The sequence below is a fragment of the Geminocystis sp. M7585_C2015_104 genome (assembly GCA_015295805.1).
Taxonomy (GTDB): domain Bacteria; phylum Cyanobacteriota; class Cyanobacteriia; order Cyanobacteriales; family Cyanobacteriaceae; genus DVEF01.
The window spans coordinates 1-86,189 of sequence record DVEF01000065.1 but is presented as its reverse complement, the minus strand read 5'-3'; the positions used below and the strand labels follow the sequence as shown (position 1 = coordinate 86,189).

The following is an 86,189-nucleotide window of genomic DNA, read 5'->3' as shown; positions in this document are numbered from 1 at the left end:
GGGGGCTGGGCAGGGTTAGTGGGTGCGGCAATGTTAGGCCCCCGTCAAGGGAAATACTCTCCTGATGGGAAGGTTAACGCCATTCCCGGCCATAATTTGAGTATTGCTACTCTGGGCTGCCTGATTTTGTGGATAGGCTGGTTTGGTTTCAACCCCGGCTCAGAATTAGCAGCCACTGCCAATGTGCCCTACATTGCCGTTACCACCAACTTGGCCGCCGCCGCCGGAGGTGTTGCTGCCACTGTCACCTCCTGGTTCAAAGACGGCAAACCTGACCTTTCTATGATTATCAACGGTATCTTAGCAGGCCTAGTGGCTATTACTGCCGGCTGTAACGTGGTCGGTTACTTTAGTGCTGTAATTATAGGCGTTGTTGCCGGTATCATAGTAGTATATTCTGTAGTATTTTTTGATCAGGTGTTAAAAATAGATGACCCAGTGGGCGCCATTTCTGTTCACTTGGTCAATGGAGTTTGGGGCACCCTGGCTGTAGGACTATTTGCCACGGAAGGGGGATTGTTTACTGGGGGAGGTATTAAGCTATTAACCAGTCAGATTGTTGGCATTGTGGCTATTGGGGCCTTTACGGTGATTTTCAGTTTCATAGCGTGGTATGCTTTGCAGGCCACTATTGGTATTAGAGTCTCTGCAGAAGAGGAAATCAAAGGGTTGGATATTGGCGAACATGGTATGGAAGCTTACAGTGGCTTTGTCAAAGAGGCAGACGCGTTAACTGGCGGCTTTGCTATCAACTACGAGGGTCAGTCCACTACAGAATAACCCACTGGGGGGCCATTATACACTACCCCCTTTTTTTTTGTGGCCACCTATGGGCTATTAAATTGCCCACCTGAAGACAGACTATACCTAGAAGGGGACTGCTAATCCAGTAGACTAGGCTTTCCCTAGGATTCCCATTGTCCCAAATGGTGGAGGCATCTAGCTGGTAGGAGGAGAAGGTGGTAAAAGAGCCAAGGCCACCTACTGATACCAACAAGCGTATTTCAGGGGGTACATTTTTTTTTATAGCCAACGTTACAAACAACCCCATCAGCAAACAGCCAGAGGAGTTGATGAGCATGTGGGCAAGAGGCAAACCAATTCCCTTATGATAAAGCCATGTTTCCAGATAATAGCGACTAAGTGCCCCACCAATAGCACCCAGACTCACAGCCATAACTGTACGCTGTTTGTTTTTATCCATATATCAACCGCGGCAGGAAAATACCAACTTTCAGAAGAATCGTACCCAATAGGACAGTTCCCAGATAGTACAGCAAAGCCCTTTTTTTCCCACCCATCTGCCACAGGGTAACAGTATCCAGGATAAAGGTGGAGAAGGTTGTGTAGGATGCCAGAAAACCATTGGCCAATAGCAGTTTTATGGTATCGTCTTTGATGGACAGGCCCGTTACAATTCCCATCAAAAGGGTGCCAGATAGGTTAATTATAAAAGTGCCAAAGGGGAAATGAGCCCCCCACCATTCCGCTGAGAAACGGGTGATGTAATAACGGACAACTGCACCGGGTATAGCGCCCATTATTACTACCAGGGTGGCTACTACTGGGTCAACTGTGGTTGCCATTAGTAAATGCAATTGTTTTTACCCTATGGATTTTATTTCTTTTTTATAGCTTCTAACAGGTCATAAAGGGGTTGCCAATTATCATTAACAGATATAGGCTCCCATACTGATTCAATTATGTCTGGTATGGGGACAATTTGGGGGTTGTATTGATGGAGAGTTTTTTCTATTTTGTCCAATTCATCTCTGACAAACTGTTCCAGACAACGGTGGTATAATCTACGCCAATTGCTCATGTTAGCAGCGTTTATATCCCTATTTTCGAGGATTAAATTTTCATCGTTGTGCCAGCTATAGTTAAAGTCCTGGGCTAAATCAGCAAAAAACTGATGGTAAGGGTATTGGCTGTCTTTTAAGAGAATAATTGTCTGCCTGACCAACTCTTCTCCTAGCTGTTTGTCATCCAGGAATTTAAAACCAAGTTTTGATAACATTAAATCCAGGTAGTACTGACGGTAATAATCATCAAAATAAACCAATTCTTCTTCTAAGTCCTGTTTGGGAATAACTAGACTAAGAGGCTTTTGTAACAATTCCAAATTCAGGCGACAAATAAAAGGCTGATTACCGTAACTGTATCTACCAGTGTAGTCAAAATAAGCGGCAGTAAAGGAGGGCTCATAGGTAGATATAAAAGCATAGGGGCCATAGTCAAAACCTTCCCCAGTAATGGACATATTATCGGTATTCAAAACCCCATGGCAGAAACCGGCAGCCATCCACTGAGCCACAAGAAGGGCAATTCTTTGCACCAACTCCCTGTAAAATTGACGATAGGGATTATCCGAGTCCATTAGATGGGGATAATAATAGTATATGACATGATCTAACAGTTTTTTGACCAAATCCGGACGTTGGTAGTAGTAGAGACGCTCAAAAGTGCCAAAACGGATATGGGATTTACTAAGCCGTACCATCACAGAACTACGGGTAGGTGACGGCTCGTCGGCGCGCCAGAGGGATTCCCCGGTTTCAATAAGACAGAGACAGCGAGAGGTGTTAACCCCAAGACGATGTAAAGCCTCGGCAGCAATCACCTCCCTAACCCCCCCCTTAAGGGTGAGTCTGCCATCCCCCTGGCGAGAAAAAGGAGTCCTACCAGAGCCCTTTGTGCCAAGATCATATAATACTCCATCAGTGCCCCTCACCTGCCCATACAAAAAACCCCTACCATCCCCCAACTGGGGATTATAGACACCAAACTGATAACCGTGGTATTTAAGAGCTAAAAAAGGACGTACTCCCCTAAACTTCCCAAAGGCTTCAATCCAGTGTTCGGGTTTAACAGCATCCCTGTCAATGCCCAACAGAGGCAGCAAGTCGTAGTTGGCAAAGCGGAGAATATGTTGGGGGAATTCGGCAGCAAACACCTCAGTATAATAATCATCCCCCATATTCTCCATGGCCGGCTCGTATTCCAAACAAAGAAAGGGATTTCTCATAACCACTACTGTGAAGGGAAGAAGGTTTGCCATGCCAAAAAAGCCGCACCCACCATCCCCGCCTTTTCCCCCAGTTGGGCTACAGTTATTTTTAGGCCAACACGGGAACTAGGCAACACCCTTTTCTCTACCTCCGCAATGGTGGCAGGCAGAAAGTATTTGGCACTTTTACAGATGCCCCCCCCGATGATCACTACCTCCGGGGTTAACACATAGATAATACTGGCTAACCCCGCCCCCAGTCTCCTACCATAGTTCTGCCAAAAAGTCAAGGCTTCCGGGTCGTTTTTTTCCGCTAACAAGGCCAAGGAGGCGGGCGTCTTTCCCGTTTCTCGTATTATTGCAGTAGCGGAGACATACTGTTCCAGAGAGCCCTGGTTGCCGCTGTTACAGGGAGGGCCATCGGGGTTGAGGGTAATTAGGCCTAGTTCGCCGGCGGCCCCCAAATGTCCTGTAAATAGTTTGCCATTGAGGATGATGGCCCCACCTACCCCTGTGCCCAGGGTAAGAAGTACAAGATTACTATGGCCTTTGCCAGCGCCTAACCAGGCTTCTGCTAATCCGGCACAATTGGCATCATTGGCTATGACAGTGGCTAACCCGGTTTTCGCCTCCAACAATTCCGCCAGGGGTACATTGTGCCAGTCTGTGAGATTAATGGCTACTAATGCAATTCGACCTGTAGCATCAGCAGGACCAGGTGTACCAACCCCCAAGGCAAGGGCCTGTTTATGACGGTTGAGGCGGTTAACGCCATGGGAAATAGCTTCCACCACGGCGGCGGGGGTAGAGGGTTGGGGGGTGGGGATGGTAAGGGATTCCAGACAGTCGCCTGTGGGGGTAAAACGCCCCATTTTGATGTTGGTACCCCCCAAATCCACGCCAATAACTTCCTTCATATTCATGCCTTTTCTAGAAGAGACTGCAAAAGTGGGCGAAATTGGGCAAAGGCTTTACCCCGGTGACTGTAATTGCCCTTCTCCTCCACAGACATCTGGGCAAAAGTTTTTCCGGCGGCGGGGATGTAGAATATGGGATCATACCCAAAACCCCCTTCTCCCATGGGTGTCTCTGAAATCACCCCTTCACACACCCCCTCCGTCTCAATAACTATCTCCCCCTGGGGGTTGGCTAAGGCAATGGCACAGATGAATCTCGCACTACGGTCATCACTCCCTCGTAATTCTTGCAAGAGTCTGGCAATACGCTCAGCATCAGTATTACCATAACGGGCAGAATAGACACCGGGTTTGCCTCCCAAGGAGGTAACGGAAAGCCCAGAGTCGTCGGCAATAGCCCATTGGCGGAGGGCCATAGCAGTCTGGGAGGCCTTTAGCCGGGCATTTTCTGCAAAGGTGCTGCCGGTTTCTGCTATTTCCAATTCCGGGGGTTTACTCGCCAATTCTACCGGCAATCCCTGCAAATAGGCCCGCATTTCCTTCAGTTTCCCCGGATTGCCAGTGGCTACTATCAGTTTCATACCCCCACTAGCCCTCCACTAATACCTCTCTTTTTAGGTACTGCTGTAGCACTTCTGGTATACGAACATTGCCATTGGGGAGTTGATAGATTTCCAAAATGGCTGCCATAGTGCGCCCCACTGCTAAACCTGAGCCATTGAGGGTATGGACGAAAGAAGTACCCTTTTTGCCTTTTTCCCGGAAACGGATATTGGCGCGTCTAGCTTGGAAGTCGAGACAGTTGGAACAACTGGAGATTTCCCGGTAGGTGTTGGCGGAGGGTAACCACACTTCTATGTCATAGCACTTGGCGGCACTAAAGCCTAAATCTCCTGTGCACAATTCTACCACCCTATAAGGCAGCCGTAGTAATTGCAGTATGCGTTCAGCATCCTGTACCATTTTCTCATGTTCCAGGTGGCTGGTGTCGGGGTGGACTATTTTGACTAATTCCACCTTATGGAATTGATGGAGACGGATTAAACCCTTAATGTCTCGCCCATAACTGCCGGCTTCCCTACGGAAACAGGGGGTAAAGGCACAGTGGTATATGGGTAACATGTCCGCCTCTAGGATTTCCTCCCGATAGAAGTTGGTAACGGGGACTTCCGCAGTCGGGATTAGCCATAAATCATCTTTGTCACACTTAAAACTCTCATCGGCAAACTTTGGCAGTTGTCCTGTTCCCTGTAGGGTGGCAGAATTTACTAAGTAGGGAGGTAGGATTTCCTTGTAGCCAGCTTGGATCTGTTGGTCTAACATAAAGTTGATAAGAGCCCTTTCTAGGGCAGCCCCAGGGCCTATCAGGGCAACAAAACGACTCTGAGCGATTTTCACTGCCCTCTGGACGTCAATAATGCCCAGTTTTTCCCCTATTTCCTCGTGGGATAACAGATTGGGGTTGTCGGGTATATATTCGTCTCCCCAACGTCTTACTTCCACATTGTCTTTTTCATCTTTGCCCACCGGGGTAGTATCACAGGGCAAATTGGGTAATTCTAACAATAGGGCCTCTATTTGAGCCTTTAATTCTCTTTCCTGAGGCTCCAATTCCGCCAAAACGGCCTTTATATCATTCCCCTCCTGTTTTAGTTTTAGAATTTCCTCACTCTGGGGGTTAGCTCCCCCCCTAATTTTTTGTCCAATTATCTTTCCTATTTCATTGCCCCTAGCCTGTAATTCTATTCTTTTCTTCTCTATTTCTCTCTGCTTTTTATCTAACTCTAATATGGCTTCTAAGCTGTATTCTTGTCCTCTCTTTCGTAACTTTTCCAAAACTCCATCTGGATTTTCCCTAATTTTTTTTAGGTCTAACATAATGTTTTTCCCTTTGTTGGTGGGGTATTTGGGAATTTAAAGTGGTGGGATAGATTATAGCATTTATTGGTGATTAGCACCGTTTTTGGCAGAAGACTCTTCTTGTCTTTTTTTCCTGGCAGCTTCTAAAATATCCGACATTACACTGAGCATTTGCTTCATTTTCTCCAAGTTACTGCGGTACAAATCTAAATCCTTTTTGAGTTTTTCTACGGGTAAATTGAGTTTGTCGGCAAGGGGTTGGATGGTTTCCACAAACTTGTCTTGATTTTTAGCCAATTCCTCGTCACTGGCAGTCATGAGAGTGTATAAACCAATGGCAAAGAGACGACTATATTTGAAACGGGGATTGTCTAAGGCTTGACGCCAAGAAGCAGCCACAGACGCCAAGCCGTCAAAAGGGGTGGGATTTAACAGCCAGTCGATGACTTTAGAGGGAGGGTTATCCTTGGCATAATTAAGTAACGCCTGTGAGAGTTGTTGATATTCGTCGGGGTTGCCTTCTACGGAAAGACATAAGGCGCGAAAAATAGAATTCTTATCTTTTTCGGGGGTATAACCCTCCATAAAACGGCGGAAACTCTCACAGACACCTAGATAATAAATCGGCTCAGGTCGAAAGTCAACATTGACAGACAGCAAATGCATTTCCACAATTAATTCTTCTACCACACGACGATAGACAGAATTAATTGGGCGACGGTGATATTGGTAAAAACTTCTTTTGGTATCGGAAAGAGTGCGATTTTTATCCACGAATTAATACTTCTTGACGCAAGTTAACAATAGTTAATTATCTCACATTAATCCTCACCAGTCACCAAGGGGAAGAAAATACTACAACCCATACATTTTTACCACCAGCCATGGTACTATGAAAGTAAACATGACAGTGAGGGGGAAGCCAATACGAGTGTAGTCGAGGAATTTATAGCCACCAGGGGCATATACCATTGTATTAGTTTGATAGCCGATAGGTGTCATAAAACTGTTGGAAGCGGCAAAGGTGACTACATACATGAAGGAGTAGGGGTTAAGGGCAAAAATTTCTGCTATTTTGACGGCAATAGGCAGCATTATCACCACGGTAGCCTGGTTGGAAAGAATTTCCGTGAGAATTGCAGTGACTAGGTACAATACTACTAAAAGCCAATAACCAGAGAGATTGCTGGCAATACGTGTAATATTATCTGCTATCCACTGGTTGGTGCCAGAATTATCCATGGCAACACCAAGGGGTATTAAGCCAGCTAGGAGGAATATTACATCCCATCTCACCGCACCATAGATTTCCCCTGGTTTAAGACAACCAGTTATCACCATCAAAATTACACCTGCCAAGCTAGTAACCAGAATAGGCAACACGTCAAAGGCGGAAAGGAGAATCACCCCGGCAACAATGGCTAAAGCTATGCCTGCTTTTTCCCGTCTTAGGTTTTCTATGTCTTTTTCCTCCAAAACCAATAATTCCCTTGTGGTTTGTAACCCTATAAAACTCTCCTTTGGCCCTTGCACCAAAAGTAAGTCACCAAATTTCAAAGGTACTCTGCCCAATCTTTCCCTAATGATTTCCTCCCCCCTTCTGATAGCCAAAACGGTGGCATTATACCTTTGTCTAAATCTAATATCCTTCAGGGTGGCGCCGACAAGACGGGAATTGGAGAGGATTAACACCTCGGCTATTTTTTCTTCTTTTTGGTTTCTCTCTTCCAAGATGTTAAACTTGAAGTCTGCTAATATTTCAACTCCTTTTTCATCTTTGATTTTCAAAAGACTATCACGGCTGCCTCTGACTAGGAGAATATCACCAGCGTTTAAAACTTTGTCGGCAAGGGGTGGGGGAAAATGAATATCATCACGGATAATTTCCAACACATCCAAATCAAATTTCCTCTGGATGCCACTGCTTCTGAGGGTTTGTCCTACCAGACTGGATTTAGGGGTTATAATTATCTCACTGACGTATTCCTTTAACTGATAGTCTTCGGCGAGGGAGTCACCACCAGGGGGTTTTCTGGGGGGTAACAACTTTGGCGCGGCTAAAGACAGGTATACCAAGCCTATGAGAAAGACGGGAATACCCAGTTTGGTGAATTGAAACAGGGAGAATTCTTTGTATCCCAGTTTAGCCGCCATGCCACTTGCCAGGATATTAGTAGATGTACCCACCAGGGTCATCAATCCCCCGAGAATGGTACAATAGGACAGGGGTATCAGTAATTTGGAGACAGATATCTTAGCCTGTTTGCTCCATTGTTCCACAATAGGCAGGAAAAGGGCCACTACCGGGTTATTATTCACGAAAGCACTTATAGAGCCCACTGTCAAACCCAAGACAAAAATCTGTCGACTAGGATTTTTCCCTCCCCATCTGACGAGGAAGTCCCTTACACTTTCTATTACACCGGTTTTAGTGATGCCGGCACTGAGAATCAACATTGCCATTATAGTAATAGTGGCGGAGTTGCCGAAACCAGATATACCCTCTTCCGGCTTCACTAAACCCAATATCATTAAGACTATAGTGACAGCCAATGCTGTCAAATCTACGGGTAACCACTCACAAATAAAGGCTATCAGCGCTACAATCAATACCAGCAGAGTTAGAACAGTAGGGGGTATTTCTAGAAACCAATTCATGGGCTAACCTACGGCAATTCGGACTTACTTGACTTTTACTTAACTGGGTCGAGTTTTTGTATTATAGAATTATAGAGAGGATGGGGTATTTTGAAAGACTGAATGAGTCACGCTGCTTTTCTATTGGTTTGTCATGGTAGCCACAGTAGCAATTATAGGTTGCAACTGAAGGATTTTTGTGGCAGGGTGTGGGGGGATTTGCGTAGTTTGGGTTTTACTTTTCCCCTTTTTGCCACCTGTCTGGAGTTGACAGAATCTCCCCTTTCTGAAAGGATTAGACAACTAGCCGCTAACCTAGCCGCCAACGGGTATGACAGACTTTACATTATACCACTATTTTTGTTGTCTGGCTATCATGTTGTAAAAGATATTCCCACGGAGGTTGCCGTGGCAGCCAAAAACTCCCCCATCATGTTGGAAATAATGCCTTCACTGGGGCAAAACCCGGAAATAGTCAATCTTCTGGAACAATTGTACAACACAAAAGGGGACTGTGAGAGGGTCCTACTTGCCCATGGTACCAGTTTAGAGGGAGGCAATCAAGAGTTAGAAACCCTTGCTAGTAAGTTGGAAGCCAGGCTAATTCTTTGGAGAGGTAATCTCTCTGAGTTGTCAATCTTTAGGGGGGATAAACCCATCGTTATTCTCCCCTATTTTCTATTTCGAGGTAAGGTTGTAGAATCTATTATCCAACAGGTGGCGCAGTTGGCCAAAACTTCTCAAATGCCAATTAGACTACTACCCGTTTTAGCAGAAACCCCCCAACTGAGGAGACTGCTAGTAAGACAAATAATCCACCAACTGAGTATCACTCCATCTTCCTAGTTTGCCATCACACGGTAGATGATAGCGGGAAACTGTTGCATCAAAACTGTCACTGCCTAGTAGTCTCCCACCACCCGGCAACAGACAACTGTTTATACCCTCCTGGCGGGAAGCCATTAACCAGTAACAGAAAACTATCACCCACCCACTCCAGTCTCCTTTTGGAAAATCAAATACGACAAAATACAACTGCCATATTTGTCTTTCTCCTAATCTCCTAGTCTTTTATAACACAAAAAGATGGGGTTGGACTTTTCGACAATGCCCAATCATACATCAACAGATAACTTTTATTCCCTCCTCTTACCGTCTACCCTTAAACGGCAACATACCATCTTCAAGACACTTGTTAAATCTCACCTAATAGTCTTTTATCCCCAAGTAACACACAAATGTTGTGTCTTGCCTAGTCGACTGTTATATTTACCTGCCAGTCTCCCCACTTGGCAGTTGACTGTTATATTCTCCCACTAGTCTTTTTTGAAGTCATATGGTTTATCATTCTCATTCTCCAGTCTATCATCATAGAGACAACTGTTTTACCCTCCTACGGGGAAGTCATAAGAAACCAACAGGCAAAGACACTGACAGATAACTGTTGCCTGCATATTGCTGCCTGCAGGTCAACTGTCGGTATTGTACACCATTTTCCCGGTGTCAGACAGTAGTTTTGTCCCCGTTTCAGTAACAGTTATAAGATATAAGTCACACCCCATTAACCGGCAACAGATAACAGACAAATATTTATACTTGTACCCTTGCCTCATTCCCCTATTACTGGTGATACTCTTGATACTCTGGGATATTCTCCACCACCCTGAATTACACCCTGCCATTTACACCTCATAATTGGCGATTGACTGATACACCCTCCCAGCATCATTCCCCTGGCAGTGAAAGACAACATTAATATGTTTAAAAAGCCATTAGACAATACAAGCCACTGGCGACTTACAGACAACTTTTATTCTTTTCTACCAAAAAGTCATAACAAACCAACAGACAAAGATACTGACAGATAACTGTCACCCCCACCAGTTTTCCCAAACTCTCTTTCCATTGTCTTTTATATCCTATCCCTGACTTTTCCCCTAAGGGGTGAAATGCAACTGTTGTCTCCCCTTTTCCTACCAATATCCCCTCTTTCTGAAAGATGACTGTGTGTATCCTCCCCTTAGTTTTCCCCACGGGGTTGATTGTCATATCTCAGAGAAGGCTATAACCGGCAGTCTTCCATCACACATTAACAGCTAGTGGTTATATCATTTACCCCTGCCATCCCTCTGTCTAACAACAGAAAACTATCACCTTTCCCTCATAGTTTACACTAGCCACTAACTTGTTATATCCCCCCACCGACTGTAGCAACCCTCCCAATGGCGGGTGATAGACTTTGGTTTAATCTCCCCCATGACTTGGCTGTAATAGACGGCATTAATAACTGTCTGCCATTGGGAATTTAGCTGTTATATCCTACCGTCGACTTTTCCTCCAAAAGGTAAAATGCAAATGTTATCTTTCCCCCTTTTTGCTAATATCCCATCCCCCCTTCCCCCTAGCTTCCCCTAAAATAGTTGACTGTCATACCCCTTCATGGTGTCAAATAAAAGGTTATACTCAAACTAGTTTCCCATGATGCGGTAAGCAACTTTTTCCCCACTTGGCTTCAAGGTAGTATACAGTGAGTGGTATACAAATGTTTAATCCTCCCCCCCATCTTCTTCCCCAGTATTTTGTCTGAGGCGGATTGTTTGTTTTCCCTAACCCCCACTTTCTTACAGTCTAATTCCTACCACTCTCCCATAGGGAAGAGATAATAGCCATCGCCGTTATTGGTGCGGTAATTGCCCTTAAAATTCTCTTGCCCAATGATACCATTTGAAAGCCAGCTCCCATTGCCATTTCTATTTCTTCCTTTGTCCAACCCCCTTCACATCCCGTAGCTACGACTATTTCTGAAGGAAGATTGGAAGAGGAAAAATCCTTTTGACAAACGGAAAGCAGATGGGGAGAATTCCCCCTGGCTACTGCAATGTATTTGGGTAAATTTTTTGTGCTAAACTCTGCAAAAATTTCTCTTATAGGTCTAGGTTCGGTTATACTAGGCACTATTAGTCTTTCTGACTGTTCCACTGCCTCTTTTGCTATTTTCCTCCATCTTTGTATTTTATTCTCTCCTGGATGTAGTAAGGTGCGCTCAGCCTGTGCCGGCAAGAAACTGGCAACCCCTAATTCTGTGCAACAACGAATAATCTCATCAAAACCGTTGCCTTTGGGTAAAGCCACCACAACAGTGACGTTAACAGGCAATTCCCTATTTTCTGACAAAGATTCTAGAATTTGCGCCCCTTGTGACGTTAAACAAACCCGCCACCCCCCGCCTTTGCCGTCTATTGCCACAAAGGATGCCCCATTTTCTAATCTTACTACCCGCCGCAGGTAGTGCTCTTGTTCCCTATTCAAGACTATCATGTCTTGCCGTATCTGATGGGAGTCTACCACCAGGCGAATATCACTAGTTTTCCCTTTTTCCCTACCGGCTACAGGCGACTTCATCTATACCACTAAACAGGCAATCACAACACGCAATTATATGGGGTTTAAAATGGGGTTACACTTGGCTGGTTTTCCTCTTTTGTTGCTGCTGTTTCATACCCCACCCCAATCCCAATGCTAACACACTTCCCATAATGGTCAAGGGCTCAGGCACTTCCTCTTGGGATACTCTTTCCCCGTAGAAGGATATATGGGATAAACCGGCAGGATTTCCTTTTTTAGTGGGGGGTGTTTGCCAAACGCCACTTTTGGTGGCTACAGCCTTTTGGAAACAAGCCAAAGAAGTTAAGCCATTGCCATGACAGACGCCTCCTGGTTGTGTGTGGGTGGGATTGACATAGAAAAACAGATTAAAGGCATTTCCCCCCTTAGCCACCCAGTATTTGATTGCAGGATCTTTTGGGCCTGGATTGTAAGTCCAACTGCCAATGGAAGCACTAGTGGGGAAACCCCTGCCATTGTTGGGGGAAAATGACCACTCCTGGCCACTAACAGTAGGAAAAATGTTAGTATTAATAGCAGGACCACTCTGACCCACGTCAAACTTGGCAATAATGGGAGACAGTTTCACACTGCTGTTTGGGGGGGATACATAACATTCTGCAAATCTCCCAAATACACCGGAACAGTCATTACCACTGTATCTTGCTGTAATTAGACTCAAAGCCGAGGCTGTCTCCATACCCACTATTGTCATTCCCCCCACAGTAGCGGCGGCTATCAGTACTTTGGTCATCGTTTTCATGTTTTTTTTTCCCATATATCCGTTCTATTATTTAAGTATAATCCCAGAACAGCCAGGAGTTATCATAGGGGGACAATCTTCATGGAATCTTATTTTTTTAGACAAAAACCCCCATGGCCACCGGCGAGTCAAAATCAAGTTTATAAGTATACTCTCGGATGAGTTTATAAAAAATTAAACCTGTCCTGAGCAAAAGTACTGATAAACTCTAGAAGGCAAAGGGATAGAATGTAAGGGTTAGCCGGCATGGCAAACAACGGCAGCAGGGGTTTTAGATGGAAAAGATTGAGTTTTTAAATATCACAATAAACAATATAACTTTACCGGAATTGTTGCCCCTACTGACGGAAAAAGGGGGATTTGTGGTGACTCCCAATGTGGATCACATAGTAAAATTACAAACTGATGCTGAATTTTTGAAGGCTTATCGTATCGCTGACTATGTAATCTGTGACAGCAAGATACTTCAGTATACCCTTAAACTATTAGGCAAACCCATCAAGGAGAAAATTTCCGGGTCAGACCTCTTGCCGGCCTTTTACCGCTACAATCGTCACAATAGGGATATCAGAATATTCCTCTTGGGGGGAAAGGAGGGAGTCGCCCAGCAGGCTAGACTCAATATCAATCGTAAGGTAGGCTGGGAAATGGTGGTAGGTGCCCTTTCCCCCAGTTTTGGCTTTGAGAAAAATGAGGCCGAGTGTCAAGAGATTGTAACAAAAATTAACCAATCAAGGGCAAATGTGTTAGTAATAGGAGTGGGCGCGCCTAAACAGGAAAAATGGATTGTAAAACATCGCCCCCAACTGCCTAATGTTAGACTATTTTTGCCCCTGGGTGCGGCTATTGACTTTGAGGCTGGTTATAAACAAAGGGCTCCTCGTTGGATGAGTGATATTGGGTTAGAATGGTTACATCGATTACTGTCTGAGCCTGGCAGGCTATGGAAACGCTATTTAGTAGAGAGTTTACCCTTTTTCTTTCACGTTATTCGCCATCGTTTTAACCTCTACCGTTATAATCCCCTGAGGGAAATTCAGTCTTTGCCTATAGGTTTGTTATTGTATCGAGTTGGGTTGATAACTGAGCAAGAATTAGAGTTAGTTTTGCAAATACAAAGAGAGAAAAACTATGGCACTCGTTTCGGAGAAATTGCCACCGATTTGGGTTTAGTTTCCCCTGATACTGTCCAATTTTTTGCGGAAGAGTTGCCAAAGATTGTGGGTACATGTGATATTTTGCTAATTGGTGAATACCTGCAAAGGGCACACTTAGTCTCCCCGTCTCAGATAGATTTTTCTCTAGAGAAACAGCAAAAATTTCCCGGAAAAAGGATAGGAGAAATTTTGGTGGAAGAGGGTTATATTTCCCAAAAGACTCTAGACTGGTTTATCGAATTCCAATATCTTTTAAGAAACCAAAAAGGCAAAAAAACCTCCTTTAGAGACTTGTATGGGGAATTGCAATCCCTTAGAGGCGTTAACCATGAGTGAATTAACCTCGCAGTCTATAAGAAAAACTAATCTTATTCCCATTTGTTTTTATATGTCAGACTTGTAGGTGACATCAGGGAGACAGTAACTGCCTTTTTCCTGCCTTAGGATGCCACTTGCAACATCTGGATGGGAGGTGATGGAATTAGTAACCACATTCTTCTTTCCTGTCAGACTTATCAGTAGTAGCATTGTGACTGTCTTTTTTTCTCTTGCTAGATTTACTTATGAAATTCAGCGGGGAAGATAGTAAATCCTCTCTTTTGAATTTTCCCCTATAGTTACCACTAGCTGTTTGGGTTGTATTTTTTTGTTTTCTTATGTATTACTACCATGGCTAATGGCAGCTTAGAATATAGACTGTCTTGTTTTCCCCAAATTTCCCCTTCACGGTTAAGCCAGCCAGGTTGACTGTGACTGTCTTGTTGGGAGGTGACTCCATTTTTCTTCTCTCTTGTTAGAATTGTCATAGTTACCACTGTAATGCCTAATATTTACACCGGTGGCATAGCAGTTGCCATCATCTTCTTCTGTCTTCTTTCTAGCTTACATTCTTCACCAGAGATATAGATTGTTTTTTTCCTTGTCATAATCGCCGATAACATTTGCTGGCATATTTCCTATCAGACTTGCCATAAACACTTACTGGAAAGTCACCGGCAAATTATTCATTACAAGACTTATAGATAGCTGCCGTTTTTTCAAAGTAGGAGACGATGACTGCTGAAATTTTCTGTGGTGGCTACCATAGGAAAGGTGATGTTGTCTGTTGATTGATATACGGCAATGCGTGTCAGTCAGTCAACGTTTCCTTACAAAAAAATTGCCATAACTGGTTTTCTTTTTGCCTCTTTTTTCCTGTTATTATCCCGGCTTTATCATCACCTGATTCCTCTGTTTAAACACCTAGTCAGTTGGTTAAATACTTTAGAGTTGGCAGGATATTATCCCTTTTCTTTGCCCTGGCTTATCGGCTTATTCATTGTTTACACTGTTATGGGTATATCTCCACAGCAAAATCGCTTATCCAGGCTGATAATTGTCTCAGTATTCTGTTTTTTCTTGATTCGCTATCTTTGGTGGCGTGTTGCCTTTTCTCTCAACCTAGATACGACAATAAACTCCATCTTCAGTTGCTTGTTGATTTTGATAGAAATAGCCTTAATCATTTCTCCTCTTTGGCAGTTCATTTTAACTCTAAATATAAAGACTAGAATCCCCCAGGCAGAAAAGATGTCTGTAGCTGTTAAGGAGGGAGTATACAACCCCACTGTAGATATTTTCATTCCCAGTTATAATGAACCAGTGGAGGTAATAAAAAGGACAATTGTAGCTTGTCAGGCAATAGAATATGAGCCCAAAAGGGTATACTTGTTAGATGATGGCAACAGAGACTTTGTTAGGCGTTTATGTGAGGAATTAAATTGTGGTTACATTACCAGAAAAAATCGTCTCCATGCTAAGGCAGGTAATCTGAATAACGCCTTGCAACAAACCAGTGGCGAGTTAATTGCCGTTTTCGATGCAGACTTTGTGCCAACCACGGATTTCTTGAGAGAAACAGTGGGTTTTTTTCAAGACAGTCGCCTGGCACTATTACAAACATATCAGAGTTTTTACTCTCCTGACCCCATTTGCAGAAATTTAGGGATAGACAAAATTCTTCCCACAGAAGTCGATATTTTCTCCCGCTACTACCAGAGGATTCGTGACAGTATCAATACTGCTATTTGTTATGGTAGCTCTTTTGTTGTAAGAAGAAAACACCTGGAGGAAATTGGGGGTTTTGTTTGTGGCACACTGAGTGAAGATTATCATACGGGCATTCGTCTTGCCGCCGAGGGTTATAAAGTAATCTATCTGGAAAAAAGTTTGAGTGCGGGGTTATCTGCTGAAAACTGTTTTGGACATGTTAGACAGAGAAGAAGATGGGCAAGAGGCACTATTCAGACATTATTTATCCCCGAAAATCCTCTGAAGGTAAAGGGGTTAAAGTGGTGGCAAAGATGTGCTCATTTAGAGGGTATATTCCAGTGGTTTTTAAGTCCAATTAGACTGGTTTTATTGTTGCTTCCCTTGGCTTATACCCTTTTCCAAGTTGTGCCTCTTAGGGCTACCCTAGAGGAGTTAATTAACTTTTTGTTTCCTTTATACTTTGTCCAAATTTCCATATTTTCTTGGCTAAATTTTCGCAGTCGTTCCGTGTTGATGTCAGAGGTATACAATCTGGTAACAGCCACGCCTATATCCATAGAAATAATCCAGACTTTGATGGAGCCTTTTCGGGCCATTTTCAGAGTAACACCCAAAGGCATCAAACAGGATGGATATTATTTCAATTGGGGGTTAGCATCGCCATTGATTTTCTTTTTTATCCTCAACCTTATAAACCTTTTTTCTGTATCCAAAAGACGAGGATTGTTTATGGGCATTATTGACTTCAATCTCATTATTTTTTGGAACATTTACAACCTAGTAGTTTTAGCATGGGCTATAGCAGCATTAGTAGAAAAACCCAAGCCTGACGTATACCAGTGGTTGAGTGTTAACTTCCCTGTCGTCTTCCAAGATGAAGAAAGGAGTTATAGAGGCATAGTAACAAAAATGTGTGAGATAGGCGCAGAAATAACCTTTGACACAGAATTAAAACCAAGGGCAGGTGGTAGACTACTATTTGCCAATAAGGGTTTATCTCTGGAGGTGAAAGAAATAATACCCCTGAAAAAGCCCCAAGAATTCAAGTTGCTTTTCTCCGATTTATCTTTAACTCAGTATCGTCAGCTAATAAAAATGTTGTTTTGTCAACCCAATCAATGGCAGCCGGAAAATACACCCAACGAATTGACAATGTTGTGGCTGCTCACCAAGTCTTTCTTTGCCGTATTTTGGGATTTAATTAGGTTTAATTTCATACAACCAAGGAGACACCAACGTTGATTTAGTATGGTAAATATTTTCCAGTTTTTGTCTGAATTCCGGGGGGGTTATATATAGGCGTGAGAAAATTTTTTTGGGTAAATAGGGGTAGTTTCTATGTCTAACAACCGCAGTTTTACATTAGTGCCGATATTTTGGTTTATAATCAGGACGAGGCAATGGCTGGGTTATGACAACCAGTATATTTATTCCACCAGGTATCACTATTTAGAATGATAAAGTTGGAGGCACTTTCTAGAAGTAGAATTGACAGGAAGACGGCTACCCACAGTTTTAATTTTTGTTTAATTTTCGGGGCTAAAGTGTGGCCCACTGCGAGATAAAATGGCAGATAGGATAGGAAAAAGTAACGGGTAACCGCCGAGCAAATTCCACCAAACATTAAGTCCGTTACAATTAGAATAAGACTGGGTATTAGTAAAAATAAAACAAGATAAGTCCATAAATACCCTTCGGTTGTGCGGATAAGAAAAATGAGACTACAACCCAACAGGCAAAAAATAAGTACAATAAGAAAACAACTAGCCCGGTGAGTGGTACAAAGGCAAGCCTAAATCCGCAAATACACTCGTAAAATGCAAGGCCCACATGTTGCCAAGAAACATCGGGGATTGCTGTGTGTTGAGCCAATAGATGTTTTCCCTGAGTTTATGGTAATTGTAATAAATTACTAGTAGCCATGGGCTGAACAATAATAGGCCAAACATGGTGAATAACAGGAGGTAATTCCCTAGGCGTTTTGGAAAAAGACTGTGGGAAAAAAGGACATAAAAAAAATTAACCATGGGGATTGATAGGGATAAAAGAGAGGTGTATAATGTGGCAGTCAAAGTGACAGTATACTCCCACCAATATTGTTGTCTACAATTCCCTATAGCCCAACCCCTCTAGCCCAATGCCTCTTGTCTAATTGCCCTGAACAAGTAAAATATTGTCAGGAGTGATAATAAATTCCATAGACTGTATTCTCTTGCTTCCTGGGAATAGGGAATCTGCAGTGGGGAAAAAGCAAAAATAGTAGTGGTAATGACGGCAACCAGTTTATCAGCAAAAAGGTATTGGGAAACAAGATAAATAGCCAAAATGGAAAGAATACTAAAAATAACTGATAGCAATCTAGTGGATAAAATGGATAAGTTAAATAGCCTCTGCCACTGCCATAATGTGATCCAGTACAGAGGAGGGGGTTCCGGTTTGCTGGCAAGGGCATTTATAGGGGATTTGAAACCCCTTTTTTTGCTCTATTTAAGAGAGGAAAATAAATGGCCGGCGGAAATAATCTCCCCAGTAAAAAACTGTTGAATAAACTCCTACTGTTGGTAGCCGGCAAACCTCAAGGAAGTGTGGACTTCATCATGACATAAAGACAAAGAATAAGACTGCATAGGGAGGTAAAAAGAAGAAATTTGGGAGATTTCATAGCAGTTTTTGAAAGAGGCAAAAAAGGAGAAAAAAAGACTAGTTTTTGAGGCAGAGGAACGCTAAACTGGTAAGGGAAGGAAGACGAACAAAAGACAGAAGATGAGATAAGATATGAAGCATTATGATGTGATTGTAATTGGCGCGGGGATTGGGGGATTAGTAACGGCAACCCAGTTGGCGGCAAAGGGGATAAAAGTGTTAGTATTGGAACGTTATGTAATCCCGGGTGGTAGTGCAGGTTATTTCGAGCGTAATGGGTACCGCTTTGATGTGGGTGCCTCCATGATATTCGGCTTTGGCAAATCCGGCACCACCAATCTATTAACCCGCGCCTTGGAAGCAGTGGGAGTCACATTGGAAACTATACCAGATCCAGTACAAATACACTATCATCTTCCCAATGGCCTAGAAGTTAAAGTCCACAGAGATTACGAGAGATTTCTAGGAGAGTTATACAGCTACTTCCCAGAGGAGAAAGAGGGGATTAGGGGGTTTTATGATGAATGTTGGCAGGTATTTAATGCCCTTAATTCCATTGAATTGTTGTCGTTGGAAGAAATAAGATATCTAATCCGTGTGTTTTTCCAAAACCCAGGCGCCTGTTTACGTTTGCTGAAATATCTTCCCCTCAATGTAGGGGATGTAGCCCGTAAGTATATCAAAAATCCAGAATTGTTGAAATTCATCGACATAGAATGTTATTCTTGGTCAACAGTACCGGCTGACTTAACCCCCATGATTAATGCAGGGATGGTATTTTCCGATCGCCATTATGGTGGGATTAACTATCCAAAGGGGGGAGTAGGCAAAATAGCAGAAAAACTAGTAGAAGGCCTGATCAAACATGGGGGGGAAATCCAGTATGGAGCCAGGGTAAGCGAGATACTGGTACAATATGGACAAGCGGTGGGAGTGAGACTAGCTAACGGCAAGGAGTATTATGGGGAGAGGATTGTCTCCAATGCTACCCGTTGGGATACTTTTGACAAGTTACTGAAGAATCAAAAGAAACCCCTTCGAGAGAGACAATGGGAGAAAAACTACCGTCAATCCCCTAGCTTTCTGAGTTTGCACCTAGGGGTAAGTGCGGAGTTGTTTAGGGAGGATAAACCAGAATGCCATCATATCCTCCTGGAAAACTGGGAGAATATGGAGACGGAACAGGGGACAATTTTCGTGTCCATTCCCACAGTACTAGATCCTAGTTTAGCACCAGAGGGCTACCACATCATACACACTTTTACCCCAAGTAGCATAGAATATTGGCGGGGATTATCGAGGAAACAGTACGAATATAAGAAGGAGGAGGCGGCAGGGCGTATAATTGAACGATTGGAGGCCATTTTCCCGGGGTTAGACGCCCATCTAGACTATATGGAGATAGGCACACCCCTGACTCACAGACGCTTTTTGGGACGTATAAACGGCACTTACGGCCCTATTCCCGCACGTCGTCTCCCAGGTCTGTTGGCAATGCCTTTCAACCGTACTTCAATCAAAAATCTTTACTGTGTGGGGGATAGCACTTTTCCAGGGCAAGGATTGAATGCGGTGGCCTTTTCTGGATTTAGTTGTGCCCATAGAATAGCGGTAGATCTAGGATACTACTAACCGGTTGACCATGGATTTGCTGGAGTATCAAGCCAAGGAATTATTTGCCCAGGTGGGGATTCCCATATTACCCTCTCAACCCATCTACCACCCGGGGGAGGTAAAAAATCTACAACTGCCCTATCCTATTGTAATCAAATCCCAGGTGTTGGCCAGTGGAAGGACACAGTTTGGGGGTGTTAGATTTGTAGAGAATACTATAGACGCCATTGCTGTGGCACGTTCCCTTTTCAACCTAGCTATAGAAGGAGAATATCCCCAGGTGTTGCTAGCAGAAAGCCATTGCCGGGTGGACAGGGAGTTATTTGTGGGGATAATGTGGGACAATACCATCGGCAGGCCCCTATTGCTAGCTTCCGGTAGGGGTGGGGTAGAGGTAGAGTCTTTACTGGCTAATTTGGAGAGTTTCCCCATCGAGGATTCCTTTTCTCCTTTTCAGGCAAGGATTTTGGCCAAGAAAATAGGATTAACAGGGAGGGCCATGGCCTCTGTAGCCGATGTGTTTACCAAAATGTATCAGCTATTTGTCACCTATGACTTAGACATTGTAGAAATCAATCCCTTGGGGTTAAGGGAAAACGGGGAGGTAATAGCCTTAGATGGCAAAATCCGTCTTAACCATTACGCTTTGCAACGCCATCCTGAATTACATAAATATCTAAAAAACGGCTACGATAGGCCCTATACAGTCTTTATCCTTAACCCGGAAAATAACCCAGAAAAGGATATAGCCATTGTCAGCGACAGTAGGGATGAGGCAATACTATTAGGCAACCTCCTTCAGCAGGGAAACAACAACTCCCCCATCCACAGCCTCTATCTGTTACCCCGTAAGACTGCTGTCTACTGGCAGGAAAACGTCAACCCTCTGATTAGCCAGATTATGGCACAGAAGAGCCTCAAAAAAGTCTTAGTAGTTCATTCTAACCTGGATAGTTTTGTAGACATTCTAACCCAGCAACTGGCCTTGAGGGAACAAGAGTTGTCGAAATCAGAATTACGAGAACTTACAAAATTAGAACAGTCTCACCCCCCTTCCTGGATTATTCGCACCCTCTATCCCCTCCCCCATAAGCCTCCTCAGTTTCACTGGTGTGACAGCCTCCAACAGGTCCTAGAACTAGCTATGGAACTTTAGGCAATAATACCTAGTTGCGTGCTAGGCCGAAACTGGCCAATCTAAACTCACTGTCTCTCTCATCCACTGTCCTCCCTATGAGAAACACTCTAGCTAGACGGTTGTCACCAGCAGTATTGTATAGGCAAAAACGAAACCCCCCCCTCCCATCACTTGTATCACCGTAAATCTGCCCCCTGTTGGAGTTGGCACTACTATCCTGCCATAATTTTATCCCCTCAAAGTTTTCACATGCCACTGACACTCGGGGTGTAGTGTTAATTAGGCCGTCTGCCACTGTTGTATAGTCATCCCATGCCGCTTGTTGTCCTCCTGTAACCGGTAGTGTTCTGTAATCGTGACTTACCGGAGTGTTGTCTGACTGTCTGTATACTTGTCTTTTTAGCACTCCTGGTTTATAAAAGTGTGTATTCTGGTTCTGAATATCTTTGTATCCGTAGGATATTACGTAAACAGTGCCGTTTTCATTCCGCCTTAAAACCAGGCATTCATTGGAATCTACCTGACTAGTGGGGCAATAGGTATTACCCCTGTTCACCATAGTGACGTTGCTAGCCAGTTTTATGTCCTCTACAATGAAACTGAGGGCCCTTTGCAATTCCGCCGCGGCAACAGTCTTGGATTCCACGGCTTTATTGGCCCTCAAGACATTTACAAAGAGTACTGCCCCCAAAACTAACGTGATGCCTCCTATTACAAGGGCAACTATCAATTCCATCAGGGATACACCCGCCTCTTGGTTTTTAGCTTGATGGAGTAACCATTTCCATAAAATCGGATTGTCTTTCATTTACCTTTCCCCTGAGCCCTCTCTTTTATTATAACTCGTAATGCAAATATATTACCAAGTACTCAGGGAAACTAGTTGAGAAAAAAATATGCAATTGGGGCATTTGACTGATAAGATAACAAACAAACACAAACTCAAGGCAACTGTATAAAATAAGGGCTGATTTTAGATAACTATAGAGAAAAAGATGAGTCAAGATAGAGTAGTTATTATCGGAGTGGCAGGTGACTCCGGCTGTGGCAAGTCAACCTTTCTGCGTCGTCTAGAAGATTTGTTTGGCAGAGAATTCATGACTGTAATCTGTCTGGACGACTACCATTGTCTGGATCGCAAGCAGAGAAAGGAATTGGGCATCACAGCATTAGATCCTCGCGCCAATAACTTCGATTTGATGGCCGAACAAATTGCCGCCCTCAAAAACGGTCAAGCCATTGAAAAACCAGTATACAACCACGAAACTGGTACAATAGACCCCCCAGAAAGGGTTGAACCCAACAAGCTGGTGGTAATCGAGGGTTTACACCCCTTCTACGATGAGAGAGTAAGAAAACTAGTGGACTTTGGAGTATACCTGGATATAAGCGAACCAGTTAAAATTAAATGGAAAATCCAAAGGGATATGGCAGAAAGGGGGCATACCTATGAAGACGTCATCGCCTCCATCAATGCCAGAAAACCTGACTTTACCGCCTATATCGAACCCCAGAGACAATACGCCGATGTGATCATCCAGGTATTACCCACTCAATTAGTAGATGATCCAGATAGTAACATTCTGAGAGTGCGTCTTATCCAAAAAGAAGGCAATCCCAATTTTGAAACTGCCTACCTATTCGACGAAGGCTCTACCATTGAATGGCGTCCTTGTGGCCGTAAATTGACCTGTGCCTACCCTGGTATTAAACTATTCTACGGCCCTGACACCTACCTTGGCAATGAGGTTTCTGTCCTAGAAATTGACGGCCAGTTCGATAATCTAGAAGAAATCATTTATATTGAGAGTCACCTCAGCCGCATCGGCACCAAATATTACGGTGAAATGACAGAATTATTGTTAAAACACAAGGAATATCCTGGTTCAAATAATGGCACTGGTTTATTCCAGGTGTTAGTAGGGCTAAAAATGCGGGAAACCTACGAAAAACTCACTGGCCAAGTCGCCACCACCTCCAGTCAAGTAGCTAAGGTTTAAAGCCTAAAAATTAGCTCAGTCATCTCCTCTCTCTCCCGGGGAGGAGTTATTTTTTTTCCCATTATGTCTGTTTTTTCTGAAAATTTATGCCATAGGTGTGCCCTCTGACGAGGGTTTTCTGAGGGGATGAATATATAATCTCCTGCTTTTAATTCAATTAGGTTTTCCAGTATATCTCCTTGTTTTAGTATTTCTACAAACTCCTTCCTCCCCCGCCAACAAGGTATATTACCAAACAAACTTCCTCTGTTTTTCATCAGCGGAAATCCCTCGTATCCTCGAGGCTATTATAATACCAAATTGCTTGACAAAATGACTTTCTCATAAGATAATATCCAGTGGGCCAATATTTAGGAGCTTTGCTATTAGGTGATGAGGAGATTTGTTCCGGTTAAAAATGTATGCAACCTGGTGTTTAAAATAACCTTTCCTATGGCCGTTGTTGTATATGTTTTAAGAGGCTTTGGCTACCTCACCAATCTCCCGGGAGGTGTGTTGCTGGTCCTGATTTTTACCTCTATTTTCTCCCTCCTCATCTACCTGTGGTTGAGCACCTATTTGTGAGAATTGTGCTAGGAAAAAACACAACAGGGGAAATAAAAATAGGCAGGCGAGGGGCAACCAAAATAAGGGGCAACATCAGTCCTGTGGCTCATTAAAACTAACTGTTAGAGATAAATAGAGGGGAAGGTGAATTATTGTCTAAATAGGATAGAGTTGCAACAACAAAGGGCATGGATAACTATTGACCATAAGGCTTTGAGACACAACGTGAAAGCCATAAAACAGTGGTTGAAGCCCAACTGTCGTCTTATGGCAGTAATAAAGGCAGATGCCTATGGCCATGGTGCGGTTAAAGTGGCAGAAACGCTGGTGGATGCCGGTGTTGATTATCTAGCTATCGCTACTCTGGGGGAAGGGATAGAATTAAGAGAAGCAGGCATAAAAAAGCCAATATTGATTCTAGGGGCAATTAATACAGCGGCAGAAGTGAAAGAGATTATCAGATATAACCTTGAGCCCACCTTATGCACCCCCCAGCAAATCCCTATTTTTGCCGATGTGGTCAATAGTTTGAATACTACCCTGGATGTGCATCTAAAATTGGATACAGGCATGTCAAGATTGGGCACCCGTTGGGAAAATGCTGTAGAATTTGTCCGTTGCCTTTTGCAATTTCCCCGACTCCGTCTTAAAAGTATTTATTCCCACTTAGCTACAGCAGATGAGCCAGATACTACCTTCATGAAAATACAACAGTCTCGCTTTGAAGAGGCTATTTCCCGTATTAAGGCGTTGGGGGTAAAAATCCCCCTGCTTCACCTGGCTAATTCCGCCGGCACCCTGGCAGATACCTCCCTCCATTATGATCTAGTCAGAGTGGGTTTGTGTCTATATGGTTTATACCCCGCACCCCACCTGAAAGACGTCATCCCCCTTAAACCCGTATTGGAAGTCAAGGCGCGCATCACTCAAATTAAACATCTACCTCCTAATACTGGTGTAAGTTATGGTCATACATATAAGTGCCCTCGGGAAATCAAAATGGCGGTAGTGGCAATAGGTTATGCTGATGGGGTGCCTCGTCTGTTATCTAATAGGATGAAGGTGATTGTCAAGGGAAGATATGCGCCGCAAATAGGGAATATTACAATGGATCAACTCATGATAGATGTGAGTGACTTTGAGGATATTGAGGTGGGAGACATAGTAACCCTATTGGGGAGGGAAAAAGATGCTATCATTAGTGCCGACCTTTGGGCTAATACCATTGGTACCATATCCTGGGAGATTCTCTGTGGCTTCAAACACCGTCTTCCTCGGATTCACCTATATTAACTCCCCCTCACAGTCTCACATTTTGTAGATGGGCGCGAGGATTTTCTTTACTAATTGCCTTTATCTTCTCATAGTACTCCCTTTCCTGGGGGGATATATTTTGGGGTGTGGCAATCACTACCTTGACAAATAAATCATCCTTCCCACCCTGTAGATTGGGCCATCCCTTCCCCCGCAGACGCAAATATTGTCCATTGCGAATACCGGCAGGGAGTTTCACCTTCACCCCTCCCTCCGGCGTTGGCACTTCAATTTCCCCCCCTAATACGGCTTCATGGGGAGTAACAGGTACATCCACAGTTAACTTGTCATCTTGAAAATAAAATAATTCATGGGGCTTCAGGTCCACCTTTAAGTATAAATCCCCACTCTGACTGGTGACGGGGTTAAATTGCCCTTTTCCCCTAATTCTTACCCTTGTGCCTTTTTTCGCACCGGGAGGGATTCTCACCTTTATCTGCTCCACCCCCAGATCCACATTGGTCTCCACCCCATGATATGCTTGACTATAGGTTAGGGTTATTGTCTTTTCTACATCATTGCCCTTGTCCTTGGCATTATAGTTGTAACTGGTTTTAGTGCTACTCTTAGTGCTGCCAGAATTTTTAGTGCCAGCCCCAGTACTGGTATAATTGCCGAAGGGTCTTTTTAACAAGTCTGCTACAAATTGTTCAAAACTGTCGTATTTACTAAAGTCGAAATCTATGTCATTATTGTAACGGGTACGAGAATCGCCTCCTGGTCTAGTAGAGCTAGAAGAAGTCCACTGAGACTGAGATTGTTTGCCACCAACCCCCCCAAGACGAATAAATTGATCATACTTTGCCCTTTTGTCAGGATCACTTAAAATTTCATAAGCCTCACTAATCTCCTTAAACTTCTCCTCCGCCACCTTGTCATTGGGATTCCTGTCTGGGTGGTATTTTACTGCTAGTCGCCGAAATGCCTTTTTAATCTCCTCCGGTGATGCCTTCTTGTCAACCCCCAAAATCGAATAGTAGTCTTTAAATCCCATTCCCTGCATAGTTATTATTCTTCTCCAGTTAGAATATATTTTACAGGTATCACCCCTTGTCTTGTCTCAATTCAATAGCCTTCCGGCTGCCACCCTGGGGAATAAAGATAAAAAATAAAATAAGGAAGGACAAAAAAATAATGTCTACCACCACAAAACCAGAAGTATTATTGGGCAAATCCCTGGCTGAGTTAACCGCTTGGGTGGAAAAACAAGGATTGCCTACCTACCGAGGCAAACAACTGTATCAGTGGCTTTATCAGAAGGCTGCCACCTCTTGGCGGGAAATTTCTGTCTTGCCTTTGCAATGGCGAGAGTCTCAGAGTGATGCCATTCTTGGTCGTTCTTTTCTCTATCATCGTAGTATAGCCGACGACGGAACTCGCAAATACCTCCTGCAACTACAAGATGGTTTGATTATTGAAACCGTTGGCATCCCCACCGAGAAAAGATTGACAGTGTGTGTTTCTACTCAGGTGGGTTGTGCTATGGGATGTGATTTTTGTGCCACGGGAAAAGGGGGTTTTACTCGCAATTTATACACCCATGAGATTGTAGATCAGATTTTGACTGTTCAAAGAGACTTTGGCAGGAGAGTTTCCCATGTTGTTTTTATGGGGATGGGGGAACCATTATTAAATTTACCACAGCTTATCCCTGCTATTGAGGTTATTAACAAAGATATAGGCATTGGGCAACGAAATCTTACTGTTTCTACTGTCGGTTTGCCACAAAAAATCCTACAATTGGCCAAACATCACCTGCAAATTACCTTAGCAGTCAGTCTTCATGCTGCCAATCAACAGCTACGGGAGAAATTAATCCCCACTGCCAAACACTATCCCCTCCCCCAACTATTGGCAGACTGTCGAGAATATGTTAAAACCACCGGCAGACGGGTTACGTTTGAATACATCCTCTTGGCGGGAGTTAACGATTTGCCTTCCCATGCCAAACAATTAGCTAGTCTTGTGAGGGGTTTTCAAAGTCACGTTAATCTTATCCCCTATAATCCCATTTCCCAGGCTCATTATCAACGTCCTTCCCTTGAGAGAATTAACCGTTTTCTCCAAATACTAAAACAGGAGAAAATCGCCGCCACTGTGCGTTATTCCCGCGGCTTGTCTGCTGATGCCGCTTGTGGACAACTCCGTGCCAGAAGACTTTCTCTTTCTGTATAATTATTCTCGTTTTGTACCGCTTAAAAGGGCTCGTTTTTCGTCCAAAATACTTTCTATGTCTTCCGCCGCTAGACTCATGATATAATTGACCTTCACTTCCTCCAATAGGGCTACCAATAACCCCTCTATTTTGTTTATATCCTGTTTTGCCCTTGGCCTCAAATTAATTGTATCTCCTATTTTCCCAAATATTTTCGTCAGATGTTGCTCAAAAACTTTGTCCTCTTCCCTCAATTTGTTTAAAGTTTCCCCCAGGGCCCTATAGACAGCAGCTGCCGTTTTTTGACTTATTTCCTTGACTATTTTCTCCCCATCGTTTAGGAAGATAATGTTGTTGTAAATAGGTGACTCTTTTAGGGTTTTTTCTAGGATATATGCCAACAGGGCCTCTACTTCACTTCGAATCTGGGGCAGGATTTCTTCTACTATGAGATTTACCAAAATTTTCGAGATTTCTGCTACTTCGTTGATGTCATTTAAATCTATATATTCCCTCTCGGGATTCTGGGAGATTACCAGTCTTTCTATGCTGCCAGTTTCAATTAGTTTTTGGACTTGGTTGAAGATTCTTAAAACAACTATTTCTGTTATGTCTTCGGCGACGGTTGCCACAAAGCCTTGACTTGCCTGTTTCTTTATGTCTTCTAGGCTAACAATTTTTGACTCATCTAAACGAATCATAACTGGAACAATTCTCAGCCAACGATAACGAGGTAAAAGGAAAATTAAATCATACCAACGCCAAAGGATAGCATCTTTAAAACTAACCCCACGATACCGTAGACTAATTCCAAAACAACGAATAACAAAATCAGCAAGTATTACTGCTATAAAAGGAAAATCAATCAAGCCGAAATAGTCCACGAATTCCCCACTCTCGCTGAAAGGACGAAAAAAGTTAGTCCTAATGAGAGGAATGATTTGATTGTCAAAAAATCTCAATTTTTCCTGGGTATTCTTTGCGAGAAATTCTCTGTTCCAGAAAGAAGTAAAAGCAATTCTGGAAGAATCCTGAGGGTTGTAGATATAATTCTTCATATAATCCCTCATGCGGTTTTTTATAGTCTCTAAAGTGCCAGTTTTGCCAGCTAGGGCGAAGGGATTACTGGTTATCATCTCGTCACTGGCTTGTCTCAATTCTGCTATGATAGCCTCTGCTTCTGGACTTTCTAAACCTTTGGCATATATTGTCTGTTTCAAGGAGTTGTACTTATCCAAAAAAGCCTGAGTGTCTCGATGAGGTTGAATACCTTTAATTAAATCGTATTGCACGAGAAAATTGCTAACAGAGGTGGGGATAATTTTCAGATTAATTCCTTTGTATTCGTAAGGCCCCATTTTGAATTTACCCAAAGTAATTTTTCCATTTAGCCAAATATCTCTCAGGGGGATATAGGTAATGTCAAAAATGACTAAACCGAAATTCAAGGCAGAAATTATGGCAAATATTTTACTGATAATTAGACTGTCCAGGTAATGGTTTAAAAGGGAAGAAACAAGAGGAATCTTAGAATCGCTGAGGGATTTTCTGCGGCGAATCATATATCCAGATTACTAGACTGTCATACCAATATGCCATTTTATGGTAACCACTGTTATCAGTCACCAAAAGAGCATGTATTCTACAACACACAAATCCCGCCAGATTCTGAGGCTGATGTAACATAATGAGGTAAAACCCTCACCAAATAAACAAAAAACTATGTCTACCCTCCTATATGGACGTTATCTCATCAAGGAGATTTTGGGGCAAGGGGGTTTTGGGAAGACATATTTGGCAGAAGACACCCACCTTCCCTCCAGACGCATATGTGTTATCAAACAGTTTAAACCCAGTATTACCAACGAAAAATACCGAAAATCCCTAGAAAAGCGTTTCCGGAAAGAGGCAGAAACCCTGGAGAAATTATGTGCGGATAATAAACAAATTCCTCAGCTTTACGCCTATTTTTCCCTTAACAATAAATTCTTTCTGGTACAAGAATACATAGAAGGAAAAACGCTTCTACAAATAGTACAACAAGGTCCAGTCACTGAGGATTTTGTAATAGACCTACTGTTGGACATTTTACCAGTACTGGACTATGTGCACAAGCGGGGGATTATCCACCGAGACATTAAACCAGAAAACATAATTATCAGGAAAAGGGATCAAAAACCGGTTTTAATTGACTACGGGGCGGTAAAAGAATTAATGAGTAGCGACACCAGTAGTGAGGAGGGGGGAGGAGAAGAGGCAAAAAGCAGTCTGGTAATTGGCACACCTAGTTATATGCCCCACGAACAACTCTCAGGCAAGGTGTCATATAATTCGGACTTGTACTCCCTAGGAATGGTATGTGTCTTCCTTCTCACCCGTAGAAGACCTGATACCATAGAAAGAGACCCTCTCTCCCTTAAACTGTTATGGTCCAATTATGCGCCGGATGTCAGTAACGGCTTAAAGAAAATTATCAATAAGGCCATTGAATGTGACCCTCAAAAGCGCTATGCTACTGCTGAAGAGATGCTAAGGGCAGTAGAAAGTCTAAGGAAAAAACCCCTTTTGCCCCTGCCACTAGATGCCTACAAACCCATTTTAACGCCACTGGCGGCAACGGCAGCCGTAGCCTTGTTTGCAGTCTGGTTGCTGCCAAAACTAACCGTTAACATCTTCTCCCTCCCGGTAACTGGAGTGAAAGAATGCCCCAGTCAAAGAAGTCAGGAGACGGTCATCAAAAACACGAAGGAGAATCTATGGCAGTGTTTTGCCCATATTCCTGATATACCTGAGGGCACTTGGTTTTACGGAGGTAGCACAGCCTGGAAGAAAATAAATAAAACCCTCAACCCCCGTCTAAAAGAGGTGGTGCCTCAGTTTCATCTGACCGAAAAACTTCCCTTAAATAAGCCTCCGGGCTCGGGCACGGGTATAGCCATGCTATTGGATGATAAACTAACTTTAGCACAGTCTTCCCGCCCCCTGAAAAAAAGTGAAATAGAAGAGGCCAATGAAAGAGGTATTAAACTTGGTCAGACACCTGTAGCCATTGATGGTGTTGTATTTGTAGTAAACTATAACTTAGGGGTGGAAGGCCTAACTATAGGTCAGATACGACAGATATACGGGGGCAAAATCACTAACTGGCGGCAGCTAGGAGGGCCTAATGCCACCATTAAACCATACACTCCCCCCTCGGAAAGTGGCGCCACTGTTATCCTGAAGGAGGAAATTATGGGGGATATGCCCCTTGCTAAAACTGTCCAAACCTTTCCCACCCCAGCGGAAGCGGTTAAACACATTGCCTCGGAAGACATAAAACAAGGGGGTAGTATTTATTTGGCTTCGGCAGCGAATCTTATCCCAGAATGTGATGTTAAACCCTTAGCCATCGCCCGAGACGACTCCTCCCCCTTGATTAAACCCTATCAGGGAGAATTGCCCACCTCCCAACAGTGTCGTCAACAGGGTAGAATTGCCGACTATGACGCCTTTAGGAATGAGGAATACCCCCTAGTGAGACGCCTTTTTGTGGTATATAGAGACGATGACAGTCTACAAGCAAGGGCAGGAAAGGCTTATGTCAATCTCTTGTTGAGTGACGAAGGACAAAAACTAATCGAAAAGGCTGGCTTTATTCCCATTCGCTCCTTTTAAGCCCCAGGTGTGGGATAATATGTCACAAGTGGTGCAATGGGGACAACTGTTGGTATGAATAAGGCGACAAGGATTGTTTTTACTGTCTTTATCTCCCTGTTATTCCTCCTAAACGTGGCTGTAAAGGAAGCTAGGGCGACGGGGGTTTACGACTTGCCCATGGTAGCGGCGGGGGAAAACTTGTGGGTTGTGGATGAAGCGGATGTAATCAGTCGTGCTACCGAAGGACAACTGTCTAACATGTTGCGTCAGCTAGCGGAAAATACTGGCAAGGAAGTGAGAATGGTGGTCATAGAGCGTCTTGATTACGGACAGACTATAGATTCCCTAGCAAGGGAAATATTCCAAACCTGGTATCCCTCCCCAGCCGATGCCAAAAATCAGGTATTGATAGTAGTAGACACCCTTGGCAACCGCACCGCCATTGCCCAAGGAGATGACACTGTTAATCTGCTTACACCAGAAATCAGAGATAGTATAGTCCATGAGACCTTCCCCTATTTCCTTAAGGATTTACAATACAACCAAGCATTAATCTCCGCTGGCAATCGTCTGGTGGCTGTCTTGTCAGGCAAACAGGACCCAGGGGCGCCTAAAATGGAAGAGATTAACATCGAAAGCACCTTTGCCTCTGCCGAGGAGACAGATACCCGTAGTGCTATGCTGTGGACAATTGTACTGCTGGTACTGGCTACAGTGATCCCAATGGTAACCTACTTTTGGTATGTAGGATTCCCAGGCAATTAAGTTACAATGGAGTCAAGGGAGGTTTGATAGCCCCTGGTAGAGTTAATCCACTAGCTAGGCCAAATAACAATGCTAACAGATCCCTTGGCGATTCGGCACTATCAAAAACTCACAGACGGGATGGTAGACTTGTGGCACAGAGGTGGGCGCTACGAAGACTTACGGATGTATATGGAGGGTTATCTGGCCTGTCTTCGTCACGCCAATGTGATGGAAAACTATCTTATTAACCGCATCGAAGAGGAGGCATGGCGTTTTCTCCGGGATGCCTCCAATTTTGAAACACCCGTGCCACAAATGCAACCAGAAACCGACTACTACTAGCCCCATTTATGAGACACAGGGTGTGTAATGACAAGTAGGGGGATAAAAGGGGCACCCCCTGTAATTGTTGATTATCCCCACCAACTCCTCAAAAAGGGATGAGGGAGGGTAAAAAAACTGAGAATCAGGGCCTCTGTGATTTCCACCGTAGCACCATAGGTGTCGCCAGTATGTCCGCCAAGGGGTTTTTGACATAACCAGGCCACTACCAGGGAAATGCTAAGACAGATTCCCATTCCCAGCAACGCTTCCCAAGGAGAATGTCGGAAATACCACAATTCCACCCCTCCTAGCAGAAGTATAAAAGAAGAGCCCAAAACTACATCCCGCCAGGATTCTATCCCCCCCTTCAAAAAAGCCCCTTTCCCACCCTCCCGGATATAGGGGTAGAGGGTGATGGCCATTAGTTGCGCCCATCTACCCCAACTTAAAGACTGACATAACCCCCACCACACAGGCACATAAAGCTCCCTCAAGGCCACGACCTTGACAAAAAGGACAAAAAACCCTAAAAGTAGACCAAAAGCCCCCACACGGCTGTCTTGCATCACTTCTAGGCGTTTTTTAACGCCCCCCTGCACCCCCAAACAGTCCCCAAAGTCTATCAGCCCATCAAAATGAAATCCGCCGGTTAAGTATAACCACCAGGCTACAGCAAAAACACTGCTAAGCAGAGGGGAAAAGCCAAGCCAGCCAAGAATCGCCTCTGCCAAAGACACCACTAAGCCTAACAAAATCCCTAACCACCCTAACCACAGGGCAATCTTCTTCAGACTCACCGGCAGGAAAGGGGGAAGGGGTATCGCCGTATAAAATACGATCGCCCCACACAGAGACGCCAATATATCCTTCATTATTGTAAAAAAAATTGATAATTATCCTGAACAAACAGAAAATTTTGGGTTAACATTGTGTAGTGATAACCAGAAAATGCCAAAAAATCTGGTGTTGCCACCAATATAAGAATACAAGCTGATTATTTCCCCAAAAAAGCCCTCTATTAAAACCAAAAGATTCGGGTTTGCTATCTTTAATTTAGTCCCAGTCTCCCCCCATTTGCTGGCATCTTCCCCGTCTTCCCACAGCCAAGATGCAGATTAAGGATAGCCCAAACCCGGGGGGTTGTAGTAAATATTATTAGGAGCAAAAAAAAAAGGAAACTGCTATGAGTCAACAACATAATTCCCGTCAACTGCCTGCACCCTGTATAATCGAATCCGGTATCATCGTCAACAAGGAAGACATGAAACGTCTCCTCAATGACTTAACCCACGTTCGTTACATACACAAAATAGATGGAGTAATACAGAATCAGGGGCGGGGAGTAGTACTGGAAGTATTCAATGAGCCAAATCAGGCTACCATAGTGGTGAATAAGAGTCTGTACATAAATGTGCAGAGTTTCGACTATCTGTATCTGAATCAGGTATCCCCCGAAGAAACCTATTTTGACCTAATCCAGGAAAATCGCACCCTCACCCTCATCCCCATGCCCAGTGAGAGTCGGGAACACCAGGTCTGTAGGAATCTGGGATTTGATAACATAGAGGAAATGCTAGGGGAAGTGTTTTCCGCTAAATGGGATATGCCCCCTGACGAAGACTTTTAGCCCCTTGTTTCCCCCGGAAAAGAATTTGTCAACTACTGCCCCCAGGTTGTACATTAGTTGATCGTTTGCTTGCCTTGTACAACAGTGGAGGAAGGTGTTTTTTTCGTTTACTATTGTCGCCAATTGTAGTGAAACAAAGGCGAGGGCAGGGGTTTTTTCTACCCCCCATGGCGATGTAGAAACACCCATATTTATGCCTGTAGGGACTTTGGGGACTGTAAAAGGCATCACGCCAGCCCAATTGGAGTCTACGGGGGCGCAGATGATTCTGGGCAATAGTTACCATCTTCACCTGCAACCCGGGGAGAAAATTGTCTCCATGGCGGGGGGATTACACAATTTCATGGGGTGGCACAAACCCATCCTCACCGACTCTGGTGGCTTTCAGGTGTTTAGTCTATCCGAATTACGAAAGATTACAGACAAGGGAGTCACCTTCCGTAGCCCCAAAGACGGCAGTATCATCCATATGACTCCCGAATTGTCCATCCAAATCCAGAATGCCCTAGGGGCAGATGTTATCATGGCTTTTGATGAGTGCCCCCCGGCTACAGCCACTAGAGAAGAGGTAACTAGGGCAGTTTGTCGTACCTCCGCCTGGTTGGAAAGATGTGTCATGGCCCACCAGAAACCTCACTCCCAAGCCTTGTTTGGCATTGTGCAAGGAGGCATCTATCCCGACTTGCGTATTTTGTCCGTGCAACAGTTATTACAATTCGATTTGCCCGGTTATGCCATCGGCGGTGTCAGTGTGGGGGAAAAACCAGAGTTGATCCATGAAATAGTCCGTTTTACTGCACCACTTCTACCATACCACAAACCTCGTTATCTCATGGGGGTTGGCAGTTACCGGGAAATGGTAGTAGCTATCGCCTCTGGAGTCGATTTGTTTGATTGCGTAATACCTACTCGTCTAGGGAGACATGGGGCAGCCTTAGTAAGAGGGAAGAGAATTAATCTCAAAAATGCCCAATACAAAGAAGATTTTAGCCCCCTAGACCCAGACTGTCCGTGCTACACTTGTACTAACTTCACCCGTGCCTATCTTAACCACCTCATTCGCGCCAAGGAAATGTTGGGTTATATTCTGTTATCCCTCCATAACATCTACGAGTTGGTGGCTTTTACCCGCCGTATCCGCCAAGCTATTATTGACAACACCTTTGTAGATGAGTTTGGCCATTGGTTAGAAGACATGGGTTAGTTTGTCAAGAATCTATGCTAAAATCTTCACAAAAGTTAAAGGAGTAGAAACCCATGACACAATCCCAACAACCCCAACCCCAACCCAAAGTAACCCCCAATCTAGAAGAGCCCAAATTCGGCTTCAATGATTATGCAGAGAGATTGAATGGGCGCGCCGCCATGATTGGTTTTGTCCTAACACTACTCATTGAGTACTTTACCGGACAAGACCTATTATCTTGGCTGGGATTACGCTAGTTTTCCTCCCCGGGGCGTATCATATGATTCTACGCCCTTGATGATTGTTACTAGTTTCTGGTGATGAAGATTACTGGTAAGACTAAGCTATTAGGCATTATTGGTTACCCCCTAGAACATTCTCTGTCACCTGTATTCCAGAATCAGGCCCTTCGTGCCCTAGAATTGGACTATGTTTATGTGCCCTTCCCTGTAAAACCAGAAAACCTGGGGGATGTGTTTCGGGCTTTTAGGGCTATTGGTATTAGAGGCTTTAATGTCACCATCCCCCACAAGGAGGCAGTCTTACCCCTGTTAGACCATATTAGCGACAAGGCCAAACTAATTGGGGCTGTCAACACCGTCTGGTTGGAGGAAGACGAGTGGTATGGCACTAATACTGACGTTGATGGTTTTATTTCTCCTCTTTTGGAAATTAAGCGGGATTGGCCCCACACTACCCCTCTTATTTTAGGCAATGGTGGTGCCGCCCGTGCCGCCGTTGTCGGTTGTGCCCAGTTGGGATGTGAGAAAATCAGAATAGTAGGACGTAATCCCGAAAAATTGACCAAATTTGGCCTCTCCTGGCATAACACTCCCCTACAGCATCGCATATCCCTTCACAGCTGGGAGGAAATCCCCACCTTAATCCCTCAATGCCGGCTGATTGTCAACACCACCCCCATTGGCATGTATCCCCACTGTCAACAGTCTCCCCTTTCCCCCCAGGAAATAGAATTAATGACTGATGGTACCATTGTATACGACCTTATTTACAACCCCCGGCCAACCCTTTTACTAAAACAGGCGGCTGCCAGAGGGTTGACTGGTATCGACGGCAGTGAGATGTTAGTGAAACAGGGTGCGGTGGCTTTAGAGATTTGGGTGGGATTAGCGGCGCCTCTTTCCCTCATGCGTCAATCCCTCCTGGAGGCATTGGGGGAAAATTAATTGTATTTCATTGGTCAAACAAGCGTAGAAGATCAGACATTAAAACGGAATAACATCACGTCTCCCTCTTGTACCACATAATCTTTCCCTTCTGAGCGCACTAATCCCATTTCCCTAGCGGCAGCCATACTTCCGGCGCGCACTAAATCCTCATAACTAATAGTTTCCGCCCTAATGAAGCCCCTTTCAAAGTCACTGTGGATAACACCGGCCGCTTGTGGAGCCGTCATACCTGCTACAATGGTCCAGGCTCTGGTTTCGTTCTCCCCTGTGGTAAGATAGGTGCGTAGTCCTAGCAACTGGTAGGTAGCCTTAATCAAGGATTTTAATCCCCCCTCTTTCACCCCCAGGCTTGCTAGATATTCTTCCTTTTCTTCTGTGGGTAAGTCTGCCAATTCCGCCTCCACTTTTGCCGATATTACCACCACAAGAGCATTTTCTTTTTCTGCCTGTTGTCTTACTTGGTTTACCCACTCATTGCCAGTAGCCAAATCTTCTTCACTCACATTAGCAGCATAAATTACAGGCTTAGCAGTCAACAATCCTAAGGGTTTGAGTAAAGCCTTTTCCTCAGCAGTCAGTGACAACAGACGCACCGGTTTACCTTCGTTGAGGGGAGGGAGGATTTTTTCCAACACTGCTACCTCTTCTGCTGCCTCTTTTTGTTTTTTCGCCTGTTTTCTTTGTTTTTCCAGTCGTCTTTCCACTTGTGCTAAGTCTGCCAATGCCAATTCCAGATTTATTACCTCCATGTCTCTTACTGGATCTACTGAACCAGAAACATGGATAATATCTTCATCATCGAAACATCTCACCACATGTACAATGGCATCTACCTGTCTTATGTGGGATAGAAACTGATTCCCTAAACCCTCCCCCTTACTGGCGCCTTTTACCAAACCAGCAATATCCACAAATTCAATGCGGGCAGGTACAATTCTCTTAGAGTTAGATATCTTAGCCAACACTTCCAAACGCTCATCTGGTACTGCTACTACCCCCACGTTTGGTTCAATTGTACAAAAAGGGAAGTTTGCCGCTTCCGCTTTGGCATTAGTCACTATTGCGTTGAAGAGGGTTGATTTGCCCACATTGGGTAGTCCTACTATTCCCGCCCTTAACATAATGTTATTTTTCTTTACCTTTGTTAACCACTAAATCCAAACTTTTATTATTATCCATCCTCCCCTCCCCCGGCAACCTCTTCCCTTTTTCTCTCCATAGGATAGTGTCTATAACTGTTATTCTATTCTCCAATTCTATTTGTAAATTCTATTTGTAACTGTCTGTTGTCGTCCCCTCCCCTGCCAGGGCCAATTTTGTTATATCGTTAGCACCTCTTCTTTTTTGACATACCAAAGCAAAAATATATCTTTTTCTGTTATGCCATCTTATCATTTCCTCTCTTATTTTCCCCCTAAGAAACCCTGCTTGAGACTCTATTTTTTTCCAATTTTCCCCCAAGCGGGGGCATAAGTGGGATGGAAAAACACAGTCCATATCATTGGCTGTCTTTTTCTCGTTTATCCACATGTTTATAATCCGTAAGAAACATGGTTAATTTTTTTGAAACGGGGAATTTTTCTAGGTATTTGAAGAGCAAAAAACACACTACTTTTTGCCTGTTTTGCCGAGTCATTGTAGCTCAAAAATGTCGTTATAGACTCTAAGGGGGGGTAGGATGTAGGGGAGAGGGGGATGGGATATAGTTGGACTAACTGTTCTATTTCTGCCTACAGACTGGTGTGTTTTAACTTCTGTCTTATACACCTTATCAGGTAGAATATCCTTTAACTGGTGTAAGAAGGCCTCACTGGAAAGACATTCGACTACAACAGACAAGTGAGGTTTTTTTCAAAGAAACATCAGAAACAGTGAGCTCAGCTTGTGTATACTCTTTTATGGAATGGAGAGGATAACATAGCCATAGGTTTTCTTGATGGGAAACATCCTCAGAAAAGGGCCTCCACTCAAAGAAAGGCCAGTTCACAGGGCTATAGCAAGGCATTGGAAGACATAAGGCGGGCCGATGAGTATAAGAGAGCTATAGTGGCGATAATTGCAAATTTCAGGTCTCAGGGGCGTTAGAAGGTTTAAAAGAGGGCAGAGGAACTTGGTGTAAGGCCTGTGTATTTATCGCCAAAAGGTCCTGACCCCAAGAAGTGGGGCCTGGGTCCACAGGCCTCCTTTTGCTTTTCTGCATGGGGGGATAGAAAGACTAGAGTGGTCGAACAGACAAATAGAAGAAATAAAGGCTAAACGCCAGCAATAATTCCAATTGCCCCAGGGGTGTATAATAGGCATCGTCTGTACGGCTGTGAAGGAAGGGAGCGCCATAAAACAATTCCTAGCCGCTGTCTTTCGCCCAGTTACGTTGTAGTTGATTGAGGGCGAGTTGGAAAATGGGTTTAAGACTCTTGTCCGTCTCCCGTTCCAATGCTTGTTGTAAAAGAGGAATGGTGGAGGGATCTCCCACCTTCATCAGGGCTAGGGCAATGGCCTTACGCACTTCCGCTTCTTGGTCTCCCAGACAGGGGATTAAATGGGACGCCACTTGGGGATGATGGATTTTGCCTAAAATGGCGGCGGCCTCACAACGAATCACGGGGGAGGGATCATGAAGGGAGGTGAAAAGAAGTTGTAGAGCTTCCTCGTCCTCATTTTCCTGTACCAAACTACCTAAAACCCCCACCACAGCACAACGGACGTCCACAGAATCAGATGCCATGGCCTGGTATAGGTAGTTTTTGGCCCGACTGCCAATAAAGGCCAACGCCCAGGCAGCATGTCCTTTTATGGTTTCATCTCTTTCCGTGGCAATAATCCTTAACAATTCCGGCACTGACTCCTCCCCAATCTCCGCTAACGCCCCCACACATGAGCCCTTTACCACAGTGTCTTCATCGTGTAGTAGGGAGTGTATCAATTGGGGCACAGCTTCGGGGGGTGCGATCAAAGTAAGAGTTTTGGCGGCGGCACGTCTTACCACGGGATTGGGATGATTAGAGAGGGCTTCCAACAAAAAGGGAACTGCCGGCTTACCAACCATGGCCAGTCTTTGGGCAAATTTAAGCCGCATCATCCCCCGCTCATCTCCCAAAGCCTCCACCATCAAAGCTATTGTCTGGTGGTCATTAGGGTCAAAACTGTTGCTAGACAGGGAATTGTTTACCCTTTCCAGAAGACAATCTGCCTCCTCGGGGGTAACACTGAGGGAATTGGCCTTGTATCTAATTTCTGTCTGGTTCATAGTTTATATGTAATAACAGGTGTTCAAACTATCTCTTGTATTATTGCGGGTGTACGTATTCCAACGATTCAACTCTTGGGGGGGAAAACTGCAAATAATACTACGGAGTCTTTCAGTCATACCGTAGGCGTAGGAAAAGTCGGCGCCGGCAATACTCCTGATATTGTCGAAATTGGCGCCTCTTAGGTTAGTGGCCCGTAAATCCGCACCCTCTAACTCTGCACCTATAAAAATTGCCTCTTGGAGATTGGCACCAGTGAGAAAGGCATATTTGAGATTAGCACCACTGAGTGCGGCTTTAGTGAGATTAGCGCCCGTTAAATCTGCACCACTGAGGTAGGCGCCTCTTAGGTTAGCCCCAGTCAGATCGACTCCTCTTAGGTAGGCGGTGTTAAGGAAAGCACCACTGAGGGATGCCCCTGGCCCCACTGCCCCTGACTTTTTGTAATCAAAACCACTATCCCATTTCGTATCGGCCGAGTAGTAGGCCAAGTCTAGTTTAGCACCACTGAGATCTACTCCTGTAAGATTACATCCCTCCAGACGAGCCCTTTGTAAAAGACAGTTTTTTAGACTAGCACCCTCTAGGTTGGCCTTCTTAAGGCAGGCACGCCGCAAATCACTGTTGTCCAACACTGCCCCCCTCAAATTGGCCCTCTCAAAATTTATGCCAATCAGATTAGCGCCAGTAAAATTCACCCCTTGTAAATCCATCCCCGACAGGTCCAAATTTTGCAGATTTGTCCCAGCCAAGTCCCTACTATTGTTGAGTATTTCCAGGACTTTTTCTAAGGAATAAACAGGAGCCAATATCATATCCGATTATGTTAGAATTGCTCTTATCGTGCCCGGAGCCGTATGCCTTAAACCTTTATCATAAATTCCCTGGTACTATTGTTAAAACCCCTGTTTAATTTTCTTAACAGTTTACCTTGCAGGTCGGAATATGGATGTAAAACCACCGATGACAATGATGGACTTCTTCCGTAAGAGTGAGGGAGTCTGGTATTCCAAACGTACTGTTCATCATTTTGACACCTCTGGGGTGGAACAGTCGGGGGATTCTAATATAATCATCCAGGTGCTAGACAAGGATGACCCACGAATCATAGAAGTATGTAAAGCTCAAAATGTAGATCCGGACTTGGCTGTAGGTGGTGCTACCTTTCTATGGCAAGACAATCTAGACGAGTTAAACCCCGACTCCAAGTGGGCGGCGATTCTGGTGGACATTCCAGACAAGGACGACAAAACTAGAGGGCGTTTCCTGCGCAACAGGGGGTATGTGGAGGGTATACCCGTCGTGTGTCAGTACAGTTTCGCCCCTGATGGGGTTTTAACCATCGTCACCGAGTATGAGAAAAACCAGGGCATCGAAAGGTGTTGGTTTGTCACTGACGACTTCCGGGTGCGGGTGAGCACTGTTAAGATGATGAATGGGGTTAACCTGATGACCTACTGTTCCGAAAGACGCTGTGTCCCGGAGGCACAGCTGAAGGCTATGGTGTCCCAGTACATACCTGCCTCAACGGGTCAACTGTCAACTGTCTCCCCTGGAAGCAATTAGTCTATGGTATAGGCCACATTCAAGGCCCAGATAATCAAGGCGGCGATACTTCCCAAAATGAGGACGGCGGAGACGGCCACCACTAGCGGCTTATCCGCCCCGTCAAACTTCATGATGCCACGATTTAAATCGGACATAATAAGAAAACCTTATCATCCCCTTAGTGTTTTCTAATTATAGAGGGTAACCCAAAAAATCATTACTGGCTAGAGTCTGAAAAAAAATTTAAGTTTTTTAATGTGCCTCTCAGTAAAACCCACGGCAGTCAGTCAGCCTTGGGCAAGAAGACGGCAATGGCGCGATTCTGAAAGAATTTGCGGGTGTCTGCAATGAGTTTTTCTCCCCACAGATTCAAAATGAGATGGTGGATGTTGCCATAGTTGGGATCTAATTGTAGAGCCTTTTTCCCCAATTGGATAGCCTCTTGTGTTTGACCTTGAGTATAAAGGGCTACTGCCAAAGCTAAGAGGGGCTCGGCCTGTTGTTCGTCTATGGCAATAGCCTTACGCCAAGACTCCATAGCCTGTTTGATTTTACCCTGCTCGTACTCCACCAGTCCAATATTATTGATGGCGGGCCAAAAACTAGCCTCCAGTTTTAAAACCCGTTGATAGGCGTCGACGGCCTTGTCATACTGGTTTAACTTGAAATAGGCATTGCCCAAGTCGAAATAGGCTTGGGGAGACTGGCTGTTGATTTTCAAGCCGGCTTCCAACTCCTTTACTGCCGCCTGGTATTCTCCCGTTTGAAAGTAAGAATTTCCCAGGGCAAATAGGACCTCAGCATTGTCGGGGGCAATTTTTTTGGCCTCTAGAAAAGCCCCCAGGGCCTCTTTATGATTTCCCTTCTGGGATTGGGCAGTGCCCAGAATATACCAAGTCTCATAGCGACGGGGGGACAGTTGTACAGCCAACTTAGCGCGGGAGAGGGCTAAATCCACCTCTTGAATACGCAGCAGTTGAATGGCATCCTGCATCAGCCTAACGCTGTAGTTGTCCAACTGCTCGCCACTGAGGGGGGGGATAAAGGGCAATAAAGCCTGCCCTTTTACCTCAAAGGTGAGGGAAAAAATCCCCAGGAACAACAAAACCCCTATGATCCTACGGCCAGATAACACCCTTATTGCTCTGATAATTGTCCAATCAAGATTCTATCTTAAATAAGGTCATAACGGATTGACAACAGTCACACAAAAGGGTTATTATGGTCAATTGTCAGTTTTTTAGCAGTCTAGCCCCATGTCTATTAACCCCAGTGAGATTATCAAGTCCATAGAGGCGGAATACATGAAGCCGGCGGATAAAATACCAGAAATCCATGTCGGCGACACCGTGAGGGTGGGCGTTAGAATTCAGGAAGGCGGCAAAGAGAGGATACAACCCTTTGAAGGCACAGTCATAGCCATGCGCCACGGCGGGATAAACAAAACCATTACTGTTAGACGCATTTTCCAGGGAGTGGGGGTAGAAAGAGTATTCCTAGTACACTCTCCCATCGTTGCCAGCATAGAGGTACTTCGTCGTGGCAAGGTCCGTCGTGCCAAACTCTATTATCTCAGACATAGAGTGGGTAAAGCTACAAAGGTAAAACAGCGTCAGGAACGTGCCACCCCGGAAGAAACTACGGCGGCATCCTAGTTATAGTCTGGAAACCACCCCTCCCCACTCTCCCTCTCCTCAGCCCCGTCCTTGACAACAATTCAACAGTCTGGGTATAATGGAGAGGACAGCTGCTGCAGTCTAGCTCCTTTAAGATAACATATACGCCCTTAGTTCAGTGGTAGAACGTCGGTCTCCAAAACCGAATGGCGGGGGTTCAAATCCTCCAGGGCGTGTTCCACGTGTAGGGGTGGCGGGTGGGGTGCTCATCATGTCCATCCCCACTACTCCTAAAGTCTGCCCGCCCACTTCGGCTTTTCTTCTCTCCAAGGAGCGTCTCCTCGTTTTGTAAGTGGCCCCGGCTACTCCTGGGTAGTGGGTTGGGGAACGGGTCATCTAGGCACAAATACCCAAGACCAAGCATGACAAGGCCAACTGTAGTAGCTGGTTGGGGTAGTAATACAGAGGTAGTTTTATTGTCTTAAATCCTTTCTCGCCAATCTCCCACTGGCCTTCCTAGTAATATATCTAGGTAGCCACGGGAAAAAAGGCAAAAAAGTGTAACGTTGTAATCCTAAGGGTTACTCCATTAGGTATAATGGGCTAGGATTGGGTTACAGGGGCATGGGGGTTTATGAGGACAAACCCTTACGAGGGAATACGACGATTGCGCCAGACGTGCCAAGTGGTATAAGCCAGTAAGAGGGTTGAGGCAAGAGTATATACGCCCCCACTAGGAAAACCAGCAAAAGCTAGGGCGATACTTCCCAGCCAAAGGGTTAAAGAGTAGATATAGATGGCGGTAAGACGTTGGGAGACGCCTGCTTGTAGCAAACGATGGTGAATGTGGCGCTTGTCGGGTAAAAAAGGGGATTTACCTTGGCAAATGCGGGAGAAAATTACCCAGGCCATGTCTACTATGGGCACTGCTAGAATGAGAAAGGGCAAGAATACGGCAGTAACTGCAGCAGTTTTAGCAATGCCAATGACTGCCACTCCGGCTAACATGAATCCCATAAAATAAGCCCCACCATCCCCCATGAATATTTCCGCCGGGTTGAAGTTGTAACGTAAGAATCCTAACGCACCACCCGCCAAAGCCGCCGCCAACAACGCTGCAGCCGGTTGATTCATAAACAGACTGACGATTAACATCACCACCGCCGCAATGCCGCATACCCCCGCCGCCAATCCGTCTAACCCGTCAATCCAGTTAATGGCATTTACCATCCCTACTAACCAGATAACTGTAATGGGCAAACTTAGCCACCACATGTCAATATGGACTAATTCACCAAAGGGAATGGTAAAGAATTCGATTCTCACCCCCTTATACCAGGCAAACCCGGCAATAACAGACTGTAAAATTAAACGAAACTGAGGGGAAAGACTAAATAAGTCGTCCGCTAAACCAATTATAAAGAATAAAACAGCACCAATGGTAACTCCCCATATCTCTGCATCTTTAGCCGGTGGCAAAACTCCAAAACCCCCCAACCACCACACCACTAATAATCCTGCCGTTGTGCCCACAAAAATGGCAATCCCACCAATTCTCACAACGGGCTTGTTATGAATTTTACGTTCAGAGGGCTTGTCTACGTATCCACTCTTTAACCCTATTGCCTTAACTACTGGTGTTGCCCATAAAACTACATTCATCGACACTAGGAAGGCAAGCAGGTGATAAATCTCATTGCTATGGCTCGGGTTAGCTATCATTAGTGAAATGGGAATGTAAAGTATCTTGACGACCACCATTAAGTAATATTAACCCGAGAGGGTCATTGCTAGAAAAATAAATCTTCCCACTCTCTCCCTATTTATGGTTCCCTCCCCCTCATTCTTTCCCCCATTCTATTGCTACTTTTTAGCACAATTAACCCTCTTAAACCCCAAAAAAAAACTCTCACCCCTCATCGGATTATTCAAATATATTCTCATTAATGAAAAGGCGAGACACAACCACGGTAGTCTCTCTACCTACCACCCCCCATCCTAACACTAAAACCCCGCCTAGGGGGTGTTTATTAAGAGATGTAAAGGGAAAATCTCCAGGAGGAAGATGGATAATGATAATTATTCATATGCGCTCCTGCCAACTGACTGCTTCCTAGCCATGTCCTTTGGTATAAAATACGATACACAATGCCGGCCACTGGGGTGATGACTGGTAGTAACGGGGGATGATTGTGGTTGGTAGATAGAAGGGTAGTTGCCTAGCTAATAGTAAAATGATTATCATTATTATTAATTTTTGGCTGCCGTGCTGGATAAATCATGAAACATCCACAGTGGCTATTTTAGTCCACCCCCCTAGCTTTCTCACTCTTCCCCTTTGCAAACCCCCTTTTTCCCTGCTTGCAATAGTCTTCTGAATTCCTAGTACATCTCCCACCAAATATTAAATGATTATCATTATTATGCCATCAAGGGGGGAAAGTCTCATAATGATAAATACCCACCCTATCCCATCCAACCGGTATAGGTTTAGGAATATAAATTTCTAGGGGACAAGAGTGTACAATAGACGATGACGTAGTGTTTCCAACCCCAGGCGTTTTTCGGCGGAGATAAAAAGGGCATTGGGGTATTTTTCCCTGGCAGTATTTAGATGCTGACTGTCGGCAATGTCGATTTTATTGAAGGCAAGAATTTCCAAGGTGGGCGCAAGGGGCATATCTCTGAGAATATCCCTCACAGACTGGATATGACTTTCCCAGGCTGGGTGAGATAAGTCGACAACATGTAAAAGGGCATCCGCCTCTATTACCTCTTCCAGGGTAGCACGGAAGGAGTCCACTAATTCCGGGGGCAATTCGTGAATGAAGCCCACTGTGTCTGTGATGACGATTGTACCGGATTTGCCTGTTTTATGGTCCATTAAGGAGAGTCTTCTGGTAGTGGGATCTAAGGTAGCAAAAAGTTGGTCTGCAGTGTAAACATTGGCATTGGTAAGACTGTTAATAAGAGTAGACTTGCCGGCGTTGGTATACCCGACAATGGCTACACAAGGCATATTCTTAGCCTGTCTCTGTTGTCTGAGACGTGCGCGATGGCTTTGTAGTTCGTTGACTTCTTGTTGTAGTCTGGCTATTCTCTTTTGGATTGCCCGTTTTTCCATTTCTAGTTTAGTTTCCCCTGGACCTCTGGTGCCAATACCACCACCCAAACGAGACATAGCCTGTCCCTTTCCTGTAAGTCTCGGTAACATGTATTCCAGTTGAGCCAACTCCACCTGTAGCTTTCCTGCTTTAGACTGAGCCCTTTGAGCAAATATATCCAATATTACTTCTGTGCGATCGACAACCCGAACACCAAATTCATCTTCCAAGGTGCGCACTTGGGAGGGGGATAGTTCCCTATCAAATACTACAAGGTTAACACCAAGGCTTTGGACTTTAAGGGCAATCTCTGCCACCTTCCCCGCGCCAACCACAGTCTGACTGTCGGGTTTGGGGCGTTTCTGGGTGATTTGGGCTACTACCTTCCCCCCCGCAGTATCTACCAGTCGCGCCAATTCCAGCATGTTGTACTGAAATTGTTGTTCACTAATGTCGCTAGTATGTACTCCAACAAGTAGTACCCTTTCCTGTTCAGGGGAAGTCTCTTGGGAAGTGTATTCTCGCTCAAATTCAGACTCCAAGTTGCCCACCAAATCTAGGAAATCTTCGCTGGCAACGGCATCTAGAGACAAAGGTGGAGATATTTGCCAGTATCCCTGGTTGCCGTTGGCGGAGGCAAAAGGGGGTAAAAGATGGGCTAGATACACAGTAGACACAAAACCGGTGGGACTGCCATCCTTGCGGAAAGTCCCTTTATCAGTTATATTTAGATAGACTAGGGCGTCTAGTCTTTGCAGCACCATGGCTGTCAGACAGGCTTCTGACGGCGGGGAGGGGGAGAGGGAGGTGGTGAGGCAGCGGATGCCAGATAGTCTCAAGCCACTATAACGAGGCAATTGGGAGGGGGGGATTTTTGTCTGGTAAAGGTTGCCCACCCCCACCCTTACCACTTGGCCACGGCGGTTAAGATATACACTAACAGCCTTGTTTAGTTGGGCACTAATAGCGGCAACTCTTTCTGCTAATTCTACAGTGGTTAGACGGTCACTTCTAATTCTCTGATGGTATAATCTCTGTAGCTGTTTTATTTCACTTGGTTTTAATCCCTGAAGACTGCCGTATATTTTTTCCGTGGACATCTAGAAAGATTTGTGCCCCTTATGTCGTTGTCATTAACCCTAGTTACTAATATAGCATCTTTCTCCCTGTATTTTGCACTTTTTATACTTTTATTCCCTTTTTTAGCAGCAGGAAGGGGGATGATTTATGTGGGGTAGATTCCAACAAAGCGAGTTAAGAATTGAGATTAGCGCTACAGAAAAAAGGCTACGAGATAGTATTTTGAGGGTTGAGCAGTTGCAAAAATGGTTTTTCCCCCTGAATATTATAGAGAAGAAAGAAGGGAAAGAGGAGTTGTCGTCAGGGGATAGATTTACTTTTAAAATTGGCTTATTGGAAGTGGAAAACTGCGTGGAAACCATTAACAGTAATTGTATTAGAATAATTTTGAGTGGTGCTATAGACGGTTATCAGGAGTGGTGTTGGGGAGATGGTTGGATTCAGTCTCGTTTAGAGGGGGTTTCTTTACTGCCGTTGAGTTTGGCACAGACTTTCAATCTTTTGCGTTTAAAATCATGGGTGGAAAGGGAAAACCCGCATAACTAAGCCAATTTACTATAGACACCTCTCAGGAGGGAGTAGGCGGGGTGGAGGGGATTGTATTTTTTAATCTTATCCCTCATTTGGATTTCAGAAAAAGGGATTATTTCCACCACACTGTTACTATAGGCAACTGCTTCCAATTCTTCTACAAATTCCTCGGTCCACTGGTTTACTTCTATGGGAAAATCCGCATAGTCGATAATAGTTTCTCTGGCAATGCCTGGCAATATTTCTCCTGGGGGAGGTGTAAACCAGACACCTTTTTTATAACCCCAGAGATTTCCCGTTGCCGTTTCCAGCCAGTGGTGTTGTTTATCAGTTAAAATTGCCTCTTGACAATCTTGTTTTTTGGCCATATTTAACGCCAACCAGTTGGGTAAATAATTTCCTGTTTTGTGTCGGCTTATCCCTCGTTTTACTACGTCATCATATAATACTAAACCCCTCACTCCTTGTCGTTGTTTTTCCCCTAGATTTTCGGGCAAATTCCTTCCCGTAATAATCTCCTTGCCGTCGGGAAGAATCGCAATCCTTATAACAGGGAAGTGTTTTGACAAGTCTTCCACCTCTGTTTTTATTTTCTCCCAGTCTGGCATTGGCCATTCAAATTCACTTATACTGGTTTTTAAACGCCTTACATGCCGATTCCAATTAGTTAGAGGATGAGACAGGGAGTGGCCATATATTCTAATAGTAGTAAAAACTGAGACTCCATACAGCCAGACGGGACTATTTATGTCAAGGGAGATTTTATTATCTCTATGCAAATTCCCATCAAAGTAAAACATCGCAACGCCCCTATTGCCCCTATTTTCCTTGAAGGTTTGTTTATGTTAAAAAGTCTTTTATTATCCCCCTATATTACCTGTAGATATTTTCCCTAAGACTATAGGAGAAACGCAAGGAGATAAGACGATAGTAAATTTCGGTATTTTCCCCCTGAATATTATTATTGAATTGGCGGTAAGAATCCGCCATATAAGAAGAAGATAAACCCACCAACAGGTAAGCCAGCAGACAATTACGCAAAAAAACACCACTAAAAACACGCCTTTGAAACATGAGTCAAACCCATCAAAGCCTTTTGCCCTCTTTTGACATTTGGGACTCATTTTAGGAGAAAAAGTTTCAACTGTTTGTGTATCCGATAACACCATGGGCATGGGGTTTTGGAAAATAAGGGGCAGGGATGTGTTAACATCTGCCCTTGTAGAGTAGAAAGGGTCTATGATAACGCCAATTAAACTAAATTAAACCAATGAGGTGGTTTTGTTGCCAATTTTCATCCTGCCATTGACAGGTAGTCACCACGCCTTGCTACCTCTATCTGACAGTATATTTAATAAACCTCCCCTTATTTTTCTTTTTGAGGAGTGCAAGGGGATATTACCTCAATGGGATCAAAAACCCCACCACTGCCACTAGCCCATGTTTCCCTAGGCAGGAGACCTTACTTTATTGTAATTAGGAGTCAAGTTGTAAGCAAAATTATCTATGGGCAGAAGAGGGCAAAGCAACAAGAAAAGAAATACAAAAAGACAGTGTAGGTAATGATGGAAGGTTATTGGCTTACCTACACCACTTGGAATTAATTGTAATAAGGATAAAGGGGATTATTTGTATAACTCAAGGCCCAAACGATAGGCTAAAATAGCAGGAATCAAGGCAATAATCAAGGCGACAAATACTTGAGTTTCGGAAATAGGCATGGTAAAAACTCCTCTGACAATGGTATTTTCTGGCAGTGGGAAAAACAAGCCGAGGATTAACCCTCCTGGCACTCAATGACTAGTTTGCCCTAAGATGGTAACAAGAATCCAAATTTTTAATAATTTGCAATATATGGGGTGGTTGTCAGATGACTGGCAGTGGCTGCTGGAAAAAAAACGACTGGCAGCCAAACTAAAAAAAAATCCTTACTATCGTTTCCAGTCAGAGAGGGAGATAGAAATAGCAGGGGAATTAGGGGTGAAAATTGACGTAAATAGGGCCACAGTAGACGAATGGTTAAGATTGCCGGGCATTTCTATCATTCAAGCCAAAAAATTGGTGGAGATTGTAAATTCTGGTATCCCCTTGTTGTGTATAGAAGACTTAGCCGCAGCCTTGGGGGTGTCAGTGTTTCAAATCCAGCCATGGCGGCCGGTATTGTATTTCAGCTATTACCTCCCAGATAGCTGTTACGAGAATGAAAGAATCAATCCCAATTATGCCACCCTAAACCAACTACAACAAATCCCCAACCTTCCGCCAGAAATAGCCACAAAAATCATAAGGGAGAGGGAAACTGGTGGTGAATACCGCCACATGGGGGATTTAAAGAATAGACTTGATCTTGACCCCCAATTAGCCTACCATCTACTCAGGTATTTTCAGTTTTAAGCCCCATAGGCATTTTAAACTTACAGAAAGTAAATTTGTTTTTTGAGCCTTCCTGTTGCTAGAAACAATTGCTGATTGCCGCCTATCCGCTGCCTAGTTTGTGCATCTGTAGGCTTTGAGATTGAGCCGGATTATCCTTGTTTGGTATATATAAACATATGGTCTGGTCAGCATTGTCCATCTCTTGGTAATTTTTCTCAATTTTGTCCTCCTCAGTCAAATTTTTCTGGGATTGTGGGAGGGGTTAAAGGTCAGGTTTATTCTGGGGGGAAAATAGACTCTGCCTTGACTTGTCTGCTTTAAGCCTGTTTTCAGTTTGACCTGGTGCTAGTTTTTCTGCTACAACTACGAGGGGGAATACAAAACTAGCGACACCAAAACCTTGTCTAGTGAATTTAACCTGCTTGAATTCAACCTGCTAGACCCCTAGCGGCCCTTGATGCAACACACGGGTGCGACAGGACTCGAACCTGTGACCAACCACTTAGAAGGCGGTTGCTCTATCCATCTGAGCTACGCACCCATCCAAGCCTGGACGCCACCTTACAACACGTTCTCCTATTATAGAGTACAATGGAGTATTTTGACAAGGGGATTAGATAGGTAATAGTCAGGCCAATTCTATTATAGAGTCGTCACCCACCATGAAACTGAGGGCTTTGGGACGTTTAGGCTGAAAGTAGATTTTTGCCCTCTGTCCAATGACACTGTCTACAATTCTTTGCTGAATACCCCTCACCTCTGCCTTTTCCAGTACTACACTGTGTTCTATATCTACTTCGGTGAGGATGACGCCATCGGCAATGCTAGAATAGGGGCCTATGAAGCAGTTTTCAATACGACAATTGTCTCCTATAATGACAGGCCCTCTAATGGTAGAATTGACTATACTGGTGTTCTGGCCTACTTTTACCCTGCCAATAATTTGACTATTTTCTGCCAAAGCCGGTTTTTCGCCCGGCGGCAGGGTGGTGTCTAAAATAATCCTATTTGCCTCCAGTAGATCGTCTTTTTTCCCCGTATCCAACCACCAATTTTTTAACTGTCTTGCCTCTACGTGTTTACCTCTTTCAATAAGGGCTTGAATGGCATCAGTAATTTCCAACTCGCCCCTGGGGGACGGCCTAAGTGTTTCGATAACTTCATGGATAGCTGGAGAGAAAAAATAGATACCAACCAATGCTAAGTTTGAGGGGGGGGTTTTCGGTTTTTCTACTAACTCCAATACCCGTCCATTTTCATCCAGTTTGGCAACACCAAAAGCCGTTGGATTTGAGACTTTTCTTAGTAGGATTAGGGCGTCTAGGTTTTTACTTTTGAATTCATCCAGATACTCTTGTAAGTCGTCGGCGATGAGGTTATCCCCCAGATACATTATAAAGGGGGAATCTGCTAAAAAGGGACGGGCTACTTTGACAGCATGTGCCAAACCGTCTGGGCTTTCCTGAAGTATATAGGTTATTTTAGCACCGAAACGACTACCATCCCCTGTTTTTTCCTTTACCTGGGCCCCTGTTTCCGGACTTATAATTATGCCAATATCTGTAATCCCTGCCTTAACTATTGCCTCAATGCCATACCACAGGATGGGCTTATTTGCCACTGGCACCAATTGTTTAGCACCTGTGTAGGTGATGGGGCGCAAACGAGTGCCTTTGCCACCGGATAAAACTAGTGCTTTCATCCTAACGCTTTTATTTCAGAATGTTCTCCCTCTGATTTTATCTCAACTTGTTGCTCTTTTTTACATCACAATTATCTGTCTTTTTTTTCTTGTCGGCTATAGGTTTAAATCCTGTCAGAGGGAGAAAATTGTTGTGACCTACTCCCTACTTTATAGGGCCAAAGAGCCATTAATTTAATCCGGGTTTTCTTTGGATTCTTTTGTTTTTTCTGTTGTATTCTAGCAGCCTATAGGAGTATATTTATTCCCGTTGCCACGGGGCACTTAAGGGTAGACTTAACCTCGAAAACAATCCTAGTCATATTATTTTCCCTGCCTAAGGGGGCATTGAAATTCTAATTTTCTTGTTTCGTTATAAGTGTGTATGGTAACTATGGTATAAATTTGGACAGATTCCAGATGGGGATTTGTTTTCTGTGTTTGTGGCTGATACCGGGGTAAATAGAGGGAGTTAAAAGAGTGTAAATGAATACCATGAACAAATACCAAAAAGGATAATAGCCTGTGAAATGGGGAGATAATAATACCCTCTTCTATTATCATTTTTGCCTGAAGGGGGAGAAAAGATGTCAGGGGGATATTCTTTCTGCGACTCTGAGTTTGGCGGAACGGGAGCGAGGATTATTATTTTTTTCTGCTATACTGGGTACAATGGGCTTCTTGGTGACAATTTTTAAGAGGGGATGATGGCGAAATTGGTTTTTGACAATTCTATCTTCCAAGCTATGGAAACTGATGACGGCTATTCTTCCCCCTTGTTTCAACCAAGATGGTGCCTTTTGTAAAAATTTCTCCAGACTACTCAACTCTTCATTAACTTTGATTCTAAGGGCTTGGAAAGTGCGAGTAGCTGGGTGTATTCTACCATGTCGGTATTCTGAAGGTACACAGGAGGCAATGGCTTCTGCTAATTGAGTTGTGGTATAGAATGGTCTTTTTTGTACTATCATACGGGCAATCTGACGAGAGTATCTTTCCTCGCCGTAGGTAAAAAACAAATCTGCCAAGTCTTTTTCCCCCCAACTGTTAACAATATCTTTTGCCGTGAGAGGTTGACTTTGATTCATCCGCATGTCTAGGTCTCCCTCCAGGCGGAAACTGAATCCTCTTTTAGGGTTATCCAGTTGGGGGGAACTGACCCCCAAATCTGCTATAATACCGTCAAATATTCTGTCACCTTCTGGGGAAAAATCGGCGAAGTTTCCTAGAAAAAAAGTCACCCTCTCCCCATAGTATTTTAGTCTTTCCTTGGCAAAAACTATAGCCGACTCGTCCTGGTCAATGGCGGTTATTCTAATGTTATTTCCCTGGCTTAAAATCAATTCTGCATGCCCACCTGCTCCAACTGTCGCATCTAAATAGTGGCCCTTGTCTTTTATTTTTAAGTATTCTATGATTTCCTGAACCAAAACAGGTTTATGTGTAAATTTTTCCATTTTTACCCTATTTATCCCAAAATGGTCCTGACATTCTCTTATAACATCTTCAGCCCAGGATTTATTTTACTACCGGGAGGGTGACTTTTGTTGCCATTAGGGCGGGCTAATGGGAAAATTAATTATTGTCATTACCTATTGTCAGCGGCGGGGTTATTATAGCAGATGAAGACTGTACTAATTTGGTTTCGTAATGACCTAAGAATTCATGACCAAATTCTAATCCACAAAGCCTTAGCTGGAAACCCTGACAGGATTATACCATTTTATTGTTTAGACGAAAGACAATTCAAAACCACCTCTTTTGGCTTCCCGAAGACGGGGAAATTTAGGGCAAGGTTTCTGTTGGAAAGTCTAGCGGATTTGAGAAATTCCCTCCAAAAGTTGGGAAGCAATTTGATTATCAGAAGAGGAATTCCGGAGGAAATTATACCGGAAATAGTCTACCGAAATCAAGTGGCAATAGTTTATTATTCAGAAGAAGCAACGGCAGAGGAAAAATCAGTAGAAACAAAGCTTACCAAGAGACTAAAAAAGATGAATGTGGAAGTAGAAAGCTACTGGCAGGCTACCTTATACCATCCAGAAGATTTGCCATTTCCGGTGGGCGAAATTCCTGATTTGTTTACCAATTTTAGAAAGGAGGTGGAGAAAAAGAGTGAGGTTAAACCCTGTTATCCCTCCCCCGAAAGACTCCCACCGACACCAGAGATGGAAATAGGGGAAATACCAACTTTAACAGAATTAGGATTAGAAGAATTCACCCCCTCACCAAAGGCAGTATTGAATTTCAGGGGTGGAGAGACGGAGGGGTTAAAAAGACTAAAACACTATTTTTGGGAAAAAGACTGCCTTAAGGATTATAAACAAACTCGTAATAGAATGCTGGGGGCGGATTATTCTTCTAAGTTTTCCCCCTGGTTGGCATTAGGATGTCTTTCCCCACGTTATGTTTATTGGCAGGTGAAAAAGTATGAGGAGGAAAGAGTTAAAAATGACTCCACCTATTGGCTAGTATTTGAATTGCTTTGGCGGGATTTCTTCCGTTTTACCGCTGTTAAGTATGGCAATCGCATTTTTTACCTTTCTGGAATTCAAAATCTCTCCCTACCGTGGGAAGAAGACTGGGAAAAATTTGTAGCATGGTGCGAGGGACAAACAGGTTACCCGCTAGTAGATGCTAATATGAGGGAGTTGAAGGAGACAGGATTTATGTCTAATAGAGGGAGACAGAATGTAGCCAGTTTCCTGACGAAGAATTTAGGGATTAATTGGCAAATGGGTGCGGAATGGTTTGAGTCCCTTTTGATAGACTATGATGTGTGTAGTAACTGGGGAAATTGGAATTATACTGCCGGTGTGGGCAATGATGCCAGGGGCTTCCGTTATTTTAACATACCGAAGCAATCAAAAGACTATGACTATAATGGGGATTATTTAAGACATTGGCTACCAGAAATTGCCGCCATTAAGGGGGAAAAAATACATGAGCCCTGGAAATTGTCTGCTGAAGAACAGAAACGATATGGGGTAAAATTAGGATTGGATTATCCTCGTCCCGTTGTAGACTTTTTTGAATCCATTAAACGTAATGAAAGAATATACCGACAGGCCAAAAAATGACTACAGTGTTAATTGTAGAGGATGACCCCGTCAACATGAAGGTGTTTGCAAAAATTTTGACTAAAAGAGGGGGATTTGAAGTAAAGGGAAGTGAGGATGTGGAGGAGATTTTGAGTTTAGCAAGGGCGGGTGTTCCTGATATTATTCTAATGGACGTATCCCTATCCAATAGTTATTATCAGGGCAAACCAGTAGACGGCATACAAATAACTCAAATGCTCAAATCGGACGAGAAAACTAGGTCTATTCCTGTTATCCTGGTTACTGCCCATGCTATGCGGGGGGATAAAGAGGCGTTTTTGGCGGAAAGTGGTGCTGATGGTTACATATCCAAGCCTGTAGTTGACCATGAACAATTCGTAGCTACCATCAAGGCCATGTTGTCTAGTAGGGGGTAGGGGTTGAGGGGAAGGGAGGGGGAAGACGAGAAGAAGAAGACTAAAAGGGGTGGCTGATAGCAAGGGGACAATAATCACTGTAGCCAGTCTCTACAAGACTATCAATCCCTAGCAGGGGGTGACTGGGAAACGGTTGACAACCATTATTCTGGGATTAACTCTACCAACCACCACCATGGTCTGTCTACTAGTAACCAACTAGTAACCAACTCTGACATAGTCTTCGGCTTTCAGGGGTTATTTGGCAATGGGGAAACTGATTGCATACCAATTATAATCATTCTTCTGTGATTGGAGGGAGAGGGGAATGAGAATTTTTATCTTGCTTTTGGAAAAGAGAAGTAATTGGTGGGGATAACAATGATAATCCTTCCTATGGGTTATCCGGAGAAGAGGAAAAGAAAGAAGAAGAAGAAGAAGAATAAATCACATAACAAGGAGGTAGTTGCAATAGTTTGATGGAACTTAAGCCCTTGCTAAAATAAAAACACAAAGTACAATGTGGGGGAAAGGCAGAAAAAAGGAAGTGGCCTTGGATATAATAACGGAAGTCTTCCCATATAAAAAGCCCGGTAGACGGACATAGGAGAAAAAAAAAATGGAATTGTCTGGTTGACTGTAAAGGTTGGGAGGAATGTCATAGTTTTTGTCTTCGAAAGTAGATAGAGAATCTGTCGGGGATGTGGGGAAAACCGCATAAAAAAATATCAACAAGCTGAAGTGGTATTGCAGGCAGAAAGAAGAATGGAAGGGATTAAAGGTGAAGAAAGAAAGTGGATTAGAGAGAGAGGGGAAGGGGGGGAAGGAAAGATTAACAGATAATAGTTATCTTGGGAAAGGGAGGCGAGAGTAAGTAACTAGTCTAGAGGGAAGGGAGAATAATCTCCCCCGGGGGTGGTAACCAGTTGGATGGCAATAAAAACCCCTCCTGCTATTGACAAACAATTATCTTTTGGTGTCGAGATTACTAGTTTACTACCATGGAAGGAAGAATAGCCGGCAGGAAAGGGATTATCCGGGAAGAAGAAAACAATAATTATCACCCATCGGGTGGGTAAGGGGAAGGCAACGACTTTGGCTACAAGTAATCCCCCGCCTTCGTGAGGGGTGATATAATTTCTGCAGGATAAGGAGAATCCTTTGTCTGTTGTCAAGGGTTGTATCTAAGTGGTAAAGAGAGTAACCAACCGCATCCGAATGATAATCATTATCCTGAATACGGCGAGGGGGGAAATGGGGTTGTAGATGGGGATTGGGTTACAGTTTACAATCATAAACCCTTACTTTATTGGCCGTGAGGTTATACAGGGAGGATTACATACGAATAATAATCATTATCCTAAACTCAGTCTGTTTTCAACAAGCCCGGGGGACACGGAAAATTTATGATAAAAAATTTCAATAAAAAGATACCGTTACGCGTTGGTGTATCTGTCTGACTGAATTTACCTTGGCTTTTTTTATTGATATTTGTCATCATTAAATCGGGGGACAAAATAGGGGTTTAGATGCAAAAAGTAGCAATTCTATCCATTGGGGTGCGTCGGCGGATGTTGGCAAGGGGGGAAATGTCAAGAGAGGGTGGTTGGGGAGTATAGGGATTAAAGCCAGTCGTCTTGGGGGTTGAAGATGGAGGTGTTGGGGAAGCGGATAGGGTTGCCGTTGTTTTCAAGAAGGGTTTGTAATTGCCGTAGGTATTTGTTGGCAAAGGCAAAACCTTCAAGAAACTGGTAGGGGAAAATGTCGAAATTAAGGGCCAAAGAGGCAGTGGTGCCGGCGGCGGCGCCAGAAGCCCATTCAAAGGATTGGGTGCGATAGGCGGCAGCGGCTATGTGACTGACGGCAATGGATTTGCCAGCTACAATCATGTTGTCGATTTTCTGGGGAATCATGGCAGAAAGGGGGATTTGGAAGGGATAAGCCATGCCCTCACCCCTTCTTTCCCCTTCCCTTTCCCGGTTGCCTGGCTTTTCCGGGGGGGTTTCTGCCATGCAGGGATGAAAATCTATGGCATAATGAGCAATCCCAACAGAATCGGGGTAAATAGTAGAGCGACGGCGCTTTGGAGCCCTATCTGGGGGTATATGCCCCGCTAACACCGAAAGGCCCTCCAAACCAGCAATTAGTGCCCTTAAACGACGATATTGTTCAGGACTCAAGATACTACGATAGTAATCAGAGGCGTAATTGCGGCGGGAGATGTCAATCTCGTTGATGACAAAACCGTCTGGATAGGCATAATTGGGACGACCAATAATCCTCCTAGACTCTCTAATATAAGGATACTTGGATAAACCATGGGCGGTACCCATAGGGGAATCAAAGCCCTTGAGGAGTCGGTGATTGGGGGCGGGTTTTTTTACCCCCTCTCCTAATTGGGAATCAGTGGTGCCTGCCACCAGCCAATAGTAGAAACCTAGGGCATGTTCCTCTGCTTTACGCAAGGTTTCAACTCGTAGTCCGCCTAACCAACCCCCGGGTTTTAATTGTCCTAATTGTTGTAGTTGTTCCCTAGTATAAATAAGATTATCTTGAGGGGTGCCTGGACGATAGTCGTTACCCCAAGTCCAATTTTGCATAGAGATGTCACCAGGGGTGGGTTTAGTCCAAAAAATGCCTTCAAAACCCTCCGTGTCGCTGTCAAATGCCTTCCAGATGCGACGATAGGTGAAGACTAGGTTAAAATTGGCCAGTCTGGGTAATTCATAACTATAATAGGGCTCGTATTGCTTGTAAAAGGGGGGCTCAGATTGCGGTTGTGGAGTCTCTGTCATCTCCATGGCGAAAGTGTAAGTGAAGCCCTGAGTACAATAGGGATAGGAGGTTTTACTGGAAGAAGAGGGCTCAAATTCGCTAAGGGCGTCAATCCCCAGTCTATAGGGCACATCCGCTAAGGCTACTAATTCCCCGGTTTCAGTGGCTTCTATGACAACCCAGTGTATTTTCTTCCGCCATTTGTCGGCTAAAGGAGGCACAAAACGGATAATTTTCTTCCTCAGCCTTCCAGAATCCTCATAGGTGTAGGCGTCTTCAAAAATCTGGGAAAGGGTTTCTGTATTTAAAGGTGGCGTGTTGGGTTGGGGGGAGTGTTGAATGGCAATAACACTAGTAATTTGAACACTCCTGCTGGGGGATTTTAATTGCTCTGTTGTAAGCTCCTTCACTACAGTGTTGGGGAACCATTTCAACCTTCCTTTCCCCCTCCTGGCAGCATCTTGTAACTGCTGTAATAAGATGGTATGGGCATCCTTTGGTAGAAAACAGGACTGACTGACCCAACACTGTCCTGGATTTAGTGTACCATAGAATTGCGCTATCCTCTGGCGAAATTCTAGATAGCCACGGGGGAAAAGCAACTCCTGTCTTTGTCTGGGACGTTCATCTAAAGCAGAAGTGCCTTGGGAGGAGACTTGTCCTCCCACCCAGTCGGTAATGTCAGTAATACAAACAGTTTTCCCCATTAACAAAGCCTCATAAGCGGCGGCTACCCCTGCCAATCCCCCTCCTACCACCAAAATGTCGCACTCCACCGTAGCATCTACTCTGGGGGGATTGTTGGCGGCGGCAGGCATGGCGTAGAGTAAGCCAAGGGGAAAAGACAACAGTTTTCCCCAGTGCCTTTTTTTCCCCCCCATATTATTGTACTGTCCACCAACCAAAGGCCGGCCCAATGAATCTGATGGTAACCCACACCACTGCCAAGACGCCAATGCCAATCCAGGCGCCTCGGGTGGTAATTCTATACACCTGTTCAGCCTGACTCTTGGTAAAGGGTAGCCATGGTAAAATAGGCTTTTCCTTCCCGTATTCCTCCCCTAGGGTTTGTTGTCTTCTCTTGGACTCTCCCATAAGTCTACCCACTGATTATTTTAATTAACTATTTAAAACCCAGTTGACCAGGGTGCGAACACCAAAACCAGTGCCTCCCTCATTGTAAAGGTTAGTGGGTTTTTCTGCCCAAACTGGCCCAGCAATGTCTAAATGGGCCCAGGGGGTGTCTTTTACAAACTGTTGCAAGAAGAGGGCTGCCGTAATTGAGCCTCCAGCGCGGGTACCTGTATTTTTCATGTCAGCAATCGTAGATTTCATTTGTTCAAAGTACTTTTCCTCTAGGGGCATCTGCCAGATTTTCTCTCCGGCAGCGGCGGCGGCAGTCTTCAATTGGGAAGCCAGTTGTTCATTTTTAGTCCATAAGCCGGCTATATCGTTGCCTAGGGCGATAATACAGGCACCAGTAAGGGTGGCCAAGTCTACTATGGCATCTACTCCCAATTTTTCGGCATAGACGAGGGCATCGGCAAGGGTAAGACGCCCTTCTGCATCGGTGTTGTTAACCTCAATCGTCTTGCCATTGGAGGCGGTAAGGATGTCGCCGGGATGCATTGCCCTACCACTGATCATATTCTCAGTTACGGCACTGATGAAATGCACTTCTACTGGGGGTTTTAGCTGGGCAATTGCCTTAGCCGCACCAAAAACGGCGGCGGCGCCTCCCATATCCATCTTCATGGTTTCAATACCACTACCTGGGCCTTTCAAATTCAAGCCGCCGGAATCAAAAGTTAATCCCTTGCCCACAATAGCCAGTTTCCGTTTTGCCTCTGTCTGGGGTTTGTATACTAGATGGATGAATTTGGGAGGTAAATCAGAGGCTTGTGCCACCCCCAAAAATGCCCCCATTCCCAGTTTCTCACAGTCTTCTCTTTCCAGAATGGTCAACTGTAACCCGTATTGTTGGGCTAGATTTTGTACTGTTTCTGCTAAGGTGACGGGGTTTACAACATTAGCTGGTGCGTTAACCAACTCCCTAGCAAAAATCACGCCATCGCATATAATTTTTGCCCTTTCGATAGCCTCCCCTTTAGCATTTGATTCCAGCAACTCCACTGTTTCCAGGGTGATCTTTTTATCTTGTGTCTCAGACTTAAAACGGTTGTCTTGATGGGAGGCAAGAATAATCCCTTCGGCAATCACCTGGGCTAGGGTGTTATCATCGTATTGGGGATAGGCCAGACAGATTCCTAAATGTTTTACTTTCGCCTGATTAGCAACTCTGGCGATGGAGGCCGCTGCCTGACGGAAGGTGTCTAAACTCACCTCTTCTTCCTTCCCCAAGCCGGTGATAATCACCTTTCTGATGGGATTTTTGCCTCCTACCCTAGCCACCACAGTGGTGTCTGGTTTCCCCTTGAATTCTGTTTCTGCAATCAACTCACTCAATACACCGTCAAGTCTTTGATCTAAATCTGCCAATTCTCCCTCCAGAGTGATTGTATCCTGGGCAAAAAAACCAAGGGCTATGGCTTCCCCTTTCCAATTTAATTTGTTCTGGCTATTGGTTTTTATTTCCATACTTTTTGGCCTCAAATAATCTTTTATTCCGCCTATTTTTTCTTCAACTAAGTATTATAAAACCATTTGGACACCTTTTTCCCATAACAGTTGACAATTTTTGGAGTCACAATAAAATAGTTAAAGATAAGTTTTGCCTAACAGTTAGTTGTCGTGATTACAATTGTAACTTACTCCCAAGTTCCTCCCAGTAATAGGGCGATCGCCCTTGGCAATTTTGATGGTCTTCACCGGGGACATCAGTGTGTAATACTGCCCATACTAACATACAAATCAAAAAACATAAAAACGGCAGTGGTTACCTTTATTCCCCATCCCCAGGAGTTTTTCACTGGTGAGAAGAAAAAACTGCTTACTCCTCTAGAAGAAAAGGCCAAAATTCTGGGACAATTGGGTGTAGAAGAGTTAATTTTATTACCTTTTGATAGGGAGTTAGCCTCTCTTACCCCCCAACAATTTGTCGCCGATGTTTTACACAGGGAAATCGGTGCTGTTTTTGTCAGTGTTGGGGAGGATTTTCGTTTTGGCTACCGGAGACAAGGAAAGGCCAAAGACTTAGAAAATATAGCGAAACGATATGGAATAGAAGTCAATATTACCCCTGAACAATCCATTGTTTTACACGGAGAGAAAAGACGTATTAGTAGCTCGTTTATCAGGGAATGTTTGCTGGAGGGTAGGGTAGAAATTGCTAGGGAAATGTTGGGGAGAGAATATCAAATTCAGGGGAGGGTTATTGAGGGTAAAAAATTGGGAAGACAAATAGGGTTTCCCACGGCAAATTTAGAAATCCCCCCAGACAAATTCCTTCCCCGTTATGGGGTATATCAAGCCATGGTAGAATTGCCTTTTCCCTTAAATGGCCGAGGACAAGCCCACAACAACAATAGTAGCATTGTAGCAGTGGTAAATATTGGCAAACGTCCCACTGTGGATGGAGAAACTGTCACAATAGAGGTACATATTCCCAATTGGTATGGAGATTTATACGGGGAAATTCTAAATGTGCGTCTTATGCACTTTATCCGCGATGAGAAAAAATTTACCTCCCTAGAGGAGTTAAAAAAACAAATCGCCAACGACTGTAAGACGGTATTGGATAATTACTTTTTAATGTCTCCTAGTTGATTGCCCGTTTTTGTTTTTTTAATTCTCTTTGTTTTGCCAGGTATTCAAACACAGACTTGTCTCCTATATCTGAAGGAATATCCTGACTGTATTTACGGAGAATAAAAATCAAAAACAGAAAGCTCCAGACTGTGAGTAAAAAGCCGCCAAACTTGGGGGTTAAAATTCCTGTAATATAGGAGAGGATAGTGACGGGCACAACAAAACTCAAGATTTTCGCCTCCAGGCGATTAAAACAAAATGCCTCCTTGATAAAAATCCCCGTCAGACTTACAAAAACAAATCCAATCCCAAGCAAGCAGGGAGGATGATTGGCTACATACTCTACTAAATTATAGTCACTGGTAAGCAGGAAAAACAATGTGAAGCTCAATCCCACCATCCAGGCTATTCTCAATATACTGCGAAGGGTTTGAAGATAAATATGAATAGTCTCCAGACAAATTCCTAAGCCCAAAATAAACAGGAAAAACAACAGAGTCAAAGCCAATTCGGTGGCAGTATTTAGGCCCCTCCATAAAAACAAAATACTGCCGAGGGAAAAACTCAAACCAGTAAGAGTTAAACCCAAACGATAAACAATGACTTCTAGTTTATCCGCCGAGGTAATCTGATAGGGGCCAAATTGTCCTTGGTATACTGGGGATTGTGGACTCATGGTCATTCAATTTTAACTGTAAATTTTAACCGTGATGGTATCGCCATATTCCTTGTTCAAAAACATTTTAGCACTTCCCTGATTGACGGCTATTTCTAGATACCCATGACTGCCAATTAACGCCACTAACTGGTTAACCCCAACACTGCTGTAGGTTAGCCGGTGGGGTATTGTTATTTCTTTGTCCACCACACACCAGTTTTTATTTTCTAACAGTTTTGCCGGTATGTTAGTTATCAGGTTGCCATAAATATCAATATACTGAATTGCCCCGATTATTTCTGTAGATTTTACCTGTAAAGGAGGTAAAGGAAGTCTAATTAATTCCCTTTCCTCCAGCTGATTGCCCAGCTGTTGTAGGGGGATTCCTTTGCTTATATATGCTGCCACAGGTGCAAAAATGTCTCGCCCATGGAAAGTGTTACTGGGATTGGGGATTAGCCAGTATTTACAATTAGTTAATTCTCTGATTTCTTTGATTTTATAATTGTTAATGACCCCAGTAAAAATACCATTATTGGGGCCTACAAGTATCCCTCTATCAAAGGAGATAGCCAAAGGTTTCCTCTCACTGCCAACTCCCGGATCTACTACAGCCAAATAAATGGTATTGTCGGGGAAAAAGGGGACAGATTCCTGCAGGGCAAAACTGGCGGCAAAAATATTTTGTCGGGGGATTCCATGGGTTAAATCTACCAAAGTAACGGAGGGATTAATACTATAAATAACCCCTTTCATCACCCCCACATAAACATCCTGAAGTCCAAAATCAGTCAATAAGACAATCATAGATTCTGTGTGTATTTAGTTAGATTGTCTACGCCAACGGTGTAGAAAATAGAGTAGCCCATAATAGGCGATGATAGCAGAAAATAAACCAACTACCACTGAACCGAATAAGAGAGTTGCAGCTATTTCACTCCCCTCACTACGCCAATCATCTACAGAATTCCACTGAAAATCCAGTTGGCGATTATCCGTAAACAAACCAATCAAAAATTTGCCCACCTGGAAATTAAAAAGAAACAGGGGCACATAAGTAAATGGATTACTAATAAAAGTACCAGCTAGGGCAGAAAATTTGTTACCTCTGAAGATAAATGCCAGAAAAATACTAATAGCAAATTGAAGTCCCATTAAGGGCAAACACCCGGCGAAGACTCCCACGGCCAATCCCCTGGCTAAGCGTTGGGGATGTTCTTTTATTCGCAACAGGCGCCATTTAAAATATCTGAGATAACGCCATAATGTTGGGGCAGGTTTACTATTCTTTTGTTGGAGAAATTTCTGCCTATTTCCAAGCAATGGTTTGTGATAATAAAAAGAGGAGCGTGAAGAGTTTTTCATACTCACAAATCAGGGGCAAGAATTAGGGATCAGTAGTCTCGTAGCCTTGTAAATTTTCTGGGTTGAATTGGCGGATAATTTCAGTAGCCTGGTTTTTGATATTATTATCTCCCTTGACTACTACAATGTACTTGCCGGCATTGAGACGATTGCGATAAGATAGGGCATCCCCACTGCCAGATGTAAATCCGATACCACCTCCTACAAAAATACTACCGAGCGCCCCACCAATGGCGCCTAAAAAGCCGCCGATAATGTGATTCCAGGGCTTTCCGGCCCAGGCAAAGGCGTCTATAGTAGTAATAAGGTCAAAAGTATAACCGGCAAAAAAACCAAAGGGAATCAGCCATATTGCCATCCTAATAGCATTTTTCCGTGCCTGCAAGGAGGGGTCAATAAAACCAAATTCGTCGGCGCCTTTATAACCCTTTCCTAGAATAGACATTTGTGTAGTGGGGATTCCTGCCTTTTCCAATGCGGTGTATACCTCTTCTGCCTGTATTCTGTCAGATAATACCGCTACCAGATACTTCATACCTTTTGTACCCTCGGCTTTATCTGTATGTTTTTGATTTTAGCTCCTTGGAGGCACTGCAGTTATAACGGCTATCCAATCATATACTTAGGCTTTATGAAAAGATTATGAAAAGTCTCTTCAGTCAGTAGAATATGAAGAGATTATGAAAAGGAGAGAGAAATGAAAAAATGGATATGGTGTGTGTGTTTATTGATACTGATAGGGGGGTGTGAAAGACAAGCCAATCAGCCGGGGGGAGATAAAGGGGGGATAAGAGTAGTATCTGCCAATACGATTATTGCGGATTTTACCCAGGCTGTTGGTGGGGGTAGGATAAATCATACTAGTCTGTTAAAACCGGGGGATGACCCTCACGTATATGAGCCTGTGCCCAAAGATAATATAGAATTGGAAAGGGCAGACATAGTATTCTATAACGGCTACAATCTGGAGGCTAATCTAATCAAACTGATAAAATCCACTAATGTAAGAGGCAAGGCGGTGGCTGTTGCCGAGACAGAAAGGATAAAACCCATGGAAACAGAATATGAGGGCAAAAAACAGGTAGACCCCCATGTATGGATGGACGTGAAAAATGCCATAATAATGGTGGAGACTATCAGGGATGAACTGATAAAAACCAGTCCCAAAGACGAGGCAATTTTCAAGGAAAACGCTGCTGTACTGATACAACAGTTGCAAGACTTAGACAATTGGATAAGACAGCAGATAGCGAGTATTCCTGTAAGTCGGAGGAAACTGATAACCACCCACGATGCCTTTCAATACTACGGTAGGGCTTATGGTATAAAAATACTAGGTACACTAATTGGCATTAGTACGGAAGAACAGCCCAGTGCCCAAACTGTAAGAGAATTAGTGGCGAAAATCAGAAACAGTGGAGTGGAGACTGTTTTTGTGGAAACCAGCATTAATCCAAGACTGATGGAAACAGTGGCGGTGGAAGCTGGGGTGAGGGTAGCTTCTGAGAAACTCTATTCCGACTCTCTTGGCAAGGGGGGGGGAGAAGCAGACACCTATGTGAAAATGATGAGATGGAATACCAATGTCATCGTTAAGAATCTTAAGGGGCAGTAGAACACAGGATAACACAAAACTAGGTTTTATTGTCTGTCTGCTGTCATATTCCTCTCCTAAACCGTGTCTTCTTCCCCATCCTGACAATAACCCGGACAATGGTGCTAACAATTGAAACAATTAAGTACAATCATAAAGGCAAAAAAAACCCACACCCCCACCCTGTTTCAACTACAAGGACTTTCCATGGTTCCAACTTTCACTCTATTTTAGTTAAACATAGTTCCCTTTAAAGACACTGCAACTGGGAGTGGAGATAGCGTTTGCCGGCCCTGCTACTATAGAATAATAAGTCTGTCAACACTTTCAGGGCAATAGAATTAATATTCTTACCGGACAAATTCAGGGGGAGGAATTCTTCAGAGGTAGACAGGAGAGAAAATCGTTCAAGATATTCTTTTACCAGGCCATAATATTTTCTCTGGGCCGGGGGGATTTCTGCCTGTTGTTCCACCAGAGAACATGCTCTTCTGATCAATTCTTCATAATTTTGTAACAGCCTTGCTAAATAATCAATTACTAAATCTAACTCCAATTTACTAATAGGAATAATACGAGATTCAAGAGGAATACCTAAAGCCAAAATAGCTAAATAGATAAGTCTAAGTCTGTTGGGGGTTTCAGAAACCTTTTTGGGAGCTATAAAATTATCTAAATCCTCTTGAGCCTGTTGCATATGAGAAAAGAAGAGTACTGGCAAAATATAGGCGAAAATGGGATTAAGGTCTATTTATACGATAGCCTAGATTCTACCAATAACCAAGCCTGGAGACTAAGGCAAGAGGAAAATAAGGAATTTCCCCTAGTGGTGATGGCAAAAAGACAATTAGCAGGAAAAGGACAGAGAGGCAAGAGGTGGGAATCTAGGGAGGGAGGATTATATCTAAGTGTAGGATTAAATTTGAATTTGCCAGTAACAGCCCTATCTCATCTTACAATCTTTAGTGCAGCGACCATTGTCGAGACTTTTAATCAGCAGAATATTCCTGTGAGAATAAAATGGCTTAATGATTTGGTTTTAGAGGAGAAAAAATTGGGGGGAATTTTATGGGAGACAAAAACAGAAAATAAGCTAATCACCGCGGCAGTAGTGGGTGTGGGGCTCAACTACGAAAATACACCGCCTCCCGGGGGAATCAGCCTACAGTCCTACTTTTACCACACAATTGCTAAAGAACCACCCCCACTACAATTTTTGGCTCGCCAGGTCATTTACAGTTTGATTAAGGGCTATAATGATTATTTAAATTCAGGAATAGAAAGTATTATTAATACCTATAATAAGTTTCTTTTTCACCTTGACAAAGAAGTAAAATTAGGGGATAATAGAGGAAGGATTTTAGAAGTGGACAAGGGGGGGGATTTACTGGTAAAAATGGAAGCAAAAAATGCACAGACAGTAGTAAGGCTATCTCCGGAGAAGTATCAGCTCAGCTACCAAAAAGAGGCCGAAGGCGTCTATAGAATAAGCCGGAGAGGAAAGTAATGGGGAAGATGTGTTAAACAAAGACAGAAAAGGGGTAAGCTAAAATCATAAGGAGGGATAGCCAAAAGGACAAAAGTGCGTATAGCCCTACCCGAAAGAGCGGGAATCACACAAACGCCAGCCCTAGCAGAGGTGGGGCAAAGCTGTCATCATAGTAAGTGAGACCACCCACGGGGCGTCGGCCCCGGTCCGATACTATTGTAACCTAGAGCCGGGTGGGAGAGAGAAAAAAATGAACTTTTGTAACAAAAATGCCGTCTAAGTAAGAGTAAAATAGAATCTATCGGTCTGGGGAAGCACTAGAAAGGGAAAAGGTAGCCCTTGCCGCCAACCATTTCAACACTCAGAGCTGATTAAAAGGAGAAGAGAAGCCCTATGTCCAACGCCAAGATAAACGCTAACCTAGTAAAGGTAAGCGAATCAGACAAGAGAAAAACCAACACTGTAGATATGGTTCGCACCTATCTACAGGAAATCGGGAAAGTTCCTCTTTTAAGCCACGAACAGGAAATCCTGTTTGGCAAGCAGGTACAGCAAATGATGGCTATGTACAAGATAAAGGAGGAACTGACCAAAGAATTGGGAAGGGAACCCACCCTAGAGGAATGGGCGGCAAAAGCCAACAAAACCCCCAAGGAGTTACAGAAAATCCTCTATCAGGGCAAAAGGGCAAAGCAGAAGATGATTGAGGCCAATCTGCGGCTGGTAGTGGCCATAGCCAAGAAGTACCAGAAACGCAACATGGAGTTTTTAGACCTAATTCAAGAAGGGAGTCTAGGACTAGAAAGAGGGGTGGAAAAGTTTGACCCCACCAAGGGTTTTAAATTCTCCACTTATGCCTACTGGTGGATTCGTCAAGCCATTACCAGGGCCATAGCCCAACAGGGCAGAACCATCCGTCTTCCAATCCATATTACCGAAAAATTGAACAAAATCAAGAAGACCCAAAGGGAATTGTCTCAAAAACTGGGACGCAGCCCAACCCCGGCAGAAATCGCAGAAGCCCTAGACCTAGAACCGGCGCAAATACGAGAGTACTTCAGCATTGCCCGTCAGCCCATATCCCTAGACGTGAAGGTGGGGGACAACCAAGACACGGAATTGTCAGAATTGCTAGAGGATGATGGCGTATCTCCAGATAATTATATTACCCAGGAGTTATTGCGTCAAGACCTACAAAAACTGTTGGGAGAATTGAATCCCCAACAACAACAGGTGGTAAAACTCAGATTCGGCCTAGAAGACGGGAAAGAATTGTCCTTGGCGAAAATCGGGCAAAGAATGAATATCAGTCGGGAAAGGGTACGTCAACTGGAACAACAGGCTTTAGCCCATCTGCGCAAGAGGAGAAATACCGTCAAGGAATATGTGGCAGGCTGATGGATGACACCCCCCCTAGGGGGGATAGTGTCTGTCAGGTTAGTTATCTATTCCCTGGATGGGGGCAAAGCCATGACGCTGAACATTCTCAGTGACTACCTTAGGCTCTACAAATTGTAGCAGATAATCAGGGCCCCCAGCTTTGGAGCCAATGCCAGATAGTTTGAAACCCCCAAAGGGTTGTCTGGCAACAATGGCGCCGGTAATGCCCCGGTTGATGTAGAGGTTACCTACCTCAAACTCCAGCCTTGCCCTTTCGATGTGGGCGGGGGTGCGGGAATAAAGGCCACCGGTGAGGGCATAGTCGGTATTGTTGGCTATCTGTAGGGCCTCGTCAAAGTTTTCCGCCTTGATAACCCCTAACACTGGCCCAAATATCTCCTCCTGGGCGATAGTAGCATTTGGCTTTACATCTGTAAAAACGGTAGGTGGGACAAAGTAGCCCTTACTGGGAATAGGCAGTTGTAGGGCAAGGGAGGCCTCTTGTTTCCCTATTTCTATGTACTCCAGGATTTTCTTCTGGGCCTTGGCATCAATAACGGGTCCAACTTTGGTACTCGGCAGTCTGGCATCCCCCACATTAAGGGATTTTACTGCCTCTAAGAGACGTTCTACAAATGTATTATAAATGCTCTCCAGGACAATGACACGGGAACAGGCAGAACACTTTTGGCCACTATATCCGAAGGCGGATTGTACTACACCCGTAACGGCCTGGTCTAAATCGGCACTCTCATCGATGATGATAGCATTTTTGCCCCCCATTTCTGCAATTACCCGTTTGAGGTGTTTTTGTTTTGGTTGGACTATGGCTGCCTGGGCGTAGATTTGACAACCTACCTCCCTGGAGCCAGTAAAAGCTATTATGTGTACATCTGGATGTTTTACTAGGTATTCTCCAACCTGGCTGCCTCTGCCAGGAATAAATTGAAATACCCCCCTGGGAATGCCAGCCTCCACCAGAATTTCTGCAATTTTGGCCCCAATTACACTGCTGGGGGCGGCGGGTTTCAAAAGGGCACAATTGCCGGTCACCAAAGCCGCCACAGTCATACCCGTGGCAATGGCTAGGGGAAAATTCCAGGGGGGAATAATCACGGCAATACCACGGGGCTGATAAAAGTAGCGGTTAGTCTCCCCAGGCACATCATAATTATATCCCTGGGTCAGTCTTTCCATCTGCCAGGCATAATAACGACAAAAGTCTATGGCCTCCGATACCTCCGCATCTGCCTCCCTCACCACCTTTCCTACCTCATAACATATCCAGGCGGTCAACTGGTGTCGTCTGGCCTCCATAATGTCAGCAGCTCTTCTGAGGATGTTTGCCCTAACGGTGACATCCGTCTTACTCCAAGTCTTAAACGCCTCTTTGGCACTAGCTATGGCTTTTTCTGCCTGGTCAAGGTTAACTAAGCCCACTCTGCCCACCACCTCTTCCCCATTGGAGGGGTTGAGAGAGTCTATATAGTCTTCCGTCTGTACATACTCCCCATTAATGAGAGGCAGATAAGTCTTGCCCAGTTGATTGTGAACTTTTGTTAAAGCCTCTCTTATACGATAAGTATTAATCTCCCGCCCAAAGTCAGTATCAGCGGCGGCACCATATTCATTCTTGTCCAGAATGGTGAGGGGAAGAGTTTGAGGAGACACGGTAGGGGGTTTTATCAATTCCTCTACCGGTTTTCCCTCCGCCTTTTGCCGCAAAAAGGAAGTATTGGCAGTGTTTTCCAGTAGACGACGAATCAGATAGGCCATCCCCGGTAATAGTTTACCATAGGGGGCATAAACCCTTACCCTATGTCCCCGTTTTACTATAGCTCTGGCCAAATCCTCTCCCATGCCATAGAGAATTTGACACTCAAAACTCCCCTTGGGAATACCAAGGGTTTCGGCAATGGCAATAGCCTTGGCTTGGCTGCGAACATTATGGGAGGCTATGGCTGCATTTAGATACTGATGATTTTCCAAGAGAATAGCAGTAAGATTCTCATAATTGACGTCTGTTTCCGCTTTTTGAGTAAATACGGGGATTTCCCAGTGATTTTGTAAGGATTTAATCACCTCTTGATCCCAATAGGCCCCCTTCACCAAACGCACTGTTATTGGACTTTCCCGTTTTTTCGCCCATTGTAGCCACCGGTGCAAGTCTTGCTCTGAATCCCGTAAATAAGCCTGTAGAGTAACGCCAATATCGGTTCTCTGTCTGAATTCCTCCTCCAGCAACAAGTCTTGTAAGATGGCGGTAGTAACATCCTTGTAAGCATACTGTTCCATGTCAAAGTGCACCGCCACGCCAAAATCGTGGGCATGTCTTAAAAGAGGGCGCAAACGCTCACATACTCTTTGTTTACTTCCCTCAAAATCGAGGGGATCGAATTGGGAGTAAAAAGCAGTCAACTTGACAGACACCTGGACTTTGGGTAGAGGTTGGCCGTCGGCAAGATCGACTTCTGGTATAGTAGGCCATGTAGTTGCCTGTGTTCCCAAGTGGGAAATCAAGTCCAGATAACCCTGTAGGTAGGAATCTGCCTCTTTCTCCGTTATAACCGCCTCCCCCAACAAGTCGATGGAAAAGGTCATTTTCTCCTTCCGTATTCTTTCCACCACCTTGATGACATCTTTGAGAGTCTCCCCGGAGATGTACTTATAGGCCAGAGTTTCTACTGCCTTGACAATGGTTGCCGCCGCCAGGGAAGCCGCAGGGGATTCGGGGGAGGTAAAATTGATAAGGGCTTTTAATTCTCCTGGCAATTCCACCTCTTCTGCCGTCAAATACTGTTGTAAGTGTCGTATTACCTCTCCCTTACTCCTCAATGCTGGCAGAGTGTCAATAAAACGAAACAATTGCACCCGCAATCCTGGATTGGCCATTGCCCAGGCCATTAATTTCTCATCCAGCTGCAGTTGTTGTTGCCACTGCCGGAAGATATTTTTTTCCTTCGTGGCCGCCACTAATTCCCTGGCCACCAGTTGCGTTTTTTCCTCATATTTTGCTCCTGCCAACTCCCGACTGCCTACCATAGTTTTTACCTATTTTTTGTTACTAAATATACTTTTTACTCGGGAAATTTCCTCAGCCCAGTGGAAAAATTGCACTGACTTATTCCCCTTATAGACCCCTGGATTATAACATGGTTTCTTAGGTGTTAGACTCCAGGTATACTCTTTTTTGTGCCTCTTCCAGGGCCTGTTTAGCGGACATTTTTCCTAGTAAAACAGATTCTATTGCCCTGCCTAAATTTTCAGAAATCAGGGGGTAATCAGCTATAATAGGCCGGGATTTGGCATATTTCATTTGTTCTAAAAATACCTTTATTACTGGATTTTGTCTCAAAAATTCCTGGTATTCTGTACTTTGTTGAGCCTTGATATTAATGGGGAGATAGCCTGTAGAGATAGCCCATTTTTTCTGGAAATCCTCACTTAGAATATATTCGAGGAATTTGAGGGCAGCCTTTTCTCTTTCGGGAGTGGTTTTAAAAACAAACAGATTTTCTCCCCCCAAAACCGTGGCAGGTTTTTCAATCACTGGCAGGGGAAAAACATCGTAGTCAATACCACTTTGATTTAATTGTGCCAAAGTCCAAGGCCCTGTGATTTGCATTGCCACCTTGCCGGCAATAAAATTGTCCAACTCGTATCCCCTGTCTGGTGCCGACAAAATTGCCACCTTCTCCTCTACTAATTCCCTCCCCAAAGATAAGGCTTTTTCTATTCCTGGATTGGTCAAAGTAGGCTGGTTGTTGGCACTAACAATTTCTCCATTAGCGCTGAAAATAAAAGGTAGCCAAACAAAGACTGTAAATTCTCCCTTGCCTACTGCTAATAGAACCCCATTTTGCTCAGCAATGCCATCGTTGTTGGCGTCTTTAGTTAGCTGTTTTGCCACTTGTTTAAATTCCTCCCAGGTGGTAGGCAATTTTGTTATGCCAGCCTCCTTAAACAGACTTGGACGATAGAAAACGGCAGTGTTATTGGTGGCAAAGGGAACCGACCAAATATCTCCATCTAATTCCATAGTTGGCAGCATAACGGGGTCGATTTCATCTTTTATCGGCAAATTATTCCACCAATCTTGTAGGGGTTTTATAGCCTGTAACTCCACTAGTTTTCCCGTCAATTGAGGCACATACCAAAGAATATCCGGAGGTTGATTTCCCACGATGGCCGCAATTATTTTAGGCAATTGCTCATCCGGTTGCCCAATGTATAATGCCTCCACCTCTATATCTGGGTTTGCTTGATTAAATTCCGCCAGTAACTTGTTAAATATTTCTCTATTCTCCGGAGGGTTAATGCCATGCCATAAAACTATCTTAGTGACGTTTTCACCTCCGTCAACGTTTAAGTTTCCCCCACCACAACCCCCTATAATAATCAGACAAAAAAATAGAGGAATGATTCTCCTAAAAATGGTGTATTTTACCTTAGCAAAAATCCCAAGTAAATCCATAGTATTTCTCAGACTTAATTTAATTTAAAATACCGGTTTTATTATAACATATAAAAAGAAAAAGGTGAAAAAAAAATAGAGGGGGGCAAGCAGGGAAGGAAGGGGAAAAAAGACTTGACAAAAGTGAAAAAAGCTGATAGATACCATTGATAGATATCAGGAAAGTGGAAAAGAAAAAATGAGTGATACAGTTTTTGGGAAAATCATCCGCAGAGAAATACCAGCAGACATAGTGTACGAAGACGATTTGTGCATAGCCATAAAAGATATCAACCCCCAGGCACCAACCCATATTCTGGTGATTCCCAAAAAGCCTATCCCCCGTCTAGACAACGCAGAAAAGGAAGATGAGAGTCTACTGGGGCATTTGTTGTTGACGGTGAAAAAAGTGGCAGCAACAGCTAACCTCACCAATGGCTATAGGGTGGTAATCAACAATGGCCAAGATGGGGGCCAAACGGTAGAGCACCTCCACATACACATTCTAGGAGGTAGACAGATGAAATGGCCTCCTGGTTGAAAAAGACAGAGCATCAGGGAGTAGATATGTGCCAGTAGAGAATCTATCCCAATGGATAATGACGGGGAAATAGAGGGAAATATAAGATAAAAAAAAACACAAACCTGCCAACAATAACTATGAGCAATAAGACTACCCCTGATTATTTTTCTCTCAATTATCTTGGACAATTGTGGGATTTATTGCCCGAATACGCCGGTACAACCCTGGCCTTGTGGGCTCCACATCTTCAACCAGAAGTGAAATTAAACTATACCCAACTGGCAGAGAAAATAAAACAATTTGCAGCTGCCTTACAATCTCTAGGGGTTGCGGCAGGGGAAAAAGTCTCTCTAATAGCCGATAATAGCCCCCGTTGGTTGATAGCAGATCAGGGGATAATTGTCAATGGGAGTGTAGATGCAGTACGTTCGTCCCAGGCAGAAAGAGAGGAATTGCTGTACATAATAGAACACAGTGATAGTATAGCCCTGGTGGTAGAAGATGAGGCAACCCTCAACAAACTACGCCCAGAAATAGAAAAATACCCCCTAAGGTTTGTTGTGATTTTATTTGGCAAGAAGCCAGAATATGAAGCCCAGCCAGTGTACGATTTTGAGGAATTCCTGCAAATAGGTGCAACTCATGACTTTATTCCCCCCGACATCCATAAAGACTGCCTGGCAACCCTGATATACACCTCCGGCACCACAGGAAAACCAAAGGGGGTAATGTTGTCCCACCGCAACCTCCTACACCAGGTATGCTATCTGGAGCATATCATCCAGCCTAGGATAGGAGATAGAGTGTTAACTCTCCTGCCTAGTTGGCATTCCTACGAGAGGGCAGCAGAATACTTTCTATTCTCCAGAGGCTGTACCCTAATATACACCAGCATCCGCCATTTTAAACAGGACCTAAAACAGTATAAACCCCATCACATGGTAGGAGTGCCCCGTTTGTGGGAGTCAGTATACGACGGGATACAAAAACAATTCAAAGAAAAGAGCCCCCTACAACAAAAGATAATAAACTTCTTCCTAAGAGCATCAGAAAAATACCACCAGGGGAAACGTCTGGAAAAAGGTTTAGACTTACAAAAATTGCAACCAACCCCCCTAGAAAGACTAAAAGGAAAATTACAGGCACTATTATACTATCCCCTCCATAAACTAGGAGACAGGTTGGTGTATAGTAAGATAAGAGAGGGGGTAGGGGGGTGTGTAAAAACCTGGGTAAGCGGAGGGGGCTCATTAGCCGTACACATAGACAACTTCTTCCAAATAGTAGGCATTCCTCTGATTGTGGGCTACGGCTTGACAGAAACCTCCCCCGTCACCAATGCCCGTCGTCTCCATCGTAACATCGTTGGCTCTGCTGGACAACCACTGCCAGAAACAGAAATCCAAATTGTTCATCCCGAAACCCACCAACCTCTCCCTCCCGGCGAGAAGGGCTTGATCTGGATTCGAGGGACCCAAGTAATGCAGGGGTACTATAAAAACCCCACGGCCACTGCTAAGGCAATTAACGAGGAGGGATGGTTTGACAGTGGGGACCTAGGGTGGGTAACGCCTATGAATGATCTGGTGATTACGGGAAGAGCCAAGGACACAATAGTACTAAGCAACGGGGAGAACATTGAACCTCAGCCGTTGGAGGATGCCTGTCTCCGTAGTCCCTACATCCACCAAATAATGATAGTAGGGCAGGACCAAAAGCATCTAGGGGCATTGATAGTACCAGACTTAGAGGCAATTAAACAGTGGGCAAAATCCCAGAATCTGAATCTCAACCTGCCTTCCCCCAACGCCACCAGGGAGGAAATACTCAATAGTGACTTGTATAGTACTCCAGTATTGAACCTGTTTAAACAGGAATTGAATCGGGAAATCAAAAATCGCCCTGGCTACCGCCCAGACGACCGTATTGCCGTATTTGAATTCATTGTAGAGCCCTTTTCGGTGGCTAATGGCATGATGACACAAACCCTGAAGATTAAAAGGGCTGTTGTAACTAGCCACTATCAGGATATTATTGATTCCATGTTTAGCAAGTAAAATCATAGTAGTTTTGCAGGAAGATGGATTTGAAAAAATTGATTCTTAAACGCCCAGTAAATGTCAAAGTAATCGTCACTCCCGCCTGGCAAGAGGAAGTGCAACGGCAAATTCAAGCCCAAATCCAACAAATTGACGATAATCTACTACAATTAGACCAACAGGCTCAACAGGCTATCGCCGAAATCAGACGACAGGCTACCCTACAAGCCCCACAGCAAATAGAAAACATCCAAGCACAAGTAAATCAAAGAAAGGCCGAATTGCTACAACAAAAAAACCAACTGTTGCAACAAATGCAACAAGTACAAATGTTGGAAATAGGACAAGAAGTAATACAAGGACAATTCGAGAGCTTGTTTGAAATACAAGTAGGTGATAACATAGTGGAGAAACTAAATGTGGAAATAGTGGTAAGGGACGGGATTGTAGAAGAAATTAGAGGCACCGTCTGAGTAAATGTCTTTTCGCTGACAAAAATAAGTCCCTAAAATGAGAATTGCCCAGGAGATTTAACTGTTGGCTGATTTTTAGGCCAGTCTCGTTATGGTTGCATCTTCCCCCCCACAGTTGTCCATAATTGTACCCTGTTACAATGAGGCAGAAAATATTCCCCTCCTTTTCTCCCGTCTGACGGAAGTTTTAGCCTCTCTCCAGGTCACCTATGAGATAATCTGTGTCAATGATGGCAGTGAGGACAATAGCCTGCAAGTACTACTTGAATACCATAAAAGGGATCCCCGAATCAAGGTTATAAACCTATCTCGTAACTTTGGTAAGGAAATTGCCTTGACTGCCGGTTTGGATTATGCCAATGGTAAGGCGGTAATACCTATTGACGCGGATTTACAAGATCCCCCAGAATTGATTGTAGAACTGGTAGCCAGGTGGCAGGAGGGCTATGATGTAGTCAATGCCACCCGTAAATCCCGTAGGGGAGAATCTTGGCTGAAACGGAAAACAGCAGAGTGGTTTTATGCCATCATTAGCAGAATTAGCAACATCCCCATCCCCCCCAATACCGGCGATTATCGTCTGTTGGACAGGAAGGTGGTGGAGGCCCTTAAACTAATTCCCGAAAGGAACCGCTTTATGAAAGGTTTGTTCGCTTGGGTAGGGTACAAGCAGACGACAATTTATTTTGACCGATTACCACGCCATGGAGGAAAGACCAGCTTTAATTGGTGGAAATTGTGGAATTTTGCCATAGACGGCATTACCTCCTTCAGTTCAGTTCCTCTTAAAATCTGGAGTTATTTGGGATTATTTATATCTTTAATTTCATTTCTATACGGCTTATTTATAGTCGTAAAAACTATTGTTTTCGGAGTGGACGTACCCGGCTATGCCTCCACAATTGTTGCTATTTTGTTCCTGGGGGGCATTCAATTAATTTCCCTGGGGGTGATAGGAGAATACTTGGCAAGAATGTATGAGGAAGTTAAACAAAGACCACTTTATCTAATCCGCGACACCTATGGCTTTGATGAAGAAGGACAATTTTAACCTAAATTTAACCTTAGATTAAACTGGATTTAATTTTAACGAGGTAGACTCAGTTCGGAAACAAATAAGTAAAAAACAAAAGTCTTAAAGGCGAGAAAAACACATAACCAAAAAAGGAGTGGCTATGAAAACCAAAAGCAGGATGATGGGTGTTGTAGCGGCTACCGCCACCGCAGTGGCCCTGGCGGTGGGTGTGATGCAAAAAGAAGCTGACTCTCAGGGGGCAAAAACCATCAAAATCGACGGGTCTAGCACCGTATTCCCCATAACCGAGGCAGTGGCGGAAGAATTCCAAAAACAGAAAAAAGGCAGCGTTAGGGTGACAGTGGGGGTATCTGGCACCGGTGGGGGTTTTGAAAAATTCTGCAGCAGTAACCCTGGTGTGAGAACAGATATTTCAAACGCCTCCCGTCCCATAAAGAAAGAAGAAATAGAAGCCTGTCAAAAATCTGGGGTAGAATTCATAGAATTGCCTGTGGCATACGACGCTCTGACGGTAGTGGTTAATAAAAACAATAAGGCCATCGACTCTATTACCGTTGAAGAATTGAGAACTATTTGGAGTAAGGAAAGCCAACAAAAAGGCATAAAAAGATGGAATCAGGTCAACCCCAAATGGCCCAATGCCGAGTTTAAACTCTATGGTCCGGGTTTAGACTCCGGCACTTACGACTACTTCAAGGAAGCCGTTCTGGGCAAAAACAATGACATCAGAAGCGACTTCACCCCCAGCGAAGATGATAACGTGTTAGTACAAGGGGTGGCCAGAGACCCCAACGGGATGGGCTATTTCGGTTTCGCCTACTATGAGGAAAACACCGATAAACTGAAAGCCCTAGCCATTGTCAACCCAGAAACCAAGAAACCAGTATTGCCAAGCGCTCAGAACGTACTAAACGGCAGCTACAAGCCCCTGTCCCGTCCTCTGTATATCTACGTGAGCAAAGCCTCTGCCAACAAGCCAGAAGTGAAAGAATTTGTAAAATTCTACCTCCAGAATGCCGCTAAGTTGTCCAGACAGGTAGGATATGTGCCCTTGCCGGCAGAAGACTACAGGAAAGCCCAAGCCCGTTTCGACAAGGGAGAAGTTGGCAGAGTTCCTCTAAGGGCCGGCCTGTAGTACCATAGAGCCAGGGGGGTACTGTCCCCCCCTTTTTAAATGGCGTGGTTTGAGTCCCATTAGCAACCCCCCGTAGGAAACAATGGCAAAGTCGGAAACTGTATTTTCGTTTACAAAAGTCTCGGCCAGCAGGAGAATTAGAGACATAAAAGAAAAGGCCATAGAAGTAGTACTGTTTTTGGCGGCCTGTGTCTCGGTTTTGACCACTGTTGGCATTATTTTTCTCCTGATAGAGGAGTCGTTTTTATTCTTCCAAAAAGTATCTTTGTGGGAATTCATAACGGGCACGGAGTGGACACCCCTTTTTGCTGAGCCCCGTTACGGCATTTGGGCCCTGTTGTCAGGCACTATCACCACCTCCGCCATAGCCCTGGTGGTTTCAGTCCCCATGGGCACCATAATAGCTATCTACCTGAGTGAGTTCGCCCCGCCAGGAATAAGGGAAATTTGTAAGCCAATACTGGAATTGTTGGCGGCAATTCCCACTGTGGTTTATGGTTATTTTGCCCTCCTGTTTGTAACTCCATTGTTGCAGAAAGTGTTCCCGGAACTGCCAGGGTTTAATATGCTAAGTGCAGGAATAGTAATGGGGTTGATGATCGTGCCTCTGGTAAGTTCCCTGAGTGAGGACGCCATGAGGGCAGTGCCAGTGGCTCTGAGGGAGGGGTCTTTTGCCATGGGAGCAACTAAACTACAAACGGCAATAAGGGTTGTATTCCCGGCCGCCATCTCCGGTATTGTTGCTTCCTACATCCTGGCGGCATCCCGGGCAGTGGGGGAGACAATGATTGTGGCAGTGGCCGCAGGGTTACAACCGAACTTCACCTTTAACCCCTTCAAGTCAGCAGCCACCGTCACCGCATACATAGTACAGGTGTCCTTGGGGGACTTGCCTCGTGGGACTTTGGAGCACCAGACCATCTTCGCCGCAGGCTTGGCCCTGTTTGTGATGACTCTGGTCCTGAACATTATAGGCTACATGTTAGCTAAACGCTATCGTGAAATTTACTAGTACACTGTAAAAAGAGACCCTGTTGTGGCAACCTGCTTAAAGTAGAGGAGATAGGTGACAATGGTAGAACAAGAACAAGGACAATCCATGGTGTCCGAAAGGCCTCCCGTAGTAGCAGAGGTGGTGGACTTAAATTTCTTTTATGGCGGCTTTCATGCCCTGAAAAACATCAACTTCTATATTCCCGCTAATAAAGTCACTGCCCTCATTGGCCCCTCCGGCTGTGGAAAGACCACACTACTTAGATGCTTCAATCGAATGCATGACCTATACCCGGGCAACCGCTATGAAGGGGGCATCCTAGTAAATGGTGAGAATATCATCTCCCCCAAGGTGGACCCCATAGAGGTGAGGATGCGCATTTCAATGGTATTCCAGAAGCCGAATCCCTTCCCCAAGTCCATCTACGAAAATGTGGCCTATGGCCTAAGAGTCAGGGGAATTAAAGATAAAAGTTACATTGACCAAAAAGTGGAAGAAGCCCTGAGGGGAGCAGCCCTGTGGGATGAGGTAAAGGACAGATTGCACGAGTCGGCATATGCCCTTTCCGGGGGACAACAGCAAAGGTTGTGTATCGCTAGGGCTATAGTAACAGATCCGGAAATCGTTTTGTTTGATGAGCCGACCTCTGCGTTGGACCCCATCGCCACCAGAAGCATTGAAGAGTTAATGGTCTCCCTCAAGGAAAAGGTGACAATCATTATTGTAACCCACAGCATGCAACAAGCAGCCCGTTTCTCTGACTATACCGCCTTCATGTATATGGGAGAACTGATTGAATTCAACGACACCAAGACCATCTTCAACAATGCCTCCCACCCCCAAACCCAGGAGTACATCAGTGGTAAGATAGGCTAAGGGCTTGTAGTATGACAAATTTAAAACTGGAAGACATTAAGGAGAATATCAAACGCCGTCAGATAGCAAGTCAGATTTTTGCCATTGTAGGGCTGTTGTTGATTTTCTTTGCCCTATTTACCCTCTTGGCCTTGACGGTGAAAATGTTTATAGACGGCTTGCCCCGCCTCAGCTGGAAGTTTTTTACCAGTTTTCCTAGCAGGAGGGCGGAGGAGGCCGGCATTCTTTCTGCCTGGGTGGGTACGGCCGTGGTAATGTTGATGACGGCTGTGTTTGCTATTCCCATCGGCGTGGCTTCTGGGATATACCTGGAGGAGTACGGCAAAAAAGGCTGGCTGGCGGCACTGATTGAGGTCAACATCAGTAACCTGGCAGGGGTGCCCTCTATCATATATGGGCTTTTGGCTTTGGGGCTATTTGTGCAGGATTGGAATCTAGGAGAAAGTATACTGACGGCGGGGTTGACCCTGTCTTTGTTGATTCTGCCAGTAATAGTGGTAGCCACTAGGGAAGCCATTAAGGCCATTCCTAACAGTCTGCGAGAAGCGGCCTACGCCCTAGGCGCCAGCAAGTGGCAGGTGATTTGGGATCATCTCCTTCCCTATTCCCTGGGTAGCATCCTAACTGGGATAATAGTAGCTCTATCCCGTGCCATTGGCGAAACTGCACCCCTCATCACCATCGGGGCTTTGACCTTTATCGCCTTTCTACCAGATCCTCCCTTCAAATCAGAATTTCCCTATATCTCCTTTGCCTGGCTAAAGGCTCCCTTCACCGTGATGCCTATACAAATGTTTAACTGGGTATCGCGACCTCAAGCAGCTTTCCAAGCAAACGCCGCAGCCGCAGGGGCAGTATTGGTAGTCATGACTCTCCTGATGAATGGTGTCGCCATTTATCTCCGTTATAGGCTCAGAAAAGGTCTCAAGTGGTAGCTTGTATTACTTGGTATTGAGGAATGGAGGTGGGGGACATGGAGAGCAGAGAAAATCTAAAATACCGAAGGTGGGCGGAGAAGATTTTTGCTATTGTAGCCGTCACACTCATTGTCTTCGCCCTAATAGTCCTTTTAGGCCTCACGGCGGGGATGTTTATTGATGGACTGCCGAGGCTCAATTGGCAATTTTTTATGAGTTTTCCTAGTCGTCATGCCAAAGAGGCGGGGCTACTCTCAGCCTGGGTGGGAACAGTATTGGTAATGTCCTTGGCTGCCCTTTTTTCTATTCCCGTGGGAATAGCTGCTGGGATATACCTAGAAGAGTATGGGAAGGACAATTGGTTGGCAGGATTAATTGAGGTTAATGTCACTAACCTGGCGGCTGTACCTCCCATTATCTACGGGCTTGTAGCCCTGGGGATTTTTGTCCAATCCTGGAATCTGGGAGAAAGTGTCTTAACAGGGGGTTTGACCGTGGCCCTGTTGATGTTGCCAACAGTAGTAGTAGTCTCCAGGGAGGCCATTAGGGCTATCCCCGCCAGTTTGAAAGAGGCGGCTTACGCAGTGGGCGCCAGCAAATGGCAGGTAATTTGGGATCATGTTTTGCCCTACTCCCTGGGTAGTATTCTGACTGGTATAATAGTGGCCGTCTCCCGGGCCATAGGAGAAACAGCCCCCCTAATCACTGTGGGAGCCCTCACCTATATTGCCTTCTTGCCAGAAGCCCCCTTTACCTCTAAGTTCCCCTTTATATCCTTTCAGTGGCTACAGGCCCCCTTCACGGTGGTGCCCATTCAAATGTTTAACTGGATTTCCCGCGCGAGCACTGATTTTCAGGCCAATGCTGCCGCCGCAGGTGCCGTTTTGGTGCTCCTTACCCTGTTTATGAATGGGGTTGCTATTTATTTACGTTACCGGTTGAGAAAGGCAGTCCAATGGTAGAATAGCCCCACTAGCTAGTGGAATTGGCTAGGAGTCGTTTCAGTAGGCAACATGTGGATTGCTGAGCTTTTGGGCTTTTTACTATCCCTATTTTCCCCCCAATCTCCCCAAAAACCACCAGTAATACCCTGGCACCGGGCGGAGATATTTCAATTAGACACCACCCCTGACACCCGAGTTCAACGGGTTTTGCAAGAATATCTGGACACCCTCTCCAGTCAGGGATTATCCTCTTCTCAACAAGGTATATGGGTACAATCAGACTGGGCTATTCATGCTAATCATAGGGGGAAAATACCCGCACCGGCAGCATCCCTCACCAAAATTGCCACCACCATCGCCGCGTTGAAAACCTGGGACTTAGAACATCGTTTCCTCACTCGCATTTACACCACCGGCAATATCCAAGAGGGTGTGGTTAAGGGGGACATAATAGTAGAAGCAGGAGGGGACCCCCTTTTTGTATGGGAAGAGGCCATAGCCCTAGCCAACCGCCTAGAGAAATTAGGCATAAAAAGGGTAGAGGGGGATTTAATAGTTGTGGGCCACTGGCAGATGAACTTCCAAGACAACCCCCTCAAAAGCGGCGAAATGTTAAAACAGGCCCTAAATGCCCAAAATTGGTCCCCCGCTATTGAAAAACAATACCGGGAAATCCAAGAATCTTTTAGCCGTCCCCAGATTGTCATAGGGGGCTCAGTAAAAACAAGTAACCGAAAACCCGGTAACTCTCAGCTGCTACTAACCCACCAATCCCTAACCCTGAGGGAAATACTCCGACTGATGAACGTTTATAGTAACAATCATATAGCCGAAGCCCTAGCTAGACAAATGGGAGGAGGAGCCAAAATAGCCACAATAGCCTCCACAGTGGCAAAGGTCCCACAAAATGAAATTATCCTAGTAAATGGTTCATGGTTGGGAGAAGGCAACCGCATTTCCCCCCGGGCGGCCGCTAGAATGTTAATGGCCCTAGACATGATGTTGGAAGACACTAATTACAATCTGGGGGACCTATTTCCTGTAGCAAGTATAGACTACAAAGGAACTATAGAACACCGTAAGATTCCCAGGGGTATACCCTGTAAAACTGGAACTCTAGCCGTAGTCAGTGCCCTGGCAGGGGTTATACCCACCGCAGAAAAAGGCAAGGTGTACTTTGCCATTGTAAACTACGGCAACAACCTAGATAACCTTAGAAAACAACAAGACACCTTCCTCCAAAAACTACAACAATTCTGGACCATTCAACCCATTATCCCCAACAGCCCCATTGATGTTAAATTTGGCATCCGCACCCCCAGTTGACATTCGCCAGAATTTAGGGGTACAATCAGAGATTGTGTCAATTAATCTGCTCGGACCAGGTGGGGAAAAAGGCAGTGCCTTGAAAAACACTGCTACCTGTACGGCAGTAAACAAGGGAAACTGAAAAACCTATGACATACGCCATAATCGAACTGTGCGGGAAACAACTGAAAGTCGAAGCCGGTAGATACTACGAGGTAGACAGAATCCATCAAGAAGTCAACAGTGAAATCACCATTGATAAAGTACTTCTCATAAACCACGAAGATAATATCCATGTGGGACAGCCTTACATCGAGAAGGCTACAGTAAAAGGCACTATCCTAAGTCACTACCGCGGGAAAAAAATCATCGTCTACAAGATGAGGCCCAAAAAGAAAACCCGCAAAAAAAGAGGACATCGACAAGAGTTAACCCGTGTAATGATAGACTCTATTAGTCTCGGTGAAGATATCCTGGCTGCTAAACCCGCCCAAGCCCAAACCCAAGCAGCCTAAGGTATTGTAAAATACAAACAGTACGGTTGTAGGAGTGAAGCTATGGCACATAAGAAAGGTACTGGTAGTACGAGGAACGGCAGAGACTCAAAAGCCAAACGTCTAGGTGTCAAGCGCTTTGGCGGCCAATTTGTTAAGGCCGGTAACATCCTAGTACGTCAGCGTGGCACTAAATTCTACCCCGGCGAAAACGTCGGTAGGGGCAGCGATGACACTCTCTTTGCCCTCATTGACGGGGTAGTTAAATTCGAGTACAAAAGAGGTAAGCGTAAAAAAGTAAGTGTTTATCCCGTTGAAGCAGCGGCCTAGAGGTATTCATTTAAATATAATTACTGATGAATCAAGACCAGATGCCTCTCGTAACTAAGCTGGCAGAAGTAGCCGGAAGACGGGAGGCAGTTTTTTGTACACCAGGGCATAAGAAAGGCAGGGGCATCAATCCCACTCTCAGGGAATTACTAGGGGAAGCAGTTTTTCGTCATGATTTGCCAGAATTGCCAGAATTAGACAATCTGTTCCATCCCACTGGGGTGATACAACAAGCCCAACAACTGGCAGCAGAAACCTTCGGGGCGTCCCAAACTTGGTTTTTGGCCAATGGCACCACTTGTGGTGTTATTGCCGCCATTATAGCTACCTGTGGCGAGGGGAAGAAGATAATCCTCCCCAGGAATGCCCATCAATCAGCCATTTTCGGCCTAATCCTCTCCGGTGCTACCCCCATATTCCTAACCCCGGCCTACGATGCCAACTTCGACTTATGTTATAACCTCTCCCCCCCGCAGATTGCCAATGCCCTTGCCGCCAACCCCGACACTAGTGCCGTTTTGCTAGTCTCTCCCACCTATCACGGGATTTGCGCCGATTTGACCACAATAGCCCATTTTGTCCACCAGTATAACATACCTTTGATCGTAGACGAAGCCCATGGAGCACATTTTTCCTTTCACCCCTCCCTGCCCAAAAGTGCCCTGGCTTGCGGGGCAGACATAGTAATTCAGTCCACCCACAAAGTGCTAGGGGCGATGACTCAGGCAGCTATGCTTCACCTTCAGGGGAATATAGTCAGTCCCAACTTTATCACCGCTGCACTACAGTTAGTTCAGTCTTCTAGCCCCAATTATTTACTGTTAGCCTCCCTGGATGCTGCTAGAAGTCAAATGGCAACCAGAGGGGAGGCTTTGATGGCACAAACGGTAAACCTAGCCTCTTTTGCCCGTAATCATCTCAAGCAACTGGATTATCTACCAGTATTGGAGTTAAGGGAAACACGGGATGACTTCTTCGATTTAGATTCCACACGTCTGACAGTAAAGGTGGCGGATTTAGGGTTGACGGGCTACCAGGCAGATGACATACTCCGCAGTATTGGGGTAATTTGTGAATTGCCTGCCTTGAAAACTCTAACCTTTATCATCTCCCCTGGCAACTGCAAAAAAGACATTGAGGAGTTGATAAACGGCTTTAGGCAACTATCCCAATACCGACAGGCAAAAAAACAATCCTTTCTGCCACCACCACCACCCAATCCCCCACTCGTTATGACTCCTCGCCAAGCCTTCTTTGCCAAGAAAAAAACCAGGGTGAAACTCTCAGAGGCTATCAATTGCGTCAGCGGCGAAACTATCTGCCCATACCCCCCCGGCATACCTTTAATCTTACCAGGAGAATTGATTTCCCGGGAAACTATCCAATACTTGCAGGAAATAATACACCAGGGAAGTACCATTACCGGAGTCACAGATGCAACCCTACAAACCCTCTTGGTAGTAGCACAATAGCGGCTGTGTGAAATTGTTGTTAATTTTGGTGGAGATGGGGGGCATCTGAGTTAAGCTAAAGGTGTCCAACTAGGGATAGGGAAGGCAATTATTATGCTAAAGGATAAATCCCACGATGTGATGCGCTACCATCACAACCCCCTCAGTTTCATGTTCGCACCAAAATCAGTAGCCTTGATTGGCGCCTCGGAAAAAGAGAGAAGTGTAGGGCGCACCCTACTTTGGAATCTCATAAGTCACCCCTTCGGTGGTACAGTATATCCCGTCAATCCCAACCGCAAAAACGTAATGGGCATTAAGGCCTATCCTACCATAAAGGATGTACCAGAGCCCGTAGAATTAGCAGTTATCGCTACACCGGCAGCCACTGTACCAGATATAATTAGGCAGTGTGTGGAAGTAGGCGTGAAAGGGGCAATTATTATCTCCGCCGGTTTTAAGGAAATAGGCCCCAGTGGGTTACAATTAGAACAGCAGATACTAAAAGAAGCTAGAAAGGGCAATCTTAGAATTATAGGGCCCAACTGCCTCGGTTTGATCTGTCCTCCCACCGGCTTAAATGCCAGTTTTGCCAGCAGTAACCCCCTAAAAGGCAATGTGGCATTTATCAGTCAAAGTGGAGCCTTTTGTACAGCTATTCTAGACTGGAGTTTAAGGGAAAATCTGGGGTTTAGTGCCTTTATCTCCATAGGCTCCATGTTAGACGTCGGATGGGGAGATTTGATCTACTATTTTGGCGATGATCCCCTCACCCAGAGTATAGTAATATATATGGAATCAGTGGGGGATGCCCGTTCATTCATCTCCGCTGCTAGAGAAGTGGCCCTATCCAAACCCATTATTGTAATCAAAGGAGGACGCACCACTGAGGCCGCTAAAGCTGCTGCCTCCCACACCGGCGCCATGAGTAGTAGTGATAGGGTCTTGGCGGCTGCTTTCCGTCGTTGTGGCGTATTACAAGTAGATACAGTAAAAGAAATATTCAACATGGCAGACTTGTTAGCCAAGCAGCCCCGCCCAAAGGGTAATCGTTTGACCATTGTAACAAATGCCGGGGGACCGGGAGTACTGGCGACAGATGCCCTCACCTGGGGGAAAGGCAAGCTAGCCGAGTTGAGTGAAACTACTATGGCCGCCTTGAATGAAATACTACCGCCCCATTGGAGTCACGGCAACCCCATTGATATTCTAGGGGATGCTACCCCAGAGCGTTATGCTAAAACCCTAGAAATAGTGTCTCAGGATCCCAACACAGACGGTTTTTTAGTTATTCTAACACCCCAAGACATGACTGACCCCACTGGCACTGCCATTGCCCTAACCAAAGCCGCCGAAAAAGTCAAAGGCAAACCCATTCTTGCCAGTTGGATGGGGGGTAACAGTGTAGCCGAGGGGATCGAAATCCTAAATCGGGCCAACATATACACTCAACCCTACCCCGATGATGCCGCCCGTTTATTTAACCTCATGTGGCGCTATAGTTATAACCTAAAAGGACTATATGAGACCCCCAGTTTATCAGAATCTTCCCTCGTATACAACAACTCCCATCGTACTGAGGTCAATAATATCATAGAAAAGGCACATAGTCAGAATCGCACTCTACTAACAGAATATGAGTCAAAACGCCTTCTTAGTATCTATGGAATCCCCACTGTAGAAACCTTCACCGCCACCACCGTAGAGGAGGCCATCGGTATTGC

84 protein-coding genes and 2 tRNA genes are annotated in these 86,189 nt (G+C 44.6%); 41 read left to right on the top strand and 45 right to left on the bottom strand.

Features of this window, described 5'->3' with window-relative positions; genetic code table 11:
- On the top strand, positions 1-780 hold a 780-nt coding region (locus IGQ44_07980; protein ID HIK37913.1), incomplete at its 5' end, for an ammonium transporter.
- Positions 781-802: 22 nt separating this feature from the next.
- Here the strand turns inward: IGQ44_07980 and crcB (IGQ44_07975) are convergent.
- From crcB (IGQ44_07975) to IGQ44_07940, 8 genes are all read right to left on the bottom strand, one after another.
- Positions 803-1,177: a fluoride efflux transporter CrcB gene (gene crcB, locus IGQ44_07975; GenBank protein HIK37912.1), complete on the bottom strand. Its 375-nt coding sequence runs from the start codon at positions 1,175-1,177 to the stop codon at positions 803-805.
- A 19-nt stretch (positions 1,178-1,196) separates the two neighbouring features.
- Positions 1,197-1,586, bottom strand: coding sequence for a fluoride efflux transporter CrcB (crcB, locus tag IGQ44_07970; protein ID HIK37911.1), 390 nt, complete (start codon positions 1,584-1,586; stop codon positions 1,197-1,199).
- 32 nt (positions 1,587-1,618) lie between these two features.
- The gene (locus tag IGQ44_07965) at positions 1,619-3,028 is read right to left on the bottom strand and encodes a YdiU family protein (protein ID HIK37910.1); all 1,410 of its coding nucleotides are present in this window, start codon (positions 3,026-3,028) and stop codon (positions 1,619-1,621) included.
- Between the two features lie 5 nt (positions 3,029-3,033).
- A complete protein-coding gene (locus tag IGQ44_07960) occupies positions 3,034-3,933 on the bottom strand; it encodes an ROK family protein (GenBank protein ID HIK37909.1) in 900 nt (299 codons plus the stop codon).
- Complete coding sequence (gene rdgB / locus IGQ44_07955; GenBank protein ID HIK37908.1) at positions 3,930-4,508, bottom strand: RdgB/HAM1 family non-canonical purine NTP pyrophosphatase; 579 nt, start codon at positions 4,506-4,508, stop codon at positions 3,930-3,932. The genes IGQ44_07960 and rdgB overlap by 4 nt, the downstream gene beginning before the upstream one ends.
- A 7-nt stretch (positions 4,509-4,515) precedes the next feature.
- Complete coding sequence (gene serS, locus IGQ44_07950; protein HIK37907.1) at positions 4,516-5,805, bottom strand: serine--tRNA ligase; 1,290 nt, start codon at positions 5,803-5,805, stop codon at positions 4,516-4,518.
- 63 nt (positions 5,806-5,868) lie between these two features.
- Positions 5,869-6,561, bottom strand: a complete 693-nt coding sequence (locus IGQ44_07945; GenBank protein ID HIK37906.1) for a photosystem II biogenesis protein Psp29 — start codon at positions 6,559-6,561, stop codon at positions 5,869-5,871.
- An 81-nt stretch (positions 6,562-6,642) separates the two neighbouring features.
- Positions 6,643-8,427, bottom strand: a complete 1,785-nt coding sequence (locus IGQ44_07940) for an SLC13 family permease (protein ID HIK37905.1) — start codon at positions 8,425-8,427, stop codon at positions 6,643-6,645.
- Positions 8,428-8,547: 120 nt separating this feature from the next.
- Between IGQ44_07940 and IGQ44_07935 the strand changes: the two genes are divergently transcribed.
- Positions 8,548-9,270 carry a sirohydrochlorin chelatase gene (locus IGQ44_07935; protein ID HIK37904.1) on the top strand — a complete coding sequence of 241 codons (723 nt, stop codon included), beginning with the start codon at positions 8,548-8,550 and terminating at the stop codon, positions 9,268-9,270.
- A 951-nt stretch (positions 9,271-10,221) separates the two neighbouring features.
- On the opposite strand, the gene IGQ44_07930 is transcribed toward IGQ44_07935, so the two are convergent.
- The 3 genes from IGQ44_07930 to IGQ44_07920 all read right to left on the bottom strand — a co-directional run bounded on the left by IGQ44_07930 (position 10,222) and on the right by IGQ44_07920 (position 12,586).
- Positions 10,222-10,473 carry a hypothetical protein gene (locus tag IGQ44_07930; GenBank protein HIK37903.1) on the bottom strand — a complete coding sequence of 84 codons (252 nt, stop codon included), beginning with the start codon at positions 10,471-10,473 and terminating at the stop codon, positions 10,222-10,224.
- 579 nt (positions 10,474-11,052) lie between these two features.
- Positions 11,053-11,826, bottom strand: a complete 774-nt coding sequence (locus IGQ44_07925; protein HIK37902.1) for a 16S rRNA (uracil(1498)-N(3))-methyltransferase — start codon at positions 11,824-11,826, stop codon at positions 11,053-11,055.
- A 55-nt stretch (positions 11,827-11,881) separates the two neighbouring features.
- Complete coding sequence (locus IGQ44_07920) at positions 11,882-12,586, bottom strand: PEP-CTERM sorting domain-containing protein (protein HIK37901.1); 705 nt, start codon at positions 12,584-12,586, stop codon at positions 11,882-11,884.
- 260 nt (positions 12,587-12,846) lie between these two features.
- On the opposite strand from IGQ44_07920, the gene IGQ44_07915 reads away from it, so the two are divergent.
- A complete protein-coding gene (locus IGQ44_07915) occupies positions 12,847-14,064 on the top strand; it encodes a WecB/TagA/CpsF family glycosyltransferase (protein HIK37900.1) in 1,218 nt (405 codons plus the stop codon).
- Positions 14,065-14,112: 48 nt separating this feature from the next.
- On the opposite strand, the gene IGQ44_07910 is transcribed toward IGQ44_07915, so the two are convergent.
- Both IGQ44_07910 and IGQ44_07905 read right to left on the bottom strand, forming a co-directional pair.
- A complete protein-coding gene (locus tag IGQ44_07910; GenBank protein HIK37899.1) occupies positions 14,113-14,256 on the bottom strand; it encodes a hypothetical protein in 144 nt (47 codons plus the stop codon).
- A 95-nt stretch (positions 14,257-14,351) separates the two neighbouring features.
- Entirely contained in the window at positions 14,352-14,534 is a 183-nt protein-coding gene (locus tag IGQ44_07905) for a hypothetical protein (GenBank protein ID HIK37898.1), read from the bottom strand.
- A 316-nt stretch (positions 14,535-14,850) separates the two neighbouring features.
- Between IGQ44_07905 and IGQ44_07900 the strand changes: the two genes are divergently transcribed.
- Positions 14,851-17,001: a glycosyltransferase gene (locus IGQ44_07900; GenBank protein ID HIK37897.1), complete on the top strand. Its 2,151-nt coding sequence runs from the start codon at positions 14,851-14,853 to the stop codon at positions 16,999-17,001.
- Between the two features lie 145 nt (positions 17,002-17,146).
- Here the strand turns inward: IGQ44_07900 and IGQ44_07895 are convergent, their stop codons facing one another.
- Positions 17,147-17,383 carry a hypothetical protein gene (locus tag IGQ44_07895; GenBank protein ID HIK37896.1) on the bottom strand — a complete coding sequence of 79 codons (237 nt, stop codon included), beginning with the start codon at positions 17,381-17,383 and terminating at the stop codon, positions 17,147-17,149.
- Positions 17,384-17,888: 505 nt separating this feature from the next.
- On the bottom strand, positions 17,889-18,215 hold the full coding sequence (locus tag IGQ44_07890; protein HIK37895.1) for a glycosyltransferase family 39 protein: 327 nt from the start codon (positions 18,213-18,215) through the stop codon (positions 17,889-17,891).
- 319 nt (positions 18,216-18,534) lie between these two features.
- On the opposite strand from IGQ44_07890, the gene crtH reads away from it, so the two are divergent.
- Positions 18,535-20,034: a carotene isomerase gene (gene crtH / locus IGQ44_07885; GenBank protein ID HIK37894.1), complete on the top strand. Its 1,500-nt coding sequence runs from the start codon at positions 18,535-18,537 to the stop codon at positions 20,032-20,034.
- A 10-nt stretch (positions 20,035-20,044) separates the two neighbouring features.
- A complete protein-coding gene (locus IGQ44_07880) occupies positions 20,045-21,172 on the top strand; it encodes an acetate--CoA ligase family protein (GenBank protein HIK37893.1) in 1,128 nt (375 codons plus the stop codon).
- 10 nt (positions 21,173-21,182) lie between these two features.
- On the opposite strand, the gene IGQ44_07875 is transcribed toward IGQ44_07880, so the two are convergent.
- The gene (locus IGQ44_07875; protein ID HIK37892.1) at positions 21,183-21,962 is read right to left on the bottom strand and encodes a hypothetical protein; all 780 of its coding nucleotides are present in this window, start codon (positions 21,960-21,962) and stop codon (positions 21,183-21,185) included.
- 187 nt (positions 21,963-22,149) lie between these two features.
- Here IGQ44_07875 and IGQ44_07870 point away from each other — a divergent pair, with 187 nt between their 5' ends.
- On the top strand, positions 22,150-23,154 hold the full coding sequence (locus tag IGQ44_07870; protein ID HIK37891.1) for a phosphoribulokinase: 1,005 nt from the start codon (positions 22,150-22,152) through the stop codon (positions 23,152-23,154).
- Here the strand turns inward: IGQ44_07870 and IGQ44_07865 are convergent.
- A complete protein-coding gene (locus IGQ44_07865) occupies positions 23,151-23,411 on the bottom strand; it encodes a hypothetical protein (protein HIK37890.1) in 261 nt (86 codons plus the stop codon). The two genes, IGQ44_07870 and IGQ44_07865, sit on opposite strands and share 4 nt — an antisense overlap.
- 421 nt (positions 23,412-23,832) lie before the next feature.
- Here IGQ44_07865 and IGQ44_07860 point away from each other — a divergent pair, with 421 nt between their 5' ends.
- Positions 23,833-24,993 (top strand): alanine racemase, encoded by a 1,161-nt coding sequence (locus IGQ44_07860; protein ID HIK37889.1) that lies wholly within the window; start codon positions 23,833-23,835, stop codon positions 24,991-24,993.
- 7 nt (positions 24,994-25,000) lie between these two features.
- Here the strand turns inward: IGQ44_07860 and IGQ44_07855 are convergent, their stop codons facing one another.
- Complete coding sequence (locus tag IGQ44_07855; protein HIK37888.1) at positions 25,001-26,008, bottom strand: J domain-containing protein; 1,008 nt, start codon at positions 26,006-26,008, stop codon at positions 25,001-25,003.
- Between the two features lie 140 nt (positions 26,009-26,148).
- Here IGQ44_07855 and rlmN point away from each other — a divergent pair, with 140 nt between their 5' ends.
- On the top strand, positions 26,149-27,189 hold the full coding sequence (gene rlmN / locus IGQ44_07850) for a 23S rRNA (adenine(2503)-C(2))-methyltransferase RlmN (GenBank protein HIK37887.1): 1,041 nt from the start codon (positions 26,149-26,151) through the stop codon (positions 27,187-27,189).
- Here rlmN and IGQ44_07845 read toward each other — a convergent pair whose 3' ends face one another.
- The gene (locus IGQ44_07845) at positions 27,190-28,731 is read right to left on the bottom strand and encodes a hypothetical protein (protein HIK37886.1); all 1,542 of its coding nucleotides are present in this window, start codon (positions 28,729-28,731) and stop codon (positions 27,190-27,192) included.
- A gap of 160 nt (positions 28,732-28,891) precedes the next feature.
- Here IGQ44_07845 and IGQ44_07840 point away from each other — a divergent pair, with 160 nt between their 5' ends.
- The 3 genes from IGQ44_07840 (at position 28,892) to IGQ44_07830 (ending at position 31,897) form a co-directional block, all read left to right on the top strand.
- Entirely contained in the window at positions 28,892-30,826 is a 1,935-nt protein-coding gene (locus IGQ44_07840; protein HIK37885.1) for a substrate-binding domain-containing protein, read from the top strand.
- Positions 30,827-30,880: 54 nt separating this feature from the next.
- Complete coding sequence (locus IGQ44_07835) at positions 30,881-31,573, top strand: TPM domain-containing protein (protein HIK37884.1); 693 nt, start codon at positions 30,881-30,883, stop codon at positions 31,571-31,573.
- 69 nt (positions 31,574-31,642) lie between these two features.
- Positions 31,643-31,897: a hypothetical protein gene (locus IGQ44_07830; protein ID HIK37883.1), complete on the top strand. Its 255-nt coding sequence runs from the start codon at positions 31,643-31,645 to the stop codon at positions 31,895-31,897.
- Positions 31,898-31,968: 71 nt separating this feature from the next.
- On the opposite strand, the gene cobS is transcribed toward IGQ44_07830, so the two are convergent.
- Positions 31,969-32,751 carry an adenosylcobinamide-GDP ribazoletransferase gene (gene cobS, locus IGQ44_07825; GenBank protein ID HIK37882.1) on the bottom strand — a complete coding sequence of 261 codons (783 nt, stop codon included), beginning with the start codon at positions 32,749-32,751 and terminating at the stop codon, positions 31,969-31,971.
- A gap of 311 nt (positions 32,752-33,062) precedes the next feature.
- Between cobS and IGQ44_07820 the strand changes: the two genes are divergently transcribed.
- The 4 genes from IGQ44_07820 (at position 33,063) to IGQ44_07805 (ending at position 35,879) form a co-directional block, all read left to right on the top strand.
- On the top strand, positions 33,063-33,506 hold the full coding sequence (locus IGQ44_07820) for a hypothetical protein (GenBank protein HIK37881.1): 444 nt from the start codon (positions 33,063-33,065) through the stop codon (positions 33,504-33,506).
- 94 nt (positions 33,507-33,600) lie between these two features.
- Positions 33,601-34,710, top strand: coding sequence for a tRNA guanosine(34) transglycosylase Tgt (tgt, locus tag IGQ44_07815; protein HIK37880.1), 1,110 nt, complete (start codon positions 33,601-33,603; stop codon positions 34,708-34,710).
- Between the two features lie 53 nt (positions 34,711-34,763).
- On the top strand, positions 34,764-34,949 hold the full coding sequence (locus IGQ44_07810) for a hypothetical protein (protein ID HIK37879.1): 186 nt from the start codon (positions 34,764-34,766) through the stop codon (positions 34,947-34,949).
- A 60-nt stretch (positions 34,950-35,009) separates the two neighbouring features.
- On the top strand, positions 35,010-35,879 hold the full coding sequence (locus IGQ44_07805) for a shikimate dehydrogenase (protein HIK37878.1): 870 nt from the start codon (positions 35,010-35,012) through the stop codon (positions 35,877-35,879).
- Between the two features lie 32 nt (positions 35,880-35,911).
- Here IGQ44_07805 and ychF read toward each other — a convergent pair whose 3' ends face one another.
- The 4 genes from ychF to IGQ44_07785 all read right to left on the bottom strand — a co-directional run bounded on the left by ychF (position 35,912) and on the right by IGQ44_07785 (position 39,945).
- Positions 35,912-37,003 carry a redox-regulated ATPase YchF gene (ychF, locus tag IGQ44_07800; protein ID HIK37877.1) on the bottom strand — a complete coding sequence of 364 codons (1,092 nt, stop codon included), beginning with the start codon at positions 37,001-37,003 and terminating at the stop codon, positions 35,912-35,914.
- A 511-nt stretch (positions 37,004-37,514) separates the two neighbouring features.
- Positions 37,515-37,721: a hypothetical protein gene (locus tag IGQ44_07795; protein HIK37876.1), complete on the bottom strand. Its 207-nt coding sequence runs from the start codon at positions 37,719-37,721 to the stop codon at positions 37,515-37,517.
- A 505-nt stretch (positions 37,722-38,226) separates the two neighbouring features.
- Positions 38,227-39,129, bottom strand: coding sequence for a HEAT repeat domain-containing protein (locus IGQ44_07790; protein HIK37875.1), 903 nt, complete (start codon positions 39,127-39,129; stop codon positions 38,227-38,229).
- A gap of 3 nt (positions 39,130-39,132) precedes the next feature.
- Positions 39,133-39,945: a pentapeptide repeat-containing protein gene (locus IGQ44_07785; protein ID HIK37874.1), complete on the bottom strand. Its 813-nt coding sequence runs from the start codon at positions 39,943-39,945 to the stop codon at positions 39,133-39,135.
- Between the two features lie 130 nt (positions 39,946-40,075).
- On the opposite strand from IGQ44_07785, the gene IGQ44_07780 reads away from it, so the two are divergent.
- Complete coding sequence (locus IGQ44_07780) at positions 40,076-40,696, top strand: phycobiliprotein lyase (protein ID HIK37873.1); 621 nt, start codon at positions 40,076-40,078, stop codon at positions 40,694-40,696.
- Here the strand turns inward: IGQ44_07780 and IGQ44_07775 are convergent.
- Entirely contained in the window at positions 40,693-40,833 is a 141-nt protein-coding gene (locus IGQ44_07775; protein ID HIK37872.1) for a hypothetical protein, read from the bottom strand. The two genes, IGQ44_07780 and IGQ44_07775, sit on opposite strands and share 4 nt — an antisense overlap.
- Positions 40,834-40,961: 128 nt before the next feature.
- On the bottom strand, positions 40,962-41,813 hold the full coding sequence (locus IGQ44_07770; protein HIK37871.1) for a tetratricopeptide repeat protein: 852 nt from the start codon (positions 41,811-41,813) through the stop codon (positions 40,962-40,964).
- Positions 41,814-41,940: 127 nt separating this feature from the next.
- On the opposite strand from IGQ44_07770, the gene rplS reads away from it, so the two are divergent.
- Entirely contained in the window at positions 41,941-42,333 is a 393-nt protein-coding gene (gene rplS / locus IGQ44_07765; protein ID HIK37870.1) for a 50S ribosomal protein L19, read from the top strand.
- A 125-nt stretch (positions 42,334-42,458) separates the two neighbouring features.
- Positions 42,459-42,530: transfer RNA gene (locus tag IGQ44_07760), tRNA-Trp, on the top strand.
- 412 nt (positions 42,531-42,942) lie between these two features.
- Here IGQ44_07760 and IGQ44_07755 read toward each other — a convergent pair.
- Positions 42,943-44,055 carry an undecaprenyl/decaprenyl-phosphate alpha-N-acetylglucosaminyl 1-phosphate transferase gene (locus tag IGQ44_07755; GenBank protein HIK37869.1) on the bottom strand — a complete coding sequence of 371 codons (1,113 nt, stop codon included), beginning with the start codon at positions 44,053-44,055 and terminating at the stop codon, positions 42,943-42,945.
- A 745-nt stretch (positions 44,056-44,800) separates the two neighbouring features.
- Positions 44,801-46,498, bottom strand: a complete 1,698-nt coding sequence (gene hflX, locus IGQ44_07750; GenBank protein HIK37868.1) for a GTPase HflX — start codon at positions 46,496-46,498, stop codon at positions 44,801-44,803.
- A gap of 127 nt (positions 46,499-46,625) precedes the next feature.
- Between hflX and IGQ44_07745 the strand changes: the two genes are divergently transcribed.
- Entirely contained in the window at positions 46,626-47,024 is a 399-nt protein-coding gene (locus IGQ44_07745; protein HIK37867.1) for a hypothetical protein, read from the top strand.
- Here IGQ44_07745 and IGQ44_07740 read toward each other — a convergent pair.
- From IGQ44_07740 to psaM, 3 genes are all read right to left on the bottom strand, one after another.
- On the bottom strand, positions 47,021-47,809 hold the full coding sequence (locus tag IGQ44_07740) for an aminotransferase class IV (protein ID HIK37866.1): 789 nt from the start codon (positions 47,807-47,809) through the stop codon (positions 47,021-47,023). The genes IGQ44_07745 and IGQ44_07740 overlap by 4 nt on opposite strands.
- Before the next feature lie 73 nt (positions 47,810-47,882).
- Positions 47,883-48,083 (bottom strand): hypothetical protein, encoded by a 201-nt coding sequence (locus tag IGQ44_07735; protein ID HIK37865.1) that lies wholly within the window; start codon positions 48,081-48,083, stop codon positions 47,883-47,885.
- A gap of 551 nt (positions 48,084-48,634) precedes the next feature.
- Positions 48,635-48,724, bottom strand: coding sequence for a photosystem I reaction center subunit XII (psaM, locus tag IGQ44_07730; GenBank protein ID HIK37864.1), 90 nt, complete (start codon positions 48,722-48,724; stop codon positions 48,635-48,637).
- 139 nt (positions 48,725-48,863) lie between these two features.
- Here psaM and IGQ44_07725 point away from each other — a divergent pair, with 139 nt between their 5' ends.
- The gene (locus IGQ44_07725) at positions 48,864-49,403 is read left to right on the top strand and encodes a ComEA family DNA-binding protein (protein HIK37863.1); all 540 of its coding nucleotides are present in this window, start codon (positions 48,864-48,866) and stop codon (positions 49,401-49,403) included.
- Between the two features lie 449 nt (positions 49,404-49,852).
- Here the strand turns inward: IGQ44_07725 and IGQ44_07720 are convergent.
- The 3 genes from IGQ44_07720 to rsmH all read right to left on the bottom strand — a co-directional run bounded on the left by IGQ44_07720 (position 49,853) and on the right by rsmH (position 52,523).
- A tRNA-Arg gene (locus tag IGQ44_07720) sits at positions 49,853-49,926 on the bottom strand.
- A gap of 87 nt (positions 49,927-50,013) precedes the next feature.
- Positions 50,014-51,087 (bottom strand): glucose-1-phosphate thymidylyltransferase, encoded by a 1,074-nt coding sequence (locus IGQ44_07715; GenBank protein HIK37862.1) that lies wholly within the window; start codon positions 51,085-51,087, stop codon positions 50,014-50,016.
- A 569-nt stretch (positions 51,088-51,656) separates the two neighbouring features.
- Positions 51,657-52,523 carry a 16S rRNA (cytosine(1402)-N(4))-methyltransferase RsmH gene (gene rsmH, locus IGQ44_07710; GenBank protein ID HIK37861.1) on the bottom strand — a complete coding sequence of 289 codons (867 nt, stop codon included), beginning with the start codon at positions 52,521-52,523 and terminating at the stop codon, positions 51,657-51,659.
- 165 nt (positions 52,524-52,688) lie between these two features.
- Between rsmH and IGQ44_07705 the strand changes: the two genes are divergently transcribed.
- On the top strand, positions 52,689-54,146 hold the full coding sequence (locus tag IGQ44_07705) for a DASH family cryptochrome (GenBank protein ID HIK37860.1): 1,458 nt from the start codon (positions 52,689-52,691) through the stop codon (positions 54,144-54,146).
- Positions 54,143-54,544: a response regulator gene (locus IGQ44_07700; protein HIK37859.1), complete on the top strand. Its 402-nt coding sequence runs from the start codon at positions 54,143-54,145 to the stop codon at positions 54,542-54,544. Before IGQ44_07705 ends, IGQ44_07700 begins: the two co-directional genes overlap by 4 nt.
- An 857-nt stretch (positions 54,545-55,401) precedes the next feature.
- Here IGQ44_07700 and IGQ44_07695 read toward each other — a convergent pair.
- The 4 genes from IGQ44_07695 to IGQ44_07680 all read right to left on the bottom strand — a co-directional run bounded on the left by IGQ44_07695 (position 55,402) and on the right by IGQ44_07680 (position 59,896).
- Complete coding sequence (locus tag IGQ44_07695) at positions 55,402-55,698, bottom strand: hypothetical protein (GenBank protein ID HIK37858.1); 297 nt, start codon at positions 55,696-55,698, stop codon at positions 55,402-55,404.
- A gap of 447 nt (positions 55,699-56,145) precedes the next feature.
- Positions 56,146-58,179 carry an FAD-dependent oxidoreductase gene (locus IGQ44_07690; protein HIK37857.1) on the bottom strand — a complete coding sequence of 678 codons (2,034 nt, stop codon included), beginning with the start codon at positions 58,177-58,179 and terminating at the stop codon, positions 56,146-56,148.
- Between the two features lies 1 nt (position 58,180).
- Positions 58,181-58,393, bottom strand: coding sequence for a DUF2839 domain-containing protein (locus IGQ44_07685; protein ID HIK37856.1), 213 nt, complete (start codon positions 58,391-58,393; stop codon positions 58,181-58,183).
- 24 nt (positions 58,394-58,417) lie between these two features.
- A complete protein-coding gene (locus IGQ44_07680) occupies positions 58,418-59,896 on the bottom strand; it encodes a leucyl aminopeptidase (GenBank protein ID HIK37855.1) in 1,479 nt (492 codons plus the stop codon).
- A gap of 156 nt (positions 59,897-60,052) precedes the next feature.
- Here IGQ44_07680 and IGQ44_07675 point away from each other — a divergent pair, with 156 nt between their 5' ends.
- Entirely contained in the window at positions 60,053-61,024 is a 972-nt protein-coding gene (locus IGQ44_07675; GenBank protein HIK37854.1) for a bifunctional riboflavin kinase/FAD synthetase, read from the top strand.
- Here IGQ44_07675 and IGQ44_07670 read toward each other — a convergent pair.
- From IGQ44_07670 to IGQ44_07655, 4 genes are read right to left on the bottom strand one after another with little or no spacing between them, the layout of a single operon-like run.
- Complete coding sequence (locus tag IGQ44_07670; GenBank protein HIK37853.1) at positions 61,017-61,682, bottom strand: DUF2301 domain-containing membrane protein; 666 nt, start codon at positions 61,680-61,682, stop codon at positions 61,017-61,019. The genes IGQ44_07675 and IGQ44_07670 overlap by 8 nt on opposite strands.
- A 12-nt stretch (positions 61,683-61,694) precedes the next feature.
- A complete protein-coding gene (locus tag IGQ44_07665) occupies positions 61,695-62,471 on the bottom strand; it encodes an SAM-dependent chlorinase/fluorinase (protein HIK37852.1) in 777 nt (258 codons plus the stop codon).
- Between the two features lie 15 nt (positions 62,472-62,486).
- Positions 62,487-63,029, bottom strand: coding sequence for a DUF2062 domain-containing protein (locus tag IGQ44_07660; protein HIK37851.1), 543 nt, complete (start codon positions 63,027-63,029; stop codon positions 62,487-62,489).
- Positions 63,030-63,051: 22 nt separating this feature from the next.
- The gene (locus IGQ44_07655) at positions 63,052-63,564 is read right to left on the bottom strand and encodes a hypothetical protein (GenBank protein ID HIK37850.1); all 513 of its coding nucleotides are present in this window, start codon (positions 63,562-63,564) and stop codon (positions 63,052-63,054) included.
- Between the two features lie 162 nt (positions 63,565-63,726).
- Here IGQ44_07655 and IGQ44_07650 point away from each other — a divergent pair, with 162 nt between their 5' ends.
- Positions 63,727-64,644, top strand: coding sequence for a zinc ABC transporter substrate-binding protein (locus tag IGQ44_07650; GenBank protein ID HIK37849.1), 918 nt, complete (start codon positions 63,727-63,729; stop codon positions 64,642-64,644).
- A 229-nt stretch (positions 64,645-64,873) separates the two neighbouring features.
- Here IGQ44_07650 and IGQ44_07645 read toward each other — a convergent pair whose 3' ends face one another.
- Positions 64,874-65,320, bottom strand: coding sequence for a DUF3038 domain-containing protein (locus IGQ44_07645; GenBank protein ID HIK37848.1), 447 nt, complete (start codon positions 65,318-65,320; stop codon positions 64,874-64,876).
- Here IGQ44_07645 and IGQ44_07640 point away from each other — a divergent pair, their 5' ends adjacent.
- Together IGQ44_07640 and IGQ44_07635 are read left to right on the top strand one after the other, a co-directional pair.
- Complete coding sequence (locus IGQ44_07640; GenBank protein ID HIK37847.1) at positions 65,321-66,130, top strand: biotin--[acetyl-CoA-carboxylase] ligase; 810 nt, start codon at positions 65,321-65,323, stop codon at positions 66,128-66,130.
- A 375-nt stretch (positions 66,131-66,505) separates the two neighbouring features.
- Positions 66,506-67,510 (top strand): RNA polymerase sigma factor, RpoD/SigA family, encoded by a 1,005-nt coding sequence (locus IGQ44_07635; protein HIK37846.1) that lies wholly within the window; start codon positions 66,506-66,508, stop codon positions 67,508-67,510.
- A 39-nt stretch (positions 67,511-67,549) separates the two neighbouring features.
- Here the strand turns inward: IGQ44_07635 and pruA are convergent, their stop codons facing one another.
- Together pruA and IGQ44_07625 are read right to left on the bottom strand one after the other, a co-directional pair.
- On the bottom strand, positions 67,550-70,534 hold the full coding sequence (gene pruA, locus IGQ44_07630) for an L-glutamate gamma-semialdehyde dehydrogenase (protein ID HIK37845.1): 2,985 nt from the start codon (positions 70,532-70,534) through the stop codon (positions 67,550-67,552).
- A gap of 118 nt (positions 70,535-70,652) precedes the next feature.
- Positions 70,653-71,966 (bottom strand): ABC transporter substrate-binding protein, encoded by a 1,314-nt coding sequence (locus IGQ44_07625; protein ID HIK37844.1) that lies wholly within the window; start codon positions 71,964-71,966, stop codon positions 70,653-70,655.
- A 178-nt stretch (positions 71,967-72,144) separates the two neighbouring features.
- On the opposite strand from IGQ44_07625, the gene IGQ44_07620 reads away from it, so the two are divergent.
- From IGQ44_07620 to IGQ44_07555, 14 genes are all read left to right on the top strand, one after another.
- A complete protein-coding gene (locus tag IGQ44_07620; protein HIK37843.1) occupies positions 72,145-72,486 on the top strand; it encodes a histidine triad nucleotide-binding protein in 342 nt (113 codons plus the stop codon).
- 119 nt (positions 72,487-72,605) lie between these two features.
- Entirely contained in the window at positions 72,606-74,525 is a 1,920-nt protein-coding gene (locus IGQ44_07615; GenBank protein ID HIK37842.1) for a long-chain fatty acid--CoA ligase, read from the top strand.
- 23 nt (positions 74,526-74,548) lie between these two features.
- Entirely contained in the window at positions 74,549-74,980 is a 432-nt protein-coding gene (locus IGQ44_07610; GenBank protein ID HIK37841.1) for a hypothetical protein, read from the top strand.
- Positions 74,981-75,071: 91 nt separating this feature from the next.
- Positions 75,072-76,031: a glycosyltransferase family 2 protein gene (locus IGQ44_07605; GenBank protein HIK37840.1), complete on the top strand. Its 960-nt coding sequence runs from the start codon at positions 75,072-75,074 to the stop codon at positions 76,029-76,031.
- Between the two features lie 124 nt (positions 76,032-76,155).
- On the top strand, positions 76,156-77,151 hold the full coding sequence (locus IGQ44_07600; protein HIK37839.1) for a PstS family phosphate ABC transporter substrate-binding protein: 996 nt from the start codon (positions 76,156-76,158) through the stop codon (positions 77,149-77,151).
- Between the two features lie 82 nt (positions 77,152-77,233).
- Entirely contained in the window at positions 77,234-78,163 is a 930-nt protein-coding gene (pstC, locus tag IGQ44_07595) for a phosphate ABC transporter permease subunit PstC (GenBank protein HIK37838.1), read from the top strand.
- Between the two features lie 60 nt (positions 78,164-78,223).
- Complete coding sequence (gene pstB / locus IGQ44_07590; GenBank protein HIK37837.1) at positions 78,224-79,021, top strand: phosphate ABC transporter ATP-binding protein; 798 nt, start codon at positions 78,224-78,226, stop codon at positions 79,019-79,021.
- A gap of 11 nt (positions 79,022-79,032) precedes the next feature.
- Positions 79,033-79,956 (top strand): phosphate ABC transporter permease PstA, encoded by a 924-nt coding sequence (gene pstA, locus IGQ44_07585; protein ID HIK37836.1) that lies wholly within the window; start codon positions 79,033-79,035, stop codon positions 79,954-79,956.
- Between the two features lie 23 nt (positions 79,957-79,979).
- Entirely contained in the window at positions 79,980-80,900 is a 921-nt protein-coding gene (gene pstA / locus IGQ44_07580; GenBank protein HIK37835.1) for a phosphate ABC transporter permease PstA, read from the top strand.
- Positions 80,901-80,951: 51 nt separating this feature from the next.
- Complete coding sequence (locus IGQ44_07575) at positions 80,952-82,208, top strand: D-alanyl-D-alanine carboxypeptidase (protein HIK37834.1); 1,257 nt, start codon at positions 80,952-80,954, stop codon at positions 82,206-82,208.
- Positions 82,209-82,339: 131 nt separating this feature from the next.
- On the top strand, positions 82,340-82,705 hold the full coding sequence (gene rplU, locus IGQ44_07570; GenBank protein HIK37833.1) for a 50S ribosomal protein L21: 366 nt from the start codon (positions 82,340-82,342) through the stop codon (positions 82,703-82,705).
- 42 nt (positions 82,706-82,747) lie between these two features.
- Positions 82,748-83,014, top strand: a complete 267-nt coding sequence (rpmA, locus tag IGQ44_07565; protein ID HIK37832.1) for a 50S ribosomal protein L27 — start codon at positions 82,748-82,750, stop codon at positions 83,012-83,014.
- A gap of 26 nt (positions 83,015-83,040) precedes the next feature.
- The gene (locus tag IGQ44_07560; GenBank protein HIK37831.1) at positions 83,041-84,486 is read left to right on the top strand and encodes an aminotransferase class I/II-fold pyridoxal phosphate-dependent enzyme; all 1,446 of its coding nucleotides are present in this window, start codon (positions 83,041-83,043) and stop codon (positions 84,484-84,486) included.
- Positions 84,487-84,579: 93 nt separating this feature from the next.
- The coding region (locus tag IGQ44_07555; GenBank protein HIK37830.1) for a CoA-binding protein at positions 84,580-86,189 on the top strand (1,610 nt) is incomplete at its 3' end.

Bases quoted from the DNA above. Each gene is read 5' to 3' on its own strand.
- IGQ44_07715 (HIK37862.1), bottom strand. From the start codon at position 51,087: ATGAAAGCACTAGTTTTATCCGGTGGCAAAGGCACTCGTTTGCGCCCC.
- IGQ44_07780 (HIK37873.1), top strand. From the start codon at position 40,076: ATGGATGTAAAACCACCGATGACAATGATGGACTTCTTCCGTAAGAGT.
- IGQ44_07575 (HIK37834.1), top strand. From the start codon at position 80,952: ATGTGGATTGCTGAGCTTTTGGGCTTTTTACTATCCCTATTTTCCCCC.
- rlmN (HIK37887.1), top strand. From the start codon at position 26,149: ATGTCTACCACCACAAAACCAGAAGTATTATTGGGCAAATCCCTGGCT.
- crcB (HIK37911.1), bottom strand. From the start codon at position 1,586: ATGGCAACCACAGTTGACCCAGTAGTAGCCACCCTGGTAGTAATAATG.
- IGQ44_07840 (HIK37885.1), top strand. From the start codon at position 28,892: ATGTCTACCCTCCTATATGGACGTTATCTCATCAAGGAGATTTTGGGG.
- IGQ44_07705 (HIK37860.1), top strand. From the start codon at position 52,689: ATGAAGACTGTACTAATTTGGTTTCGTAATGACCTAAGAATTCATGAC.
- cobS (HIK37882.1), bottom strand. From the start codon at position 32,751: ATGAAGGATATATTGGCGTCTCTGTGTGGGGCGATCGTATTTTATACG.
- IGQ44_07755 (HIK37869.1), bottom strand. From the start codon at position 44,055: ATGGTGGTCGTCAAGATACTTTACATTCCCATTTCACTAATGATAGCT.
- rdgB (HIK37908.1), bottom strand. From the start codon at position 4,508: ATGAAACTGATAGTAGCCACTGGCAATCCGGGGAAACTGAAGGAAATG.
- IGQ44_07615 (HIK37842.1), top strand. From the start codon at position 72,606: ATGAGCAATAAGACTACCCCTGATTATTTTTCTCTCAATTATCTTGGA.
- IGQ44_07900 (HIK37897.1), top strand. From the start codon at position 14,851: ATGCGTGTCAGTCAGTCAACGTTTCCTTACAAAAAAATTGCCATAACT.
- serS (HIK37907.1), bottom strand. From the start codon at position 5,805: ATGTTAGACCTAAAAAAAATTAGGGAAAATCCAGATGGAGTTTTGGAA.
- IGQ44_07870 (HIK37891.1), top strand. From the start codon at position 22,150: ATGAGTCAAGATAGAGTAGTTATTATCGGAGTGGCAGGTGACTCCGGC.
- IGQ44_07735 (HIK37865.1), bottom strand. From the start codon at position 48,083: ATGTTTCAAAGGCGTGTTTTTAGTGGTGTTTTTTTGCGTAATTGTCTG.
- IGQ44_07605 (HIK37840.1), top strand. From the start codon at position 75,072: ATGGTTGCATCTTCCCCCCCACAGTTGTCCATAATTGTACCCTGTTAC.
- IGQ44_07835 (HIK37884.1), top strand. From the start codon at position 30,881: ATGAATAAGGCGACAAGGATTGTTTTTACTGTCTTTATCTCCCTGTTA.
- IGQ44_07560 (HIK37831.1), top strand. From the start codon at position 83,041: ATGAATCAAGACCAGATGCCTCTCGTAACTAAGCTGGCAGAAGTAGCC.
- IGQ44_07820 (HIK37881.1), top strand. From the start codon at position 33,063: ATGAGTCAACAACATAATTCCCGTCAACTGCCTGCACCCTGTATAATC.
- IGQ44_07685 (HIK37856.1), bottom strand. From the start codon at position 58,393: ATGGGAGAGTCCAAGAGAAGACAACAAACCCTAGGGGAGGAATACGGG.
- IGQ44_07920 (HIK37901.1), bottom strand. From the start codon at position 12,586: ATGGGAAAAAAAAACATGAAAACGATGACCAAAGTACTGATAGCCGCC.
- pruA (HIK37845.1), bottom strand. From the start codon at position 70,534: ATGGTAGGCAGTCGGGAGTTGGCAGGAGCAAAATATGAGGAAAAAACG.
- IGQ44_07845 (HIK37886.1), bottom strand. From the start codon at position 28,731: ATGATTCGCCGCAGAAAATCCCTCAGCGATTCTAAGATTCCTCTTGTT.
- IGQ44_07680 (HIK37855.1), bottom strand. From the start codon at position 59,896: ATGGAAATAAAAACCAATAGCCAGAACAAATTAAATTGGAAAGGGGAA.
- crtH (HIK37894.1), top strand. From the start codon at position 18,535: ATGAAGCATTATGATGTGATTGTAATTGGCGCGGGGATTGGGGGATTA.
- IGQ44_07745 (HIK37867.1), top strand. From the start codon at position 46,626: ATGTGGGGTAGATTCCAACAAAGCGAGTTAAGAATTGAGATTAGCGCT.
- IGQ44_07875 (HIK37892.1), bottom strand. From the start codon at position 21,962: ATGAAAGACAATCCGATTTTATGGAAATGGTTACTCCATCAAGCTAAA.
- IGQ44_07670 (HIK37853.1), bottom strand. From the start codon at position 61,682: ATGAGTCCACAATCCCCAGTATACCAAGGACAATTTGGCCCCTATCAG.
- IGQ44_07625 (HIK37844.1), bottom strand. From the start codon at position 71,966: ATGGATTTACTTGGGATTTTTGCTAAGGTAAAATACACCATTTTTAGG.
- pstA (HIK37835.1), top strand. From the start codon at position 79,980: ATGGAGGTGGGGGACATGGAGAGCAGAGAAAATCTAAAATACCGAAGG.
- IGQ44_07690 (HIK37857.1), bottom strand. From the start codon at position 58,179: ATGGGGGGGAAAAAAAGGCACTGGGGAAAACTGTTGTCTTTTCCCCTT.
- rplU (HIK37833.1), top strand. From the start codon at position 82,340: ATGACATACGCCATAATCGAACTGTGCGGGAAACAACTGAAAGTCGAA.
- IGQ44_07700 (HIK37859.1), top strand. From the start codon at position 54,143: ATGACTACAGTGTTAATTGTAGAGGATGACCCCGTCAACATGAAGGTG.
- IGQ44_07930 (HIK37903.1), bottom strand. From the start codon at position 10,473: ATGACAATCAACCCCGTGGGGAAAACTAAGGGGAGGATACACACAGTC.
- IGQ44_07640 (HIK37847.1), top strand. From the start codon at position 65,321: ATGAGAAAAGAAGAGTACTGGCAAAATATAGGCGAAAATGGGATTAAG.
- IGQ44_07810 (HIK37879.1), top strand. From the start codon at position 34,764: ATGACACAATCCCAACAACCCCAACCCCAACCCAAAGTAACCCCCAAT.
- IGQ44_07660 (HIK37851.1), bottom strand. From the start codon at position 63,029: ATGAAAAACTCTTCACGCTCCTCTTTTTATTATCACAAACCATTGCTT.
- IGQ44_07880 (HIK37893.1), top strand. From the start codon at position 20,045: ATGGATTTGCTGGAGTATCAAGCCAAGGAATTATTTGCCCAGGTGGGG.
- IGQ44_07895 (HIK37896.1), bottom strand. From the start codon at position 17,383: ATGTTTGGTGGAATTTGCTCGGCGGTTACCCGTTACTTTTTCCTATCC.
- IGQ44_07725 (HIK37863.1), top strand. From the start codon at position 48,864: ATGGGGTGGTTGTCAGATGACTGGCAGTGGCTGCTGGAAAAAAAACGA.
- IGQ44_07855 (HIK37888.1), bottom strand. From the start codon at position 26,008: ATGGGATTTAAAGACTACTATTCGATTTTGGGGGTTGACAAGAAGGCA.
- ychF (HIK37877.1), bottom strand. From the start codon at position 37,003: ATGTTAAGGGCGGGAATAGTAGGACTACCCAATGTGGGCAAATCAACC.
- IGQ44_07905 (HIK37898.1), bottom strand. From the start codon at position 14,534: ATGACAATTCTAACAAGAGAGAAGAAAAATGGAGTCACCTCCCAACAA.
- IGQ44_07915 (HIK37900.1), top strand. From the start codon at position 12,847: ATGGAAAAGATTGAGTTTTTAAATATCACAATAAACAATATAACTTTA.
- IGQ44_07790 (HIK37875.1), bottom strand. From the start codon at position 39,129: ATGAACCAGACAGAAATTAGATACAAGGCCAATTCCCTCAGTGTTACC.
- IGQ44_07655 (HIK37850.1), bottom strand. From the start codon at position 63,564: ATGAAGTATCTGGTAGCGGTATTATCTGACAGAATACAGGCAGAAGAG.
- crcB (HIK37912.1), bottom strand. From the start codon at position 1,177: ATGGCTGTGAGTCTGGGTGCTATTGGTGGGGCACTTAGTCGCTATTAT.
- pstB (HIK37837.1), top strand. From the start codon at position 78,224: ATGGTAGAACAAGAACAAGGACAATCCATGGTGTCCGAAAGGCCTCCC.
- IGQ44_07865 (HIK37890.1), bottom strand. From the start codon at position 23,411: ATGAAAAACAGAGGAAGTTTGTTTGGTAATATACCTTGTTGGCGGGGG.
- rpmA (HIK37832.1), top strand. From the start codon at position 82,748: ATGGCACATAAGAAAGGTACTGGTAGTACGAGGAACGGCAGAGACTCA.
- IGQ44_07645 (HIK37848.1), bottom strand. From the start codon at position 65,320: ATGCAACAGGCTCAAGAGGATTTAGATAATTTTATAGCTCCCAAAAAG.
- IGQ44_07925 (HIK37902.1), bottom strand. From the start codon at position 11,826: ATGAAGTCGCCTGTAGCCGGTAGGGAAAAAGGGAAAACTAGTGATATT.
- IGQ44_07665 (HIK37852.1), bottom strand. From the start codon at position 62,471: ATGATTGTCTTATTGACTGATTTTGGACTTCAGGATGTTTATGTGGGG.
- IGQ44_07620 (HIK37843.1), top strand. From the start codon at position 72,145: ATGAGTGATACAGTTTTTGGGAAAATCATCCGCAGAGAAATACCAGCA.
- rsmH (HIK37861.1), bottom strand. From the start codon at position 52,523: ATGGAAAAATTTACACATAAACCTGTTTTGGTTCAGGAAATCATAGAA.
- pstA (HIK37836.1), top strand. From the start codon at position 79,033: ATGACAAATTTAAAACTGGAAGACATTAAGGAGAATATCAAACGCCGT.
- IGQ44_07600 (HIK37839.1), top strand. From the start codon at position 76,156: ATGAAAACCAAAAGCAGGATGATGGGTGTTGTAGCGGCTACCGCCACC.
- pstC (HIK37838.1), top strand. From the start codon at position 77,234: ATGGCAAAGTCGGAAACTGTATTTTCGTTTACAAAAGTCTCGGCCAGC.
- hflX (HIK37868.1), bottom strand. From the start codon at position 46,498: ATGTCCACGGAAAAAATATACGGCAGTCTTCAGGGATTAAAACCAAGT.
- IGQ44_07830 (HIK37883.1), top strand. From the start codon at position 31,643: ATGCTAACAGATCCCTTGGCGATTCGGCACTATCAAAAACTCACAGAC.
- IGQ44_07635 (HIK37846.1), top strand. From the start codon at position 66,506: ATGTCCAACGCCAAGATAAACGCTAACCTAGTAAAGGTAAGCGAATCA.
- IGQ44_07910 (HIK37899.1), bottom strand. From the start codon at position 14,256: ATGCTACTACTGATAAGTCTGACAGGAAAGAAGAATGTGGTTACTAAT.
- IGQ44_07960 (HIK37909.1), bottom strand. From the start codon at position 3,933: ATGAATATGAAGGAAGTTATTGGCGTGGATTTGGGGGGTACCAACATC.
- IGQ44_07935 (HIK37904.1), top strand. From the start codon at position 8,548: ATGAGTCACGCTGCTTTTCTATTGGTTTGTCATGGTAGCCACAGTAGC.
- IGQ44_07650 (HIK37849.1), top strand. From the start codon at position 63,727: ATGAAAAAATGGATATGGTGTGTGTGTTTATTGATACTGATAGGGGGG.
- IGQ44_07610 (HIK37841.1), top strand. From the start codon at position 74,549: ATGGATTTGAAAAAATTGATTCTTAAACGCCCAGTAAATGTCAAAGTA.
- IGQ44_07965 (HIK37910.1), bottom strand. From the start codon at position 3,028: ATGAGAAATCCCTTTCTTTGTTTGGAATACGAGCCGGCCATGGAGAAT.
- IGQ44_07785 (HIK37874.1), bottom strand. From the start codon at position 39,945: ATGATATTGGCTCCTGTTTATTCCTTAGAAAAAGTCCTGGAAATACTC.
- IGQ44_07775 (HIK37872.1), bottom strand. From the start codon at position 40,833: ATGTCCGATTTAAATCGTGGCATCATGAAGTTTGACGGGGCGGATAAG.
- IGQ44_07740 (HIK37866.1), bottom strand. From the start codon at position 47,809: ATGTTTTACTTTGATGGGAATTTGCATAGAGATAATAAAATCTCCCTT.